At 33.5% G+C, this 115343-nt stretch carries 106 protein-coding genes and 1 pseudogene (2 of these 107 running past the window's edge); 37 read left to right on the forward strand and 70 right to left on the reverse strand.

What is annotated here, in order from left to right:
* Both DMB68_RS02210 and DMB68_RS02215 read right to left on the reverse strand, forming a co-directional pair.
* A protein-coding gene (locus DMB68_RS02210; protein ID WP_110345038.1) for a hypothetical protein crosses the window boundary here: on the reverse strand, positions 1 to 2116 show its 5' portion. It extends 2681 nt beyond the left edge of the window; only the first 2116 of its 4797 coding nucleotides appear in the window; its start codon is at positions 2114 to 2116; its stop codon lies beyond the left edge, outside the window.
* A 251-nt stretch (positions 2117 to 2367) separates the two neighbouring features.
* Positions 2368 to 2979, reverse strand: coding sequence for an alpha-ketoglutarate-dependent dioxygenase AlkB family protein (locus DMB68_RS02215; RefSeq protein WP_110345039.1), 612 nt, complete (start codon positions 2977 to 2979; stop codon positions 2368 to 2370).
* 84 nt (positions 2980 to 3063) lie between these two features.
* Between DMB68_RS02215 and DMB68_RS02220 the strand changes: the two genes are divergently transcribed.
* A complete protein-coding gene (locus DMB68_RS02220; protein WP_110345040.1) occupies positions 3064 to 3831 on the forward strand; it encodes an XRE family transcriptional regulator in 768 nt (255 codons plus the stop codon).
* A gap of 38 nt (positions 3832 to 3869) precedes the next feature.
* Here the strand turns inward: DMB68_RS02220 and DMB68_RS02225 are convergent, their stop codons facing one another.
* Positions 3870 to 4049, reverse strand: coding sequence for a hypothetical protein (locus DMB68_RS02225; protein WP_110345041.1), 180 nt, complete (start codon positions 4047 to 4049; stop codon positions 3870 to 3872).
* A 362-nt stretch (positions 4050 to 4411) separates the two neighbouring features.
* On the opposite strand from DMB68_RS02225, the gene DMB68_RS02230 reads away from it, so the two are divergent.
* From DMB68_RS02230 to DMB68_RS02255, 6 genes are all read left to right on the forward strand, one after another.
* The gene (locus DMB68_RS02230) at positions 4412 to 6013 is read left to right on the forward strand and encodes a Na+/H+ antiporter (protein WP_110345042.1); all 1602 of its coding nucleotides are present in this window, start codon (positions 4412 to 4414) and stop codon (positions 6011 to 6013) included.
* Between the two features lie 416 nt (positions 6014 to 6429).
* Positions 6430 to 7305, forward strand: a complete 876-nt coding sequence (locus tag DMB68_RS02235) for a tail fiber protein (RefSeq protein ID WP_110345043.1) — start codon at positions 6430 to 6432, stop codon at positions 7303 to 7305.
* 11 nt (positions 7306 to 7316) lie between these two features.
* Complete coding sequence (locus tag DMB68_RS02240; protein WP_231131560.1) at positions 7317 to 15872, forward strand: LamG-like jellyroll fold domain-containing protein; 8556 nt, start codon at positions 7317 to 7319, stop codon at positions 15870 to 15872.
* Positions 15873 to 15946: 74 nt separating this feature from the next.
* Positions 15947 to 16861, forward strand: a complete 915-nt coding sequence (locus tag DMB68_RS02245) for a hypothetical protein (protein ID WP_124019381.1) — start codon at positions 15947 to 15949, stop codon at positions 16859 to 16861.
* Positions 16862 to 16863: 2 nt separating this feature from the next.
* A complete protein-coding gene (locus DMB68_RS02250) occupies positions 16864 to 17256 on the forward strand; it encodes a hypothetical protein (RefSeq protein ID WP_110345045.1) in 393 nt (130 codons plus the stop codon).
* A 488-nt stretch (positions 17257 to 17744) separates the two neighbouring features.
* On the forward strand, positions 17745 to 18938 hold the full coding sequence (locus DMB68_RS02255) for a helix-turn-helix domain-containing protein (protein ID WP_110345046.1): 1194 nt from the start codon (positions 17745 to 17747) through the stop codon (positions 18936 to 18938).
* Positions 18939 to 19233: 295 nt separating this feature from the next.
* Here DMB68_RS02255 and DMB68_RS02260 read toward each other — a convergent pair whose 3' ends face one another.
* Positions 19234 to 21696, reverse strand: a complete 2463-nt coding sequence (locus DMB68_RS02260) for an AAA family ATPase (RefSeq protein ID WP_110345047.1) — start codon at positions 21694 to 21696, stop codon at positions 19234 to 19236.
* A gap of 5 nt (positions 21697 to 21701) precedes the next feature.
* Positions 21702 to 22754 carry a PKD domain-containing protein gene (locus tag DMB68_RS02265; protein WP_110345048.1) on the reverse strand — a complete coding sequence of 351 codons (1053 nt, stop codon included), beginning with the start codon at positions 22752 to 22754 and terminating at the stop codon, positions 21702 to 21704.
* A gap of 301 nt (positions 22755 to 23055) precedes the next feature.
* On the opposite strand from DMB68_RS02265, the gene DMB68_RS02270 reads away from it, so the two are divergent.
* The 27 genes and pseudogenes from DMB68_RS02270 to DMB68_RS02385 all read left to right on the forward strand — a co-directional run bounded on the left by DMB68_RS02270 (position 23056) and on the right by DMB68_RS02385 (position 48162).
* Complete coding sequence (locus tag DMB68_RS02270) at positions 23056 to 23697, forward strand: C40 family peptidase (RefSeq protein ID WP_110345049.1); 642 nt, start codon at positions 23056 to 23058, stop codon at positions 23695 to 23697.
* Position 23698: 1 nt separating this feature from the next.
* Positions 23699 to 24625 (forward strand): type VI secretion system baseplate subunit TssG, encoded by a 927-nt coding sequence (locus tag DMB68_RS02275; protein WP_231131561.1) that lies wholly within the window; start codon positions 23699 to 23701, stop codon positions 24623 to 24625.
* Positions 24626 to 24627: 2 nt separating this feature from the next.
* Complete coding sequence (locus tag DMB68_RS02280) at positions 24628 to 25578, forward strand: TssN family type VI secretion system protein (protein ID WP_110345051.1); 951 nt, start codon at positions 24628 to 24630, stop codon at positions 25576 to 25578.
* A 24-nt stretch (positions 25579 to 25602) separates the two neighbouring features.
* On the forward strand, positions 25603 to 26691 hold the full coding sequence (locus DMB68_RS02285; protein WP_110345052.1) for a peptidoglycan-binding protein LysM: 1089 nt from the start codon (positions 25603 to 25605) through the stop codon (positions 26689 to 26691).
* 39 nt (positions 26692 to 26730) lie between these two features.
* Positions 26731 to 27228 (forward strand): DUF4280 domain-containing protein, encoded by a 498-nt coding sequence (locus tag DMB68_RS02290; RefSeq protein WP_110345053.1) that lies wholly within the window; start codon positions 26731 to 26733, stop codon positions 27226 to 27228.
* Between the two features lie 31 nt (positions 27229 to 27259).
* A complete protein-coding gene (locus DMB68_RS02295; protein ID WP_110345054.1) occupies positions 27260 to 30139 on the forward strand; it encodes a peptidoglycan DD-metalloendopeptidase family protein in 2880 nt (959 codons plus the stop codon).
* Entirely contained in the window at positions 30139 to 31146 is a 1008-nt protein-coding gene (locus DMB68_RS02300) for a hypothetical protein (RefSeq protein ID WP_110345055.1), read from the forward strand. The genes DMB68_RS02295 and DMB68_RS02300 overlap by 1 nt, the downstream gene beginning before the upstream one ends.
* A 261-nt stretch (positions 31147 to 31407) precedes the next feature.
* A complete protein-coding gene (locus tag DMB68_RS02305; RefSeq protein WP_124019382.1) occupies positions 31408 to 32517 on the forward strand; it encodes a hypothetical protein in 1110 nt (369 codons plus the stop codon).
* Positions 32518 to 32703: 186 nt separating this feature from the next.
* The gene (locus DMB68_RS02310) at positions 32704 to 33864 is read left to right on the forward strand and encodes a tetratricopeptide repeat protein (RefSeq protein ID WP_110345057.1); all 1161 of its coding nucleotides are present in this window, start codon (positions 32704 to 32706) and stop codon (positions 33862 to 33864) included.
* Between the two features lie 30 nt (positions 33865 to 33894).
* Complete coding sequence (locus DMB68_RS02315; protein WP_110345058.1) at positions 33895 to 35064, forward strand: hypothetical protein; 1170 nt, start codon at positions 33895 to 33897, stop codon at positions 35062 to 35064.
* A gap of 22 nt (positions 35065 to 35086) precedes the next feature.
* The gene (tssO, locus tag DMB68_RS02320) at positions 35087 to 35599 is read left to right on the forward strand and encodes a type VI secretion system TssO (protein WP_031457441.1); all 513 of its coding nucleotides are present in this window, start codon (positions 35087 to 35089) and stop codon (positions 35597 to 35599) included.
* Positions 35600 to 35654: 55 nt separating this feature from the next.
* Positions 35655 to 36104 (forward strand): hypothetical protein, encoded by a 450-nt coding sequence (locus DMB68_RS02325; RefSeq protein ID WP_031457442.1) that lies wholly within the window; start codon positions 35655 to 35657, stop codon positions 36102 to 36104.
* A 20-nt stretch (positions 36105 to 36124) separates the two neighbouring features.
* A complete protein-coding gene (locus DMB68_RS02330; RefSeq protein WP_110345059.1) occupies positions 36125 to 37501 on the forward strand; it encodes a DUF5458 family protein in 1377 nt (458 codons plus the stop codon).
* Positions 37502 to 37596: 95 nt separating this feature from the next.
* The gene (locus DMB68_RS02335) at positions 37597 to 38127 is read left to right on the forward strand and encodes a hypothetical protein (protein ID WP_110345060.1); all 531 of its coding nucleotides are present in this window, start codon (positions 37597 to 37599) and stop codon (positions 38125 to 38127) included.
* 75 nt (positions 38128 to 38202) lie between these two features.
* Entirely contained in the window at positions 38203 to 38916 is a 714-nt protein-coding gene (locus tag DMB68_RS02340) for a hypothetical protein (RefSeq protein WP_110345061.1), read from the forward strand.
* Positions 38917 to 38928: 12 nt separating this feature from the next.
* Positions 38929 to 39360: a GPW/gp25 family protein gene (locus DMB68_RS02345; RefSeq protein WP_110345062.1), complete on the forward strand. Its 432-nt coding sequence runs from the start codon at positions 38929 to 38931 to the stop codon at positions 39358 to 39360.
* Between the two features lie 102 nt (positions 39361 to 39462).
* Positions 39463 to 39849, forward strand: a complete 387-nt coding sequence (gene tssD / locus DMB68_RS02350) for a type VI secretion system tube protein TssD (protein ID WP_110345063.1) — start codon at positions 39463 to 39465, stop codon at positions 39847 to 39849.
* A 127-nt stretch (positions 39850 to 39976) separates the two neighbouring features.
* Entirely contained in the window at positions 39977 to 40372 is a 396-nt protein-coding gene (gene tssD / locus DMB68_RS02355; RefSeq protein ID WP_031457448.1) for a type VI secretion system tube protein TssD, read from the forward strand.
* 28 nt (positions 40373 to 40400) lie between these two features.
* Positions 40401 to 42209 (forward strand): type VI secretion system Vgr family protein, encoded by a 1809-nt coding sequence (locus DMB68_RS02360; RefSeq protein ID WP_110345064.1) that lies wholly within the window; start codon positions 40401 to 40403, stop codon positions 42207 to 42209.
* 17 nt (positions 42210 to 42226) lie between these two features.
* Positions 42227 to 42394: a hypothetical protein gene (locus tag DMB68_RS23265; RefSeq protein WP_165830078.1), complete on the forward strand. Its 168-nt coding sequence runs from the start codon at positions 42227 to 42229 to the stop codon at positions 42392 to 42394.
* 6 nt (positions 42395 to 42400) lie between these two features.
* A complete protein-coding gene (locus DMB68_RS02365; RefSeq protein WP_110345065.1) occupies positions 42401 to 43969 on the forward strand; it encodes a glycoside hydrolase family 19 protein in 1569 nt (522 codons plus the stop codon).
* A gap of 13 nt (positions 43970 to 43982) precedes the next feature.
* Positions 43983 to 44522 carry a hypothetical protein gene (locus DMB68_RS02370; protein WP_110345066.1) on the forward strand — a complete coding sequence of 180 codons (540 nt, stop codon included), beginning with the start codon at positions 43983 to 43985 and terminating at the stop codon, positions 44520 to 44522.
* A gap of 68 nt (positions 44523 to 44590) precedes the next feature.
* A complete protein-coding gene (locus tag DMB68_RS23270) occupies positions 44591 to 44734 on the forward strand; it encodes a hypothetical protein (protein WP_165830079.1) in 144 nt (47 codons plus the stop codon).
* Positions 44719 to 45276 carry a hypothetical protein gene (locus tag DMB68_RS02375; RefSeq protein WP_124019383.1) on the forward strand — a complete coding sequence of 186 codons (558 nt, stop codon included), beginning with the start codon at positions 44719 to 44721 and terminating at the stop codon, positions 45274 to 45276. The genes DMB68_RS23270 and DMB68_RS02375 overlap by 16 nt, the downstream gene beginning before the upstream one ends.
* 302 nt (positions 45277 to 45578) lie before the next feature.
* Positions 45579 to 45712 (forward strand): annotated as a pseudogene (locus DMB68_RS23825) (IS982 family transposase); the annotation flags it as partial.
* Between the two features lie 76 nt (positions 45713 to 45788).
* Positions 45789 to 46199, forward strand: a complete 411-nt coding sequence (locus tag DMB68_RS02380; RefSeq protein ID WP_110345068.1) for a hypothetical protein — start codon at positions 45789 to 45791, stop codon at positions 46197 to 46199.
* Between the two features lie 124 nt (positions 46200 to 46323).
* A complete protein-coding gene (locus tag DMB68_RS02385) occupies positions 46324 to 48162 on the forward strand; it encodes a type VI secretion system baseplate subunit TssF (RefSeq protein ID WP_110345069.1) in 1839 nt (612 codons plus the stop codon).
* A gap of 127 nt (positions 48163 to 48289) precedes the next feature.
* On the opposite strand, the gene ypfJ is transcribed toward DMB68_RS02385, so the two are convergent.
* The 8 genes from ypfJ to DMB68_RS02425 form a co-directional block, all read right to left on the reverse strand.
* On the reverse strand, positions 48290 to 49138 hold the full coding sequence (ypfJ, locus tag DMB68_RS02390) for a KPN_02809 family neutral zinc metallopeptidase (RefSeq protein ID WP_110345070.1): 849 nt from the start codon (positions 49136 to 49138) through the stop codon (positions 48290 to 48292).
* A gap of 85 nt (positions 49139 to 49223) precedes the next feature.
* Positions 49224 to 53273: a PAS domain S-box protein gene (locus DMB68_RS02395; RefSeq protein ID WP_110345071.1), complete on the reverse strand. Its 4050-nt coding sequence runs from the start codon at positions 53271 to 53273 to the stop codon at positions 49224 to 49226.
* A 38-nt stretch (positions 53274 to 53311) separates the two neighbouring features.
* The gene (locus DMB68_RS02400) at positions 53312 to 54103 is read right to left on the reverse strand and encodes a hypothetical protein (RefSeq protein WP_110345072.1); all 792 of its coding nucleotides are present in this window, start codon (positions 54101 to 54103) and stop codon (positions 53312 to 53314) included.
* 119 nt (positions 54104 to 54222) lie between these two features.
* The gene (locus DMB68_RS02405) at positions 54223 to 55551 is read right to left on the reverse strand and encodes an aldehyde dehydrogenase (RefSeq protein ID WP_110345073.1); all 1329 of its coding nucleotides are present in this window, start codon (positions 55549 to 55551) and stop codon (positions 54223 to 54225) included.
* A gap of 75 nt (positions 55552 to 55626) precedes the next feature.
* Complete coding sequence (locus DMB68_RS02410; protein WP_110345074.1) at positions 55627 to 56316, reverse strand: RluA family pseudouridine synthase; 690 nt, start codon at positions 56314 to 56316, stop codon at positions 55627 to 55629.
* Positions 56317 to 56374: 58 nt separating this feature from the next.
* Positions 56375 to 56725, reverse strand: a complete 351-nt coding sequence (locus DMB68_RS02415; protein ID WP_110345075.1) for a four helix bundle protein — start codon at positions 56723 to 56725, stop codon at positions 56375 to 56377.
* A gap of 103 nt (positions 56726 to 56828) precedes the next feature.
* Positions 56829 to 57647, reverse strand: coding sequence for a 3-methyl-2-oxobutanoate hydroxymethyltransferase (panB, locus tag DMB68_RS02420; protein WP_110345076.1), 819 nt, complete (start codon positions 57645 to 57647; stop codon positions 56829 to 56831).
* An 86-nt stretch (positions 57648 to 57733) separates the two neighbouring features.
* Positions 57734 to 59161 carry an L-serine ammonia-lyase gene (locus DMB68_RS02425; RefSeq protein WP_110345077.1) on the reverse strand — a complete coding sequence of 476 codons (1428 nt, stop codon included), beginning with the start codon at positions 59159 to 59161 and terminating at the stop codon, positions 57734 to 57736.
* 317 nt (positions 59162 to 59478) lie between these two features.
* On the opposite strand from DMB68_RS02425, the gene DMB68_RS02430 reads away from it, so the two are divergent.
* Positions 59479 to 61626, forward strand: a complete 2148-nt coding sequence (locus tag DMB68_RS02430; RefSeq protein ID WP_110345078.1) for a cation:proton antiporter — start codon at positions 59479 to 59481, stop codon at positions 61624 to 61626.
* Positions 61627 to 61640: 14 nt separating this feature from the next.
* Here DMB68_RS02430 and DMB68_RS02435 read toward each other — a convergent pair whose 3' ends face one another.
* From DMB68_RS02435 to truA, 54 genes are all read right to left on the reverse strand, one after another.
* Positions 61641 to 62330 carry a mutarotase gene (locus tag DMB68_RS02435; RefSeq protein WP_110345079.1) on the reverse strand — a complete coding sequence of 230 codons (690 nt, stop codon included), beginning with the start codon at positions 62328 to 62330 and terminating at the stop codon, positions 61641 to 61643.
* Between the two features lie 2 nt (positions 62331 to 62332).
* Positions 62333 to 62707, reverse strand: coding sequence for an iron chaperone (locus tag DMB68_RS02440; protein WP_110345080.1), 375 nt, complete (start codon positions 62705 to 62707; stop codon positions 62333 to 62335).
* A 20-nt stretch (positions 62708 to 62727) separates the two neighbouring features.
* Positions 62728 to 63195 carry an SRPBCC family protein gene (locus DMB68_RS02445; protein ID WP_110345081.1) on the reverse strand — a complete coding sequence of 156 codons (468 nt, stop codon included), beginning with the start codon at positions 63193 to 63195 and terminating at the stop codon, positions 62728 to 62730.
* 18 nt (positions 63196 to 63213) lie between these two features.
* Entirely contained in the window at positions 63214 to 63900 is a 687-nt protein-coding gene (locus DMB68_RS02450; protein ID WP_110345082.1) for a DUF2490 domain-containing protein, read from the reverse strand.
* Between the two features lie 96 nt (positions 63901 to 63996).
* Entirely contained in the window at positions 63997 to 64578 is a 582-nt protein-coding gene (locus DMB68_RS02455; protein ID WP_110345083.1) for an LOG family protein, read from the reverse strand.
* Between the two features lie 157 nt (positions 64579 to 64735).
* Positions 64736 to 65149, reverse strand: a complete 414-nt coding sequence (locus DMB68_RS02460) for a lysozyme inhibitor LprI family protein (RefSeq protein ID WP_110345084.1) — start codon at positions 65147 to 65149, stop codon at positions 64736 to 64738.
* An 85-nt stretch (positions 65150 to 65234) separates the two neighbouring features.
* Complete coding sequence (locus DMB68_RS02465; protein WP_110345085.1) at positions 65235 to 65762, reverse strand: GNAT family N-acetyltransferase; 528 nt, start codon at positions 65760 to 65762, stop codon at positions 65235 to 65237.
* A 1-nt stretch (position 65763) separates the two neighbouring features.
* Entirely contained in the window at positions 65764 to 66903 is a 1140-nt protein-coding gene (locus DMB68_RS02470) for a lactonase family protein (RefSeq protein WP_110345086.1), read from the reverse strand.
* An 85-nt stretch (positions 66904 to 66988) separates the two neighbouring features.
* The gene (locus DMB68_RS02475; RefSeq protein WP_110345087.1) at positions 66989 to 68086 is read right to left on the reverse strand and encodes an MBL fold metallo-hydrolase; all 1098 of its coding nucleotides are present in this window, start codon (positions 68084 to 68086) and stop codon (positions 66989 to 66991) included.
* Positions 68087 to 68091: 5 nt separating this feature from the next.
* Positions 68092 to 68514, reverse strand: a complete 423-nt coding sequence (locus tag DMB68_RS02480; protein ID WP_110345088.1) for a DUF1801 domain-containing protein — start codon at positions 68512 to 68514, stop codon at positions 68092 to 68094.
* Positions 68515 to 68550: 36 nt separating this feature from the next.
* Entirely contained in the window at positions 68551 to 68919 is a 369-nt protein-coding gene (locus DMB68_RS02485; RefSeq protein WP_110345089.1) for a nuclear transport factor 2 family protein, read from the reverse strand.
* Between the two features lie 158 nt (positions 68920 to 69077).
* Positions 69078 to 69497: a DoxX family protein gene (locus DMB68_RS02490; RefSeq protein ID WP_110345090.1), complete on the reverse strand. Its 420-nt coding sequence runs from the start codon at positions 69495 to 69497 to the stop codon at positions 69078 to 69080.
* The gene (locus DMB68_RS02495; RefSeq protein ID WP_231131562.1) at positions 69494 to 69964 is read right to left on the reverse strand and encodes a GNAT family N-acetyltransferase; all 471 of its coding nucleotides are present in this window, start codon (positions 69962 to 69964) and stop codon (positions 69494 to 69496) included. The genes DMB68_RS02490 and DMB68_RS02495 overlap by 4 nt, the downstream gene beginning before the upstream one ends.
* Positions 69933 to 70361 carry a carboxymuconolactone decarboxylase family protein gene (locus DMB68_RS02500; protein WP_196783670.1) on the reverse strand — a complete coding sequence of 143 codons (429 nt, stop codon included), beginning with the start codon at positions 70359 to 70361 and terminating at the stop codon, positions 69933 to 69935. Before DMB68_RS02500 ends, DMB68_RS02495 begins: the two co-directional genes overlap by 32 nt.
* 89 nt (positions 70362 to 70450) lie before the next feature.
* Complete coding sequence (locus DMB68_RS02505; protein WP_110345091.1) at positions 70451 to 71260, reverse strand: helix-turn-helix domain-containing protein; 810 nt, start codon at positions 71258 to 71260, stop codon at positions 70451 to 70453.
* A 69-nt stretch (positions 71261 to 71329) separates the two neighbouring features.
* Complete coding sequence (locus tag DMB68_RS02510) at positions 71330 to 72280, reverse strand: ankyrin repeat domain-containing protein (protein WP_110345092.1); 951 nt, start codon at positions 72278 to 72280, stop codon at positions 71330 to 71332.
* 187 nt (positions 72281 to 72467) lie between these two features.
* Positions 72468 to 72863 carry a VOC family protein gene (locus tag DMB68_RS02515; protein WP_110345093.1) on the reverse strand — a complete coding sequence of 132 codons (396 nt, stop codon included), beginning with the start codon at positions 72861 to 72863 and terminating at the stop codon, positions 72468 to 72470.
* A 94-nt stretch (positions 72864 to 72957) separates the two neighbouring features.
* The gene (locus tag DMB68_RS02520) at positions 72958 to 73341 is read right to left on the reverse strand and encodes a DUF1801 domain-containing protein (RefSeq protein WP_231131563.1); all 384 of its coding nucleotides are present in this window, start codon (positions 73339 to 73341) and stop codon (positions 72958 to 72960) included.
* Positions 73319 to 73921 (reverse strand): hypothetical protein, encoded by a 603-nt coding sequence (locus tag DMB68_RS02525; RefSeq protein ID WP_110345094.1) that lies wholly within the window; start codon positions 73919 to 73921, stop codon positions 73319 to 73321. Before DMB68_RS02525 ends, DMB68_RS02520 begins: the two co-directional genes overlap by 23 nt.
* A 27-nt stretch (positions 73922 to 73948) precedes the next feature.
* A complete protein-coding gene (locus DMB68_RS02530) occupies positions 73949 to 75112 on the reverse strand; it encodes a TlpA family protein disulfide reductase (protein WP_110345095.1) in 1164 nt (387 codons plus the stop codon).
* A 47-nt stretch (positions 75113 to 75159) separates the two neighbouring features.
* Positions 75160 to 75924 (reverse strand): type I methionyl aminopeptidase, encoded by a 765-nt coding sequence (gene map / locus DMB68_RS02535; RefSeq protein ID WP_110345096.1) that lies wholly within the window; start codon positions 75922 to 75924, stop codon positions 75160 to 75162.
* A 460-nt stretch (positions 75925 to 76384) separates the two neighbouring features.
* The gene (locus DMB68_RS02540; RefSeq protein WP_110345097.1) at positions 76385 to 76885 is read right to left on the reverse strand and encodes a hypothetical protein; all 501 of its coding nucleotides are present in this window, start codon (positions 76883 to 76885) and stop codon (positions 76385 to 76387) included.
* A gap of 350 nt (positions 76886 to 77235) precedes the next feature.
* Positions 77236 to 77688 carry a carboxymuconolactone decarboxylase family protein gene (locus DMB68_RS02545; RefSeq protein ID WP_110345098.1) on the reverse strand — a complete coding sequence of 151 codons (453 nt, stop codon included), beginning with the start codon at positions 77686 to 77688 and terminating at the stop codon, positions 77236 to 77238.
* 68 nt (positions 77689 to 77756) lie between these two features.
* Positions 77757 to 78332 (reverse strand): Crp/Fnr family transcriptional regulator, encoded by a 576-nt coding sequence (locus DMB68_RS02550; RefSeq protein ID WP_110345099.1) that lies wholly within the window; start codon positions 78330 to 78332, stop codon positions 77757 to 77759.
* A 172-nt stretch (positions 78333 to 78504) separates the two neighbouring features.
* Complete coding sequence (locus tag DMB68_RS02555; RefSeq protein ID WP_110345100.1) at positions 78505 to 79269, reverse strand: hypothetical protein; 765 nt, start codon at positions 79267 to 79269, stop codon at positions 78505 to 78507.
* A 172-nt stretch (positions 79270 to 79441) separates the two neighbouring features.
* The gene (locus tag DMB68_RS02560) at positions 79442 to 80032 is read right to left on the reverse strand and encodes a transglycosylase domain-containing protein (protein WP_110345101.1); all 591 of its coding nucleotides are present in this window, start codon (positions 80030 to 80032) and stop codon (positions 79442 to 79444) included.
* Between the two features lie 173 nt (positions 80033 to 80205).
* Positions 80206 to 80937 (reverse strand): hypothetical protein, encoded by a 732-nt coding sequence (locus DMB68_RS02565; RefSeq protein ID WP_110345102.1) that lies wholly within the window; start codon positions 80935 to 80937, stop codon positions 80206 to 80208.
* Between the two features lie 176 nt (positions 80938 to 81113).
* A complete protein-coding gene (locus tag DMB68_RS02570) occupies positions 81114 to 81584 on the reverse strand; it encodes a hypothetical protein (RefSeq protein ID WP_026728948.1) in 471 nt (156 codons plus the stop codon).
* A gap of 174 nt (positions 81585 to 81758) precedes the next feature.
* Positions 81759 to 82028, reverse strand: coding sequence for a hypothetical protein (locus tag DMB68_RS02575; protein WP_110345103.1), 270 nt, complete (start codon positions 82026 to 82028; stop codon positions 81759 to 81761).
* A 562-nt stretch (positions 82029 to 82590) separates the two neighbouring features.
* Positions 82591 to 83439, reverse strand: a complete 849-nt coding sequence (locus DMB68_RS02585) for a leucine-rich repeat domain-containing protein (protein ID WP_110345105.1) — start codon at positions 83437 to 83439, stop codon at positions 82591 to 82593.
* A gap of 180 nt (positions 83440 to 83619) precedes the next feature.
* Entirely contained in the window at positions 83620 to 84054 is a 435-nt protein-coding gene (locus DMB68_RS02590) for a hypothetical protein (RefSeq protein WP_110345106.1), read from the reverse strand.
* Positions 84055 to 84156: 102 nt separating this feature from the next.
* Complete coding sequence (locus DMB68_RS23275) at positions 84157 to 84303, reverse strand: hypothetical protein (protein WP_165830080.1); 147 nt, start codon at positions 84301 to 84303, stop codon at positions 84157 to 84159.
* Positions 84304 to 84361: 58 nt separating this feature from the next.
* Positions 84362 to 84751 carry a DUF5367 family protein gene (locus tag DMB68_RS02595; RefSeq protein ID WP_110345107.1) on the reverse strand — a complete coding sequence of 130 codons (390 nt, stop codon included), beginning with the start codon at positions 84749 to 84751 and terminating at the stop codon, positions 84362 to 84364.
* A complete protein-coding gene (locus DMB68_RS02600) occupies positions 84748 to 85596 on the reverse strand; it encodes a Rossmann-fold NAD(P)-binding domain-containing protein (RefSeq protein ID WP_110345108.1) in 849 nt (282 codons plus the stop codon). Before DMB68_RS02600 ends, DMB68_RS02595 begins: the two co-directional genes overlap by 4 nt.
* Positions 85597 to 85667: 71 nt before the next feature.
* Positions 85668 to 86546, reverse strand: a complete 879-nt coding sequence (locus tag DMB68_RS02605) for a helix-turn-helix domain-containing protein (protein ID WP_110345109.1) — start codon at positions 86544 to 86546, stop codon at positions 85668 to 85670.
* A 20-nt stretch (positions 86547 to 86566) separates the two neighbouring features.
* Positions 86567 to 87166, reverse strand: coding sequence for a nitroreductase family protein (locus DMB68_RS02610; protein WP_110345110.1), 600 nt, complete (start codon positions 87164 to 87166; stop codon positions 86567 to 86569).
* 126 nt (positions 87167 to 87292) lie between these two features.
* On the reverse strand, positions 87293 to 87781 hold the full coding sequence (locus tag DMB68_RS02615; protein WP_110345111.1) for an SRPBCC family protein: 489 nt from the start codon (positions 87779 to 87781) through the stop codon (positions 87293 to 87295).
* 238 nt (positions 87782 to 88019) lie between these two features.
* Positions 88020 to 88439 (reverse strand): hypothetical protein, encoded by a 420-nt coding sequence (locus DMB68_RS02620; protein WP_110345112.1) that lies wholly within the window; start codon positions 88437 to 88439, stop codon positions 88020 to 88022.
* 707 nt (positions 88440 to 89146) lie between these two features.
* On the reverse strand, positions 89147 to 89743 hold the full coding sequence (locus DMB68_RS02630; RefSeq protein WP_110345114.1) for an NAD(P)H-dependent oxidoreductase: 597 nt from the start codon (positions 89741 to 89743) through the stop codon (positions 89147 to 89149).
* 83 nt (positions 89744 to 89826) lie between these two features.
* The gene (locus DMB68_RS02635) at positions 89827 to 90102 is read right to left on the reverse strand and encodes a hypothetical protein (RefSeq protein ID WP_231131564.1); all 276 of its coding nucleotides are present in this window, start codon (positions 90100 to 90102) and stop codon (positions 89827 to 89829) included.
* A 219-nt stretch (positions 90103 to 90321) separates the two neighbouring features.
* Complete coding sequence (locus tag DMB68_RS02640; RefSeq protein WP_110345115.1) at positions 90322 to 90873, reverse strand: hypothetical protein; 552 nt, start codon at positions 90871 to 90873, stop codon at positions 90322 to 90324.
* 60 nt (positions 90874 to 90933) lie between these two features.
* A complete protein-coding gene (locus DMB68_RS02645; protein ID WP_110345116.1) occupies positions 90934 to 91500 on the reverse strand; it encodes a Crp/Fnr family transcriptional regulator in 567 nt (188 codons plus the stop codon).
* 81 nt (positions 91501 to 91581) lie between these two features.
* Positions 91582 to 92328 carry a DUF2314 domain-containing protein gene (locus DMB68_RS02650; protein WP_110345117.1) on the reverse strand — a complete coding sequence of 249 codons (747 nt, stop codon included), beginning with the start codon at positions 92326 to 92328 and terminating at the stop codon, positions 91582 to 91584.
* A 171-nt stretch (positions 92329 to 92499) separates the two neighbouring features.
* Positions 92500 to 93627, reverse strand: a complete 1128-nt coding sequence (locus DMB68_RS02655; protein WP_110345118.1) for a hypothetical protein — start codon at positions 93625 to 93627, stop codon at positions 92500 to 92502.
* A gap of 198 nt (positions 93628 to 93825) precedes the next feature.
* Positions 93826 to 94410: a hypothetical protein gene (locus tag DMB68_RS02660; protein ID WP_110345119.1), complete on the reverse strand. Its 585-nt coding sequence runs from the start codon at positions 94408 to 94410 to the stop codon at positions 93826 to 93828.
* Between the two features lie 601 nt (positions 94411 to 95011).
* Positions 95012 to 96400, reverse strand: a complete 1389-nt coding sequence (gene lpdA, locus DMB68_RS02670; RefSeq protein WP_110345121.1) for a dihydrolipoyl dehydrogenase — start codon at positions 96398 to 96400, stop codon at positions 95012 to 95014.
* A gap of 385 nt (positions 96401 to 96785) precedes the next feature.
* A complete protein-coding gene (locus DMB68_RS02675) occupies positions 96786 to 97370 on the reverse strand; it encodes an NUMOD4 domain-containing protein (protein WP_110346323.1) in 585 nt (194 codons plus the stop codon).
* 224 nt (positions 97371 to 97594) lie between these two features.
* Entirely contained in the window at positions 97595 to 98359 is a 765-nt protein-coding gene (locus tag DMB68_RS02680) for a LytR/AlgR family response regulator transcription factor (protein WP_110345122.1), read from the reverse strand.
* A 142-nt stretch (positions 98360 to 98501) separates the two neighbouring features.
* Entirely contained in the window at positions 98502 to 99821 is a 1320-nt protein-coding gene (locus tag DMB68_RS02685; protein WP_110345123.1) for a RagB/SusD family nutrient uptake outer membrane protein, read from the reverse strand.
* Between the two features lie 11 nt (positions 99822 to 99832).
* The gene (locus tag DMB68_RS02690; protein WP_110345124.1) at positions 99833 to 103171 is read right to left on the reverse strand and encodes a SusC/RagA family TonB-linked outer membrane protein; all 3339 of its coding nucleotides are present in this window, start codon (positions 103169 to 103171) and stop codon (positions 99833 to 99835) included.
* A 21-nt stretch (positions 103172 to 103192) separates the two neighbouring features.
* Positions 103193 to 105787 (reverse strand): zinc-dependent metalloprotease, encoded by a 2595-nt coding sequence (locus DMB68_RS02695; RefSeq protein WP_110345125.1) that lies wholly within the window; start codon positions 105785 to 105787, stop codon positions 103193 to 103195.
* Positions 105788 to 105866: 79 nt separating this feature from the next.
* Positions 105867 to 107447: a sensor histidine kinase gene (locus tag DMB68_RS02700; protein ID WP_110345126.1), complete on the reverse strand. Its 1581-nt coding sequence runs from the start codon at positions 107445 to 107447 to the stop codon at positions 105867 to 105869.
* 25 nt (positions 107448 to 107472) lie between these two features.
* A complete protein-coding gene (locus tag DMB68_RS02705) occupies positions 107473 to 109227 on the reverse strand; it encodes an ABC transporter ATP-binding protein (RefSeq protein ID WP_110345127.1) in 1755 nt (584 codons plus the stop codon).
* A gap of 86 nt (positions 109228 to 109313) precedes the next feature.
* Positions 109314 to 110051, reverse strand: a complete 738-nt coding sequence (gene truA, locus DMB68_RS02710) for a tRNA pseudouridine(38-40) synthase TruA (protein ID WP_110345128.1) — start codon at positions 110049 to 110051, stop codon at positions 109314 to 109316.
* Between the two features lie 177 nt (positions 110052 to 110228).
* Between truA and DMB68_RS02715 the strand changes: the two genes are divergently transcribed.
* Entirely contained in the window at positions 110229 to 110726 is a 498-nt protein-coding gene (locus DMB68_RS02715) for a metallophosphoesterase family protein (RefSeq protein WP_110345129.1), read from the forward strand.
* A gap of 53 nt (positions 110727 to 110779) precedes the next feature.
* On the opposite strand, the gene DMB68_RS02720 is transcribed toward DMB68_RS02715, so the two are convergent.
* Complete coding sequence (locus DMB68_RS02720; RefSeq protein WP_110345130.1) at positions 110780 to 112468, reverse strand: tetratricopeptide repeat-containing sensor histidine kinase; 1689 nt, start codon at positions 112466 to 112468, stop codon at positions 110780 to 110782.
* Between the two features lie 297 nt (positions 112469 to 112765).
* Between DMB68_RS02720 and DMB68_RS23280 the strand changes: the two genes are divergently transcribed.
* Positions 112766 to 112906, forward strand: coding sequence for a hypothetical protein (locus DMB68_RS23280; RefSeq protein ID WP_165830081.1), 141 nt, complete (start codon positions 112766 to 112768; stop codon positions 112904 to 112906).
* Between the two features lie 182 nt (positions 112907 to 113088).
* Here the strand turns inward: DMB68_RS23280 and DMB68_RS02725 are convergent, their stop codons facing one another.
* Positions 113089 to 114744 (reverse strand): tetratricopeptide repeat-containing sensor histidine kinase, encoded by a 1656-nt coding sequence (locus DMB68_RS02725; protein ID WP_231131565.1) that lies wholly within the window; start codon positions 114742 to 114744, stop codon positions 113089 to 113091.
* A gap of 190 nt (positions 114745 to 114934) precedes the next feature.
* Positions 114935 to 115343, reverse strand: the 3' portion of a protein-coding gene (locus DMB68_RS02730; protein ID WP_110345132.1) for a response regulator. The gene runs 257 nt beyond the window's last position; the window shows 409 of its 666 coding nt (coding positions 258–666); its start codon lies off the right edge, out of view; it ends in the stop codon at positions 114935 to 114937.

Here is a 115343-nt window from a genome sequence, read left to right on the forward strand (position 1 = left end):
AAGTGGTAGAACCAAAAATAGCATTGGCCTCAACAGATATTCCTCCTGAAAAATCAGCTTTCAGTGATCCCTTAAAACCTTTGCCGTAAACAGGGTCATTGTCCATTATCTCAATGCTTCCCTTGAATTTCATGCCGCCTAAGTCCGCAGCAATATCTACCCGTTCAAATTTTAAATGAGAAAATTTCCACTTTTGGATGCCATCGTCTTTTCCAAATTTACCTACGACATTAAACCTTGTCCGCCCGCTAAATTGATCTTTCATCAAATTAACAGATAGATCTATTTTTAAAGAAGCTGATACATCATCTGCTATAAGGGCAATTTCATGGATGGTGATTGGGAAATTGGCAACTTTAGAAGAATTCGGATCAGTTTCGGCTTCATTTTTATAACCAAAGTACTTCGCTTTGAAAATTGGGGTTACAGTCTGTAATTCCAAATCTTGAAACAGGATACCCTGAAATGCAACAGCTCCTTTTTCATCTTCATCTTCATCTTCTTCTTTGGCAGGGACAGGAGTGGTGGCAGCAGGAGTAGTAGTTTTTACTTGTGTCCCCTGAGCCATAGGGATTCCCATACCGGATAATTCAGGACTTTTGGTTTCCGGTTCCTGATCGGCATTGGGTTTGTTGCTTCCTTTTATGGTAATGCTTCCATTCAAAAAAGCTTTCGGTAAAAACTTGCCTTCCTTTACTTTTAATTCGATATAAGATCCTTTGTCAAATCTGGCAGTGGCTTTAAAAGCCTGAAAACAGACGTTTTCACTTACTTCTGCTTTTAATAAATATTCATTGTCAACCGGGTTGATAAGGGCATTATAAGCAATTTCACCACGTGTTTTGGAGGCACATTTTTTAGATTTATCCGATAATGGCAAAACAATAGCGCCATTAAATTTGGCATGCATTAACGAATTTGCCCGGAATTCCATTTCGATATGATCAACAGAAAACTGCCAGCCTGCGGCACTGCCTTTTCCTAAATCGAGGACATTGTCGGCAGAGAAATTTCCCGAAACGCCCATTCGGTCAATTAACAGATTGGTTGCTTTAAAAGTAAGTCGGTTATCGGTTCCTTTCTCTTTGAATTGGGATGGAAGAACTACCTTTAAAGAACTTACAAACAATCCTCTCCATAAATTCTCATTCCCGGGTACCAGGTAATCTTTTTGATAATCTTTGGGCCAGACTATAGAACTGGAATTGTGAAGGTCGCTAAAATCAATTACGGCTTTGTTCAGTTCAAAACAGGTTCCTTTATAATTGGTCAGTTGAAAAGTAGGCAGGGATATTTCTATCAGGATATCATTCCAGTTGGATACAATAGTTTTAAAGGAAGCCTGAACTCGTTTTTCAGATGGAAGCGGATTGTAACTGGCATCTACCGGTTCTAATAAATTTCTCGAAAAAACGATATCGGCCTCAAGCCCCAGTTCCTTAAAACCATTACAGTCTATAGTAACATACGTTTTATTCTTGATTTCTCCGGTATCCATATTCATACCGCCTTTTAAAATCAGCAATAAATTCTCACCGTTGATTTTTATAGGAACATCACCCAGTAAAACCAGATTAGTGTCTCCGACTAAGCCGCCTTTATGTGAAAGTTTAATATTGTTGGCTCCAAAAAATAATTGCTTCTGTTTTCCACCTTCATCTGTTTGAGGAAGAGTAATCCTTACAAAAGCGGTTAGTTCGGTATATTCCGGAGTAAATTTGGCATTGCTGATGCCTAACAGGTATTGTATGCCGCCAATGGTTTTTTTGATTCCTAACGGCAGTGTCGAAAGTTTTTTGGGTTCCAGAAAATCGGTAAGAAGACTCATGTTCTTGTCGATTTCTTCGCAGGTTGACATAGCCTTGCCTAAATCGTCGCTCGTCTGGGCCGAAATCGGAAAATGGCTTTGAATAAAAGAACTGGTAAATTCACTTTCTGCAGGAGCCGATATCGAAAATGGGCTAAGGACAGGATGCTGCTTTTGTGAGATGCTGTTTAATGACGCAGTTTGTTTCTTTTGGGTAGCGATTGTATCGTTAGAAAAACAAGGGCTGCTGCTAATAAATAAAGCAATATAGAATATACAATAAAAGAACTTCAGAGTAATTTTTTTCAATGTCAGACAGGTTAAGGTGGCAGATAAGGTTTATAGACAATAATATTTATGTAAATAAACACTTATGTAATCGATTAACGGCGGTCAAATATAGAATAAAATTAACAGGAAAAAATAGAATTTTTAAACTTTTTTTTAACATGTTTTTTAAGATGAATTTAAAAGCATGTATGTAATTATGTACAGGAATTCGAAATTCTTTTAGGGAAAAAATGGAGCTTTTTTAGCACAATACGGCTTAAATTTATTTGTTAAACCCTTCTGAAGGTTAGGTTGATTCTGGGTAATACATCTCGTGCGGTTTTAGGTACCTGATGTTGCCAGAAGCTGTTGGTAGAGCCTGCCATCAGCAAAAAAGTGCCATGATGTAAAGGGATTTCAAGCTGGGGAACCTCTTTACTGAATTTATGACGAAGCCGGAACATTCTCGTTTCTCCAAAAGTAACAGATGCGATATCCATGTTTTTATTACTGCTCATCGTCTTGTCGCTATGCCACCCGACACCGTCATTTCCGTTTCTGTAAAGATTAAGGAGTACAGCGTTAAAGTGTATACAAGTTTCCATTTCCACACGTTTGTGGATGTTTTGCAGTTCGGCTGGCCAATCTGAATTATTTTCTTCCTCATTTAAATTAGCGTTGCTATACCACGAAACCATTCTGGGTGCGGTAACTATTTTGTCATACATAGGCATATCATATTCCTGCCATTGCGTTTGGTTGAGTAAAGTTGTATAATAGTAGTCGGATTCTTCTTTCGAAAAAAAATTGTCAATCAGGAGCAGGTCAGCATCAGGAACTTCAAATATTTTTTTCCCTCCAGTACCGCTCGAAAATAGTTCGGTATCGTCAAAGAGTGTCATTTTTATTGTTTTAGAAAAACAAAATTAATACAGTTGGTAACAATTTTTTGTATATTTGCGGTTACAAATTGTAACAAATCTATTATGTCCTTATTTTCAGATAACATTAGGGTTTTAAGGGTTAGGCAAAAAATCTCACAGGAGAAACTCGCAGAAAATCTTCAGATTACCAGAGGGAGATATGTCAAATACGAAGATGGCACTTCTGAAGCTCCGTATGAAATTTTAAAAAAAATAGCATGGTACTATCACATGAGTATCGATTTGATTCTTTCGGTAGATATCCGAAAAATAGACATGCATCATTTACTGAAGCTTGAAAACAACAGGCTGGTTTTGCCGATTATGGTAGATCATCAGGGAGAAAATTTTATTGAAATAGTAACCCAAAAAGTAAAAGCAGGTTATCTTAATGGGTATGCAGATCCCGAATATATCGAAAGTCTCCAGCAAATTTCTCTTCCTTTTCTGGGACCGGGTAAACATAGGGGATTCCCTGTCGAAGGAGATTCAATGCCGCCACATGAAGACGGAAGCATCATTGTAGGTCGTTATATAGAAAGATTGGGTGATGTACAGGATGGCAAAACCTATATCCTCATTACTAAAAATGAAGGAATGGTATACAAGCGCCTTAATAAAAATAAAAAAAATGCTTTGGTGTTGGAATCAGATAATAATTTTTATCCAAATTATGAGGTCAGGCTCTCAGACATTATAGAAATCTGGGAATACCGTTGCAATATAGGGCGGACAGATAAAAAGCAGGAATTAAATGAAATTGAAGACCTGAAAGAATTGATTTTAGAAGTAAAAAGGGAAGTAAGGGAAATACGGAATAATAAACCGTAAATATGTTTTTTTAGTTTAAAACGGAATTTTGCATCCCGTTATGAATCTGCCGGTACAAGCACAGACTCCATGAATTTTCCGGTAATGATGGTTCCTTCCTCATCTTCCCATTGGGTAATGACATTTTCAATCAATTCAGGTTCAAATCCGATTACTTTCATGACAGGGCCGCCAAATTCTTGTCGGACATTCTGATTTTTTTTAAAAATAGCATTCATATATTTTAATTTTTAATTTGACCGTATAGGGTCTGAAATCCTCCTACGCAGATTTCAGACAATTAAATCATTAACTCTGATAATTCAAAAATAAGAGGAGCAGGGGCAAAATCATTTATAAGATAACGCTGTTTTATTATCAAATTTAAAGGTAGGTAAGAAGCAGTGTATTATATAAAGAATAGACCTAATCTAATAGAAATTAGCCGGCCACAGTATATGTTGGATTGATTCCGGATTTATTAATATACATATGCAGCTTCAGTTAATTATTCCTGGTTAAATAAAATTTTGAACGAATAGTACCCGAAGCTTTAAAATATTATATTCGTGCCGTTAAATAATACACCAACAACAGTAAAATGGAAAATATTACCGTAATTATTATGTTACTATTTGGGGTTGCATTCTTGAGCCTCATAAGCAAAAGATACAATTTTCCCATTCCTATTGTACTGGTGATTTGCGGGGTTATTATTAGTGTTATCCCAGGACTTCCGGTAATTGCTTTAAGTCCTGAAGTAGTTTTTATTATTTTTCTTCCGCCACTTTTATATCATGCGGCATGGTATACCAGCTGGTCTGATTTTAAACAAACTATTCGGCCGATAACTTTGGCTGCTGTAGGTTTAGTGCTATTTACAACCGTTGCGGTTGCAATTGTCGCCCATATGCTCATTGATGATATTTCCTGGCCGTTAGCTTTTCTTTTAGGAGCAATTGTTTCCCCTCCGGATGCGGTCTCAGCAACTTCAATCACAAAAGGTCTGGGTTTACATCCCAGATTGATTGCGATACTGGAAGGTGAAAGTCTTTTGAATGATGCTAGTGGCCTGGTGGCCTATAAGTATGCGCTGACGGCTATTACAGCGGGAAATTTTGTGTTGTGGCAGGCAGGATTGAATTTTGTTATGATGTCAGTTCTTGGAATCGCCATTGGTTTGGCTGTGGGGTACATAATGAGTTTTATCCATAAACGGTTTGTATGCGATGAGGTTATCGAAGCTACTTTAACATTGCTGACACCCTTTGCTTCTTATTTAATTGCAGAACATTTTAAAGCTTCTGGAGTTCTGGCAGTAGTGGCAACCGGACTTTTCCTTTCCGCAAGATCGGGTACCATTTTCTCGCATGAAAGCCGAATAATGACAGGGACAATCTGGAGTGTTTTAACCAATATTTTAAACGGATTGATTTTTATTTTAATCGGTTTACAGTTGCGGCAAATTATTTCAGGAATTGAAGACTATTCCGGCTGGTCGTTGTTTGTCTGGGGATTTCTGGTTAGTGTGACGGTGATTTTGGTTCGTTTTTTATGGGTAATTCCCGCAACATTGCTTCCCAGGGTAATTAGTAAAAAGATTCGTCTTCAGGAAGAATTCGATTTCCGGAACATGATTATTTTTGGATGGTCGGGAATGCGTGGCGTGGTATCAATGGCAGCTGCTTTGGCACTTCCGCTAATGATGAACGAGACAGAAGAATTTCCTTTGCGAAACCTCATTATTTATCTGGTATTTTGTGTCATACTTTCTACGTTGGTTATTCAGGGATTTAGTTTACCATGGCTGATCAAGAAATTAAAAATTGAAAAATACTCAATTCTTGCAGAAGAATATGAGATTCGAAATATCATTGTTTCCCAAACCATTAGCCATATCGAAGATAATTTCTCGCTGGTCAATGATGATTTACTCCATAATATCAAAAGTAAATATGAAGTAAAATTCAATCGCCTGCAAAAAACGGAACTTCCGGCCAACTTTTTCGGAAAAGGAAATCTGATAGGGGGTGAGATATTCAACGATTTTACGAAGCTTCAAATCGATTTGCTTAATGTAGAAAGGAATAAACTGGAATCGATGCATAAATCAGGTGCTGTCAACGAGGAAATTTTCAGGAAAATTGAAAAAGAACTGGATTTGGAAGAAACAAGATTGTGGATGGAGATGTATGAAGAGTAAGCACCTCTCTCTACGAAATGTTCTTATGAAAAGCTGCTCAAATGTCTGAGAATTTGCGCCATTATAAAATTTCTTAAAAAATAAACACCTGTCAAAGTCTTCGACTTTACAACCAAAACACAAAAGAAATTACATTTGTAAATGATTCGAATGTAGAAAATCAGCCACGAAAGTTTTTGGGTGTTGTATAGCTTTTTAGCATCCCATTCCCCAAAATAAATAATTTCTGACAGCTACTAAAAGAACCCGAAAAGTCTGTTCCCTTTGTTTTCAGGTGCTCGCCTGATTATTTTTCTTTTAGCTAATTTATTATATAGAAATGATTGTTTCAATTGAAAAATAAATATTTTATTTGCAAAAAAATTGAGAATTAGATTAATAATTTAACATAAACAAACCTTAATAAATCCTTAACTATGAAGTCAAAACTACTTTTTCTATTATCTTTTATGTTATGTGCTGTAGCATCAAATTATGCCCAGGTTTCAGCAACCCAGGCTGGCATTGCAGTACAGGGTATTGCCCGCGATGCTAATAATACAGCTATAGCAAGTAAAAATATCAACCTTACTTTTACTTTATATTACCTGGATGCGTCAAGTATTGAGCAGAAAATTTATGAAAAGGATGAAAATTTAATGACGGATACTTTTGGTATTTTTTCTTATGTAATTGATCCAACCGCTGCGAATAACAGCAAATTTGCCAACAATGTAGCGTATTTGAGAATAAAAAACGGTCAGGTACTGATCTCAGACGAAAAATTGCGTCATGTTCCTTACGCAATTTCTGCCAGCAATGGGGTTCCTACAGGATCGATAATGCCTTTTATTGGCACGACAGCGCCTCAGGGATGGGTAATCTGTAACGGACAAAGTTTAGTGTCTGTTCCGGGTGCCGCAGATTTGATTGCCTTGTTAGGGGCAAATACGGCTCCAAACCTACAGGGTATGTTTTTAAGGGGAACAGGAACCAGTCCTGTGAATTCTCAGGCGGGTCCTGCTTTAAAAGGTACTCAGAATGACGATTTGGAATCACACGGTCACGGAGTAGGGTCACTTGCTAACAGCACAAATGGTAGCCACACACATAGCTGGAAGTACGGGACAGAAGGGGATGACTCGGGTAGCGGCGGTAGCCATTCTGAATTTACAACGATTGGTGGTCCATCAAATGATGTAATGAATGCAGCAGGTGACCATAGCCATACGATATCCGGCTCAACAGCTGTAACGGGTGGTACTGAAACCCGACCTGTCAATTACGGTGTAAACTATATTATTAAACTGTAACCATCCCCATAATGATGAAAAAATTAATTATAACGTTAGTCCTCGGGCTGATGGTTACGGGCTTGTGGGCGCAGGTCGGTCAGGGCGCCAGGGTGGTAAACTCATCACAGGCGATTCAGAAAAACGGTTTTACCATACAGGTAGGACTTCCTTTTTTGGGACAGAACAAAAACACTTCAACACGAACAATACAGCCTGTAGATGTGAGGTTTCCATGGTCAACATTATACTTGTACAATACTTTTGCAGAAGAATCTTTTGATGTTTCTAAAGGGTATTTCGGGGATAAAATTTTGATCACCTGGGATTTGAGAAGCAATTTTGAGCTAATCAGCAGTATCAAAATTTACAAAAAAGAATACAGCGAACCGGATAGCAAATATGTTTTTGTAGGTAGTGTGGCACCAAGTGTGACACAGTACGAAGATAAATATGCAGAAGGGGGAGTGCTTTTTCAATACAAAGTAGTGGCTGAAGGCGTAAGCAAAATGGAAAGTCTGTATACGACTCATATTACAGGGTATGGATACAGAAATCCAACAGCAATTGTAACGGGGAATATAAGCTATGAAGGGGGTAATCCGGTTAAGGATGTTATAGTAATGGCAAGTACTGCCGGTAACAGCGTAAACCCGGGCAGCTCACTGGATATATCAGCTGCTGGTAGCGTAAAGATTGAAAATACCAAAACGCCAATTACAAATGCGGTAACGTATCAGGCATGGGTAAAACCTAAAAAACAATTCACAAATGATAGCGGGACACCGGTCAGATTGCTTCGACTTGTAAATCTGGAGGGTACGAACCTGGATGTATCAGCTAATTTACTGGCTGCATCAAAAAAATTGGCTGTAACAGTAGGAAACAGTGTATTCGAATTACAAAATTACTTTCCGTCAGGAAAATTAAATTCAAGAGGCGATGATCTTTTAGTGCCTGTCAGCGAATTTAATAACAGTTTCGTGCATTTTTCTGTAGTAATTAATGATGGAAAAGCGCCGTTGTTATTTATTAACGGAAGGCCGGTAACAGTAGCATATAAAGAGAGTGTAAACAGTAAATTAGTTGGTGTAGATGCAAATTATGCCGCACCTTATTTTAATGTTACGGTTCCTGTACAGGCAAATTCACTGAAGTCTTCTGGCGGAAATGCAACAGAATGGACAAAAGTGAATGTAGGGGGAGGAAACGATGCTTATATCGATGAAATACGAATTTGGAAAGCAGAACTGGAGACTACTGCCATCAGGACAGATTACGCACGCTATATCAGCGGTAACGACTCGCGTTTGATAGCATATCTGAGAGCAAATGAAAAAGTGGGACTTTATGCGTACGATTTGTCCAGAAATGGATTTAATTACAACAAAAATCACGGAAGTTTCGAAAATGTTGCCTGGGCTACAGGAGCAGTAAATTTCCCTACTGCGGATCAGTTGGGTATTTTGGGGGTTACAGATAAAAATGGTAATTATGAGATTACAGCCATACCGTATTCAGGTACAGGAGAGTCTTTTACTATCACACCTATGTACGGAAACCACAAGTTCGAATCAGCACAGCAATTAGTGTTTTTGGGACAAGGATCTGAGGTGGTGAATAAGGTAAACTTCATAGACAAATCTTCTTTCAGTTTCAAAGGGGTAGTGCAGTATGATACCAGAGGAGTTTTCCCTTCATTCGTTGATATAGATACGAAGACGGCTTCTAATAAGGGTACCTCATGGATCAGTGGTCCTGGTATTCTGGATGAAGGGTACAATTACTACCAGCTTTCTACTGGCGAAAAATATGCAAAAGGACAATATTGGATGAATACAGCAGGTACTCCTGCAGATAAATCAGACGATTATTTAGACAGATATGCGGCCATTTTTACACAGGGCGCTAATGTGTATATAGACGGAAATATTGTATTGGACAAAAACAACGTACCTGTTGTCACGGATGATAAAGGTTTCTTTGATATCAGTGTGCCTATAGGAAACCACTATGTTACAGTAAAAAAAGAAGGTCATGTATTTACCTATAACGGACGTTTCCCTGCAAATGACTTTAAGGAGTTTTTTGAAGACTCAAATGAGCCTGTGGTGTTTGTTGACAATACCAGGGTAACGGTAGCGGGTAAAGTTGTGGGTGGTCCTGTAGAAGCAGCCAAAGTAACAGGTTTTGGAGATAAAGGTTTAGTGACCAAAACAATCAAAGATACCAATGGAAACACACTAACTGCTGAAGTAAGTGCAAAAAACAATATCGGTACTGCCAGTTTTACTTTAGGATATGCACCGGTTGGGGCGAATGTTACGCCTTATACGAAGTATAACTTTTTAACAAACGCCGCATCAGGAGAGTATAGAGTTGACGTAATGCCGTTGAGATACGACCTGAAAGCCGAAGATTTAAAAATTCCAAGCTCAACACCGCCTCTTTCATTATTAAAATCGGGTACTACAGAAGTATTTGATTTTTCTAAAGTAACGGTTCCTGTAACACCTGAATTCAGTTATACAGACGGAACAGTCGAAAAAAAGGAAATAGGAAAACCATACCATTATGAGAAGAGTTTTACGTATCGTTCTACGCCAACATTAGAGGTAACACAGCAGACTTCTGATACATCGATTGATGTAGATGGGACCTATATGTCGACTGCCGGATTTGCAAATCCTGTATATACACAGTTTCATTCGTATAAAATTGTGCTGAACCGTTTTGAACGTTATACAAACAATGACATAGCGCCTGCTGTTTCGGTAACAGTACCGGTAACAGATGGGGAGTTGATTAAAAACAACAACCTGGCGTTGGCAAATTCTGAAAACGTTACGGTAAACGGCAGTAATTTAACGTATACTTTTAAGGCTGGATTGCCTTCGATTACACCTCCATTCCAAATTAAAAGTACATTGAAATACAGGATAAATGAGGTAGATTATGATGTTGAAAATTATAAGGATACCGGGGTTATTTTAGGAGGAAAAGCAGATGGAAGCCAGACGTTTGTAACGGCGGCTCCGGATGTTCCGGCTATTATTTTAAGAGATCCGCCGGGTTCTAACAGTTTTGCTACTATCGAAAAAGGAGAGAGTGTTTCGTTTACATCTGAGGCCTCTTTTGCACATCAGGAAGGTGCTGCTGAAGAAGTGAAGATTGGGGCAGGTGTATTTTTTGAACTTCAGGGTGGACTGGTTCCAACACCAAAGGTGACAATTGAAACAACAAACTCTGCTATCGTGGGGATTGGTCTTAATAATACCTCTGAGGATGGAAATACGGTAACGAGCACCTATACATTTAACAAAGCAATCTCAACCAGTGATGCCACGGATTATGTGGGTGCAGATGGAGATTTATATATAGGGAACTCAAAAAATATATTTTATGGTTCCTATGATAATGTGGAGGTGTCTAAAACAATACCTAAAAAATATGTAAATGGGGTTACTGTACAATTGCCGCAAGGTGACTATGTAAACCTGGGTACTGCAGCTGCTCCTGTATACATCAGTAAACAGAAAGCGCTTAGTTTTGTAGACAAGCCAACCGAAACATTTTTCATGTATTCTCAGAAACACATTTTAACCAATCTGATCCCGGAATACGAATTGTTTATTTCAACAAGCTTAAACGGACCAAATCCAAATGCTGCTGAAAACGTCCAAAAAAGGGAAGAGTATGCAGAAAAAATAAGATTATGGCGAAAAGTAATTCTGGACAACGAAAAAAGCAAATATGCAGCTAAAAATGACCGTTCAGGATACAAAGGGAATTTGGCAAATGTGATAACCGGCTTTAATGATAAAGTTAGTGGGGTATATAACGGTACAAGTGATCCGGCAGCAAAATCAAGATTAACGAATCAGCTGAAGGAATCAAAAGACATCAAGAATTTACTGGATGCGAATTTTGAAAAAAATATTTCATTTGATTCTGGTGTCGGGGAGTACAACCAAAGTGTAGAGACAAGTGTGGTTTCAGCATCCACTACATCCTATAACTTAGTGATCGACGAGTCGGTTGCAGCTGTAATTGGTACTTCGGTAAATAAGGTAGGGGTTGAATTCAATACAAAAGCATTCTTCCAGCAGGATATCAATTCTTCATTAGCGAAGGAAACGACAAATACGACAAATATAAGTTATACCTTAAAGGATAATGACCCGGCAAACTTCTTAAGTGTGGATGTCGTGAATGCTTTTGATGGAAATGGCCCTGTTTTCATTACGCAGGGTGGAAGGACTTCTTGTCCTCAGGAAGGAGCTGAGCTTTCTTATTTCTATAACCATACAGATTATAATGAAGCGGCGGCTAAAATTAAAATTGATGAATTGGCTCAGAACAAGCGTCAGCCATTAACATTCGCTACTCAAAAAGTAGAAGTGCCGGTATTGACGGTAACGGATAACGATATGAGCAATATCGTAGAAGGAAAAAATGCGGAGTTCGAATTGAAGCTGGAAAACAACAGCATGTCGGGATCTGATGCGAATTATTTGCTGAAGGTTGACAATACAACCAATCCAAACAATGCGTTGATTAACATTGAGCAAAACGGAACAATTGTATTTGTACCTTACGGAAAAACGACTACGTATAAGCTGACTTTGGCGAAATCCATTTCAGATATTTACGAATACAAAGACATCCGTATCGTATTGCAGTCATTATGTGACGGCGAGGATGTGAGTTCATCTGTTTTGGTTTCGGCACATTTCGTTCCGTCCTGTTCTCCTGTAACGGTTAGTGCTCCGTTGAATAACTGGGTGCACAACATGGAAACGGCATATAATACAGACGGTACGACAAACCCGCTGTTGATTAACGTATCAGGATACAATACGAAGTTCAGCAGTTTCAAAAAAATAGATTTGGAATACCGTTTGGCGACAAGCCCGAACTGGATTCGTTTACAGACGTATTACGGTTCGCAGGCATTCTATGATGCAGCGGTGTTAAATAATGAAACGCAGATAACCTTTATTGGTTCAAGTGCAACTCTGCCATATAATTTCGATATCGCGGCACTGAAGCTGCTCGACGGAAATTATGAAATCAGGGCGAGAAGTACCTGTACGAATAATACAGAATATATATCTGATGTAATTACCGGAAGGGTAGATTTGCATGCACCGCAGCGTTTTGGTACGCCGTTGCCTATTGATGGTATTTTGGGTGCGGGTGAAGACCTGAAAGTAAGTTTTAACGAACCGGTTTTTTACAATTCGGCTGTAAGTACAATTGAAATCAAAGGACAGACCAACCAGTTGCCAGTAGACCACAATGTCTCACTGCGCTTTGACGGAACTGCAAGCACATCGGTTATAAACAGTCCTAAAATTACATCGGGTGATCTTACATTTGAGTTCTGGATGAACAACAGCACGACGGCTGCTTCAGCGGCTATACTGGCACAGCAGGAAGGTTTGAGTATCCAGCTTAAAAACGGAGAAATCTATTTTAATATCGGGGCAGTAACGGCAAATGGTCCGGTGACAAAAGACAATTTGTACCATCATTATACTTTTACGCACAAAAACAGTACTGGCGAAGTACGTATTTACGAAGATGATAAAGAAATTGGAGTAAATACAGGAACCGCAAACATGCAGTTTTCGAATAACAATGGCTTGGTAATAGGGGGGAATTCATTTGTGGGGAACATGCACGATCTGCGCCTGTGGAACAAAACTATTGGTTTAGATGAAGCTTACGCTAAAATGTACACAAAACTGATAGGAAACGAAGCAAATCTGATTGGCTACTGGCCAATGGATGAAGGTCGTGGAACCCTGGCAAACGATAAGGCAAGGTACAAGCATGCAGTTGTAAAAGCCACATGGGATATCAAACCAAAAGGAACTTCTTATGAGTTCGCTAATGGGCAGAATGTAGCATTAACGAATGTTAACTTCGTGCAGCTGACCAAAGAAATGGATGCTACGGTATCATTCTGGGTAAAAACAGCAGTGTCTCAGGAAGCGACCCTGTTTTCAAACGGAAAAGGGGACGGTACAGACTTGGTACAGTCAAATGGACTGGCAAATAAATGGGCCATTAATATGAAGACGGACGGTAACCTGACCTTAGAAAGTGAAGGACGTTCGTACAAACTGACAAATCAGAATCTGGCAGATGGCAACTGGCACAATGTAACATTGTTGTTCAATAGGCTAGGGTCTTTAAAAACGTATGTAGATGCAGCTAATGTTTCATCAAATCAAATGGCGTCTATCGGTGGTTTCTCAGGAAGCAAAATATGGTTGGGAGCCCGCGGATCTGTAGATTTGGCGAATAACGAAACGATCGACAGGCCTTTTACGGGTAAAATAGACGAATTCCAGTTATGGAATACCCTGCGAAACGAAGAGCAGATCAGCAGGGACAGATACAATGAAGTAGATGTTGCCAGTATCGGGTTATTGTTATATTCAAGATTAAACGCACCGGATCCGGCAAATGCAAACGGACCGAGATATTATCATGCCGATGTTAATCAGACGGTAATTGCTGATAATGCGGTTTTAAGTAATGGAACGGTAAACTATTCTAATGATACTCCTGCTATTAAGCCGGAAAGGGCATTGATCAAATTCTTGGTCAACCATATCATCAACAAAGATGAAATGATACTGGAACCAATAATTACAGATTGGGCTTCACTCGAAGGACAGGTTGTAGATGTTACAGTGCATAAAATGTACGATAGTGCAAACAATATGCAGCAGTCTCCGGTGACCTGGACCGCTTATGTAAAACGAAACGAGGTAAGCTGGTTTGCAGAAGGGTATAATGAAGTGGTGGATATTGTAAAAAATACCGGTGCTTCAAAATCATTTGAAATTACCTTGTTGAACAAAGGAGGAAAAGGACAGCCTTTTACTATTACAAACATACCAAAATGGTTAACGCTAAGCAGTAAATCAGGTACAATAGCACCAAACAGTAAAATCATAATTACGGCGGCGATTGACAAAGAACTGACGGCAGGGGAATACCTGGAAAACATGTACTTGCAGACCGACTTTGGGTACGACGAAAAAATGCAGATTAAAATGAGGGTCTTAGCACCTGATCCGGGATGGACAGTAAATCCGGGTGATTTTAAATACAGTATGAATATCGTGGGAAGAATAAAGGTTGATGGACGTTTTTCGGAAGATTCGTATGATAAAATTGCGGCATTTTATAACGGTCAGGTTAGAGGTGCTGTAAACTTGGTGTACAACGCAGCATATAAGGAATATTATGCCTTCTTAACAGTGTACAGCAATACGGCTTTCGGCGAAGAAATCGAATTTAAGATCTGGGATTCGTCTAAAGGCGAAATTTTACAGGGAACGCTGAATGGTAAACTGTCAGTGACATTTGAAGAAAACGAAACAGTTGGAAAACTAAGTTTGCCGGCTATTTTCGAAAATTCGAATTTGGTCGAACAGCACATAAACTTTAACAAAGGCTGGACCTGGGTTTCTTTCAACGTAAACGATGCCAATTTTTCAGATCTGAACAAATTGACGGCAAATTTAAAATTAGAAACCTCAGATCGTATCCTAAGCTATGCTCCGGCACTTTTAGAGACCTATTTCAAGGACGGATCAAGACCGGCAAACAGTGGCTGGTCAGGGACAATCAGTGCTAATGGTGGTGTTGGTAACACCAAAATGTATAAAGTATATACGGCACAGGAAAATCCATTAATTATTACGGGTGCTTCTGTGAACGTGTCAGATTGGAGTTTCCCAATCCAGAACAACTGGAACTGGCTTCCATATCCGTTAGCAGGCAATCAGTCAGTAAATGAAGCACTGGCATATTTTGATGCGGCTGATGGTGACGTGATTAAGTCGCAAAACTTATTTGCGATCTATGATCCTCTTGTAGGCTGGAACGGAACCCTGAATTATCTGGAAGCGGGCAAAGGCTACATGATCAAATCAAGCAAGGCTCAAACCTTCAAATACCCGGGCTATTTGGCAAATACGGCCAAAAACAAAACAGCTAAAATTACAGCTCAGGAAGCAATTCCGCAACAGTTTAAGCAGTATCCGGACAACATGAACGCAATTGTTTTATTGCCGGAAGGATATAAAGAGCTGTACGCCTATGATGCGAATGGAATTTTGAAAGGCGAGGCAAAAACACAGTGGATAAACGGCAAAGAACTGAGTTTTATAACAGTCTATGGCGATAAGCCGGAAACATTATCTTTTTACATCGGCGACGGTATAACGAAGAAAAAAACAAGTAAAACATTCAGTTTTGCGGGTGAGAATGTACTGGGAACTTTTGCACAACCGGTCATTATTGACGAAGCGGCAGCAGGTATAAAAGTATATCCGAATCCGTTTGATAATGAAATTACAGTAGAGCTTTATGCGGCCGAAAAGCAGCAGGTAGTACTGCAGTTGGTTACGTTAACCGGCCAGTTGCTGTCGGCTGAAAAACGCACATTGACCGCCGGGACAAATCTGCTTAAGATAAATCCAATTGTAGCTTCAGGAGTATATTTGCTGAAAGTAGAGATCAATGGTCATACAGAAATTTATAAAGTAATTAAAAACCAGTAATCACATAATCCGACTCCCGTAGAACAATTTAAAGTTTTATGGGAGTACCGGATTAGGGATAGAAAATGAAAAAGATGAAAAAGTATATATACAGTATGTTGGTGCTGCTGTTAGTAGCCGCCAATGTACACGGACAGTCACCCAACTGGTCGGTTAATGAAAATAATTTTCAGTACACAATGACGTTTGTTGGCTTTTTGAATGTAGACGGTACTACTTTAACAAGTGTAAATGATAAAGTAGCGGCCTTTGCAGGAAATGAGTGCAGGGGGGTAGCAAATTTGACTTATGTGGCAAGTCAGAACAAGTACTTCGCCTATCTGACCGTTTTTTCGAATCAGAATAATGAGCCTATTAGTTTTAAAATTTACAATTCGGCAAAAAACGAAATTAAAAACATAGACAAAACTAAAAATTTCACAACAAACGAAAACTACGGTAATCTGTTTCAGGCGTATAGTTTTGCAAGTCCGGCTTTAAGTACAGAGGCAGGTTTATTCAATGTGGGTTTTAAAAACGTACAGAGCATAGACATGGCTATAGACGGTAACGCAGTTACCGTGTACCTGTGGCCCGGACAGGATCTGACAGCCTTAAACACGGTATTTCAGGTAAGCCCGGGGGCAGAAATCTATATCGGAACAGTAAAACAGGAGTCTGGGACAAATGCTATAAACTACACAAATCCGGTACAGTTTCAGGTGTTATCGGCAGATCAGTCGGTGCTGAAGCAATGGACAGTAACAGTTAAAAAAGGTTCCGGAAATGTCGTTTATTATAAAAAAGATGCAGTATGTTATGAAGGAGGGGCAATTAAACTGTTGTACTCCCAGGAGGGCGAAGCGGTTCGTCTGATAACAGGGACACTTACCTTGTCAACACAAACAATTACAAACGGACAGGTAGTTTTTAATAATTTAAACGAAGGAACATATAAGGTGATAGTCGGAGGCGATGTAAAAGAAATTGTTATTAATCTAAAAAAATAATCATGAACAATAAAGTAGCTGTTTTTTTAACAATTGTTTTAGCGATGTTGGTAAGTTGCTCTCCTGAGGACGAGCCTCAAAACATCATTACGGCAGAAATAGCCTATGTACATAAAAATGGTTTTGCTGTTTCAACGGGAGAATGCATCAATCCGGATGAGGAGTATGCGATAGCAATAACGGCCAAATTCAGTAAAAAAAGAGGATCAGATAAACCGGTAGCGGTCAGATATACGCTGAACGGAGTAGAGCACGTGATGACTTTTGAGCAAGATGGTACACAATTGCTGGGTGTAGAATTGATAAACGGTGTAAATCAGGCACAAATCGTGGGTACGGATTACAAAGCACAGGTTTCATTTTTCTCACACGACGATTTTGAGTTGGTACGATAATGCTTTTTGATATATAAATTCAGGATATTGAATATGCTGTTAAATCATTTAATAGTAAAAAAAATGGGCTTTTAAGCCCATTTTTTTTATCTGATTTTTTTTAGGTAAGATTACAATTTCTTGTACATATTATAATTTCCAACAATTTTGAAATACTAAATGCTAGTAACAGCTAGCCAGAAAGAAAATAGAAACAAATAAGTAAGAAATTATTTCTTTTTTAAGGGTGGGGTTAAAATAAATGAACTATCTTTGTTTCTTTAAAGTGTTGTTTTACAATTATTTGTGAGTGATTAGGTAGTATTGTAGCTGTTGAGTCAGGATTTTCAGGATTAATAATTCCCGTTAAGCCAATTATCATTAATTTAAATACTGGAAGATAAATAGAAAACTTTCTCGTAGCATAGCAGTTGTAAAAACAGCTTCAGGGTCTTTTGTAGTTATTCAAAAGCACATGATTACGTATTTTAATAGTAAAAATAAAAATGATGAAGGAGATACTACTTTCATTTTACTTTTTTATAGCGGCAATCGTTGGATTTGCAACTTCCTTTAGGATAATTTTTTCAAAGAAAGATTATGAAAAGAGCTTTTTCCTGGGACTGTTTTTGTTTAGTCTCGCAGTGGTAAGTATTTACAATTTTTATTTGTCCGCATATAATATTAAGAATTTCCCTGATCTTATTGGGATCACAAAATCATTTATATTTCTGGTAGCTCCATGTGCTTTTTTATATGTACGAAAGGTATTGTTTCCATATTCCGTTTTTAAAAATTACGATTGGCTTCATTTTTTGCCTTTCTTGATTTATTTTTCGATCACGATTATGGTATGGATTGGAAATTTCAGCAGCTTTTATTTTGTCGATTACCTTTCTGTAAAAACAAACAATCCGTTTTCCGTATTAAGTCTGAGCGTTTGGCTGTTATATGCATTTTGTCAGACCATGATGATCTTAAATTATGATATCAAAAACTTGAAAGAAAAGCAGCTTCACAATAAAAGAATAATAAACTGGATCAAACACTATAATTTGATGGTTCTGTTTCTGTTTTCAGCACTTTTTCTTCATTTCTTTTTAGTGCAGACAACGAACAGCATAGATTACTCCTGTTACGTATTAATTTCTTCGGTTCTCGTATTTACGGTATACTGGCTTTATTTCAAACCACAGCTGTTCTATGATTATAAGGAGGATGACTCTGATTATAATGGGAAAGAAAATATAGGTTTTCTTGCCTCAAAAGAAGCAAAAAATGCCATCAATATAGTCAAAGAATTTCCGCCTGAAAAAAAACAGCTGTATCTTGCAAAACTGGATAGTCTTTTTACCTCCGAAAAACTCTTTTTACAAAAAGATCTGATGATTCGCAATATTGCCGAAAAAACCGGAATTACGATACACAATCTTTCTAATTTAATTAATTCAGAATTTAATATGCACTTTCAGGACTATATAAACCTGAAGCGTATCGAATATTTCATGGAAAAAATAAACGATCCTGACTGGAAAGATTTATCACTCGAAGGAATGGCATGGGCTTCTGGTTTTAAATCCAGGACCACCTGCTTTAGGGCATTTATAAAACATACAGGAAAATCCCCTTCAGAATACTTCAAAATAATCAGGCTAGGTGTTGAAAAAGACCATTCTTATTTCTTAAAACAATCTGTAAGTTGAAGTAGTGGGCCAGCATCTGATTATTAAAGAAAAGCAACAATGAATTCTAAAATATAGGGTTAATGTAGTGCTGCAAAAAAATAGCAGGCGATAAGATCTGTCCAAAACTATTTTCAGTAAAAAAGCAAAACCAAAAGAAGGTGTTTTTATAAAGGAATACAATAATTTAAAAATTCAGGATTTCATCTGGGTTTTTACCTGGATCTGAAATCAAAAAGAAGATCGGCATCTTCATAATGAAAATGCACTTCTAAAAATTAATTTTCATCAAAGAGGTCATTTTTAGTCGACCAGCTTAGTTCTGCACCTTCAAACCGATATCCTGCATTACCCATTTTATTTCTTTATTTTCTATAATAACAATCATCTTGTCACCATCTGTCACTTCACCTGAAATTATTTTCTTGGCTAATGGTCTTCTTAAATGGCTTTTAATGATACTTTTTATGGGTCTGGCTCCATATTTTGCATTGTATCCGTTTTGAGCAAGATAAAGTTTGGTTGCTATCGGAATTTCGACTTCGATATTAATATTCTTAAGTAAGTCCATAAATTCTTTTTTAAGATGGATTTCAAATATTTTTAATGCGTTTTCTTTACTGATAGGCGCAAAAGGTACAATTTCAGTTAATCGTCCTAAAAACTCAGGTCTAAAATAATTTGCCATTATCTCCATCAAAGAGGTTGAACTTGGAACTTGACCATTATTAAATGTTTCAACAATATGATCTGACCCAATATTGGAGGTGAAAAGAATAATTGCATTAGAAAAGTCACCTTCTTTTCCCAATCTGTCATGCAATTTTCCTTCATCCATAATTTGGAGAAATACATCATATACAGAAGAATGTGCTTTTTCAATTTCATCAAATAATACGATCGAATACGGTTTTTGTCTTATTTTATTCACCAGTAATCCACCTTCCTCATATCCTACATATCCTGGAGGGGCACCATAAAGTAGTGCTGCGGAATGTTCCTCTTTGAATTCTGACATATCAAATCGGATAATGGCATTTTCATCCTGAAAAAGGAATTCTGCTAAACTTTTGGCTAACTCTGTTTTTCCTGTTCCAGTCGGTCCTAAAAAAAAGAATGAGGCAATAGGCTGTCCTGGTTTGCTCAATCCGGATCTTGATTCTAAAATTGATCCTGCGACTGTTGCAATACAATGATCCTGACCAATTACCCTGCGGTTTAAAACATCTTCAATATTGTTCAGCTTTTGTTTTTCTTCTTCTTTTAATTTACCTGCAGGTATTCCTGTTTTTTGAGCAATTATAAGCGATAAATCAAAAGCCTCAATATGGATACGCTTGTCGAGTGCTCTCTCTTCAAGAGTATTGATAAGGTTTTCAATATGTCTAATGATAGCTTCAGTGGTTTCAAGAACTTTTGGCTCATTTTCATCAGCTTCAATCATTAAAAATGTTGTTTTACTGATTAAATCAGAGAGAAACCAATGACATTCTTTTAGTAATTGATCTTCAGGTAAATCATTATCGTTCTGTTTTAGAAGCGATAATTTATCCAAAAGGGATTGCTTTTCTTTTAAATAAGTTTCACCCGATGTTTTTAAAACTGACATCGTATGATCAATAAGATTAATGGCAGATTCCGGCAGGCTTTTCTCTTTTAAATATCTTCTTGATAATCGGATTGATTCTGTAATGGTTTCATTATCAATTTGTATTTTATGATGCTCCTGATACGGTTTTATCGATTCGCGAATCATGCGGAATAAAGTTTCATCATTTGATTCTTCTAATTTTACAATTTCAAACATTCCTGAAAGTCCCTGCTCTTTTTCAATTCTTTTAGAATATTCATCAATTGTAGAAGTGGCAATGATATTTAATCCTTTTGCCAATTCGCCTTTCAATACGTTGGATACACCCGAATCGCCTCCGTTTTTATCCAATAGAGTATGAATTTCTTCAATAATTAATATTGATTTTGGAAATTGCTTTAATTCCTGAATGCAATTTTTTAATCGGTCTTCAATTTCGCCTTTGTAGGATGCACCAGCAATAAGAGTAGATAAATCCAGTTCAAAAAGCTGCACTTTATTTAAAACTTCAGGAACCTGATTTGTAATTACATTTTGGATAAGTGTATCGATCAATATTGATTTACCGATCCCTCTGTCGCCAATTAATAAAACATTGGGTTTAGAAAATCGGCAAAGGATTTCCTTCATTGTATTTAATTCTGTTTCACGGCCAATCGCCAGAATCCGTTTGTTCTTTTTTTCAGAATTTTTATGGATGCAATATTTGCTTAAAAAACCTTTTTTTACATCTGGTTTAGGAATGGTAACATCAGGTTCAGCAATTGCAAGATTTTCTAATAATTCGTTTCGGGAAATAGGATAGGTTTTCATTTGGTCGAAATTAAAACCAACTCCTGGAGAACTCATAGCGACCAATATTGCGTAAAGACTAATTTCATCTTCATTTAAAATTACACGAACAGATTCTGCTTCTTTTATAATTTCATCAATCAGATCACTTGGTTCAGCATCGGAAATATTTGTTGTTTTTGGTTCATCCTCCATACGGACTTCGGACCATTCATCAAGATAGTAAACATCCTTGCCCATAGCTTCAAGACGTTTTAATAATGATAAATCTCTATTCAGGATGGCTTTTAGCAAATGTGATGCAGAGTAAAATTTATTAAAATTGTTTTTAGCAATTTTTTTAGCAATTTCAAATGCACTGAGTAGTTCTGTACTGAAAATATTTTTTTCTTCCATCCTTTTTAATCTTTAGACCAGATGAGGTATTTTTTTACTTTATAACTAATGTTTAATCCTTTGATGCAATTATTTTGTTTGTCCTTGTTAAGACGAATTGATTCTATCCTTATTTTTTTTCCCTTAATAGAGGCACACAGTTGAGAAAAAGTCAATAAATCGCTATCGTTTTTTACAATTGGAATATCCAAATCATCGCATAAATATTCTGAAAAATCATCTTTTACTTTGCTTCCTTCAGCCACTTTGTTAAGCAAAATTTCAAATTGGTCTTCAGATATTTTAGGTGCTTTTTTTATTGCTATAATACTGTCTTTTTGTACTTTAGCCTTAGGAGCTACGGGCACATATTGCAGCATATCTTCAAGAGGGTCTTTTTTTGCAGCACCTCTTGGCAGTGAAAAAGCTTCTGCCTTTTTTTCGTATTCGTAAGAAGTTATATCAAGAGGATTTGTTTTTTTTATTACTTTGGGATGTACGTAAATAATCTTCTTTGCAACTGTTCCAAAATTTCCGTTTACAACAAGTGTAACTGTTTTTTCACCTGGTGTCGAAAAGGTATAAACAGGATTAGCAGAGGTGTCATCAATCCCTTTGTTTTCTCCAAACGCCCATTCCCAGGTTTTAGCATCTTCAGATTCTGAATTGAAATAGGTAGGCTGACCGGCAGTAATAATTTTTGAGACAATAATTTTAGGAGTCCCTGTTTTATCAGTTAAATATTTATCCTTAATTGTAATTTCTTTATTATGAATGCATTCTCCGTTTATAGTCAAGGTAATTAGATATTTTCCAGGTTTTTTATAAATGTGAAAGGTATGTTTTCTTACATCGGATTCAGATCCATCCCCAAAATCCCATTTCCATGATTTTGCATTTGATGTCTTATCAAAAAACTCAATCGATTCCTCTGTTCTTGAGTTTTCTGCTAAAACATAAAATCGAACATCTTCACAATCAACATGGTTGAAAAGTTGAATTAAAAAAGCAATAATTCCAATTAATAGTAGGATCACAAAGAAAAATATAACCCTGATATCTATATTTTTTTTATTCATATTTTTTCTAATGGCTAATAATTAAGTAAGATATTTTTTATAAAGTTGCTGGCAAAAATAGTTTTTATTATTTTAAAATTGTAAAAAAAATACCCTAAATATTTATAAATTTTATAACAATTCTTACAAAATAATTTCTTAGGTTTGCGACCTCAATATTTGTGAAAGTAATTATTTTCCGAATAAAAACATATCAACTGACAAATACCACTTCAGTCAGTTCCTGATCCAAAACAGTAATAAGTTAAAGATGATTTTATCATTGCCATCAATTACATGGCATAACAATAAGTATTTTTTTATGTATAAAACAATTGTATTAGTGCTCATAATACTTTTTGGTATAGGATGTAGCAGTAAGAAATATATTTCTCAGGTTCCTTTTAAATATGATTATTCTTTGGAAGCATTGAAAAAGCAAGCTAAAATGGAGGAATCAGGTTTGAGCAATAAAACAGTTGTAAATGATAATTCAGAGAATTTAAGTGATGCAATCCTAGCTTTAAAAGAAAAATATTCTATAGTGCTGGGCGTAATACCAAATAAGATTACGAATTACAAATTATATTCATATATAGATCCTTGGGTCAATACGCCTTATAAAGAAAAAAGTTTTTCTAACACAGGTATTGACTGTTCTTATTTTGTTCAGTCTTTGTATAGCGAAGTTTATAAAGTTACACTTCCTAAAGACCCAGCCGGTATGTGGAAATCAAAATCAATACAGATTTTTACAGGACGGAGTTTTTTGGCAGAAGGCGATTTGATTTTTTTCAGATACGATAAGGATCATCCAATTTCAGATGTTGGGATATATCTGCATAATGACAGGATTTTAGCCTGTACAAGCAAGGGATTAGCCATTTATAATTTTAACGACGAATATTTTCAGTTACGATACATAGGAGCAGGAAGAATCAATGAAGACACAAAGAAAAAATAACATGAGTCTTGAAGACCTGGTTTTGGAAATAGAGAATATTTCAGACGACATAAGAGCTGAGGTTATCGCTAATGAGCTTCTGGAAAATACTGCTGTTGCTCAGGACGAAATTATGATTTCTAATCAGGGGCAGTTTTCAAGGGCTTTCAGAAGTGATATTTTAGGAGCAGGTATTAAGGATGATAATTACGATAAACGTGAATATCTTACTATACTCTTGTCGAGAGACAGTATCTATGATACGCTGCCGGAAGGATATATTCACAGTTTAAAAGAGAACAACGCTGATAAATCTGTTCAGCAGATGATCAGAGAGCATAAACATCAGAAAAAGCAGGAAGCCGAAGCACGTAATTTTTTTAGCCCTTTTGAGAATGAGATTTTTCATTACAAAACCAAAATAGAAAGTGTAGAAAGAGATTTTTTATACAAACTTAATTCAGGTAAGTCGTTAGAGTTTTTCTATGATTTTTGGGGTCTGCCACATATTTATCCGACTGTATTAGTGTCAAAATTCATTCGGCTTTTACCGTATGCATACAAAATTGTTGGAGATATTGATTTGTCGTGTAAGTGTTTATCAACAATTATAGATGAAAAAGTGACTTTTGAAACGACAACTTCTAAAGAGCTTAGTGAAGAAAGAGAGCAGATTGTATTAGGCGAAAACAGATTAGGGGTTGATTTTATCAGTGGAAAAAACTATACGGACTATTCTATGAATGTAACCATAGAAATAGGGCCGATAGTTAATAAGCCTTTTCATAATTATATTAACGAAGGAGATATAAAAAAGTTTATAGATTGTTTTTGCGAGCATTTTTTTCCTATGGAAGTAGAGGTTAAAATAGTCTTGCTGATAAACAACGAAATAGAAAAGTTTAATTTTAATAATGAGCCTGTGTTGGGCTATACAACACGACTTTAGAAATGGTAAAAAAGCATTTAGGAGCACTTATTGACGTTAGGCTCATTGTATTTTTGGTTGTAATTATAGCTGTAAGTGTTTTACTTACAATGGTTTTTAGTGATAAAGTAAAAGAATTTGCAGTAAAATATAAAAAGAAATTTTATATCTATATTTTTTCAGCTATACTTATTTATGCTTTGGTTGGGTTTTTAGGCTACAACAAATTATTTACTGAAATATCAGATGAGTTTCTTTTTTATCAGATAGCTTCTTTACTATTCGGAACGCTTCATGTTTACTTATACCGCATTTATTTTAATGAATTTAATCAAAAGCTGGTTGCTAATGAATTGCTGTTTGCATGTTTGATAATGCTTTATTCTAGTGTATTATTCATCATTATTTATACGGCACTAAGTGGTATTGGACTTACTTTTTTAATGTGCTCACACTTTCTTGTATTTATAGTACCTACAGGAGTTTATGCAGTGTTTAATTATATGCTTCAGATACCTCCAAAAGAATACGTTACCTGGAAAATTCCAGAAAGAGAAAACCCATTTCCGGTTATAGAAAATGTAGAAATGAAAGACCTTTTACTGATTACCCTATTGATTCAAAAGGATTCTGATAGTGAAACGTATACTTCTCTTAGATCAAAAGGTCCCGTAAGAATTGATTTTGGCGCTCTGTTTTACCATACAGTTACCGGATACAATAAACACAATGCCGAGAGTAAGATACAATTGAAGCACAAAGGAGAAAATTGCAACTGGGTATTTTTCCTTCAGCCAAAATGGTATCAACAAGCAAGATATGTAGATGCAAAATATACATTAGGAATGAATGGTATAACAGAGAACTCTGTTATTATCTGTAAAAGACAAAAAGAAAAAAAGGTTGAAATAATCAAAAAGGATAAAACAGAAGATCCGGAATTTGTATATGGTGCAAATGCAGAAATGAATTGATAAAATTTAGATGTATCTGAACAAATGTGTTATATAGAAGAATCAGAAGTTTCATTTCAAGGTAGGCACCGTACTTATAAAGTTAAAATAGGAGATACTTTGGAAAGTGTTTCCCTTGAACTAGGTATTGCTGGCAGTGAACTGAGACGATATCATAATATGTATTGTGATATTTCTGATCTAATCGAAGCTGATTTTAAAAGACATTTGGAGTTTTTGATTTTGGCTCCGGAAAAAAGTGAGGTTTCGAAAAAGGATATAATTGATGAAAAACCTAGGGAAGTCAGTTTAGGTAAAAATTACAGATTACCCTTTACACCGGAACAACTCGACCAAAGTTATAAAGTAAAATATACTTATGAAGATGAAGCTGAGATTGATGTTACAGAAATGCAAATCAATGTAAAATGGATTGCTGCTTATAAAAATATATTTCATCTGTTTGAAATTAACAGAGCATCTGATATTTATATAAATGGTAAAATCCCGGATACCATGATGGACGGATTGGCAGCTAAAACAGCAAAAGTTTTATATCCGTTAAAAATTGTTGTGGATGAATTTGGTAAATGGATTGATATTTATAATCATGCTGAAATTGAAAGCCGCTGGGGAAAAATTAAAAGTGAAATTTTAGATTATTATGAAGGTGAAGTAGTTGAAAAGTATATAGAGCATACAGAAGATACACTGGTGAGTTCAGAGAGAATATTGGTATCACTTCGTTCTGATTATTTTTTGAGGGCTTTTTTTAATGGTATTCATGTAGGTTATACAGCTGATTATGAATTTGAGAAAGATTTGTCATTTCCGTTACAAAAGGAAACAGAATCTGTATTTAGAGTACAACATAAAATGTCTCCAAATTTAGATGACACCGGTTATATTAGAATAGAGCAAAAAGGAAATTATACAGATTCGGGGTTTGGTTTTTTATATGGGCATGCTCATTTGAAAGTGAATTATAATGCCGTTTACTTTCTAAATTCGGATGCTTATACTATAGAAAAAATGAATCTGGAGTGCACTATTGATAAAGTTGAAGCTATAAGAACAACGATTGAAATTGAGCTTTTTAAAATGGAAAAAAAGGGCAAACTAATTGAAAATTAAGGAGAGTAATTTTTTGACATCCAAAAATAAGGTAAGGTTATGAGTGCAAAACATGTAGTGGTACAGGGAGCGACCGTAAAATGTAAGTTTAGTGTAGAGCCTAAGTTAGATAAGCTTAAGGTAAAATCACATAGTAAGCATTATGCGAATGACAAAGATGCAGCAAATAAACTCATAGCAACCGATAAAGAAATTGGGCGGACATTAGAGAAAAATACCTTCGGTAAATGTAAAATGCAGCCCAACGGAAGTGGCGATTACCTGCCGTGTCAGGCAGTAATTACCAAATGGAGTGGTTTTTATGAAAAAGTTACCTTGTCTAATAAAGGAAAAATATTACTGGAAGACAGTAAAGCCACCTGTCCTATTGGAAGTGCTGATTGTATCACTGTTGACAAACATGGACAAAAAGCGGAAGCGAGTAAACAGAATGTAAAGAATGCCAAACCCGAAGTCCAAAAGCAAATAAACCCGATGGTAGATATAGAAGAACTATTTGTAACGGAGCATACAGACGAAGGAATACTATATAGTTAAAAAATGATTTCACTATTTCTAAAAGCATAAAATGGCAAAGGGAGTAAAAAAAATAAAATGGGTTGGTTCTGGTGGCGTACTGGGAAATCATAGTTTGGAAGATACAATACTTTGTGTCAGACCAAACGAAGAAGCTCCGTTTGTTGTTGGCGAATGGTATAATGAAACCCCTGAAGAAGACAAAAGAAGAGACATTACATGGCTATGGATGGATCAAAAAAGAAGAACGATTTTTAAAAGAACAATAAAACCTGCGGGAATTCCTTATGGCGTTAACCTGCCAAAAAAACTCTGTGGGAATTATGCCTTTTATTTAGAAGCTAGTTTATATGGTGGACATGATCATAGAAAAACGGGACTGCATGTATATGGAAAATGTGATGAAAAAATAATCTCATCTTCCTGGAGTAAAAAAGAAAATGCAGCAGATCATAGTGCAATAAGTTATGGTGATGACTTATTCATTACATTAGAAGCAGAGGGTATAAATGGTAATTCACTAACATTACAGTTGTACAGTGCGAGAAAAACGGATAAAGCTTTAGAAACTGTAAGAACAAAATGTGTAGATGGAAGAATTAAAGCGACATTTAAAACAATGTCTTGTTATTGGGGATTTCCAGGATTGCCTGACGATGTAGAAATTTTTTATATAAAAGTAATTGATATTAAAGAAGATTACATTAAAAATGCAAGTGGAAATGACAAAATACTTTCGTTTAATATAATAAAAACGAACAGTATAATTACAATACCAGTATTTGAAGTACCAACTAATACAGCTCCTTTAACAATTGATACAACTCCAGTTGAGGAAATAGAAAGAACAGAAGGCATTGTTACGGTATATTTTGCTAAAGAAGAATTTACAAAAGAAACCACAGAGGTTGATGGCCAGCACGAGTATAAGTTTGCCAATCCTAACATCAAATATGATAAGAATAAAATTGCAGCTATTATTAAAAGCAAAGTTGATTCACTAGTCAAAGCAGATAAAAAATATGCAAAACTGGATGATGTTAAAAATGCTCTTGTAGAAGAATCGTATGAAAAAGATTCTACCATAACATTTAATTTATGCAAATTAGGAGTTGAATACAAAAAAATCAATAGTGCCCCACTGGAAGAGGAGGTATATGTGGTTGCAAAAACATTTTTATTAGATGGAAAAGAAGTTTCTATTACAATAAAAGAAAAAGAAGCTATTGTAGTAGATGCAGATGCAGCTGTACCTGTTTTGGAAGCCAAAGAAGATGGAGCAGAACTTACAACACTAAAAGCAACTGTTGAAAACGACATAGCAAAGGTAAAGGTAAAACTACGCCCAAAAGCCGATGAAGATTTAAAAGTATGGAAAGAAAAACTGCTTAAAGGAAAAAAAGAAGAAGCTTATACCTATACGTTTAAAAGTGAAGAAACAACTATTACAGATGAAAACAAAAAGCAATTTGCAGCAATAATACTAAAAAATGCAAAAGAAGGAAAACAAGGCAATACCAAGATAGCAGCCGGAAAAACAGCTTTTGTCGACGATGTAGAAAAAGCTTTAGAAAACAAAACTTACAAGGGTGGTGATCCTATTACTTTCGATACCTATAAAACACAAGCCGAAAATCTTTGGTTAAAAGCAGAATGCCAAGGTGATACTGTAAAACATGAAGGTGAGTTTTTGAAAAGAGATGGGGAGTATTTTGTGATTGGGAAAAAATGTGAGTGTGAAGAGAGGGTAAGAGCTTTCTTAAGAACATTAAGAGTTGGTGAAGGAACTGGAGAACTAATTAAGTCAAGAGATAAAAAGACTAATGAGATAATTTATATACCACACGATTTTGATAAAGGATATACTACTGCTTTTAATAATAATTTTATCACAGATTTAAGTGATCATCCTCGAATAAATTATGGAGGGTCTAGTGCGGCTGGAGCTTATCAAGTAATGCCAGATACATGGGATGATTTGCAATTCATTAAAAAGAAAGCACAATATAATATAGATTCATTTAGTAAAGAAAATCAAGATAAATTTTCTGTTTTATTAATGAAACATCACCCTGGTTGTTCTGATTTATTAACACTATTACTAAATGGTCAAACAGAGAATTCAATAAGAGGGCGAGCCAGTAGAATTTGGGCAAGTTTGCCAGAAAAAGGAGATAATAGTAGATATCTATTTAAAGGAGAGCCACAACCAGTGACACCTATGAAAACGGTATTAGAACACTATGCAAAGTTTTTAAAAGAAGAGTTAGAAGGAGAAAGCCCGTTATATTTAAAAAAAGGTTTTTTAAATGACTTTAATATTAAATGTAATTGCGGTAATGAATCTGGAGGTAATTCCGATTGGCATGACCCTATTGATAATCCTGAAATAACTCTCTATAACTATTATGGTACTTATAATCCTGCTGGTTCATCATTTGGAAAAGTAAGGAATGGAGGAACAAAAAATCATCAAGGATTAGATATTTTTGCACCATCTGGAACACCTGTAAAAGCATGTCTTGATGGAACAATAGTAATAGCTGAATATGACGGAAATTGGGGGAATTTGATTGTAATAGAAGTGAATAAAGAAGATTTAGACAATGCTAAAAGGAATTACACACTAGAGTATGAAGGGGAAATAGAAAAAGGAACTAATTATAGTTCTTCTAATCAAAGATTCTTACGTTATGCTCATTTAAGTGAAATGTCTGTAACGGTCAATCAAAAAGTAACAGCTGGACAAGTAATTGGAAAAAGTGGCAAAACAGGAAATGCTGAAGATCAAAATGTAAGAGCAAGGCATTTACATTTTGATATTGCAAATATAAAAGATGCTGGAAAAGGGACAGGAGAGAGAGAAAATCCTGCGTTCTATGTTAGATTACTGCCTGCAAATGATGAGAAACAAAAAAACAATAAAGATTGATGAGAAAAATAACGAGAATATTAATACTAAGTTTATTTTGTGTTTGTAATTATGCTTGCAAAAAGCAACAAAACAATATAAAAAAAGATACTGATGAAAAAGTAAATAAAGAAAATAGAGACCATCATTCTTTAAGTAGAAATGATTCTGATAGCTCATTCTTTACATATAAAAAATGGGATTTAGTCAATAAAAAAGAAGGCGAATATAAAAGTTCAAACGAATTAATTCAGTTAAAAAAAGAATTAGATGAAAAAAACAATATTGGAGGAATAAAGTTTTACTTGAATAATAAAGAAGTAGATTTTATTATTTCTGACGCATATGTCTTTACACCATATCTCTTTGTTGATAAGGATAAGTGTATTATTCTGATAAAAGAAGAGGATGAGGGAGGGATTTATGGTTATTTTTTATACTATTTTGATGGAAATAAACCAGTTACTAAAGAGTACTTAGATATAGCTCCGATAAATGATGTTGAAATTAATAAATTTATTCAGTTTAAAAATTCGAATAATTCAATAAAAATATCTCTTTTAACGGAGAAATACTATAATACTGATTTGGAAAAAAATGAAAATTCTAATAGTTATAATTTTATTGTAGATTTTAACAAAAAAGGAGCTTTTTCAAATGGTGTAATAGCAAAAAATAGTTTCAATAAAATTCAACTTTCTGAAAATCAATCCACTCAATGGAGAGGGAAATATTCCTGTAATTTTCTTAGAATGAAAGAAGAATCCGCAGATCCTCGAGCGTACGCTATGATTTATATTAATATTGAAGAGAATGCTGCAACATTCCAATTAGAAAGTTACTTGGAAGACTTAAATAAGGGATTATTTATTCTAAGTTGTAGTTCAACAGAAATCATTTTAGTAGAAAAAAACAATAAAAATTCCAAATTCATCATCACAAAAAATAATAAAAATTTCAAACTAAAAAGTGATTTACTAGACAAAACAATTGGAGAAATTTCAACTTACGAGTTAGTGAAAAAATAGATTCTATAGCTGATTTAGAAACAAAGTAAAATTGAAAATTAAAAGAACTATAAAAATAGGATGGCCTTGATAATGGAATAGACAAGGATTGCAAATCCGTGCTATCGGAGTTTTATGTGGCTTTTAAGTCTTTTGATGAACAAAGTGAGCAAGAGAAATTAGATCAACAAACTGAAGCTAAGCAAGGAAAGATAATAGAATTTGAAGGACAAAATAAGTTGAATTATGATAATATGGAAAATTTTAAAAAGTAAAATCTTTATGAGGGTAATAACAAAAGTATTTTTTCTATTTGCATTTTTTGCATTATTTAATTGTAAAAATAAAGAGTTAGATAGAAAGCAATCTTCAGTTCTTGTAGAAAAAAAAGTAAAAGAAAATTCATCAATTCCTTTAAAAATTTTATTGTCCGAAAATGAGTTTATAACAGAAATATTTTTTGAAACCGATTTAATCAATTTCCGCATATATTATTTAAAGGATAAGGAGACAAGTTATTTAAAAGTTGAACAATTTAACAACTATAGTTCTGTAGATTTTTGTATCAATACATCTTCAATGGAAGAAGCCAAGAATCAATTCAGGCTTTTCAAAGAGGATTCTTTTTATTATTTAATGATTCCTACATGTGCAGAAGAATTACCAACTTTTCACGTAGTTAAATTTGATGCTTCAAATAGTTTCAATGATTTAGGTATTTATACTTTTAAATATAATGAGAAAATCATTAGTCTTGGAAAGTTTAATGATATTAATTATTCATTATTAAATCAAAATAATGAAGTTGTTATTAAAGGTAAGTTATCAGAAGAGGATTTTTATTTATCTAAAATAACAGATTTTAAAAACAAAACAGAAATCACTTCTGATGATCTTACTCTTATAAATGAATTATCAAGTAAGAATAGAAGTAGTCATACACAAATAAGTAAATTTATTGGTGATAAATTTATTATTGATAAAAATAATAAAGGCGATGGTTTATTTAGATCAAATAATTTAGATCAACTGTTCAAATTTAAAAATGAAATTTATAAGCAAGGAAAATCTTTTGTAAATATTGACAAGGGTTATCATTTAGCAACTATAAACATTATGAATCTAGAATTAAATGAAATTAAAGAAACATACATTTTGTCTTTTAATAAAGATAAGCTAAGTGACACTTTAAAAATCGGGACAAATTTAGTAATTGATTGTAATATTATTATTGAAAAAAATAATAATGAAAGAGCATTTTGCCTAAGATTAGTGAACGATAATAAAATATATACTGTATACTCGCTCGATAGCGAAAATAAAATAATCAAGATGCCTCCAAATACTGCTGTAAGACAATCGGATGTTATCAATTTAGATGATAGAGAATAATAATTTACTAAAAGCCAATTTTTAGATAAAAAATATTTGGAGATACACAAACTTTATTTTTAAAATCTTCCTAGTCAGTTTTGTGCTTTTTTTAAGATAAAACTTATTTAATTAAAAAAATTAACCTAATAAATCTTAAAATAAAACTTCTAACATATATTAATACAAATAATTAAAAAAGTATAAATGAAATTTAAATTATTAATCCCTTTTTTAGCACTTGTTTTTAGTAAAAATGTAAGCGCACAAAACATATCTGTACAAGTATTGTCGGCAGTAGAAAAAGATAAAGTGATTAGTAATGCTGAAGTAATGATTCAGAGAAATGGCGAATCATCGGCAAAGAGCTTAACAAACAATCAAGGGAGAACTACAATCAATAGTGGATTTCCGGATGATTCAAACACATTATTGATTATCAAAAAAGACAACTATTCGAGTTTGGTGGTAAAATGTCCATGCAACGATATGACGTATGCGTTGAGTCCGTATATGAAAAATTTAGACGGAATGAGAATCGTATTGAACTGGGGTAAAAATCCGTACGATTTAGATTCGCATTTAACTTTTCCGGGGACTCACATCTTTTTTCAGCATCAAATAGGATCTTCCTCTAATCTGGATGTAGATGATACTGATAGTTACGGACCGGAAACGATAACAATTGAAAACAAAAGATTTGGAGAAACCTATCATTATTTTGTTCACGATTTCAGCAATAAGGATAATCTCAACTCAAATAAATTATCAGCGAGTGATGCAAAAGTGTTTGTATACGTAGGACAGTCGTTAGTAAAGACGTATTACATTCCTAAAAATAAGACGGGTAACGTTTGGAATTTATTCAAAATAAATGAAAATGGAGAAATCATAGATGTCAATACGGTTATTTCGAAGACTACACAAGATATTGGGATCAATGACGGTGATAATGATGTTGAAGAACAAGTTTACGTTTCAAATGAAGACAAGAAGAGAGCACTCCAGTTAAACAGAAAAGGCGATCTGGCCTATCAAAATAAAGATGTAGATGCAGCTTTGGAATTTTATAAGCAAGCCATAGAATACTATCCAACATTTGGTCAGGCATACGGAAATTTAGGTCTTATGTATATCAAAAAAGGGTATAAGGCAGAAGCGATTTACGCAAACAGAAAAGCAATAACGTATGCTTCGGGAAATTCAATAAGCACTACAAAAGCCAGTGCTTATTACAATATTGCTAAAATTTTTGAAAACGAAAGTGATTTTGAAGAAGCGTTAAACTACTACAAACTCGCCAAAGAATTAAAAGAAAATACGGTTTATGATAACGCTATCATAAGAGTTAAAGGTAAAATGCAATAAAGCTTTGTTTAAAAGAAATACATAAAAGATATGATAGAAAAATTAAATCATTTTCCCGTAAACTGGATTGACGGGATGAAAATAAACAAAAGCCATTTCTTATCCATGCAGAACAATGTTTCTGAATTGGTAAATGATGCAATAGGAATTCATACCACACCCATGAGTTATGGATTACTGGATTCAGGAAATCAAAATAAGGAGGCTACAAAAATTACGCTCGGAATCGACAATCACAAATTACTGCGAGTTCGGGTAGAAGAATGCCATGCCATTACTCCAAACGGATCCAGAATTGAAATCAGCAGAAGCAGTACAGATACATTAGACCTTCAGGTTCCATATCCTGAAGATACTTATGAAATTAAAGATGGAGAACAATTGGTGTTGCTGGCTTGCATCTCGGTTAATTCTAAAAAAAGAATTCCATTTGGAGAACCCGATCCAGAGGAAGTTCCGCCAAGATATCCATACACGCAACCCGAATATAAACTTCACTTAATCAAAGCAGAGGAGTTTCGTTCCGGAATAGGTTACGGAGGTTTTTATCTGGCTATCGGTAAAGTTTTAATAGGTGATATCACAATCCTTGATGAGAATTATATTCCGCCATCAGTAACTGTTTCCTGTCATCCAAAACTGGTTGATATGCACGCACAGATCGCACGTACATTTGGTCAGATAGAAATTTATTCGGTTCAGATTTCTCAAAAAATTAACCGTATTCAACAATCTGGAGTTTTGCCTCAGACTGTAATTCAGTTAACAGATACTACTAGTTATTATTTAGGAAGTTGTCTTACTCAGTTTCGTTGGTTCGCTTTGCATCAGCATCCTGCAGCGATGCTGACTACTGTAGTGTCATTTGCAAGAGTCATCAAGAACTTTATTGATTCAAAATCGGGAGCGGGTAAAGAAGAACTGCTTAACTATTTCGCTGAATGGTGCGATATTTCACAAGGAGAATTAGAAATACTCTTTACATCACTTATTAACTCAGGATACGATCATGTGCATATTGATAAAACTACAACATTGGTCATGAATTTCCTGCTTAAGATTGAAAAGTTATACGAGACCTTAAACAAACTGGATTACATAGGTAAGAAGAAAGAAAATATTGAATTGTTTGTTGCCGAAACAGATCAGAAAGATATTGTTCACACTTCTAAACGACACAGTTTTTTCATTAAAGATTAAAAAATAATTACGAATAATAAATATGGAAGTATTAAACAAACAAGAACGCCAAAAAGCATTTATAGCTTTTTTAATAGCCTTTATCCTGACTTTTTCAGTGATGTTAATTGCAGTATCGTTTAATTTTTATATGCCAAAAGCAGAAAATAAATTGCTTAAGGCAGAAAACGAAATGATGAAAAGGGAATACGATTATCAAACCAATTTTTCGGTAAAAATTGACAGCATCAGAATGACTATTGATTCTATCAATTCACCAAAAGTAGATAACGATTTTCAGCAGCGTCTGGCGAATGTAATGATTGCCAATATGTATCAGAAAATTCCAAAAGATACTACAGACAATAAAAAGCTGTACAACAATATCATTCTTGCATACAAGAATATTATCGACTACAAAAAGCAGATTAGAAGCCTTACACATAATTCACATCTAATAGACAGTTTGAACCAATCCGCAAAAACGTATAAAGAAGAGCTGGAAAAAGTAAGCAGGGATTTGGACGTCTGTCGTCAGATTTATCAAAATCAATAAAATAGAGTTTAGAGTAAAAAAGAATTAATAGAATAATCACTAAAAATTAAAAATTATGTTATCAAATTATGGAATTGGAGGTAATGAAGTAAAATTAGATGCTGATGAAGCAATCATTGCGATCCCTCAAAACAGAACACTTGTTGCTCAGAAATTAACAGTTGATGCACCTATTAAACCAGAATTGGTTGAAGGAATTACAAGTATCGAAAAAGCATTTGAACACTTTAAACCAGAAGTAAAAGTAAACTTTGAAACAGCTGAAGGTGCAACAAAAGTAGAAGCTTTAAACTTTAAAAACCTGGGAGATTTTGGAATAAAAGGAATTACATCACAAAGCAATTTCCTGTCTGAACTGGAAACAGAAAAAGATCAGTATCAAAAAATCATCCGTCAGTTAAAGTCTAACAAAATCCTGAAAGCGGCTTTAGAAGACGGAGAAGCAAAAAAAGCTTTGTTAGAAAGTCTTGGAACACTTATCAATGAACTAAAACAAAATAAATAAAATTTTAAAAATACGAAGAGATGTCAAATAGAGAAGCATATAAAAACAACGACAGCGATACTGCAGTATTAGAGCCTAGAGTAATTGCCGGAGCAGGTTCAATTGAAAAAAATGTTGAAAAACTGGCTAAGTACGGCGGTTTTGATTTATTGGAAATGTCAATTGAAGGAATTCAGAATCTTAATCCTGAGAGAAAAGCAAGAAGAAAAATCTTCCTTGGAGAAGTAAACAAAGCAAAAGAAAGAGAAACACTTTTAAAGACTTTAGAATTATGGTCTTCAGTTTTAAGCAGCAATGAAGCTTTGACTGATATGGTGGCACAAAGTGAAGACAAAAGCAAAGAGTCTGAAGCATTGTTGAAAAAGAATCTTGCAAAAGCGGTTGAAGATACAAGAGAAATCGAAGCAGCTTACAGAACAGTTGCCTTGTTCTTCAAGAACACTGAAACAGATAAAGTAAAAAATGTGACGATTGTAAATGCCGATTTAGAGCAATTAAAAGATCTTGATAACACACGTTTTATCGATGCAATTCATTCAGAACTGGTTGACAATTACGATCGTTTAGACCTTAAAAACAACTACGGTATTTTGGTAATTCCAGGCTATTTAGGTTCAAATAAAGTAATCGAAAAATGGGCAAAAATTGCACATGAAAATAAAGTAATGCTGGTTACCGATTTCGAACACCTTGATGAACCGGATGATGTAATGGAAATGTTTGATGCAGCTTCTTTGACGGGTGGAGATGTGTACCGTTCTAACGTAATCATGACTTGTAACTGGTTAGTAGGACGTGGCAGATTTGACCAGATTGGTGAAAATGAAGACTTACACATAGCTCCTTCTGCAGCACTTGCCGGGAAAATTTATAAAACATTGATGTCTCAGGTTACAGCCGGTAAAAAATTCGGTGGAATCAATGAAGTTGACGGTGTAAAATTTGACCTTAAGAAAAGTGAAATCGCAAACCTTGAAAACTTAGGACTGGTTCCTATGGTAAATGAGTACGGAAAAGTAATGGCTTTCTCTGCCAAAACATTATTCAGCGGTGACAATTTAGGATTGCAAACCTACTCAGTTGTTCGTGTTTTTGATTACGTTACCAAAGTATTAATGGATTTCCTTAATCGTCGTGCTTTCGAAAACTTTACAGCAAAAACTCGTAAAGAAATCATGAATCAGATTGTGGCTTTCCTTGACGGAATCACAGGTCCTGATAAATTGATTGAAAATTTTGAAATCCGCAGATTCGAGCAGGATCCAATTCAGAAAGATAGAATTTATATGGATATCCATATGAAACCTTATTTTCCTGCAAAAAACTTCCTTATCAAAATGGATGGACACAAAGGAGATGACGGAACTGAATGGGATACAGATTACGAACAAAAATAATAGTAATAGCTCTATAAAAAGGAAACATATTTTTATGTTTCCTTTTTAAACAAAATATTGATCTTTTGAATGGTCAAACCAAATAATTCAAATTTATGAACCTACTTAAAATTTTCCTTGCAATCATTGTATTGTTAACAGTTTCAAATCCGGTTAAAGCTCAAAAAATGCCTGTATTAAGTGAAATAAACTGCCCTGTTTGGCAAAATGACTTATTGCTTTCGGGGAAACTTTTTGCAAGTGCACCTCCAATTTTGTTGAGAGTTTTTAATGAAGATTCTGAATACGCGGTATTGCAGCTTGGGAAAAGAAAAGGTAGTTTGTATCTATACTTTAAAATATTTACAGATAATGTTTGTGTAAAGCAGGAACAACCATTAGAACTTTATTTCAAAAATGGAGATATGTATATTTTAAAGAATTCATTTGCAGTGAATTGTGATGGTACAGCGGTTATGGAACTCACAGCCGCAGATATAAAAAAACTTAATGCAAACACGATTAATTCAATAAGATTTTACACGCTAAAAAAAGATTATGAATTTAGTCCGACTGCTGTCGATAATGAGAATTTCAAACATTACCTGAATTGTCTGAAAGTATATAAGATTAGAAAAAAGAGTTAGCTTAAAATTTTAGATAGTTTATGGATAAGCTGTCTTTTTTATAAAATTAAAATTCATTACATAAATAGCTAAAATATGCCATTTCCAGAATTAAATCTTTCATTAGGACTTACAGACAATAAAGGTTCTGTTTTTTATGCCGGCAGCGGAGAAGGGGATGTGATTGTCAGAACAGATTCAGCTTTAAGGAAGCATACGATAAGTATTGTAATTTCAGAGCGGGAAGTAGGAACTGTAAATCTCAAAACATTTTTTGAAAGTTCTGAAATTCCTGTAGAAATTGAGGTTCCAACATATCAAATGATTGTAAGCGATGATAAAACCAATGAAAAGGAAATATATAAAGTGACTCGGGACACTTTTTTCTTTAAAGAAAAAACCACAAAAAAAGGAATTTGGAGCTTTTTTGGACTGAATTTTTTAGCACCAAAGAATTTTCTTTTTGAAAATATTCCTTTTGAACCTTTAAAAGAAGAAATAGAAGTGTTTGATATTTCGAAATACAGAAAATTAAATGACGAAGAACTGTGTTATACTTTTCAAAAAGAAAATCAAAACATTCAGCTTTTTGCCGGAGACATCAATACACTGAAAGTTGAAAAAGGAACGAGTTATTTTATTATTGTTGACGAAAATAAAGGCAAACGTTTTATTGGTGATATTTTGTATAGGGAGAAATTTTTAAAACTAACTCCAAGAGTAACACTCAGTATTATTAAGAGAAAGAAAGTTTCTAAAGCTATAGAAACAGGATATAACGGAAAAACGGACAAGGTAATTTATATTTAAATTGACGAAAATATGAAAGGAGCTTTTTATAAACTGCCGATAGATTTTAATGCCATCATTCAGAAAAAAGAATTAGAAAAAACCTCTATTGAACATTCTATTGCCCAACAAATAATTTTGCTGGCTACAACTACATTTGGCGAATGTAAATTTGATGAAACTTTTGGTTCTAAAATATGGGAGATCGATTTTGATTTGCTGATGAATGAAAATACATTGAAAGAAATAATTTCTAAAACCATGAAACAATCGCTCCTGTATCATGAGGTTAGGATCAAACTTAATGATCTCAGGGTGGAATTGTCTGAAGAAACATTTTTTGTAGATGATATGAGCAGAGCAAAGAAAAAGGTTGACATTATTATTGATGCAACAATAAAAAGTACCAATCGGAATTTCGATTTTAGAGGATACTTTTTTGTAGGGCCATTATCGTATAAATAAGATAAAAAGTAAATAAAATAGTATTAATATATTTTAATTGTAAGAATTATTTTTATATTTGCCGTATGAATAAATAAATTAATAATTAAAAAAAATTTTATTATGTCGTTTTTAACATCGTTGTCAGTAGCCGGAAAGGATTACAAAGTATTAAATGTGAGTTATGATTTAGCTCAGGAAACAGATGCTTCTGGGCGTCCATCTACGGTAACTCGTGGAGGAAGAATTATGCTTGAAGTAGAATCTACAGGAAGTACTGAATTGTTTGAATGGATGACCAATAATTTCGAAAGAAAAGATGGTTCTGTAAAATTCATCAAACGTGATTCTAATGCTACTTTGAAAGAGCTAAAGTTTACAGAGGCTTACATGGTTAAGTACAAAGAAAACTTTGATCATAACAGTGATACTCCTTTGACGGAGACTTTTATGATTTCAGCACGCAAAATTTCGATGGGCGGAGGAGAATTTGATAATGCTTGGGTTTAATCCTTTGGACTTTATCAAACTTTTTCAAGCTTGAAACTATTAAAGGGAGTCCTGCTATGGGACTTCCTTTTTTGTTTAATCAGCACTAAATCTATTTCATATCTTTTAATAATCTAACAATCTACAAATGAGTTTTTTATCTAAATTAAATATAGACGGAGAAGAATATAATGTACTTGAATTCAATGTAAGCTTTAAACAGGAAATTGATAATACAAGTAAACCTACCGGAAATGCCAAAGGCGGAATTATAAAAATGATAATTGAGGCTACTCAAAACAGCAATTTTCTGTCCTGGATGTTAAACGGAGATTTAACAAAAGATGGTAAAATCATTTTTTACAGAAGAGATGCTATGAGTAAAATGAAAGAGCTTACGTTTACTAAAGCATTTTGTATTGGTTATGACGAACAATTTACGAGTACTACCGAAGTGCCTATGAAAATTACGATAGAATTAGTGGCTAAAGAATTGACTTTTGGGGATGCGAAATTTTCTAACAATTGGATTGCCTTAAGCTAATTGTAAAGAACCAATAAATAGTAGTATTATGGGACATTTTTCAGAACAGGTACATATCAATATAGGGAGTTTTACCCAAAACGTTGTTTATCATAATTTAGAACTGTCACAAAAGATGGCAGATCACCATCATTTTTCTTTTGTATGGCAATACACAGGCAAGGCGATCATAAATCCGGCAGATCAGGCAAAGGCATTGCGAACGTATCTTGGAGATGAAGTTATCTTTACCTTTAAAAGCCTTACCGGAATCAGGTTGATGAGTAAAGGAATCATTACAGAATTATCTTCTATAGATCTTCATGGCAGCGCCGAAGGATTGCATGTAAAAGGTATCAGCCATACTATCGTTCTGGATGATATGAAAAAATCAAGAACCTATCAGCAAAGGGGTATGAATGATATTGTACTGGATATTTTAGCAGAAGGTCCTGGAGAGTTTTATGAAAGAGATGCTATAAAATCCACTTATCTTCAGGAGTTCAAATACATGGCCCAGTATAATGAAACCAATTTTGATTTCTTAAAACGATTGGCCAGACGTTACGGACAATGGTTTTATTTTGACGGAATGCGAATGCAGTTCGGACAGACCAAAACCAGTAAAATAAAACTCATCAACGGGTCTTCGCTGCATGGTTTTAAAATCCAGACCAATATGGCTTCCCATAAAATTTCTTTGGGAGGGTATGATTACAATGGAGCATCCAATATTCGTAATTCGGCAGCAAGAACATCCTCGGGAAGTAAAGACAGTTTCTCTGCTGTTGTGGGACACAATCAGGGAACCGTTACCCAAAACGATTTGAATAATGGAGCTTATACCACCAATGCCCAAAGCAGCGAAGAAATCCAGGAAATGGTCAGACTGCAAACAGCAGGCAGCGACGCCAATAGTGTATACTACAGCGGAACCTCTTATTTTCCGTTAGGACTTGGACAGGTTTTTAGCATTATAAACCAGACTGTAGAACACGAACTGATTGTGACAGAAGTAACACATATTTCTCAGGTCCATGGAAATTACTCTTGTAATTTCAAAGCCATTCCGGCAGATGTTGCCGCACCACATTTTACAGACGTACATGTATTTGCGAAAGCCGAAACACAGCCAGCCAAAGTAAAAGATAACAACGATCCGGAAGGATTAGGACGTGTAAAAGTACAGTTCAACTGGGCAGGCGGAAACAATTCAAGCGAGTGGTTACGAATGATACAGCCACATTCAGGATCAGGAAAAGGATTTTACTTTATACCTGAAATTGATGAAGAGGTTTTGGTAGGATTTGAAGGAAGCAATGCGCAGAATCCGTATGTTTTGGGAGCACAATACAATGGAAGTGCTACCAGCGGTTATACTGATGGTCAGAATAATGTAAAGGCTATTCACACCCGCTCAGGAACCAAAATTATTTTGAATGACGGGGATGGGAGTATTTTAATTGAAGATCCAAGCGGCAATACTTGGAAGATGGATGGGAAAGGAAATATTGATGTAAATGCTCCAAAAAATTTTACAGTGAATGCAGGGGATAATGTAAATATAACGGCAGGAAAAAATGTAACCGTAAATGCTGGTGAAAACATAAGTAATTCAGCAAATAGAGATATTTCTCAAACTGCGGGTCATGATATTTCTCAAACTGCTGCCGGAGATTTTACTGAAAGTGCTAATAATAAAACGGAGATTATTGAACAAAAACATATTCGAAGTTCATTAGAATCAACTCAACATGCAGAGAAAGTAAGTGTATTTAGTACCAAAGAAAATATGCTTTTGGAAAGTAGTCAAAAAACTGTTGAAGTCAATAGTGCAGAAAAATCAAATATGTTTTAATATTTAAAAATGATTTTATGGCAATCAATAAAACAGCAAAGAATTTATATGTTAGAATTAAAGATAACTACATTAGCGAAAGTCAGGTTTTTTTAGAAACTGCCGAAAAAGTAGAAATTGTAGCTACAAAAGAAAATTTGAAATTGATTTCAAATAAAAAAGTTGAAATGAAAGGTAATAAATAAATACATATGGCAAACGTAGAATTTGGAAAACCTAGATTTAAACCACCTGTAATGAATGATGAAAACATTTCAGAAGTAACTGCTATATATTTTGCAAAAAGGATATTAACTCCTATTTATGAAAATACAGAAGAAATTATTATAGCAAAAAAAGGGGAAAATAAAAAAAAGATAAAAACACGATTTATCACAGAACAGAAAATAAAAAAGGAGGACTTAGTCAATTATGAGGCCGAAACAACTTTTGAAAAAGCTAAAGGAGGAGAAAAAGTGACAATAACTTATAAAAAGAAAGTAAGAGATTCAATTTCCTTTAAAAAAATCACAAAAGCCAAGATAAAAGAAAAAGTATGGGTAGTTACAACATGCAATGGGACAACAGGAAAACTATCTGTTGAAATCAATGAAAACAAACTTACGAATACCGAATCAGTTTATGATAATCCTGTAAAATTCTTGATTGAAGAAGAAGAAAAAACAAAAATTGAATTTGAAATTTACAAAGATATAATCGTTACACCCAATACTTATGCAAAAGAAATTACGCTTCAACCAAAAAGCAAGGAAGATGTAAAGACTCTGATAGATAAATTCGATAAAAGAACAGATAAAAATGCTTTCCTTTATTTTAAATCTGAAAATGCTGATCCAGCGTATGAAATAAAAATTTTTGAAGAAAATAAAGAATTCATAAATAAAGAAGGGGAGAGGTTGGAGATTTTGGGAACTCCTTGTTATTGTAATAGAGATATAACTCTTGATGAGATAAAATCTATTGTATTAAAAATGAGAAAAGAAGAAGGAATTAAAACTAAATCTTTATTTTCTGCTGAAAATTGCCCTTTAGATTCTATAGATAAAACTTACGAAAGATTGACTGAAGAATTAAACAAAGCAATGAAAAAATATCATATTAATACTTGTATTAGAAAAATTCATTTCTTAGCTCAATCTTATCATGAATCTGGAAGATATGATACTACACTAGAAGGAGCTTCTGGAAAAGGATATAATCCAGGCAAACATAGTAATGCTAAAGATATGGAAAATACTGAGGATGGAGATGGGCCGAGGTATAAAGGAAGAGGAATTATACAATTAACATGGAGAAAAAATCAGAAAGCATATTTTTCATATGTATTACAAAAAGAACCAGATTTATTAAATAATCAAAAAATAGATGATTTATTTGATCGTGGGTCTCTTAACAAGGAAAAATACATTTACATGGTTGATAAATTAGACGAAAAGGGAAATAAAATTATTAATCCAAAAACTAAAAAAACAATTAAAGAAAAAAAAATAGATCTTATTGATGTAGATTCAGCCAGTTTAATTGCGAAAAACCTTCATTTTGCATTCGACTCCGCAGGATGGTATTGGGAAAATTTAGGAAACGTTACAGCTACAAATGAAAATATTAATATTGTAGCTGATAAAGATGATGTCTTAAAAGTTTCGCAGTGTATAAATGGGCGAGTTAAAAATCCTTATGGATTAGAGCATAGAAAAACTTTTACAAAATCTTTAAAACTTTTATTTGATTATGAAGATGGATGTATAAACAAAATTTAAAATCAAGATTACTATGAAAAGATTAAAAACCCTCATATTTATTTTAATACTCATAACAAAGGTAAATGCTCAAATAGTTAATAATTCTCAAAAAAATAATATAATATCAGATATTAATAATGATAAAATTAACGATTCAATTTTTCACAATAAAGATTTAAATATATTCATTTTTAAATACAAAAATTATGGGAAATCTGTAACTAAAAAAATAAGTTTTTTTAAAAACTACGGTAACGGAATTACTGAAATGGATTTTTCAGTCAAAAATAATACACTTATTTTTAAAATGAGTTATGCTCCCAAATTCCTAGATAATGATATATTAAAATTTGAATATGATAAAACGAAAAATGATTGGATTTTAAAATCTATATTAATACACAGATTTAGTCCTATAGATCCGGATTTATTAACGAGCGATTGCTTATTAACAATGAAAAATAAAATTACGATTACAAATTCAGTATATGATGACATTGAAGAGAATATAACAAAAAGTTCAAAAGAATATATTTTAACTAAAAAATGTAAGTATAAAAAAGGTGAGTAATGTAAATAATTCATATCTCTTCAGCGGGATGGTTTTCCACAATTAGACAGAAAAAGACAATAAAAGCTATGAATAAAGGATTCTCTGATCAAATAATAAAAGAAGTTACAAAAGCAATAAATGGTGGAGATAATGGTTTGTCAGAAAGAATTAATTTTACAAATTGGACTAAAGAATTTATTAAATATGATGAAGAATGTATAAACAAATAATGTTGTGGATTTTAGCTTTTATTTTTATAAACAAAAGCTATGGGCAAAAAACACCCGTTTTTGAAAACAAGAGACATATAGGTTATATAAATGAAAAAACAGATTATGATTGTAATAATTGTTATTTTTTGGATTCTATTATCATTTTAAAAAAACGTATAATAATTAAAGAACCTGTATATGTTCAGGGTAGAATTGAAAGTGATAGCGTTAAAGGTTATTTTGCAAATCAATATAGTTTTGTAATTTCTAATTTTAAGAAAAACATTTCGATAATTAAATTTAATAGCACTTCAAATGGCAACAGTTATTGGTTATATGTTACAATAAAAAATAACTATTTATTCATTATTAAGCAATTATCTTATTCAAATGCAGTATATAAAGAAGAACCAGTAACAAAGATTTGTACTAAAAAAATAAATAAAAAAATATTAAAACCGATTGATTTTTATGATTTTTTTGAAAACAGTTTAGATCAAAATTGTCATTTTTGTTCTATAACACTTTCAGTAGAGGAATGTGTGAAAATGTTTCAATAAAGAAATTTTAAATACAGTCATCTGAACCTAATATTTAAAATTATTATTGTCTTATAAAAAAGAAGCCTAATTAAAGACTTCTTAAAAACATTATAATTTAGAGTTGCAGAATTCAAATAACGATGAGGCAACAATAAAGTTTTGTTTTTAAATCATATAACTAAGAAAATCTCAGAAAGATTAGATTTTAAAAACTTATGATATATAATTAAACACTCACTGGTATGTTGCTTACAAAAGACAAAATTATTTCATTTTTTCGTTTAATGGATGATATTTTACAAAGAATACAGTATAAAGAAGGTGTTAGAAGACAAATGCGGAATTGTTTTTACGGAATCAGTGGCAGCTACTTACCACAAAAGAAGGAATACCAATAGCGTTTCATAATACACCAGGAAGAACAGCTGATGCAATAGCATTGAAAAAAAATGTAACAGCGATGATTTCAGTGGATTTATTGTTCAAATTACAGGGTTACATTTAATAACTCAAGTATATTGAGTATCACTATGGATTTTCAATCACTTGCAGGAAATATAAATGTTGATTCTTACTACTATAATTTTAATGTTTTAAATCGTAAGAAAATATTATACACTGATATTATTAAAGAAAATAAAATACAAGTATTGCTAAAAAAATGTAACACTATATTAAAGGATAGATTAGATGAATTACTTAGCGAAAATAAAACTGAATTGGAAGATTCTGACATATATCAATCATTAATTCATTCAAAAAGAATATTTGAAAAAGAGAATTTGAATGTGTTTTCAATTCAAGAAAAAGGAATTGAATATGTTTTTAATTATGGCTTTCCAAATGTAATGTTTGCGATTGAAAATAACATATTTATTTCATACAATGATTTAGAAACAATTTTAAAAGATGATTTTAAGGAGAAAATAAATATGCGCTGATTGCATAAAAAATAATTCTGATAATATAATATTCCTTCCTGTCTATAAGATTACTCAGAATTTAAAAATTTTCAAAAGATTCAGTTTTAGTAATAAGAAAAACTCTTCAAGAGAATAAAAAACAATGAGACAAGAACGAATAAAAGACAGAGTTTTAAAAAGAGCGGCCAGATCGTGGGGATTTTCAGATGTAGAGATGGAAACTTCATTCGATCCTGTTGTGTCTATGATGCTAAATGCATTATCTTATGAATTAGAAAAAGTAGCGCACGAACTTGAAGACTCCAAAACTCGCGTAGTCGAAAGAGTTCTGGAAATTATGTTTCCTGAAGTTGCTGCCGGTGCTAAACCGGCCAGAGCAATCATGTATGCTTTGCCAATAGATAATAATATGAAAATTTCTCTGCAGAACCAAATGATGATGAGCAGAAGACTGCACAATATTTATAATCCTTTGGCGCCTATTACTAAAGAAATTGTTCTTTCGCCAACCCTCGACGTAAAATTATCTTCTTGTGAGGTTAGATATGTAGCGTACGAAAGAAATCTGTATGAGGTTTCTAATCTGTTTTATAAAGATGCGGTTAGAGATTACAAACATTCCCTGCCTTCCGGAGAAGTATTTTTGGGTATCGAATTAAAAGATGCTAATGTATTTGAGTTGGAGGATTTAATGCTATACATTGATATTAAAAATATCCACCAGAAAGAGATGTTTCATTATTATCTAAAGCAAATGAAATGCTATCATGATGATATAGAAATTAAAGTAAAAGAGGGCTATAATGTTCCGGTAAACAGTCTTGATATCGAAAACATAATAAACCGCAATTATACGCACCTAAGTGAATTGATGCAGGAAGTAAACGAGTTTTATTTTGATAATTTTTATACACTAAAAGGAATATTAAAACATAAAAAAATAAACGAATATAATCCTGAATATAAGTTTTTTGAGAATATAACGAAGCATAACGGAAATCCTGTTATTTGGATAAAAATGGTTTTTCCGGAATCTTTAATTCCTCAAATATTAGATAATGTCTCTTTTACGTCAAATTGTTTTCCGGTAATTAATAAAAAACGTCATGTTATAAACAAAACTCTTGGAGGATTTTTGTCGTACGTAGCATTAGACACAGGCAACGACATTTATCTGGATGTAGATGCTGTTGTGGATACATATGCAAATCATTATGAAATTAAGGATTTTAGCGATGGTGTAATCGAAGAAGGAAATGCGGTATTACGTGCAGGAGGAGTTTCAAGATTTGATTCAAGATCAGCTTCAGAACTGCTTCAGAATGTATTGGATTTATTAAAAGATGAAAGTTCTTCTTTTGCAGGTTTAGGGAAAGATTTCATGAATAGTTCTTTGATAGAGATTAATCAATTGTTGGCCTCTGTTGAACAGCAAGCCAAAGAAAGTAATTTTTCTAAAAACAATGATCCGTATTTAATGATTAAACCTAAAGTGAATGAATCTTCAGGAAAAACATTTACAATTAGTTATTGGTCAACTTGCGCTGAGGATGGTAATGATATCAAAGCTGGGACAGTTCTGGAAGCCAAAGATGATTTGTTTTTTATGAGCAAGGAAGCAATATTGGTTACAAATACTGTAGGAGGAACTAATAAGCAAAACAATAAAGACAGAATTTTAGAATACCGAAATGCTCTATTGACAAGAGGAAGAATAGTGACTTTTGCAGATATAAAGGCATTTAGTTTTAACCATTTTAAAAGTTATATTAATGACGTTAAAATTGAAAAAGGAACCCGAAAAGAAATTTCAAGTAAAGCAGGCTTTAGTCGTACGGTGGATATTCATATAAAAACTAATAGAGTAGAAAAGGATTCCTTATCTTTGACAGAATGGGATTATTTATGTGAAAGTTATATGAAAAACCTAATGAATAAATCCTCAAATGTATTTCCGTATCGATTGTTTATAGAAAATTAGTTTATAAGGAATAGATAGCTATCAAAAAAACATTCTGCTATTTTTAAAATGAATTTTTAGTTTCAAATAAAAAGCATGACTTTTTAAGGTCATGCTTTTACTGGTTAATTATGGTTGGTTTAAAATATTATCTTATTTCGTTAAAAGTATTTCCCTGATTGATATCACCGCTGGTAAATCCTTTTTTAAACCAGTACATACGCTGCTCAGACGTGCCGTGTGTAAACGAGTCAGGTACAATCTGGCCCTGCATCTTGCTTTGAATGGCGTCGTCCCCAACAGCATTCGCAGCACTTAGCGCTTCTTCAATATCACCGGTATCAAGGTGTTCTTTATTATAATGGGTCCACACACCGGCATAAAAATCGGCTTGTAGTTCCAAGGCAACGGATAATTTATTGGCTTCGGCTTCACTTTTTCCTTCCTGTGCTTCCCTCATTTTGGCAGAGGTGCCTAGCAGGGTTTGCACATGATGGCCTATTTCGTGGGCAATAACATAAGCAATGGCAAAATCACCGCCTTTTGCGCCAAACTTGGTTTTAAGCTCATCAAAAAAATCCAGGTCCATATAGACTTTCTGGTCGCCCGGACAGTAAAAAGGCCCTGATGCCGAAGAAGCACCGCCGCAGGCCGTTTGCACAGATCCTCTAAACAATACCAATTTAGGGTTTTTATAAGTCATGCCGTTTTCAGCAAAGAGTTTTCCCCAGATATCTTCATTATCGGCAAGGATTACCCGAACAAAATTTCCCATTTCTTCATCTTCCTTACTTAAAGGGGCTGCTGTCTCAGTTGGTTGTGGATTGCCTTGAAGTTGTTCTAATGCATTTCCTACGGTTTGGCCGGTTTCACCGCCAAAAACGTTCAGTAGCAAAATAATAATCCCGATAACACCGCCTCCCAGCACTGCTTTTCCACCAGAGAGACCTCTTCTGTCTTCAACATTGTCACTTTGTCTTCTGCCTAACCATTTCATAAAAGAATGTATTTAAGTTAATTGGGGAATTTAAGGAACACGAATTTATATTTTTTTTAAATAAATGGCTAATAAAAACAAGGAATTATTTCAGCCATTTGTTTAAGGTTTCTTCTACGGAGCCTTTCATGATCGGTTTCGGGATATAATCGTTCATCCCCGAAGCGATACATTTATTGCGTTCTTCTTTTTCAGTACCTGCCGTCACCGCAATAATAGGGATCAGCTGTCCGTTTGGAGAATTTCGTATGGCCACCGCTGTTTCGTAACCATTCATGATAGGCATCTGGATGTCCATAAAAATAAGGTCAGGGGTGATATTTTCGAATACTTTTAAGGCCTCATAACCATTTTCGCACTCGTGGATCGAAGCATTGGAATACAGGTTTTTGATAATGGTTTTTAAGAGCAGCATGTTTACTTTATTGTCTTCAACAATCATAAAAGTAAATTTGTTCGTATTGGCAGTATCGGCTTTCTGGACAGGTTTAGTGTTAAAGCTGTTAAAATCGGTTTTATACTTTTCGCTGGTATTTTGATCGCAGGTTTTAAGGGTCAGATCAAAATAAAAAGTACTTCCCACATCTATTTTGCTCTTAAGCTGAAGGCGGCTTTCCATCAGGGCAAGCAATTGGTTAGAGATGGTAAGGCCAAGACCGGTTCCCCCAAATTTGCGGGTGGTAGAGCTGTCTTCCTGAGAAAAAGCTTTAAAAATTTTCTTTTTGTTCTGCTTTAAAATGCCAATACCTGTATCAACTACAGAAAATCGTATAGTACATATATGATCTTCTTTTTTCTCTAAAACCGAAACATTGACAGCTATAGAGCCTTTATGCGTAAATTTTACGGCATTCGATAATAGATTGATCAGGATTTGTTTCAGTCTTACAATATCCGTCCAGATATATTGAGGTACGTCAGGAGCTATATTAAGTTCGAGCTGCAGGTTTTTTAAATTGGATTCATAGACAATTAGGTCAAATACCTGGCCTGTTATTTTATTGATATCGTATAAGTCAATGAATAAGTCTAATTTCCCGGCTTCAATTTTCGAAAAATCAAGGATATCATTGATGATTTCCAGTAAAGAATGTGCTGATTGATTAATTGTAGTCATGTATTTCTCCTGAATCTCTTCAAGCTCCGTTTTCATCAGCAGGTCAGTAAAGCCAATAATTCCGTTAAGCGGTGTTCTGATTTCATGTGACATATTGGCCAGAAAATCAGACTTTGATTTGTTCGCAGCTTCCGCAAGTTGTTTGGCTTTTATGGCATCCTCAGTTTGTTTTTTATTGGTAATATCAAAATAGATCCCGCCGACAAATTCAATTTCATCGCCTTTTTTAATCACATCCCCAAATTCTTCGATCCAGATATATTCACCAGTTTTTCGCTTGATTCGGTAAGTATTGTGCAGTGCCTTTCCGTTTTTTAAATTTTGGAACTGGCTGTCAATAACTTCGTCTTTGTCATCGGGGTGGATGAGCGATAAAAACGACAGGTTAGTCTCAAGAAATTCCGCTTTTGAATAGCCGGTAAGATTTAAAATCTGGTCGTTCAGGAATATTTTGGTAGAAAAAGCATCAAATTTGGATAAGTAAACAGTGCCGGGAATATTATTGGTAATTAACTTAAACTTCTCTTCGCTTTCGATAATTTTACTCTGGTTTCGGTTTCTTTCCAGGGCAGATGAAATATTATTAGCAAGGGTTTGAAAAATATAAATTTCTTCTTCAGACCATTTGTGTTCAGTATGGCAGTCGTCAAAACCAATAAATCCGCTAAAAACATCGTGCACATACAAAGGCAGGATTAAGATCGATTTAATATGGTGAGTAACAAGTAAGTTTTTAAAAAAAGTATCTTCCAGCTGTCGCGTAAGCGTGTTTAGGATTTTCTTGTTTTGCGCCTTTTCAATGATCTCTTTTAAATCGGTTTCCTTAAAATTTTGAAGAATAATGTTTTCATCAGGGTTTTCCTCTCGTGACCATTTATACTTTTGGCTGATGGTATTGGTGTCAAAATCCTTTTCATAATAATAGATATGGTCTGCATGTGCTGTTTTTCCAATAATATTATAGGTTTCCTGAAACATTTCCTCAGTAGTTTTACTCAGCAAAAATTTCTCGGTACAAAGTGCCAACGCAGATAATAACTGACTTTTAAATTCCAGTTTTCGTTCCGCTTTTAAACGCATTTGCGATGAAATAGCCAGCGAGATGACGTCAGCAATAGTACGGGCATAATTAATATCTTCATTATCCCATTCTCTTTTTTTCTCTGTGCTCTCAAAACAGACCACCCCGGCTAGTTGGCCATTGTAAAAAATAGGGACATCAAGCATCGATAAAATGCTGTTTTTGAGAAAATAGCTTTTTTGAAACTCTGAGGTTTCCAGTTTATTAAAAACATCTCCGGCGTTTATGACTGCTTTATTTTTTAAGGTTTCAAAATAAATAGGATAGGAGGTTTTGTCCAGGATATTTTTATAATAAATATCAGATTTGTCTTTGCTGTAAAGATTTTTGCAGATGATAGTGTCATTATAATATTTCCAGAAGCTGATTCTGTTGGCTTTTGAAACAGCGGCCTCTTCGATAATAAAATCAATTACACTGTTTAAGCTGTCATAATGGCTAAAGTCGGTCGTAGATAATTTTTTGGTGGAATTGGTATAAGATTCGATTTTTTCAAGCCTGATTCTTTTTTCGTTTTCATTGTTTTTCAGTTCGGTAATGTCCCTGGCGATACCTGCAAAACCAATGGTTTCACCGGAATCATTTTTGCGGATAATGACTTTTTGCGAAATCCATATGGGATCACCGTTTTTCTTTAAAATTGGAAACTCAATAGTATCATGATTAAAATCCTTTTCTTCAAGGTTTTTATAAAATTCGGCAACCTTTTTTCGATAGTCAGGGTGAATAAAAGTAGCATGATGTTTAGAGATGACTTCTTTTTCGGTGTAATGCAAAACAGAAAAAGCAAATTCATTTATAAACGTAAAATTGCCTTCGGTATCAATTTCAAAAATGATATCAGCCGCTGTCTGAATCAGATTTTTATATTGGTCCTGAAGTTTAATCTGTTCCGTAATATCCTGTCCGATTCCAATAAACAAATCTTCAGAAAAACGTTTGTCTTTCCATTGGATGTATTTATATTCACCGTTTTTGCACTTTAATTTCCGGGTGTATAAAACATTATCCTGATAGCTGTCCAAAAAACGTTCTCCAACAAAATCCGGGTCTTCCGTAAGGTTCCAAAACCCCATTCCCATTACTTCATCGGTGGTATAACCTAGTATTTCTGTAATGGATTCACTACAAAAAATAAGCTCACCTTTTTTATTGGAAGCAACCGTAAGGGAACTCCCTTTATGCACAATTTCGTTTGTAAACCTGAAATTATCGCGAGTGTTTAAAAAGATGGCATATTTTACCTGATTAATTACAAAAATGACCAGGCAATAGGTGAGAAGCAAAACAGAAGATTTCATCGGAACGAAATCAAAAACCAGAGTGATAATGTGATAAATAAATACTGCTGCTACAAAGTACCAATATACTTTTATAGGCCTCAAAACACTGTATGAAAAATAAAAGGTAATTAAAAAAGCAATGATAGGCACAATATCATTAGGGTGGATAATGATGTTGCTGGCTATGTAGGCGGTAAATAATAAAAATATGGAAATAAAAACGATTGAAATTTTATTTCTTAAATATTCGATTCTACTCGATAAAAAATAAAATAATAATATGGAAAAGCCAATGGATAAATTGACAAGTAAAAGGCTTTGTGGTCGTATTGCAAAAATTTCATTAATGATTTCAATTACAATAATGGTAATACTGAAAAACAACAGATAAAGCTGGTACTCTTTATGCGAAACCTCCTTTTCCTTATTTTTTTCGATGAAAGAACCAATTTTGGTTTTGATCTTAAAAAACTGGTAAACTAACAATCCGATAAAAGCAATCAGGCATAACTCCAGCATGATTAATTTAGGACTATTGTAGAAAATTAGATGGGGTTTAAAAACAAAACAATTTATCCAAAGTGATTTCAGGGCACTGCCAAAAACGGTTAGCCATGAAATAAAAAAGGTTAAAAGACTACAGTTGAATACCATAGAACTTGAATGTTTGTTTTGTTTGAAATGATCTTGTTTTATTCCGGATCTGGCTGGCCAATAGAATCGATTGAATCTGGTTTTTCAATTTCCAGGATGGCACTGTATATAGCATATTTTACAGAATAAGTAATAGGAATGGTAAAAACAACACCAATACAGCAGCCAATAAAGCCAATAAAGGAGCCAATTCCGGCGACTATAAATAACAGGGCTATGACAAGGGGTTGTTTACTGACAATCACAATACTTGATTGTATAGCATCTGTTATGTTTAAGTTTCCAAAAACAATTAGAGGAACTGTCATAGAAGTAAACAATGAAATAAGAAGGGCTAAAATGGTATCAATAACTGTAATTCCAATAAAGTTGAAAGCTACAGAGATGAGTCCGCCGGTTAAGCTGATCAATAAAGCGGCAGTAAACAGGCGTAAAAAATAAGGAGACTTGTAATAAGTAAAAACAGTCGAAAAACTAAATGCTTCATCTTTGTCTGCACTGTCAGCCATTTTTAGGAAACCCGCAGTAAAAGGAGTCATGATTGCGGCCACAAAACTTATAGCAAGGGTATAAATCAGTAAAGTTGTTCCTTCTGGTTGTTTATTCTGCAGACTCTCGAAAAATTGTTTATTAAAATGTTCAGCCCCATATAAGGAAATTAATATTCCTCCGCCAAGGAAAAAACAAAGTATAGAAACGACCAATAAGATAAGACCTGCATAAAGGGCTATTTTTTTATAATTTTCAAAAGCATGATTAAAAACATCTGAAAAATCTAATGTATATCCGTTTTTTTTTATGTCTTCGATTTGATTAAGTATAGATTTCATATTTAGTAGAATTGTTTTATACTCTTAGTCTTTAAGTTAACTATTCAAACGTAAATATAGTATTTTTAATCAATTTCATTCCATAATATGACAAATAGTAAGAGTATAGTTTTATCTTCCTAGATCCAGTCTAATAATCTTTTAATAGCTTTTAACTTATCTTTGTAAGGAGCATAACGCATAGGCAGATCGAGCCAGTTGGCTTTTTTCACAATTGCTTTGTGATGGGAGAAAATATCAAAACTTAGTTTTCCGTGGTAAGCGCCCATTCCGCTATGGCCAACTCCTCCAAAAGGCAATCGTTTATTCGAAAAATGAGCAACCGTATCGTTGATGCAGCCGCCTCCGAAAGAATAACGGGAAATCATTTTTTCAATAAAAGAATCATTTTCGCTAAACACATAAAAGGCCAGGGGCTTTTCATATTTACTGATTATGGCATCAATATCATTTTCCGATTCATAAACTAAAATGGGTAAAAGAGGGCCAAAAATCTCTTCTTTCATTACAGCACTTTCTAATTCAGGTTCATCAATAAGAGTAGGGGAAATGTAAAAATCATTGTCATCGGATTCTCCCCCAAAAATCACTTTTTCCGTAGCCATCATGTCCGTTAAGCGTACCCAGTTTTTACTGTTGATAATACGGGCATAATCGGGAGAATCTTTTATTTTTTTACCATAAGCCTGAATGATTTCTTCGATCAGGTAAGTAATAAAATTAATCTTCATATTTTTTTGAATCAAAATATAATCCGGGGCGATGCAGGTTTGTCCGGCATTGATAAATTTTCCCCAGACAATACGTTTTGCAGTCAGTTTTAAATTGGCAGTCTGATCAATGATACAAGGGTTTTTACCACCCAATTCTAAAGTTATGGGCGTAAGATGTTCAGCAGCGGCTTTGGCTACAATTTTGCCCACCTGTACACTTCCTGTAAAGAAAATATAATCCCATCGTTTTGCCAGCAGCTTCTCAGAAGTTTCGATACCGCCCTGAACAACTTCAACATGATTGATATGAAAAGATTTTTCGACTATTTTGGCAATTATGGAAGAAGTATTCGGCGTAAGTTCTGATGGTTTTAAAACAACTTTATTTCCGGCAGCAACAGCAGAAATTACAGGGCATAAAGCCAATTGAAAGGGATAATTCCAGGGAGCAATAACCAAAACATCTCCATAGGGTTCTTTATAAATATAATCGGTAGAAGGGAAATTCAGCAGCGATGGAAAAACACGTACCCGTTTAGCCCAATTATCAATATTTTTGATCGTTGTTTTTAATTCTGAAATAACATAATTGGTTTCTGTCAGGACAGCTTCAAATTCAGGTTTTTTAAAATCATCAAATAAGGCTTTTACAATTAAATCCTCATTTTTCTGGATATTAAAAAGTAATTTTTTAAGCGTTTCTTTTCGGTACTTTATATCGTTTTTATAGTCCATTTTAGTAAAAACTTAAATTTTGGCTATGCAATTTAATCGATATAAATTGAAAATCTGACAATTAAATCATAAAAATCATACAGCATTCCAGATAGTTTCATCCGGAGTGGGGGCAGTTATGGTTATATTTTCTTTTGAAACAGGGTGAATAAAAACTAATTTTCGGGCATGAAGATGAATGCCTCCGTCAGGATTACTTCGGTCAGCACCATATTTTAAATCCCCTTTTATTGGAGAACCAATAGCAGCCAATTGTGCACGAATTTGATGATGACGGCCTGTATGCAGGTTAATTTCAAGAGCTGTGTAATTTTGAAGTTCTTTTATAATGGTATAATCAAGACTGGCCACTTTGCTGTCCGGAACTTCTTTTAAATGTGCTTTTGAAGTATTGTTTTTCTCGTTCCTTTTTAAATAATGAACCAATTTAGCTGTTGATTCCAAAGGTTTTTTCTTTACAACTGCCCAATATGTTTTTTTAGTTTCACGATTACTGAATAATTCATTCATTCGTGTTAATGCTTTACTCGTTCTGGCAAAAACAACAATTCCGGTTGTAGGCCTGTCCAGACGATGAATCACACCCAGAAAGACATCACCGGGTTTATTGTATTTGTCTTTGATGTATTCTTTTACAACATCAGATAAGGGTTTGTCGCCCGTTTTATCTCCCTGTACAATATCTCCCACACGTTTATTGATCACTATGATATGATTGTCTTCGTGAAGGATTTGGAGGTTATTTTTAGTGGAAACTATTTTCATTTAGACTTGCTTAGATTTTTAGACTGACTTAGACTTTTAGATTTTAATTTCTTTGTAATTATAACAAAGTTGCTCTGAATCTTGAAGTAATTTTAGTTATTTCTTCTAGCAGATTTATCAATTCTATTATGTTTTCTTCATTAATAAATCCTAAATCAGATGAAATTAAAAGTTGTGTTTCTACTTCGTAAGCAGAACCAATTGCAATTTCTAAAAATCGGGCAAAATCTTTATTAGAATTTCTTGAAGATCCTTCAGCAATGTTTGAGGGAATAGAAACAGCAGCTCTTCGTAATTGATTGGTTATTCCGAATTTTTCTTCATTTGGAAAATTAGCAGTTACATTGTAAATTTTAGAACAAAACAATCTGCTTTTTTTCCAAATTAAAAGTTCTTTAAATTGATGCATATTATTTTTAGATTATTTAGACATTAGACAGGCTTAGACTTTTAGATTAATTTAGAATTCAAATCTAAGAAGTCTAATGTCTAAGAAGTCTAAAAATCTAAACTTAATATTGTTCCTTCTCACTAGGGAAATCCTTCGATTTCACATCAGCAGCATACTGACTGATTGCTTTTGTCATTTCTTCGTATAAATTCAGATAACGACGAAGGAAACGCGGACTGAATTCATTGTTCATTCCCAACATATCATGAATAACTAAAACCTGTCCGTCAACACCACCGCCGGCTCCTATCCCTATAACAGGAATCGAAATGCTTTTGGCTACTTTTTCGGCCAGATCAGCTGGTATTTTTTCAAGAACTACTGCAAAACAGCCAATTTTTTCCAGCATTTTGGCATCTTCAATCAGTTTTTCTGCTTCTTCGTCTTCTTTGGCACGAACGCTGTAAGTTCCAAATTTATAAATAGATTGTGGAGTTAAACCCAAATGTCCCATTACAGGAATTCCGGCATTTAGTATTTTTTTGATGGATTCTTTAATTTCTTTTCCGCCTTCCAGTTTCACGGCGTGTCCTCCGCTTTCTTTCATGATTCGGATAGCAGAACGCAAAGCTTCTTTAGGATCTGACTGGTAACTTCCAAAAGGCAAATCTACCACTACCAAACCTCTTTCGACAGCTCTCACAACTGATGAAGCGTGGTAAATCATCTGATCTAAAGTAATGGGTAAAGTCGTTTCGTGACCGGCCATTACATTCGAAGCAGAATCTCCCACTAAAATTACGTCAACACCAGCAGTATCAACAATTTTTGCCATCGTATAATCGTAAGCCGTTAGCATAGAGATTTTTTCTCCATGACTTTTCATTTCGATTAACGACTTTGTAGTGATTCTTTTATAATCTTTTTTTGCTACTGACATTGATACTTTTTTTAGTTTTTTTGAATAGTTTTAAAGTTGATTTTCTTTAAAACGAAATTTTTTCTGCAAAATTAAGCAATATTATACTAACAATCGGCCATATTTACCGCAATTGCCAAACCACCTTCTGACGTTTCCTTGTATTTGGAATTCATATCTTTTGCCGTTTGCCACATGGTATTGATTACTTTGTCTAATGGGACTTTAGCGTTTTTAGAATCAGTTTCAAGAGCCAGTTCGGCTGCGTTTATGGCTTTTATGGCACCCATTGTATTCCTTTCGATACACGGAATCTGAACTAAACCGCCAATCGGGTCACAGGTTAATCCAAGATGATGTTCCATAGCAATTTCGGCGGCCATTAATACCTGTGCAGGAGTTCCGCCCATTAATTCGCAAAGTGCAGCAGCAGCCATCGATGACGAAACGCCAATTTCGGCCTGACAGCCACCCATTGCAGCAGAAATTGTAGATCCTTGTTTAAATAAACTTCCTATTTCGCCTGCGACCATTAAAAATTGTTTGATTTCTTTTTCGCCGGCTTTATGGTTTTCAATTACTAAATAATACATTAAAACTGCGGGAATCACACCAGCGCTTCCGTTTGTAGGAGCAGTTACGACACGGCCCAAAGAAGCATTTACTTCATTTACGGCAAGTGCAAAACAACTAACCCATTTCAGGATTTGACGAAACTTCACTTCGGTTTTTCTGATTTCCTCCAGCCAGGATTGCGGATCATTATAATTTGATAAACCAATTAAATTCTGATGCATGTCAAAAGCTCTTCGGCGCACATTTAATCCGCCCGGTAGAATACCTTCAGAATGGCAGCCAATATACATGCATTCAAGCATCGTATTCCAGATTCTCATTAATTCTGAGTGAATTTCTTCTTCAGAGCGCATCGATTTTTCGTTTTCATACACAATTTCAGAAATGGTTTTATTTTCTTCAATCGTATATTTTAATAAATCATCAGCATTGTCAATCATAAACGGAAAAGCGCATTTTATGGCCATGTTATTTTGAGCATTGGTGCGTTCTTCTTTAACTACAAAGCCGCCTCCGATGGAATAAAAAGTTGATTCGTATTCAGAATCATCATTTTTATAAGCAGTAAATTTTAATCCGTTGGCATGAAAAGGAAGGAAGTCTTTATTGAAAACAATATCCTGAAGGAAATAAAAAGGAATAGTAAACTGATTGCCCAAAACAATCTCATTTCGAGTTTCAATCGTTTTGATAATTCCCGAAATATTTTCCACAGGGATATATTCCGGATCCTGACCGCTCAGACCTAACATCACAGCCAAATCAGTAGCGTGGCCTTTGCCAGTTAGCGAAAGCGAACCATATAAGTCAACTTTAATTCTGATAATTTGCTCTAAAATTGAGTGGTCTCTCAGTTCTTTTAAAAAGCGTTCAGCTGCTCTCCATGGACCAAGTGTATGGGAACTCGATGGGCCAACCCCAATTTTAAGCATATCAAAAACAGAGATACATTCTTCCATTGTTCCAATTTTATTAAAACAAAGATAATCGAATAATGCAATGAAGTTTCTTTTTTATTTGTTAATGTTGCGGTTTTGTTAAAAAATGTATTAATTTTTAATAATTTATCAATGAAATAAAATTTATTGCTTAATATGCAACTTTCGTAAAAAGGAGGGATGTTTTTTAGGTATTTTTGTAAAAGAAGCATTTACTATACAATCCTGATTTTTTTAGCCTTTGAAATAAATCAGTAAACCATAACTTCTGAATCAAATTTTAAATTTTAAGCCTTTTTGCGGAAATTAAAATCGATAAAAGAAGATAAAATTACATTATGATAGAATTTTTTACACACTTATTTAACGAATTCGAATTACCTCTAAGCAATCCTGTATTAATCTTTTCGTTAATACTTTTCATTATTTTATTGTCACCTATTTTACTGAAAAAAATTAATATTCCCGGAATCATTGGTTTAATCATTTCAGGAGTTGTTATTGGTCCTCACGGGTTGAATATTTTGGCTAAAAATTCCGCAGTCGATTTGTTTTCGACTATCGGATTGCTTTATATAATGTTTATTGCAGGATTAGAACTCGATATGAATGAGTTTAAGGCGAACCGAAATAAAAGTTTATTATTTGGTTTTTTTACATTTATCCTTCCTTTAACAATAGGGTTTCCGGTTTGTTTTTATCTTTTAAAATATGATTTTAATGCCAGTTTTTTAACGGCAAGCATGTTTGCAACCCACACTTTGGTTGCTTATCCGATTGTGAGTAAATTAGGAATTGCAAAAAATCAGGCAGTTGCCATAACAGTAGGCGGTACAATCCTGACTGACACTGCTGTTTTAATTATTCTGGCCGTAATTATGGGAAGCAGTCAGGGAAATTTAACTCAGGCTTTCTGGATAAAATTAACCGTTTCTTTGGCCATTTTTTCTGCTATTATGTTCTTGTTGATTCCAAGAATTGCAAAATGGTTTTTCAAAAAGCTGGAAAGTGAAAAACATGCCCATTACATCTTTGTACTCTCAGTCGTTTTCTTTGCCGCATTTTTGGCAGAAGTTGCAGGAGTAGAGCCAATTATTGGTGCATTCGTGGCAGGTTTGGCTTTAAACCCTTTGATTCCGCATTCATCAGCCTTGATGAACAGGATCGAGTTTATTGGCAATTCATTATTTATTCCGTTTTTCCTGATTTCGGTAGGAATGCTGGTTGATATCAGCGTGATTTTGAGTGGACCAACAGCCCTGATTGTTGCCGGAACTTTGAGTGTTGTAGCTATTTTTGGAAAATGGATTGCAGCATTTTTTACCCAGATTGTTTTTAAATATACGAGAACCGAAAGGCAATTAATTTTTGGATTGAGCAGCGCCCATGCCGCAGCAACCCTGGCCGTAATTCTGGTTGGATTTAAAGCGAATATTCTGGATGAGAATATATTAAACGGAACCATTATTTTAATATTGATTACCTGTATTGTAGCTTCTTTTGCTACTGAAAAAGCGGCTAAAAAGATTGCTATTTGTGAAGAAGAAGTTTCTCCTCAGGATGCCAATAAAGATCAGATTTTAGATGAACATATTTTAATTCCGTTAGCAAAAACATCGGCTACAGAACCTTTATTGGATTTTGCACTTTTAATAAAAGATAAAAAGTCAGCCAATCCTGTAACATTATTGACTATTGTGCCAAATAATGATCAGGCTGAAATTAATATTTTAAAGTATAAAAAAGCAGTTGATAAGTTTGTTATTCAGGGATCAGCTTCTGAAATAAAAATCAATACAATTGCCAGAATCGACCATAACCCGGCTAGTGGAATTGCACGAACTTCTAAAGAAATTATGTCGGACATTGTGATTATCGGCTGGCCGCGAAAAACGGGCTTTCTGGATAAAATTTTTGGAGAAAACGTAGATTCTATCATTAATAATGTTGACAAAAACCTGTTTATTTGCCGATTTCAAAAACCATTCGTAGAAGAAAGGAGATTGGTTTTTATTTGCCCGCCTTTTTCTGAAAGAGGAATTGGTTTTCCTCCATTAATCCAGAAGATTTGCAGATTATCGCAGGAATTGAGTACTCAGATTGTTATTTATGGTGAATATAAAACCCATCAGGCAATTCAGCAAATAGTGAATAATCTAAAGTTAAATACAAAGCTAGGTTTCAAAAGCATTTTAGATTGGGAAGATTTCGAAGCTATTTCAGATGAAATTAAGCCAACTGATTTGATTGTGTTTAATTTATCCAGAAAAGGATCTGTTTCATACCAGTCTATCTTTGATAAATTGCCTCAGAAATTTGAGAAATCTTTTAGTGAAAACAACCTGATTCTGGTTTACCCTCAGGATGACCGAAAAGAAAGTGCCATGGATGCTTATGAAGATTTTACTGCAACACCATTAACAAAAGGTATTGAAGCTATTGAACAAATTAGTAAAGGTTTGGGGAATATTTTGAAGAAGGGTTAAGCAGGTGAATACAATTAAAAATGTTTCAGATAAAAATCACACAACTTAATTGTATTTTTTTCACGCTGATACCAGTCATTAAAAACTAATTCCATTTTATCGACCTTAAATTTCCCAAAATTATAGTTTCTGTATTTTTTAATAATCTCAATTAGTTTTTCAGGATTTTCTAATTTTTGTTGAAATCGCATTACCGTTGAATGTGCTGTAGCTATAGTATAACGGCTGTCTATACTTTGTGTAAGAGAAGAATTTTTAAAATTTTCACGTAGTTTGTTACGCAGAACATCTAAAGAATTATCAGTTGGAAATCCCTGAAGCATTATTGCTGATGGAGATAAAGTAACACCTCGAAAATCAATTTCTATTTCATTTACATCGACCAGACTTTTTTCGATAATTTCAACATATTCCGACATTGAAAAATTATCTAATGTAAAGCCATCGTGACACGAAATAATTGATAAAACTGTTATATGAATATCGGAATTTGGATAATAATACTGTTCCGGTTCCGTTTCTTTTAATTCTTTCAGAAATGCCTGTATATTAGCTTTTATTTCTTCACTGTGACGAACAAGTAAAGTAATTCCAAATCGTTTATCAGAACCTGCATTGATCTTAGTATCGATAGCATAATTTTGAGATAGAATAAGTTCTGATGATGTTTTGAAAAGCTCGTTATAATGTTCAGATAAATTCATATTTACTTTTTTACTTTTTCAAGATTTTCCTCTACTCTGAATTTTACAATTTTGCTAATTAAATCAAAAGGTATGGGCTGATTTAACGGAAATTGTACTGAACCTTTACCTGATTTGTATTTTGAAAGAGCTTCTTTAAATTGTTCATGACCACTCGGCAATGCATAAAGACCAATATGGTTTTTAAATGCGGCAAAATAAACAACGATTCCGTTTTGTTCAAAAGCCGGCATCGAATAACTGATTTTTTCTTTGGCATTTGGTGCTGCTTCCTGAATCGTCATTCTCACTTTGTCCAATATTTCCTGAACATCGTTTGGAAAACCACCAATGTATTCATCAATATTTGCAGGTTTTGGAGTAGGAATAGCTGCCATGAATCTTTATTTGAGAATGGTTAACTGAGCCCTTTTGGGAATCTGTCTAATACTAAATTCAATTGAATCTGATGCTCTAAAAAAGCTTTTGCTCCGGCTAAAACCAGTGTAAAACCTTCAGTAGAATTCCGAACTTCAGAAAGTATTTTATCAGCATCGCCTTTAAAATTAGAATTGGTAATGCTTACAAAAGTTTCTTTTTCATCCAGGGGGCTGAAAACCCATTCTACAAGGGTTTCTTCTCCGCTGTTTCCCCATTCAATTACTATTCTTTTGTCCGTTTCTATAACTTTGGTAAAAACAGTAAGCGAAAAACCATACATTTCCCAGGACCATACAATTGATTCGCCTTCTTTTAATTTTTCAGATCCTTTAGTAAACCAGAATTTACTAGTAATTTCAGGATCTATAAATGCCTGAAAAACTTCTGAAACGGGTTTTCTGATTAGCATTTCGGCTTTTGCAAAATTATTATTTACTGCTGCCATATTACAGATTTTGAAAGGTTATTTACTACTGCTAAAAGGGATATTGTTGTAAACTACAATTTGAAATTGATTACGTCCTGTTTTTTCCTGAATTTGTCTCATAAAACCGGCTTCAACCCTGAAATTCTTGTTGATAACATAACCTAATGCACCATATACGCGGTCACGGTCAAAAGCAGGTGATTCGGCATTGATAAAAAGTTCATTATAAGCAGAAAAATAAAGGGCATTATCCTCCATTCTAGGCTTGGTTAACGGAACATTTAAAGCTAAAAAATAACGAAAACGCATTTGGAAATCATCCTTTAAAAAGCGTTCTTCTACACGATAACGATGCTGCAGATAAACTCTTCCAAAGTTTTGACGTGTTATAAACTGCTGATAAATACGATGCTCATTAGTGTCTGCTTTATCATCTGTTCCGGGAATATAATTTTGTGAATTAATAAAACCGTAACCTAATAAAATATTGTTGTTGTTTTCAGTAAGGTTATATCCAATTCCTGTTCTTAATAATAATTGTTGTGTGTCTCCTGCAAAATTATAATTACGATATTGTACTTCGTTATGCCAGTTCCATTTTTTATTGATAGCCTGATTTCCAAAATAAATAAACCAGTTTCCGGTATCAGTATCCTGCGCGTTTGTAAAATTTATAGATAAAACAAGGGCGAATAAAAAATAAAAGGCTTTTAGATGTTTCATTGTAGATAACGGATTTTTAGTTTTTTTGGAGCCACAAGATAAGAAAGTTATTCGGGAAATTATGTTAAAAACAGAAAATCAGGCTCTCAAAAAAGATTAAATTTCTCCTTTCTCAATCCATTTTCCAACGGTTGGAGCTTTGTAATTATTCATTTTATCTAATAGATCATCAATGTTGTCGCTCACTAAAAGCATTTGCTGATTAACCTCTTTCAATAAACCTTTGCTAACCATAACTTCAGTTAATTGTATCAGGGAATCATAAAAGCCATTGATATTCAAAATAGCGATTGGTTTTTTATGCAGTCCTAACTGAGCCCAGGTAACCATTTCGAAAAGTTCTTCAAGGGTTCCAAAACCACCCGGAAGCGCAATAACACCATCACATAAATCGTTCATTCTGGTTTTTCTTTCGTGCATACTTTCTACCAGAATAAGTTCTGTTAACCCCAAATGTGCAATTTCTTTTGATCTTAAAAAATTAGGCAATACGCCAATTACTTTTCCGCCATTATTTAAAACACCATCTGCAACAGCACCCATCAGTCCAACATTGGCTCCGCCGTAGACCAATTCAATATTTTGTTTTGCCAGTGTTTCACCAAGTAAGGCAGCCTGTTCTTTGTAAATTTCTTCAGTACCAAAACTAGAGCCACAGAAGACTGTTATTCTTTTCATTATTTTTTATTATAAGTTATGATTGTAAACATCTTGTTACTACAATAAGTTTGAATTTAAATTAAGTCTTATATTCGGATACTCTAAAACATATCAAATAAAAAACCGACTTTTCATTAAGCCAATTGTCTAAATAATTTGTAGTATATGTTAATTTTTAGAATTCCAACATTTCATAGTATTCTTCCAACTCAATTGCTCTTGACTTTACAATTTCTTTTTTATTATTTTCAGCAATTGCATACCACATTGTTCCTTCTTTTATTTCATAGTAGAATTTTGAAATAAAAGAATATTCTTTGTCTCTATAAGTTAACCATTGTTTTTGGGATTCTTTCAGACTATCAAAAGATTCTTTAGGCAGTTTATTTTTTAAAAGACTATAATATTTATTCAATTCCTTATCCCAAGATTCCCGCGCTTTTATTGTACAGTTACACATTTCTGCATTAGAAATATTCTCTTTATTGAGACATTTCGATTCTAATACGTCTATTGAGTTTTCATTTTTACTTTGTGATAAGGCAACTATAGATAATAAAGTAAAAAAGAGTAAAAGTTTTTTTTTCATCTAAATGTGTTTTTGGCTTGTATATAATTTGTTGATAAAGGATAAAACTTTTTTGTTTCTTTATAAATATTTGATTTTTAACTTTTTAATCTTTTTTTAATTCATATTCAAAGTGAGGTAAATCGACACCATTATGTGAAAAAACCATCTCGTTTATTTTTACAGCACCTAATTTTAAAACAGCTTTTTGTGAACGAAAATTTTCTGCACCCACATGAAAAAGTATGGAGTTTACTGTTTGGAAGGCATACTCAATAAGCAATTTTTTTGTTGCGGCATTGTAAGGACCACCCCAAAATTTTCGACCTATAAAGGTAAAACCAATCCCTACATTTGATTTTTCTGAATTGTAATCATAGAATCGGGTAGTACCGATAACTTCGTTTGTTTTTTTGTCTAAAATTAAAAAAGCACCTTTTGAGCCAATGGCACCCTCAAAAAAAGGTTTAAACACATCTTTTTTATAGCGGTCTTTTATAGGATGCTGTTCCCAGACTAATGGGTCGGAAGCTAATTCATACAGTGCTTCAAAGTGATTTTCCTGAAGCGGAATTAATTTTATGGTTTCGTTTTCTAAAAATTCGGGTTGTAAATTAAAATTTGATATCGTCATTTTAAGCGTTTTTAAGTTTTATTCTTTTAATCTGAACACAGGAAACATTTTCCATTAGGATTTCATTGCCAACTTTTTTAAGCAATCCGGTTTTTGGGTTTCTTTTAAAAACGACTATGTTTCCGGAATTTACATTTGTTGCAATCAGGAATTTTCCAGTTTCATCAAGAGCAAAAATTCTGGGATGGTCTCCAAAAGTCGATTGATAGCCAATGTTTTTTAAAAAGCCATTTTCGGCTATAGAGAAAATAGCAATATTATTTTCTTTTCCCCGGTTTGTAGCGTATAAAAATTTTCCGTCCGGAGAAATGTGAATATCAGAGCTTGCAAAACCTTCCTTAATTTTATCCGAATGTGTATTTACTCTTTGAATTTTCTGCAAAGTCCCATTTTTATATTCATAAACACTTATTGATCCTGCCATCTCTTCAATACAATAGCCGTATTTTTTATTTGGATGAAAAGAAAAATGTCTTGGTCCCGCTTCTAAATCTGTTTTTGTAAAAGGAACTGGTGTTTCTGTTAAAGGCTGTTTTTGGTTTTCGTTAAAAGCATAACACCGAATTTTATCAGCACCTAAATCAGGCAAAAAAAGATAATCAAATTCAGGAGAAAATACCGCTGAGTGAACATGTGACCGGGTCTGCCTTTCTTTATGAATACTTCCGTCTGTATAATGGATATTCTGTGTAATTGAATCGATTCTTCCGTTTTCTGATAATGGATGAACCGATACGCTGCCTTCTGTATAATTAGCATTTACAAGCCATTTACCATTTTTATGGACGGAAACATAAACCGGATTTTCGCCTCCGCTGGTTTGTTTGTTCAAAAAAGTAAGAGATTTATCTTCTGGATTAAATTCAAAACTGCTTACACTTCCTGCATTTGGTGTTTTTGTATCCGTACAGGCATATAGGTATTTTCCGTTTGGAGAAACCGTTAAATAGGATGGATTAGTTATATTTTTCACTCCGGCTATTTTGCTCAGATTTCCATTTACGGTATCTAACTGATAAACCTGAATTGATTCTGCTGTTTTATCTGTGTTGTAGGAACCCAAAAAGACATAAGTGTGTTGAGAAAATACAGAAGTACAAATTAGTAAACTAAGGGCAAATATGTGTTTTTTTAGGTTCAATGTCTTTTCTTTTTAAAGGTAAAAATTTCGAAGTTTAATACTCCATGGTTTAAATTAATAATTAACAATTCACCATTAACAATTATTATTTCACTCCTTTCCACCATTGTTTAAATTCCTGTTTTTCATTTTTAAGTTCAACAATCTCTCCAATCATCGGTGTAATCAACGGAACGGGATTTTCTGAAGCAGCATTTAATTCGCTTACCTTGATCAAAGGCTCATCCCAGGCATGCAGTGATAAAGGGAATTTTGAATTATGTACCGGAAAGACTCTTTTTGCTTTTAAGTCTTTCATCGCTTTTATTACATCTTCCGGCAAATTGTGAATGTATTTCCATGCCGGATTATATTGTCCATTATCAATAAGCACAATGTCAAAAGGACCAAATTTATCGCCAATTGCTGCAAAGTGATTGTCGTAACCGCTGTCCCCGCCCAAATACATTTTAAAATCTTTGGTTTCTAAAATAAAAGAAGTCCAAAGTGTATTGCAGCGCTTGATGCTTCTGCCGGAAAAATGTCTCGATGGAGCAGTATAAAGTGTTAGATTTTGATCTAATACTACTTTCTCGTGCCAGTCTTTTTCTATAATATTTTCTATTGGAAAGCCCCAAAATTCAAAATGCGAACCAACGCCAAGTGCCGTGATTACTTTTTTTATTTTTGGTTTCAGTTCCATTATAGTTTTATAATCTAAATGATCATAATGGTCATGCGTTATCAGCAAATAATCAATTTCAGGAATATCAGCATAGGTATAAATATCAGTTCCTTTAAAGGCTTTTGTAGTCCCGTAAATAGGAGAGGCGTTGCCGCTGAAAACAGGATCAATTAAAAAACGTTTCCCTTCAAGCTGGATATAATAAGACGAATGCCCAAACCAAACTAAAATATCCTGATGTAAAGAAAGTTCTTTTAAATTCGTTTTTACGGAAGGAATAATATCAGTTGGGGTTTTTCGGTCAACCTTCTTAAATAAAAATTCGGTTAGAACATCATAATAGCCATAACCTTCCGCAAGCTCCGGAGTGAAATTTTCATTTTCGAATTTTTCGTTTTTGTATTGGGGTGATTTTTGTATTAAAGCCAGTCTTTCGCCAGACGGTCTTTTTCCGAATCGGGGATGTAGTAAGAAATAAATAGCAACAGCCAGTAAAAGAATTATTATCGTAGTAATCATGTTTTTTAGGTTGAAGGATATAAAATTTTTAATTCATTTACCGATGTTGAAATCATTAATCTGAGTATTTTCACATCAATGTCTGTTATTTTTTTGATATAAATACAGCCTTTTCCGGCTTTATGTTTTCCAAATTTAGAAAGTAATTCGTCTTTATTTTCAAAAGAAGAATAAAGATAAAGTGAAATCGCATCTTTTCTGGGAGAAAACCCAACTAATGGTGCATCACCTTCGTGTCCGCTCGCATATTTATAGTGATAACTGCCAAAACCAATAATACTCGTTCCCCACATTTTGGGTTCAAAACCGGTAACTTCCTGCATTATTTTTAAAAGTTCAAAAGCATCATTTCTTTTCACTTCATCTTCAACAGTATTGATAAAATGAATAACATTGTATGTGGTTTCTGTCGTTTTATTTTTTGCCATTTCTGATTATTTTTGCTGAGTGTCATAAATGAATTTTTAAAATATTCCGTTTTCATTAATAGTTTTCTTCGGAATTGGCTGCCCTAAATCCCAAAGTTCAACTATTTTGTCCAATTCAAATCGAAAAATATGAACAACGGCGGTACCTGAATCAGCTGAGTTTTGTCTGACATGCGAGTGAACGGCGACCATATCGCCGTCTCTTAGAATATGATGAATTTCAAAAATCTTATTAGGATTGGTTCTCGCAGATTCTTCCATGGCCAGCATTAGCGTATCAGCGTCTCCTTTAAAATAAGCATTATGATGCTTGAAATTTTTTCCCGTATATAATCGAAAAGCTTCGTGGGAATGTCCCTTGGCAGCAAGCTTCAGGAAGTTTAGGGCTATAGATTTCTTAGTCATGGATATAGCTTTAAAAAGAAATCTAAGTTATGAAATTAAAGTGTTTGTTCCTTAATTTATCTGCTAAAAGCAGGGAAGGTAAATTTTGGGTTTGGTTAAAACATAAATATAAAGTGTAAATAAATCAGTTTATCGCCAAACCCATATTGCAGGTTTTATTAATTTATCTGCTTTTGTTTTATACCTACAATTTCACTCAAAGCAAATGCAGCAGCCGAAGCACAAAAAACAGAATAATCAAGAGGTGTTTTTATGTTTATTGAAAATGTCATTGACAAGGCAAAAAGCAATATTAAAAAACCACTTGTTTTGGCAATTAAGGAAGTTTTAAAATTTGTTAGCAATAAGACAGCCAGTACAACTTCTAACAGTGTTGCTGTAAAACCAATGGCAGGAATCACTTCAGAAGGAAGCAACGGATTTAGTGTTTTGGTGTAAGCAAGAAAACTTTCCCAGTTGCTCCAGGCAGAAACTTCTTTTGGCCAAAATCCCAAACGATCTGCTACAGCTGATAAAAATCCGACGCTTATTGATACTCTTAAAAACCATTCAATGATTGTAATTTTTGATATTTTCATAACTGCTTATTAAAATGAAATGCATTAATTATAAAATCTTCCCTGTAATAAAGTTTGTGTGCGTTGGTTCTGGTATGCCCGCTGTCTAATTGTACAGAATTACAATTTTTCTGCTTAGCAATTTCGTAAAGATAGTTAAGAAGAACTGATGCATACCCTTTTTTTCTGTAATTTTCTAATGTAGAAAGATCATCAATATAAAGCATTTTACCACAATACAGCATGGTAAAAAAGCGATAGCCTGCAATAGCTACAGTTGTATCATTTTCTAGAATATAAACAAGTATGTAGCCTTCTTTTTGCATCTCTTTTATCTTTTCTACAAATTCCTGTTTCTTAAGCATGGGACGCAAAAGATACATAGCTTCCCAACAGGAAGCTATGTCTTGGTTTGTAACTGCAATTTTTATTTGAGGCATAATCATTATTCCGGAATTAATAATGTTGCTCTGCCAATTCTGTTCCATGCATTGATACAGGCGATAGCCATAATAGCATGTGAAACTTTTTCTTCGCCCAGGATTTTGATGGCATTGTCGAAAATTTCATCTGAAACACCACTTTTGAAATTAAGGTTGTTTCATCTGTTAAAGCCAGTATTGCTTTTTCTTCTTCTGTAAAATAGGGTGAATCTTCCCAGGCATTTAAAGCGAGAAGTCTTTTTGTAGTCTCTCCATCACTCAAAGCATCTTTAGTGTGGGACTGAATGCATAAGGCACATCCGTTGATTATTGATGATCTTACTTTAATTAAATGATAAAGTGATTTTGATAAATTGGTTTCAGAAACATACTTGTCCAGTTCTATAAGCGACTGATAAGCTCCCGGAGTTACCTTTGCGATGTCAATTCGTTGCGTTTGCATATTAATTATTTTTTAAATGTTAGATGCAAAAGTAAAGTGACAGTCAGGGGCAGTAAATGGACAAATCCCTGAAAATGGTGGACACTATTTTAATCAGTTAACAAAGTCCGTAAATGATCCTTTGCACGTGTTGCGGTTTGCTTTTTGAAAAATCTGGAAAAATAATGATTGTCATCAAAACCTAATTGATAGGCAACTTGTTTTACGTTTAGATTTTCGTAATTGAAAAGGCGTTTTGCTTCTAAAATAATTAAATCATTTATGAGCTGTTGTGTGGTTTCGCCAGTATTTTTCTTAGTCAGTTCGTTTAATTTCTGTTCTGTGATATTCAATTGAACAGCATATTCTTTTATCGTGAGACGTTTTTCAAAATTTTCCCTTACCAGATTTAGGAATTGCAAAAAGTGAGCATCTGGTTTATATAGCGGTAGCTGCTGCTGAATAATTTTGTATCTGCTGGCTTCAATAATCAGTAGTTTTAAAACAGCATGAAGGCTTGTTTCATATTCAAAATTTTTAGAATCCAATTCGTTTTGGATAGCATTAAAATAACCTTCAACTTTATTGAAGCTAACTGTATCCGGAATATTTATAATTTCATTGAGTCCAAAATGACAATACAGGCCATTATGGTAAATTAATTCAACGGCTTTATCATCTCTACAAAAAAAGTCATAAGTAAATTCCAGTACATATCCTTCGCAATTTTCAATTTCCAGAAACTGATAAAATTGTTTTGGTGTAATGGTTAAAAACTGACGTTCCTTAATTTCATAATGCTGGTTATCAATGTCAATTTTTATCAGTCCCGTTTTGCAATAAAGCAATACAAATTTATACTGCCTTTGCGGTTCAGACATTATGGTTTTATCATTAATTTGGTATAAATCTATTGCCATGATATTTAAACAAATACTCTTTATTTATTTTAAGATTTGTTTACTAATATAGTAGTTTTTGGACATGAATTAATAAACATGTCCTTTTTTTATAATCTTAAAATCATCAGTTGTATTCATTTCGGATGTAAAAAGTGCCTTGTTTTTTAATAAGCCTTCAAACAGTAAATCTTTTTTTATCCGGTTTTCATTTTCTCTTTTTTCCAGAAATGAAAGATCTAAATCTAAGTTAGTATTTAAATTATCTGTCTGTATTTGAATTTCATGAAAAGAAAAGTCTCCTGTATTAAATTTTAAGGATTTGATTTCTTCCTCCAGGCGATATTTCCGGGGGAATTTTCTCTGATACTTTTTAAGTGTAATTTTAAATTCTTCTTCAGAATTGGCTATCAGTCGCATGCCGTCGATAGCTATAACATAAAAGGTTTGATTTTTATTGTTTTTAGCAAGATTTAATAGAGCATAAATCCAGTTTTTTAATTGACTGATTACTTCGTCTTTATTAACAAAATCATAAGGAGAAGATGTCTTGCCGTTTATAAAAGTCGTCATCATTTCCTGATAGGCCGGTTCGTAATGTATTGTTTTGGCCTTCTCAAAAGCGCTTCCATATTCTCCGCTTTTATTTGGATCTGCACCATGTTCCAATAAAAGATGCACCATTTTCAGGTTTCTGTTTCCTGTAGCTCTTTGAAGGGCGGTTTGATTATTGTATGCTAAATCCACAGGGATTCCGCTTTCTAATAAAACCTTCATTTTTTCAAGATAACTGTCTTCGGATGCAAAATTAAGTAATACTTCAGCCTGACTTTCTGCATTTGAATTTTCCAGTATTAGTTTGGTGATTTCTGCAGAACCTTTATAATTAATTTGGGCTAAAACGGCAAGTTCAAGAGGCTTTTTCCCATAACGATCAGGTGCAACAAGAGTTATGTGATTAAAATCATTTCCTTCATTTATATACGTTTTCAGAAATTCAAGATCTCCGGAAATTATGGCGTTACTTAATTGTTCTTCCATTTTTTTAGAATTTATAAAACTTTATAATGCAAATCTAATCTTGAGATTTTCACTTGTCTTCACTATAAATAATGATTTTGCATTTTGAAAAAAATCTAAAAAGAGGTCATAAAAATAGATTTACAATAATTTTTAAAGCCTGTAAAGGAACAATTATTGCGATAAAAACGTGCTGAAGAAGCAATTTTTACATTCCCGGCCAATACAAAACATTGAATTTATGACCATCTGGATCAGCAAAACCCAAAGTGTAGCCTTCTTCATAATTTTGCGGTTCTGCAAATATCGTTCCGCCTGCAGATTTAACTTTTTCAGCCCACTCATTTACTTCTTGTTTACTGCTGGCAGACAGAGAAAATATTACTTCGTTATCTGTAGGAGTGGTAATATTGCCGTTTACATCTTTTGCTAATCTTTGTTTAGTAAAGAAATTGATAACGAATTTATTTTGTCCAAAGAAAAAGCTGGTTCCCTCATTCTCTTTATACTTTCCATTTGCTTTAAAACCTAAATCCGTATAAAATCGGGTCGTTTTTTCTAAATCATTTGAGGCTAAGTTTGCCCATATAAATTTTGCTTCCATGACTTTTTTTTAAAATCAGTTAAAGTTATAAAACTTGAAATTAATATGTTTTGTGCAAACAATCAAAAAGTTACAGGATTTACAGTTTTATTTGTTATGCTTTAATTTTTATAGTTCCTGTTCTATATAAGTCCAAAGCATTCTGTAGGATGCTTACAATGATTTCTATAGGTAAATCTTCATTAGGATTAACTCTGAAAATCTTCATTCGGGTACGGTCGCCTTCTTCTAATTGAGGATGGTCAAGGTATTTTCCTTCAACCATTAAAAGATAGGGTTTATCTGTTTTTTTATCTGTCCATAAATAGCAAAACATTTTTTTCTTATAACAGAAGCAAGGCATTCCCCATTTTTTCGTTTCAGTAATATTCGGGTCCTGATTAAGGATAATATTTCGTAATGCAAGCAAACAGCCCTTATTTGGCTCTGCTTTGTCTAAATAATAGGTGCCAGGTTCATCCATATTTTTCTTTTCCATGCTTTTTAAGCAATTCTTCAAACAGATTGTTTTTTTTAGTCCCGCCAAATTGTCCTGAAACATATTTTATATTGGGGGCTTTTATCAAAAATTCCAAATCTTCGGGAGCTTGTGGTGTATCTGTAATTTCAACTTTTTCAAGATTTGGAATTAATGTCAGAGCCTGAATATTCGTAAGCTTTTTGCATTGCCAAATTCTTAATCGTTTTAATTTTTTGCAGTTACTTAAATCCGGAAATTTTTCAAGTTTGGGCAGATACAGTAAATCAAGTTCTTCAATTTGTGATAACTGATTGATAAACGACAAATCTTCATGATTTTTAATAGCGTTCACAAAAAGATTTTCCAGTGTATCTATTCTTGCCAGTGCTTCAAAATTGGTGGTATGAACACCGTACAATTCCACAACTTTTAATTTTTGAAGAAATTCCAAAAACTCCAGATTTTTATTTTTGATGTACCACAACCCAATTTCGGGGCAGTTTTTATGCTTTTTGATTTGTTCGATTTCAACTTCACCCAAACGTTTATGAATGAGAATTTTATTTCGCCCTTTTGCTTTTTGAAATCCTTCTTCCATGGTTAATAATCTGTTTAAGCGTAAATTTCATAAATGTTTCCTGATTAAGGAATTTAAATCCGCGTCTAATGATTTTTGATAACCATTGAAACCTTTTATAATATTTCCGTTTTTGTCAATCAGGTAAAACGTTGGGTAGTTGTCAACATTGTAGTTTTCGGTATTATGCGTACCAATATTTGTGAAAACAGGATATTTTATATTTCCCTTTTTGTTGTATTTTTCGACAGCTTCTTTATTGTCAAAAGGATTGATCGTTATAATGGTAAATTTTCTTTTTTGATATGTCGAGTATAGGTCATTCAACATACTTACAGATTCGACACTATGAGGGCAGCTATTAGATGTAAAATTTAGCAATACAACTTTTCCTTTTTGGTTTTTTAGTTGAAATATTTCTCCGTACATGTCTTCCAAATCAAGTTTCGGTGCTTTAATACCCTCTGCAAGAAGTGGTTTTTGTTCTTTAGGCTTTTCTATTGTAAAATTAGATGGCACGACAAATGATGACAATTCGCTAAAATCTTCTTTATTTGTTTCATAATCATAAAAGTACATTTCAGAATATGTGTCTACAAACATATCCGTACCGTCTATGAAACCTTGTTGGTCACTTTTATAATAAATGGGCAGGTAACTTTCTTTGTCAATTAACATTTTGACAAACCTATATATTCTTTTGTTGTTTTTTATAGTGTCGATCTCTGTAATTTTTATATGAAAATATTTCTTACCATTTAGAATACTGTCATTATGAATTAGTATCGGAACATTTTTATATAAGTCTTTTTTGAGGCTACTAATTATATAAGGGAGTGATTTATATTGAAGTGTAGAGGCCTCAATTCTGCTCTGTATCTGATAGGTATGATTATGCAAATCCATCTTAATCAATTTGCTGCCATCATACACTTCTGAAATTTTAGTTCCTTCTATTCTAAAGAGTTCCTTATTATTTGAAATATCAATGTAGGTTTTTAATGTGTCTGTATAGATATTATCGCTAAAGAGGTCTTTTTCTCTAAGCGTCATTTTGTAGCCAAGATTGCTTAAAGAATCAAATTTTGATATTGTTGTTGTTACTATTTGAGCAGATGATGCTGAATTTAATATTAAGGTAAATGCGATGGCTAATAATAATCTATATTTCATTTCATTTGAATTAGTAGGTTTTTGTAGTTTTAACAACATGACTACATCGGGTTGAGACTAAATTTTTAAGATTATTAGAGCATCTATTAATTCCAAACCCCGTTCATTTCTGTAAGTATAATGGGTTTTCCATCAGTAATAATAATTGTATGTTCATGCTGTGCCATAAATCCCCCTTTGTTGCCCACCATTGTCCAGCCGTCATTAAGTTCGACCGAATATGATGAAGTTGTTGAAATGAAAGTTTCAATGGCAACGACAGAATTCTTTTTAAATCGTCGTTGGTCGTATCGGTTTTTATAGTTTAATAATTCATCAGGCTGCTCGTGTAAACTTCTTCCAATTCCGTGCCCGCCAAGATTTTTAATTACTTTGTAACCTCTCTTTTTAGCTTCATTTTCAATAAGAAATCCTATGTCTGAAATTTTTACACCGCCTTTAATATTATGAATTGCTTTATGCAGTATTTCTTTTGAAGCTTCAACTAATTTTTGATGTTGATGAATATCTTTACCCAGTACAAATGAATTTCCATTGTCAGACCAAAAGCCATCAAGTTCTGCTGATACATCAATGTTTATTAAATCACCTTCTTTGAGTATTTTTTTATCAGAAGGAATTCCGTGGCAAAATTCGTTATTTACGCTTATGCAGGTGCATCCCGGAAATTTATAAGTCATAAAAGGTGCTGAATTTGCTCCTAAATTTTTTAAAATATTTCCTCCAAAGTCATCAAGCTCTTTGGTTGTCATGCCAGGTTTAGCATAATTTTTCATTTCTTTTAAAGTATAAGCAACAACATCGCTTACTTTTTTCATTCCAATGAATTCTAATTCAGTTGTTATAGACATGGTATTTTATTTTTTTGTTCTTCTTAAAGTTTAATTTAAAATGTTATTTCCAAAATCTCACAACTTCTTTGGAGCTGGTTTAAACACTAAATCTATAAAATTTTTTGTAGACATTCTGTTATCCATAACAGGAAGTTGAATGTCGTTGTTAAATTTTCTTCTCCTACAACTTCAAACCTGCCTTCGAATTTACTCTCTGAATAAATTATACAGGTCGATTTTGGAAGTATTTCAATATCTAAAGTCCATGGTTCTATCCAGACAAATTTTGTTTTTACCAGAATTGTTTAGTATTTCATATTGGTAATGGTATGTTTTTTTACTGTTTGTTATTGGTTATTTTTGTATGAATAATAATCAAACGCATTGTTTGAATTGCTAAAGCATCCCAAATACAAACCAACTTTCCATTAAGTTAATTGCCCAAATCCGTTGTAGTGGCTGTTATGTGCTGGTTTTTTTACTTCCACAACTTTTCCGCATCTTTTTTTGTCAATGCTTCTATTAAATTTTTTGAGAATTCAATTCTTACGAGTGGAAATTGAATTTGATTTTCACCCGTCAAAATCAATTGTTTATTTAAAACTTGGCTAATTTCATTCATAAAGCTCAAAACCTTTTCGTAATCTTCGACAGAGCTTATTTCTTCAGGTTCAATATCGAATTCAATTTCATTAATTGTAAAAAAATGAGTATTTATAATTATGTCATCAATAATTATTGCAACAGTTTTTAATTCCAATTTTCCGGTAACGTCGGTCAATAATTGAATTAAATAATTTTTATCAATTTTATTTATAATTTGATTATCATCTGATGGTCCATATTTTACAATATGATTTGCATTTAAATGATCTATTAGAATTTTCCAATCTTCAATATCTACATTTTCTACATAAATATCTCTTAAGGTTCCGTCAGGTTCAAAAATCCATTTTATTTCTTCCCAATTATTTGTCATCTTGATTTGGATTTTCGGAGTTCTTTTAACCGCAAATTTTCTGATAAACTAGCACATAACGTTCCGGGGGCTTTGCGATGGTGGGGCAATCGAAGCACAAATTTTCAATTTTGTACAAAATTTGAACCGAAGAACTGCCGTTGAATTTTGCAGTTTCGCCCCACTATTGCAAAACCCGTGTAACCTGCAGTCTTTTATCGTTCACGTCTAACATCACTCACTTTTTCTGTGTATCCAACAATTACTCATCGAATATTTTCGCATACTATTGTTAGACAAAGCTAAATTACAAAAATATCCTTTGTGTAAAAAAAAAGCAGGTTTTTTGAACCTGCTTTTTTATAATAGTCCTATGCAAGACTTTGTCCTATAGGTAAGTGGGTGCTTAATACGACCCTGTTCCAGAGGTTGATGGTAATTATGGCAGTTATAATGTCTGCAAGTTGAGTCTCGCTAAAAAACTGTAACGCGGTTGAATAGGTCTCATCTGACAATCCATTTTGATGGATTAATGTTATCTCTTCCGTTATCGCCAACACTACTTTTTCTTCTTCCGTAAAAATATCTTCAGCCTCTCTCCAAGCATTCAGTAAAAAAATGCGCTGATTTGTTTCTCCACTTTTAATTGCGTCTTGAGTGTGAATGTTAATACAATAGGCACAACCATTAATTTGTGAAGCACGGATTTTTATAAGTTCCTTGGATGTTTTAGATATAGAAGCCTTTGAAAGATACATTTCTAAACCAACCATCGCTTTTAGTGCACTTGGTGCAACTTCCTTAAAGTTAAATCGTTTTTGCATTATATAATTCTTTTAAAATTGTTTAATGCAAAATTGTAGAATAAGGAAATAAAAAAACTTAAACTGGTTTAAGAAAGAAGCCTCTTTCGGATTTCACTTAAATACTCGGGAGTGAAACCTAGATAAGAAGCGATTAAATATTGGGGAACACGTTGCACAAATTCGGGATGATTTCTAACGGCTTGGAAATAAAATTCTTCTTTTGAAAACGAAAAAAGAAATTTAATGCGCTTTTGAGCCGCTGCATAAGCCCGCTGGTAAACAAAACGGAAATAGCGTTCCATCACAGGAAATTCTTTTAATAATTTTTCCTGTTTATCTGGAGTAATATACAATATCGTAGATTTTTCTACAGCCTGAATATAAAATTCCGTAGGAACTTCGTTTTCGTAGGCAAAGTTATCTGTAAGCCACCAAGTTTCAATGGCAAATTCAGTGGTTTGTTCAGTGCCTTTTTCGTTGATGTAAAACTTTCGTAACAAACCGCTCAAAACAAAATAATGATGCCTGCAAATTTGCCCCTCCTCTAATAGGTTTTCTTTTTTGGCGACCTCTTTCGTGTCAAAGAATTTTTTGATTTCTTCAAATTCATCGTCAGAAACTTTTGCGAATTTAGTTATATGTTTTTTGAAAATTTCGGACATCTTTAATTTACACGATTTGGGTTTAAGATTGCTGGTAACGTTCTGGCACTACAGCGGGTTTGGGACTAAATTAAGCCCATTCTTCGGATTTGCCAAATCATCCAAATACAAAACCATTTTTCCATTAAGCCTATTGCCCAAATCCGTTGTAGTGGCTGTTATATGCTGTGCTTTAGAAGTCCTTTTCACATGGACAATCTTCAACATAGTTTGCTTCATAAAAATTCATAAATTTAGCAACAGCAGAAAAGGTCTCGTCGTATTTGAAATTTAATATTTGTTTAAATAATTCAATTTGTAATTCTCCTGAATTATCAGATTTTGTATGTACAATTTTGTCTCTTAATTCTTTTAGTTTTGATATATGCTCATTTGTAGGAGTTGATTTTTGGAAGAAATTTTTGCCATGTAATTGAGGTAATACTTTTTTTAATTTGTCCCAAAATTGAATATGTTCTTGAATTTGAGTTTTATTGTATATCTCGGTTCTATTGTTTTTTACTTCAACATAATTTTTGTTTTCAGGTAATAAATGATTTATAAAACATTCAATTGAAGTAAATAGATTAATAATACAAGAACTTGAATATCCATAAAATCTATAAAGAATTTCACCATTTAATTCACTAAAGTTATTTATGTCTCTCAAATTTGAAAGCATTTCTTTTTTGCTTTCTTTTCTGTCAATATTTAATTTATACGAAAAATCAAAATAAACCAATGTGAAATCAGGTAATGGAATTGTAACATGTTTTCCATTATCATTGTAAATAAAAGCAAATAGAAGATCATTGTCTGTAGTCTCAATGATTACATTATGTGTTTTGCTTAATTTTTTTAATTCCTGGCTATCAAAATCTTTCTTTAAACCAAATTTCTGTTTGTCATAAGTTTTAAGTTTTTCCTCAAACAAATATTTTTTTTTAATATGTTTCATTTCAAGGTTTTAAGATGAAGATTGGTTGCATAGCCTATAACGTCTTGGCACTACAGCGGGTTTGGGATTAAATTATGCCCTATTTTCGGATTTGCCAAATCATCCCAAATACAAGACCATTTTTCCATTAAGCCAAATGCCCAAATCCGTTGTAGTGGCTGTTAGTAGCGGTTTATTTATTTATCATTTGTTTATATTCCTCAATTTTTTTCGGCAAAGATTTTTTATTTCTTAAAGGATTGTATAGTGCTGAATTATCAAGCATTAAAACTAAATTTATTTTTTCAGATTGATTTAATTCTGCGATATTTTTATTGAAGAAATATTTTGAAGCTTCTTCAACTCCTGTACTTTCAGCTGAAAAATCATATGAAGAAAACAAAAAAGTCAAACAATCTTCTTGAGTAAATATTTTCTCTATTTTGTTTGTGTAGATTATTTCGTTTATTCCATTTCTTATTTGTGAACTGTTTTTTACGTACAGCGTTGGATAGCCAAAATTTCGGATTACTGACAAACAAGGACAATCTTTTTTGCTTTTTATAAATCGATTATTAACATTTTCAATATTATGCGTTTTTTTATATATTGAAATCAAATCAGCATATTTTTTCGATTTAGATTTTTCTATCGATTTTTTGATTTCTATAAAACGTTCATTATTAAACATATTATTGTAATCGCTTATCAAAAAAAAGTAAATTCCAAAAAGAACAATTAACGAACTAATAAAAATCTTAAGAATTAATTTAATTGATTTCATAGTTGTTATTTTCTGATATTTTTAGGTTAAATCGCTACTAACGTTCTGGCACTACAGCGGGTTTGGGACTAAATTAAGCCCTATTTTCGGATTTGCCAAATCATTCCAAATACAAGACCATTTTTCCATTAAGCCCAATGCCCAAATCCGTTGTAGTGGCTGTTATGGGCAGTTCAAAATTTGCTAACTGCAATTGGGAAATTCGTTTTTCCACTTGATTCGGGCCATTGAAGCAAACCAAATTTTTGTTGTACCGCTACAACCGTACTCTGTAATGTGAGTCGCATTAATTCGTCTATCGGTAATATTGCACAATGTCGCGATGAATCAAGATGCCAATTTATTGCGTGTTGCAAAAACATTTTTGAAAACATAAAACTATATGCTTCTTCACCAATTCTGCAAGCATAGCAAATCATTATTCCTTCCGCACATCTTTTTATATGGCTATCATAAATCTCACGGGACTGTTCCAATTCTAAAGCATTTCTTAGAATTCCACCTTTTTCAAATGCTGGAATTTTATCCGACAAATCTACGAATGGTATAAATTGTGCAAGAACTCTACAGCTTTCAAGAATTATGATTTGTTTTTCGGTATTAAGTGTAAATTGCCCAGGTTTAATTATTTCTTCAGCATTTAATTGAAAAAGTTGATTGTTTTGTTGATTCGCTCCGTGACCGATATAAACGATAATTCCGTAGTCAAGCTTTTCATTATATATGTTTTCTTTAAGATAACTATAACTAGGTTCTGAGAGATAAACAACCTCGTCTAAAGTGTAAGCTCCTCCTGCACATAATTTAAAAAAATCAATGTATGAATTTGCAAAATTTTCGTCAAGAATTCTTTCCTCTGTGGATTTAGAAAAACCTTTTATAATGAATACTTTTCTCTTAATCATTTTAGTGAATTTAGCAGTAAGGTTCTTCTGAATTGCCCATAACGTTCTGGCACTACAGCGGGTTTGGGATTAAATTAAGACCATTTTTCGGATTTGCCAAATCATCCCAAATACAAGACCATCTTTCCATTAAGCCAAATGCCCAAATCCGTTGTAGTGGCTGTTATGAGCAGTTTCTATTCTTTCAACGTATTCTCTAATTCCACAAACTTTAAGTTTTCTCCAAACACTAAGTCAAACTTCGGAATTATGTTTTCAAACTTTTTTAGTTCTGTTTGGTTTTCTATTGTCAAAGGCTCTTTTGGTTGGTAAATAATGTCGTATCGTTCTAATTTATTTGTTCTGTGCACATCTTGATTGTCATAAGCATAAAAACCTAATTCCGCATAGTTTCTCCAGTCATCATAGTTACCATCATTGTCTACTTTTTGTATTGGCGTTCCTATTTTCGGCAACGTTTCTATAAACTTATCCAATTTTAAGAAATCTTCGAAAGATTTGGTTACAATCTTTGGTTTAAATCCTCTATTGAATGTGCTAAAAATTGCAAGTTGTCCAATTCTATCAATTGCGACATAATCAAACTCAATATCATAACTTCCATTAACGATGTGTTCCCATTCCGTGATTTCTCGGTTAAATAACATTCGTTCTATTTTAGATTAAAGTTCTGTGAAATTGCTCATAACGTCCCCGCGCTATAAGCAGTTTGGGACTAAATTAAGCCCATTATTCGGATTTGCCAAATCATCCAAATACAAACTAATTTTTCCATTAAGCCAAATCCTCAAATTGCTTGTAGCGTGTGTTGGCGGTAGTGCTTAGTCTTCTATTATTTGATATTCTAATATATTTTTTTCTTCGTAAACTGTTAAATATATTTGAGTTGCTATATTGTCAATTTCTTTATATAGTTCTCGTGAATAATATTTTGGGTATTTAATATTTAATATTTGTCCTTCAAAAGTAACGTGTAATGAAATATTATTTTCATATTCTTTGAAATTTTCGGAATGCTTTATCTCGTTAATTATTCTTTCAATTTCAGATTTTGATATTTCAATTACTGTTTTTTGATTTCTTTCGGGCATTCCTGAAACAGTATTTTTCTTAATTTCAAAATTAGTATTAAGTTCAATGTCAATCTGTTTTAAGTCTTTTTTTACATCTTCTTTTGAGATAGTTAATTCGTCAATATTGTTTGTAAAAAAAAATGATAAAATACAGACTAATGCAATTGAAGAAATTACAATTCCAACTTTTGATTTTTTTTTTTTTGGAATATATAAATAACCACAGAAATAAAAAAAGGAAAACGATTAGTAGAAATAATCCAGTTAATAATCCAACACCCATTTTATCTTATTTTTTTGTTTTTCGTTCTTTTGAGTCCGCATTACCGCCAACGTCAGTCTGTGAAAAAACCTCTTCAAATTTAGAAAGTATTCGGAGAGCTACCGGAGAAAAATATCAAATATGAGATTCTCAAGACGTTGATTTTAGTTTTTTCACAGCCTGACGTTCTCGCGCTACAAGCAGTTTGGGACTAAATTAAGCCCATTATTCGGATTTGCCAAATCTTCCAAATACAAAACCATATTTAAATTAAGCCAAATACCCAAATTGCTTGTAGCGTGTGTTGTGCGTCGTTTTTTATACGTTTTCAAAATCTTTTCTTTTCAAAATATGATGTTTTCTATCTTGAAAATTAAATTTTTTCAAGTTCTTATACTCTTTCCAATAACGATTATCGCTTTCTGAAATTTTCAAATTGTAAACATTTAATTTTTCTAACTTTTTTAAATTGTCTAATATAATTCTCAAACTTACTATTTCATTATTACTAAAAAAGTTTAAGTCTTTTACGTTAGGAAAAAGCGCAATTACTTTTTCAATTCTTATTTCCTTGCAACTTTCAATGTATAGAGTTTCAACATTTGGGAAAACTGAATTTATATTGTCAAAAGAAAGATTACTATTTCCAATAAAATACATTTCGGTAATTTTTCGAAGATTTTCTATTCCATTTATGTTATTAATATTACTTTGAATTATTCGTAATTCATTCAACGAATTTAATTCAGCAAATTCAGTTAAGTTTTGAGTTTTTGGTTTGTAATGCCATAAACTTAATTCTTTCAGTCTTTTGCACTCTGATATATTTGAACAGCCTTTATTCCAACCAAGTATTAGAACTTCAAGATTTGGAAAATTTTTAAAATCATATTTAAGATCAATACTTCTATTATCTAACTCTTTTAAATTTTCTAATTTTAGAAACACTCCAAGTTCATTTGTTTTATGATAAAAACTTGAGAGCATAAGTTTATTAATTTTAATTTCGGAAATTTTATTAAAGTCAATTGTTTTTTTTGGAAGAATGAATTCATCAAAACTTACTACTAAAGTTGCATCTTCATTATCATCAAAGTATTTGATAATTTCATTCTGATGCTCTGGTAAATAACAAACTCTTTTCTTTTCTTGGTTAAAAAATTTCATTGTATGTTTTCTGATTTCGTTTCTTTCGGGTAAAATGACGCACAACGTTCTGGCACTACAGCGGGTTTAGGATTAAATCAAGCCCTATTTTCGGATTTGCCAAATGTTCCAAATACAAAACCATCTTTCCATTAAGCCAATTGCCCAAATCCGTTATAGTAGATGTTAGCAGTAGTTTTTTTATTCTTTGTAACAATTTAATTTTAGATTGTCTTGATTGATTTCTAAGGAAAAATTTCCAACACTATTTATTAATTTTTCAATTTCTTTCAAATCTTGTAAAGTATTTTTGTTTGGATTAACAATTTTGGGAAAAATAATAAACTCAATTTCTTTAAATGTTAACCAACCACCAAGTGAATTGCAACCTTCAAAACCGTTATTCCAATAATCAAACCCAAATGTAGTGTCTTCGTTTAAGTATAATTCACCAATTTGATTGTTTTGAACTTTTTTAAATTCGATTTTTAAAATCATAGTCGTATTTTGAACAAATTTGTTAATCAGTTTTACCCATTTTGAGTTTGACATGAGATGTTCAGAGAATTTTGAAATGGATTTTTCAACTTCTCGTTCTATTTGATCACTATGACTTTTAGCTTTTTTGGTTCTCATAAAATTGCTGCTAACTTTTTTGTAAATCTAACAATCATCAAACTTTATTTCAAGCGAATATATAAATAATTGTTTACAAATTTTTAAAAGAACTTTCTCCTCTTAAGCCTCAAAACCAATCAGGAAACCAACTGCCGCATGAGGGATAGCAGCGGTATCTCCCGATTTAGAAAAACAAGGCTTCTTAGCCGTAGTTTTTGTTAAACGGGAATTTAGCGAATAGCCCGGTCCGCTTTTTCTGCGGTGCATGCCATAAAAAAATCCGACCTGCTTATCGCAAATCGGATTGGTGTAAAAATGAGGCTTGTTAGTTTTGATTCACGGTGGTGTTTCGCTTTAAATATACATACACTGTGAGTACATTGATGACTGCCAGAATCCACAATAACGGATTGCTGAAAAAAGCCTGATAACCGTTTCCCTTTGGGATTTCGATAAGCGGGACTGTTACCAAAACGTCCAGAAGCAGTGCGGTACCCGTGATGACGATTCCTGTTTGAAGTCCCGATTTTCTGGCTGCTTTTTTATAATAAAACCAGGCAGCAAACCAGGCGTAGAAAATAATCGTAAAAGCAGCAATGAAAGCCTGCACAGTTTCAGATTTCTTAAAAAACGGAATGTGTTCCAAAACGTAAAAAGTGATCACAACACAAAGCCATGCAATAATGCCTGCTACTATGGCTCTTGGATAATTCATGATGTTGCTACCAGTTTAGGAGCATCCCAGATGCCTGTTTGCGCAGTTTCTTTTACGTAGTCGGTAAAATCTTTGGCTTTTCGGCCTAAGACTTTTTCAATGTCATTGGTGATACTCGAGTTTCGGCCATCCAAAACTTCAGAGAAAAGATAGTTTACCAGCCAAAGTTCGTCTTCCGGAACCTGATACTCACGGAGCATGCCAATATATTCGTCTACAGAAAGCGGCTGAAAGTGAATCTCTCTGTTCGTAATTTGGGCTATTTCGGCAACGGCCTGTTGAAAGCTAAGTAACCTTGGGCCGGTAAGTTCATATGTTTTTCCATTGTGTTTTTCGTTTAAAAGTGCTTCGGTTACCACGGCTGCAATATCATCAGCATCGGTAAAAGGTTCCAGTGTTTCGGCTCGTGCAATGGCTACGTAACCTGCCAGAATAGGTTCTAAAAAGATACTTTCGCTAAAATTCTGATTAAACCAGCTGGCCCTTACAATCGTCCAGTTTTTTGCGGTCGATTTTACAATTTCTTCGCAAACCTGCGCTTCTTTTTCGCCTCTTCCGGAAAGCAGTACGATTTTCTGAACGCCGTTTTGAGTAGCAAGAGTCGTAAATTTCTGAATCGTTTCCGGTGCTGACGGAATGGCCAGATCGGGTTGAAAAGTGATGTAAACGGTGTCGATACCGTCTATTACTTCAGACCAGGTTTCAGGATTTTCCCAGTAGAAGGGAGGGATTCCGCTTCTGGAACCGATGTAAACTTCGGCATTGCTGGTTTCTTTTAATAATTGCGCGACCCTGCGTCCGGTTTTTCCGTTTCCGCCAAGGATTAAAATTTTTTTCGTTTCCATCTTAAATGTTTTTTGATTAATGATAGTACAAAGATGCAGCTGTCATCATCATATCATTTGTCTGAAAAGAATTAAGATTTGTTTGAAAGGAATTGTTTTTTTACTTCATTCGGTCTTGACCCGAATTTCTTCTGAAAAGCATTCGAAAACGAGCTCAGACTTTCGTAACCAACTTCCCAGGCAGCTTCCTGTACCGTTTTGTCACTTTGAGAAAGTAATTCGTAAGCTTTGTTTAGCCGTTCTTCATGGATGTATTTGAAAATTGGAATACCAAATAACTCCTTGAAATTCTTTTTTAATTTGGTGCTGTTGAGACCAATTAGTTTTGACAATTCTGAGATAGTGGGAGGTTTTGAATACTGATCACTCACAATATCTTTTGCCTGAAAAAGTTTTTCTTTATCCTTTTCGCTCAGTTCTACTTTTCGTTTATCAGACAAAAGCGCAAAATAATGCGCCAGTAATTCATTAACCTGGCTTTTTAAAAATAGCAGTCTGGTATTGCCGGAGTAGGTAGTGTTAAAGATTTTTTGAACAGCAAGCTGCATGTCGAGCGTCATAAAATGAGTGGGACCTTTTACAAAATGTTCCTTTGGATGTAATAACTCAGGCAACTGCTTTTCGAAAATTTCTTTTTCGACCTGCGATAGTGTATGCAGGTTTTTAAGTTTTGTAAAAATACTGATGGACTGCAAAGGTTTATCAGGAGCAATTTTATGGGCAAATTCTACTTTTTGATTGCCGAAAAAAGAAATTGCCAGCCCGGTAGTATTCGTTAAATATTTTGTCTGATTGTTGTGTTTGATTTCTAACTCTACATTACCTGAACCATAAAAAGCAAAACCAACCGCATCTCCGTCTATTTCACATTTCTGAACAAAAGTTTTCTCGGCATTCGATTGCTCAATGAGTACGATAAAATTGTTTAATTCTATGATGTCGGTGGTCATGTTTTATGTGTACAGTTGGTTTAAATACTCTCAATCACACTTTCCAGTAATCTTCTCGATTTTGGTGTAGCCTCAATTCGGTTAAAATCATCCTCAGCACCATAACCAACTGCCATTGCAAATAATGGCTTGAAGGCTGACATATTAAGGATTTCTTTGTATTTATCAGATTCGATACCTTCCATAGCTGTCGAATCCAGGCCTAACGCAATACTTGCCGTCAAACCAACTCCCAGGGCGATATATACTTGCTGAGACAACCATGTTTTTAATTCGGCTTCAGGCTTACTGGCTTTAATCTGGTTGTACCAGTTTCTGCGGGCTTCGGGCATTTGTGTATCTACTATTTGCTGAAAAGCATCCAGATCATCTGCAACACTAAATACAACTATCAACTTTGCCTGATTTACTTTTTCCAGATTGTGCATTGAAACCGCTGCTAATTGTGCCTTAATTCCCGTATTTTGAACAAATGTAAATTTCCACGGCTGAATATTTATAGAAGAAGGACTCAGGTATAAAACCTCTTTTAAAGCTTCAATTTTTTCCTGCGGAATAGCCTTATCAGCATTGTACTTTTTCGCAGAGTATCTTTTTTTCATTAATTCCAAAATATTCATGGTACTGTATTTTAACGTTTTTAGTTTTATAGACTGTAAAGTTAAGCTGATAACCTGAATATTTCGATAATTGTAAGCTTAGTTTTGTAAACGAAATATATTTTATTGTTGTTTTTCAAAACAATATTACTCACCGGCACTCATTTTTCTTTCGTTTTCTGTCCGAGGTTTTCCACTCGCATTCGGTTCTCCTTTGCCTGTTGTAATGAGTTTTTTTAAACTATTTTGAATATAATTGGTCCAGGCATCCCTGCAGATTTCAAAACATTCGTAATCCGGAACCAAACCAACGTGCGTAAACTTAAGCTCTGTTTTTCCGTCTTTCTCCGTAATTTCAAAAGTAGGTTTAGTACCTGTCCATTCGGTTTCGTCTTCTGTAAACTTAAAATAGTTTTCCTCGACCAGCCAGACAATTTTCTGATTCGGAATCACTTCAGTCAATTTAACTTTACAGCGATGAATATCTTCATAATGATAATTAAATTCATCATTCAATTTTGCCGAATCGCCTTCAATTTCTTCCGACCACCAGCCACGAACATTAGTAATGGCATTAAAAACGGCTGATGGAGACCGGTCAACTTGTATAACTGTAGTAAAATCTGATGTGCTCATTTTGTCTGTTTTAAATAGTTATTGCACAAATTTAAAGTTTAAAATTCAATAGGTTAGGGGGGTAAAAGGACAACTTCAGTATCAATTCGGACAATTAGTATGATGAAGTTAAGGAGCAGAACATTCCTTTTCATCAGAACCTTTTGTCCTGCTGTCCGCTATATCTTTTATGGCAAACCCTGCCACAAAAGGATACCGCTTCCATCAGGGCTATTTCAGACTTTTATCATTTATAAGACTATTTGATACGCTCGTATTCAGATCTGTAGCAATCAGCGCATTCGTCTGTTAAATAAAGTTTCTTACCAATGATTTCAAAATACCGGTCTATAATATAGACTTGATTTGTGTATGCGTCACCCGGATTTATTACAATTACTTTTCGGGAACCTCCATCAGGTGATTGTCTGGTCTTAATAGAAAATTTTTGAGTCTCTGATAAAGTACCGTTAATATAAGTTTTTAAGGTATTGCCTGAGAACTCGATAACTTTGGTTTGTTTAGTCGTTTCCGGTGTCTGAGAACCGCCCGTAATTCCACCGGTCGTGATAATCCAATTCCACTTGCCTTTTAGATTATTTTTAGAAGACAAATCGTTGTCATCATTACTGCAGGAAATAAGGGCTGCGAAAATCAATAGTAAAGTAAACTTTTTCATGGTTTAAAATTTTAGGATAGTTTACTTAAGAGATATAAATTTTATAAAAAGGTTGCGTTATATTCATCTTTCATCTAATTGATTTAAAGTTAATAACGAAATATAAACCAAATGCTAATCATACCGAAAGCCGCTGTAAACAGTCCTTCAAAGACCAATAAAAATTAATTTCACATTTATTGCTTTCAAAAATAAAATTCCTGATACTCTTGTTTTAATATCTTAAGTTTACTTGGTTTTAAAAATGCCTATTAACAAATTGATTATATAGATGGGGAGTCCAACAAAGGCAATAAGTAGAAATTCATAAGCCAAAGTTATATTGATTATCAAGCTTCCATCGAACAGTGGAAAAGAAGGATTGCTGAGAAATAATTTACTGTAAAGAATAACCAGCCAATAAATAACAAAACTCCCGATTAAAATAGTAGTATGTATTAGAGTTAAATACTTTTGAAGTTGTTTTTTTAGGACCTTCTCAACCGACCAATATCCAAATCCATTGAAAAAGTAAAATATAAATAAAGCAATCGCTACATGAAGATTCGCAATTACGAAATAAGTATCATGAACATTAATATCTAAAGTTGAATCTGGATCAAATAATCCAATCAGTAAAATAATAACGGCAATAAGCCAAAACAAATGGTAAACTTTTATGTTTTTTTTAATCATACGTATGTTCAATACTTTAAATTCGATGCAATCTAATTACAATATTTTATAATTCTGTGTATTGATTCTTCAATCTTCAAAAAATGTTGTTGCATCACATTTTCTAATTCCAAAGTTCCGCCAAGAATCAGCATTTCTTTATGTTCAAAACGTTTCCCAAGACGATCGTCCAGCATAACGTTTTCGATACTTTGTGCGATTCCGATTTCAGTTAAAAAATTATTCGGATGTCCTGCGGTGCAGATCACAAGTCCCAGTTTCAGTATTTTCATTTTGTGAAAAGTATCGTTTTGGCCGTAAGCATATCCCACAGAATATACCCTGTCAAACCAGCCTTTTAGCTTTGCCGGACAATCACTCCACCAGACCGGATACAGAAAAATGATGCAGTCGGCTTTTTCGATCTTGGCGTGTTCTTCTAAAACATCCTGCGGAATTGGAAGTTCTATTTTTGCAAAACCTTCCCTTTCATATTCTGTTTCAGACATGTCTCCCTGAAAATTCATTTCGTACAAATCTGAAACCTCAAAACTCAGATTGTGTTTTTCCAGCAGAGATTTCAGGTGTTCAAAAAGCTGAAACGTATAGGACTTTTTACTCGGATGGCAGTAAACAATTAGTATATTCATTTTGAATCGAATTTGGTATTGATAAATGAAAATGTAATATTCAATTTGACATTGCAATTGCCATTGAATTTTGATATCGGTATCTATTTCAAACGTAACAAAACCCCTTTACGCTTCACAATGTTTTTACAGTCCCACTGAATTTCTCTAGCTTTCTGCAGCCAGTGGTTTATATTCTCTGGATTAATTTGTCCCACAGCAGTATAACGAAATTCGGCAGCTTTAAAAGAGTCTTCATTTGAAAGCAATTCTTCATCAAACGATGACCAATCCAAAACAATAGTCGGACACTGCCTTTTAATTTGCTGTACGCAACAATTGGATTGCCACCCAGGAACCAGACCAGGTGTGCATGCCATATTTTGTTTTCAGCTTCAGGCAGATTTGTATTTATGATTTTGACAAGTTGATTACAGATTTCTTTGTCTGGATCGTTTTGTGAATCATTGTATTCCTGAATGACTTTATTCATATAATTATATTTATTATTTAAGGAATAGAAAATGAAACGTTAAAAGTAAAGATAAAGAATTTTGTTATTTTAAAAAGTTTAGATTACAATCAGATCTGTTTATTAATTAAGATTTCTCTTGTATTTGTCTTTTTATTTTCATCCGATTGAATATATTCTTACCTGTAAAGAATAAGATTAGTAGAAGACTAATGACACCTCCCGTCATTTTAACGGAGCTAAATAGACTTGATACGAATACTCCGAAAGGAGATATTTGAGGGAAATTATTCATTAGAATTATTTGGGCTACATTTTCAAAAATGTCTGACAATGTTAATAAAAAGGGCAGAACGACATACCATTTTTCCTTTTTAATCAGGGCGGCAAGTAATAGGCTGTATCCCATACCTGAAATTGTAGTATAAAAAAAGTCAACAACAAGCATCTTAGAGTAGAATTTTCTTCCCACTTCTCCTAATTTTTGATATAAGTTTGTTATATATTCAAAATTATAGGTAAACAATTGGTCAGGGTTTTTCAAATTATCTGAATAGTGAAGGAATTCAGGGAGATAATGTACTATTAATAAAGCTTGTAACGCAAATCCAATTGCTAAAACAGGAAAGGTGATTTTAAATTTTCCATTTCTTAAAAAGAAATTTATTAGTTTTTTCATCTGTGAAATTTAAGGATTAATATTTCACAAAATTATTTTAGTAAATTCCTAATTGTGTTATCAATTGTTATCAGTTTGTATGAGCATTGATTTTTTTAAGCGGCTGAGAGAAACAGGGGTAATGCCTAAGTACGAGGCTATATGATGTTGTGAAACCTGCTTTTCTAAATTGGGATAAAACTTAATAAACTTCTGATATTTGTCTATAGCTTTTATTTGCATTAAGCAATCGTCTCTGTTTATAAGTCTGGTCAATTCTCTTTCCTTTATGGCTTTGCCTATTTCAGATAATTTTTTGGTTTTAGATAATAAGTCCTTCAATTGTTTTGAATCGAACACCAATAACTTTGTACGACATAAAGCCTGATAATTATAAGCAGAAAGAGAACTTTGGGTTCTAAGGGACAACGTACTCATAAAACTTCCTTCCTCAAAAAAGGAAGTACTTTTTTCATTACCTGCTTCATCTACAATAAAACCTCTGATTACTCCACTTTCTATAAAAATTTCTGTATCAGTTTTGTCACCCTCCCTGAAAATTATTTCATCTTTTTTCAAATGAATTGTAGTTCCAGTATTTTTTATGGAAGACCATTCGTTTTCATTCATAGGTGTTGGAATTTTCATAGTTTGTTGATTATTTTGTTTGGTAATGAATCCGATTCTGCTTTCAAAATCGGATTTATTTCTTGTGGATTATTCCACTATTTATAATAAAGGAATTAAATGTTCCCAGTTCAGTTGTTTGGCAAAATCGAGTGCTGTTTTCCCGTTGTTGGTTTTTGCATTAATATCAGCTCCGGAGTCTTTCAAAACTTGTATAGAAGTACTATTTCCTGCTATTGTTTCCCGATGTAAAAATGTATATCCTAAATCATCTTTTTTGTTGATTTCCTCTGGATTTTTTTTTAAGAATTCAATCAGGCTTTCTTTCATGTTTATACTCATCGGATGCTCAATCAAATTTTCAGGTTTTTCTTTTTGGTCAGAAACGATCTGGATATCATTAAAATCTCCAAAGGCCATGCCCCATGTGTCATCATGCTCGGTTCTTTCAGTTTCAGTCATTTCAGATCGCATAGCATGTATAGTAAATCCGCCGTATGTTTTTCCCTGACTCGCAAATAACCAGTCACTGATTTGATTCAAGGGGATTTCTACTTCATCGCCGTTGCTTATATTTGTTAGTTCATCAGGATCATTTACTAAAATGCCATAGATTTTTTCACCATCAAAGTTGATGTCATTGATCCACATATGCTCTACGATAGTTTCATTATCAACTTCCTGAGTAAAAGCTAATTTTACACAGGCAACATCGAGTCCGGGAATGATACGACGGTATTCCCAGGATAATTCTCTCCAGAAATACTTAAAAGTTTCCTGTGCTCTTTTAAAGGCGTCAATCATTTTCGGGCTTTCGCCGTCTGCAAAAAATATAGGGGTGTTTTCCATTTTATCATTTTTAATATTATATAAATTTATTTTTATTACATCAAAAAAACAATTTTGAAGTAACTTAATTAGAGTAGAAGTTTATACTTTATGGTAAAAAAAATCCGACCTGCAATTGCAAATCGGATTTTGTTATGGATTGTGTATATTTAATTCCTTTTATTATTCTACTTAGAGATCTTTACTTTTAGTTACTTTAGGAATATAAATAAGATAATCATAACCCTTTATAATTCTCGATAAGTATACATCATCTACTTTTAGCTTGTTTTGTAAAATAGATTTCTTTAATGGCCTTAAATCAAAACAGTACCATTGGTCATCTTTTAAAAGATTAAGAAAAGATTTAAAACTACTGTTATCATTGTCATCTTCTCCTTTTCCAACAAGCATTATATGTAACGATTTCCTATAATTTGCCTCTTCAATATTAGAAATTAAGTTACCGATATCATATATATCCGTTTTTGTTAATATAGTTTCGCCTTTTGGCACATGCACCGCACCAAATTTGAAAAGATTCTTTTTGTTTTTCCAATCGGGCATTTGGTTTAGCAAGATGCTTTTCATCAGTTGAATCCTTAAGGAATGATTTCTCTTAGTATAAATCTCTCTGCTTAACTTTAATGCTTCAATCTGTTTTCGCTCTTTATCGGAAAGTTTTAACTGCAACAACAAATCTATTTTTTGAAGGCAATCTTCAGAAAGCATGTAGTATTTTTCTAAACCCTCTTTTGACGAACTTTGTTTGGAATTATGAAGCATTTGATCATATATTTCAATCACTTTTTTATTTTTCGAAGTTTCCTTTAAATTTGAAATTATCATTTGATCTGCAAAAATGCTAATTTGTTCGACACCATATGTTTTGGTATTACGTTTTACTAAATTCTTAAACAAAGTAAATTCGGGTTCATACTCCAAAAAAGAAAAGTTTGTACTATATTCTTTAACAAAAAGATTAAGCTTTTCAGTAGACAGTGATTTAATTTTAGTTTCGATTATATCTACTGAATAAGGATCAACTTCAAGAAGATAATTATCAAACTGAACCTCATTGATAACAGCATTTGTGAAATAAGGAATTTCGTTTGTAGAGTGAGTTTCTCCCAATAAAACAGAATTAGATTGTTTTATTTCGTTTAGTAAAACATCCCATCCTTTTCCCTGAAATGAAATGTTTTTATCAATTTGGAAAGGAAAACCATTTTTTTGAACTAAACTGTCAAGTACTATGTTTTGAGCATAATTAAAATTGGTAATGAATAATGTAAGGAGTAGGAGTGTTATTTTTTTCATTTGGTATTATCTTTTTTCATTTTGTTTATTGAAGTTGTTTTTACTAGCGTATAACGTTAGACCGCTAGCCGTAGGTGTGTAAAAGCGGGCTGATTTCTCTATGCCACCATACAGTTTTTTCGTGAAGAAAAAACGCCAACCGCACAAGCACCAGCACATACCGCTAAAGGCGGTTGTGTGCAGTGACATTTGCACGAATTAGTTTTTTTTCAGTAATTTTGCCCTTAATTCCCAGACTACTTTTTTAGTTTCATCTAAAATTTCAATCGCTTTTTCTGTATCAGTTTTTAGTTTTTTGAAGTCAGATGATTTTATATCTTTTGCCATCAATACGTGCATTCTTGCTTTTTCAGTAAAAAGCCCTTCGTCAACGCTGTTTAAATCTAATTTTCCAAGTTTTTCACTATTATCATTTATAAGTGATTTGAGCATTCTTATGTTATTTTCGAGATCATTTGCTGACGAGGTAACGTCAGACACTTTACTTGAGAGAGTAGTAGTTTCACCTTTCTCAACTAAAATTATTATTTTTCTTTTCGCTATGCATATATATTCCAAATCTGAGCCCAAATACCCAAGTCGAAGGATGCATTCGTCTATTTTTTCTTCTTCAATTAAGTTTTTATACTCTTGGTTCAATTTTTTCACCCAATTATTGATGCTTAGTATCCCGCTAAAAATCGATGAATTACTCATTTGATCTTTATTAGTGTTGGGTTGTGCACTACTTTTTGACATGACGAAAAAGAAAGATATCATTACTATTAAAAGTTTTGTTTTCATATTTTGGCTGGCTTTTTTTGATTATATAATATAAATAGTAGTCCAATACATATAAGCAGGATGGGTATAAAAAGATATTCTATCCCTGAGTTATCGAAGCCTTTTTCCCAAATTCTTTTTAAAATATACCATTTAAGAGAGAGTCGGATAATTCCGTTAACAAGTAAAATATATCCGATAATTTGTTTAGTAAGCCTCATTTTGTTTCTTTTAAGGTTTATAGAAGACAATGCACACAAATTGTATGTTTACCTGACAACATTAAACTTATCTACCTAAAATTAGGTGGCTGTGTCTGAAAAATGTCAGATTTTATTGTCATCAAATATATAATAATTTCTTATAAATCCTCAAAAAGTATTATTGATTAATCAGGCGTTTTTAGTGCTTAAAAAAGAGTAATTCAATCATGAAACCGGATGCCGCATGAGGGATAGCAGCGATATCTCCCGATTTAGAAAAACAAGGCTTTTTAGCCGTAGTTTTTGTTAGCGAATAGCCCGACCCGCTTTTTCTGCGGGGCATGCCCATAAAAAAATCCGACTTGCTTCCACAAATCGGATTTTTTGAATTGAATTATATATAACCTAAAAGGTATGTATTACAAGTGAATTACTTCGCCGTAAGCATCTGCAACTGCTTCCATTACTGCCTCGCTCATAGTTGGGTGAGGGTGGATGGATTTTAAGATTTCATGACCTGTAGTTTCCAGTTTACGGGCTACAACTGCTTCAGCAATCATATCTGTAACTCCGGCACCAATCATGTGGCATCCTAACCATTCTCCGTATTTAGCATCGAAGATTACTTTTACGAATCCGTCAGCATTTCCGGCAGCTTTTGCTTTTCCTGAAGCAGAGAATGGGAATTTACCAATTTTTAATTCGTATCCTTTTTCTTTAGCCTGTTTTTCAGTTAAACCTACAGAAGCAATTTCAGGAGTTGCATACGTACAACCCGGAACGTTTCCGTAATCGATTGGGTCTACGTGTAAACCTTTGATTTTTTCCACACAGTTGATTCCTTCAGCAGAAGCTACGTGAGCCAAAGCCTGCCCAGGAGTAACGTCACCAATGGCGTAGTAACCAGGAATATTTGTTGCGTTGTAAGCGTTTACTAAGATTTTATCACGGTCTACAGCAATACCCACTTCTTCTAAACCGATATTTTCGATGTTTGTTTTGATTCCAACTGCAGAAAGTACGATGTCAGCTTCAAGGATTTCTTCTCCTTTAGCTGTTTTTACAGTTGCTTTAACACCAGCTCCTGAAGTATCTAATTTCTCAACAGATGAATTGGTCATTACTTTGATACCTGCTTTTTTCAAAGATTTTTCAAATTGTTTTGAGATATCTTCGTCTTCTACCGGTACTACGTTTGGCATAAATTCTACAATAGTAACATCTGTTCCCATTGAGTTGTAAAAGTGAGCAAACTCAACTCCAATAGCTCCGGAACCTACAATAATCATAGATTTTGGCTGTGTTGGCAACGTCATTGCCTGACGGTAACCAATTACTTTTACACCATCCTGAGGTAAGTTTGGTAACTCACGAGAGCGAGCTCCTGTAGCGATGATAATGTGGTCTGCACTATATTCTGTAACTTTATTGTCTTTGTCTGTAACGTCAAGTTTTTTTCCCGGTTTAAGTTTTCCGAAACCTTCAATAACGTCGATTTTGTTTTTTTTCATCAGGAAAGTAACTCCTTTGCTCATTCCTTCAGCAACTCCACGGCTGCGTTGTACTACTGCAGAGAAATCTTTGTCAAACTCAGAAACTGTCAATCCGTAATCAGAAGCATGTTTTAGGTAATCAAAAACCTGAGCCGATTTTAGTAATGCTTTTGTTGGGATACATCCCCAGTTTAAACATACACCACCTAAGTTTTCTTTTTCAACTACAGCTACTTTAAAGCCCAATTGTGATGCTCTAATCGCAGTAACATATCCGCCAGGACCACTTCCTAAAACAATAACGTCGTATTTCATTTTTTGCTTATTTATTTGTTATTTGTAAAAATGCAGTCGCCAACGCTCGTGTCATTTTTTTGGTTTTTAGTTTTAAATGCCGAAAATGAGTTTATAATTCCGAAACTCACTTTCCGATTTTTCTTTGTTATTTGTGCTTGCGAATTTAAGGATTTATTTTAAAAAATAGTTCAAAAATTTATTTTTACCGCTTATTGCTTTGGCTTTTTCACAGAAATCCAATGAATTGTTAATTGCAAATTGTGAATTATGAACTGTAAGTGGAAATTTTGAAGATAAATCTGAAAAATGAACTGTTTCCAAAAAAACAAAGTCCAAGGAACTTTTACAGCTCTTAGACTTTGCTCAGCGTGATATCATTAATAATACTATTAACAATTCACAATTAAATTTTTACATGTCCCCAGTTTTCACCGCTGGCAATGCGTCTGATCTGCATTTCGCTGACACCAAATTGTTTTGCAATCATTTTAAGACGTGTTTTTTGTTCAGGTCGTGCTAATATTTTTTTGATCAGCATTACTTTTGTCGTGGTTAATTTTCTTCCGTCTGATTTTATGTTGTGCTCAATCAGATTCTTTTTTGCCTGAATAACATGCGGGCTTTTACGGCTGTGTGCAATCATTTCGGCTCTTGTGGCCCAGCGCAGGTTGTTGACATCGTCGTTATTTCGGATATAGTCTAAATGAAGCACATAAGTCTGTTCTTCTGATTGTTTCGGAATAAAATACTGGGCAACTAATTTGTAAAGAAAAAGGTATTTGTTGACAATTTTATCATCTTGTCTGACTTTGAATCTAAAGGTGGGATATCCGTCACTCAAACCTCCTTTTAAAAGGCGTCCGTTTTGTATATCGTCTGTAAAGCTAATCAGTCTTCCTTTGTTTGAAATGGCATATCTAAATTGTAAGGACTCATTAATTTCTATTTCTTTGAATTCTTCATTTGGATAAAATCTAATCTGTGGCATGTTCTTTTGCATTTGAAATTCTAGTTATCTCAAAGATACAATTTCAAAGAAAAAAAAGCTATCTGCTTGATTATGAAGTGTGAATTTTATGATTCTTATAACGCTTTTTTAACTTTTAAAAACATTATGATGCTGTTTTCGTCAGTTAAAAGTTATAAATTAACAATATATAAGAGTTTTTAAGATATTTCCGAATGCATTTTTGAACTGAAAAGTGCCTGAATTTATTGGTCGAGCCAATTTTTAAAATTGTTTATTTCTTTTTTGCTAATTATAATTGGGTCATTTTCTACAGCCGGAACGGTAAGAGTGAGCTCAATTTTCTGATTGGAATGTTTTACGACTTCCTTGATTATATTTCTGCTTACGATGTATTTACGATTTACTTTAAAGAATAAGAATGGATCAAGGGAGTTGATTATATCTGTAAGGGTATTGTCGTATAAATAACTGTTTCCGGACTTGGTATAAATAAACAAATGCTTTCCGGATGCAGCAAAATAAGTGATTTCCGTTTCATTTATCGAAATCAGCTTATATCCGTGATTCACCAGAAAATGTCGCTGTATTTTAGATGTTTCAGGGTTCTCCAGTGCCACAAGCGATTGCAGGGTTGCATCGGTATTAAAACTGTCTTTGATCTTTTGAAATTTGAGTAAGGCTTCTAAAAGTTCCTGCTCTTCAAAAGGTTTTAAAAGATAATCAATGGTAAAATGCTTAAAAACTGAAATGGCATAAGAATCGTAAGCGGTAATAAAAATGACCGGGCAGGAAACCGTGGCCATCTCAAAAATTTCAAGACTTTTTCCGTCACCGAGATGAATGTCCATAAAAGCTAAATCGACATTGTTTTCGTTAAAAAATGCAACAGCTTCTTTTACAGATTTTAAAACGGTAGTCTGAGCTATTTGTAAAACATTCTGATGCTCTAAAATGGATTGTAAATAACTTGAAGCAAGATATTCATCTTCAACGATTGCAATTTTCATCTTCTATTTTGAGATAAATTTAAAGCTCATCTTAAACCTTAAAATATTTTGCAAATATAGTTGACTCTGCTTTTTTTACAACATTTTTAAAATAAAAAAGGCCCAGTTTCGCAACTGGACCTTTTTTGGGATTTAATAGGTATTATAGATTGGGATTGTTTAATCTCGCGTTTGCCGGGTAAATAATGGTATATCGAGGATCGTTTTGGATCAATGTATAAGTGTCACCGTCAAATGTGTGAACGATTTGTTTTTGAGAAGTTCTTCTCAAATCAAACCAGCGTTGTCCTTCAACAGCAAACTCACGGCGTCTTTCTTCTAAAATAAAGCTTGTTAAATCTACCCCATTCATACTATTAACATCGCTTTCAAGCTGCGTGTAAGCAGCTGCTGTATATCTGTTTTTGATGAAACTTAAAACAGTTGTCTTAGCATCAGAAATATTATTCAGTTTTAATGAAGTTTCAGCTTTTGTCAGATATAATTCAGAAGTTCTGAAAGAACATTTTTGCTCGTCATTAGCTCCTTTTTGAATTCTGAAACGGCTTCCGCTGGCTACAAAGTAGAGAGGAAAACGTAAATCAGTTGTTTTGTTGTAAGCTGCAATTAATTCTGGCGAAGCATATGAAGCTCCTTTTAGTCCATTTATATAAGTAAGTTCAAGAGCTAAAATAGATTCTTTGGAATCATATTTAGTTGCAAAAACAGGAGTTGTTTTTAAATCAACTAAATTGCTGTTGATTGCTAAAGCATTGTTTGCAGCATCTAAAGATTTTTGCCATTTTTGCTGGTATAAGTAAATACGGCTTTCTAAACTGTATAATGCCACTTTAGAGAAACGGTAATTTTTACCTGTTACTTGAGAATCTACGTTAATAAAATCTTTAGCTTTTTCAGTATCAGAAATAATTTGGTTGTAAATTACTTCAACACTTTGAGGAACGTATGCTTGCTCTAAATCTATTTCTAAAGCCAATGGAATTCCTTTATCTGAACTAGCTGTTGCAGCATTATAAGGTTTCCCGAAAAGGTTAACCAAATCAAAATAAGCCATAGCTCTTAAAGCGTAAGCTTCTCCAACTAATTGATTTTTTTCTGGAGATTCAGCTAATTTTTTAGACGCTTCGTTAATGATAACGTTTGTGTAAAAAATCACAGTATACAAATCCTGATATGGGAACGTAATTGTTATACGATCCGGATTAGTATCTTTCCAGGTATAAATATCTTTATAAACGTTGATTTCATCACTAAACTCATTCATTGTTAATTCGTCTGTACGAACTGCTGTCAATGATTTATGCTCTGGATAAACAGTATATCCTTGTGTTAAAACTGCACGAAATTGATCTAATGTTTCCGGAATAACTCGCCCAACCGGAGTAATGTCCAGATAATCATCACAGCTGCTTACTGCAATGGCTGCAACGAAAAGTACTATATATTTTGAGAATTTTTTCATCTTTAATTGTATTAGAAAGTTACATTACATCCTAAAGTAAATGACTTAGGAACTGGTTGTGCATAAATGTTTCCGAAAGTTTCCGGGTCAAAGTAACCTTTGTAATCAGAACTAATTACGAATAAGTTTCTTGCCTCAACATTGAATCTGATGCTCGCAATATTGATTTGATCTGTAAATGCTTTAGGGAATGTATAACCTAAACGCATACTGCTTAATCTCATATAACTCATTTCACTGGCCCATGTATCTAAATAATTTAAGGTAGGCATTTGATTTCCGCCAGAATACCATAAATATGGCATGTAAGAGTCTCCTGTTCCTGAATCTTTACCATTAATTGCTGGTAAGTTAGAAGATGTATTAGTTGAAGACCATGCATTTAAAATATCTCTACTGTAATTTTGTCCTCTGTCTACTAATGTTCCGTTATAAGGAGGAGTTCTTGTTACAGTTTGTTTGATATTAAATGAAGCCGCAATTGTTAAATCAAAATTATGAACTTTGAAAGTATTTGTAAGACCTCCTGTAAATTTAGGATCTCTATCACCTAAGTAAGTAAACAAATCTCTGAACTCACTTGCTGTTAGATTTGATTGTGTAAGTTCTCCTGGGAAAAAGTCAGCAAAAGGATCATATAAACCAAAGAATGTTTGAGAATTTACTGTTTCTCCTTTTTTATTTACAAATAAAGGATATCCGTTTTCATCAATTCCTTTCGTTTTAAATCCAAAAACAGCATTTACAGGGCGGCCTTCTCTGTTTGGTAAATAATCTGTATCACGAACCTCTATACGATCAATATTACTTTTGTTGTGAGAAAAGTTGATACTAGTATTCCACTTAAAATTTGGAAGATCAATATTTTTTGTAGATAAAGTGATTTCATAACCTTTATTACTTACTTGTGCCCAGTTCATGTTTGTAAACTCAAAACCGTTTTCTAAAGGAAGAGATCTTAAACCAATTAAGTCTTTACTTTTTCTTCCGTACAAATCAGTCACAATGCTGATACGATTGTTAAATAACCCAATATCGGCTCCAATGTTGGTATTGGTAGTTTTTTCCCAACGTAATTTATCGTTTGGAGGACTTTCAACAACAATTGTTGGTTCTGTCTGACCAGGAAGGATAATCGTTGTACTGTTTTTACCTACTACAAAAGGCGAAGTGCCTTTGTCAATATTTCCTTGTAAACCGTAAGAAGCACGAAGTCTTAAGTTAGATAATGTTAAGTTGTCTTTTAAGAAATCTTCTTCAGAAACTGCCCATGAAGCAGATGTTGACCAAAGTGGCAAATATTTATATTTAGGATCTACACCAAATAAGTCAGAACCATCATATCTGACACTTCCAAATACACTATATTTTCTGTTGTAGGTATACGAAGCAGTTGCGAAGAAAGAAGCAAATGCATTTTCATTTTTAGCTTTGGCGTATGCTATCCAATCTGATTCTTTTGCGAAACCTGTATTTGGAAAAACAATTTGTTGTGTTGTTAAATTCTTTTCGTCAAAACCAAATCCTTTAGTTGCAATAGATGTTGAATAATTTCTTCTTAACTCATTACCAATCATTGCTTCGATTTCGTGTTTTTCGCCTATTTTTTTAGAGAAATTTGCCATTGTTTTCAGGTTGTACTGAAAAAAATCTGTATTTAAATTTTGAATAACACCACCAACCGGAAGGAAATACAGCTGATTTCCACCACTAAAATAGCTCGATTTTTCTCTTAGGTTTCGGGTATAATAAGTGTCTTTACCAGCAAATTTTTCGCTAGCTGAATTATCTAATTGTAAACCTAATTGAGAAGTTAATTTTAAATCCGGAGTAATTTTGTATTCAGCATCCAATAAGGCTTTTATAGCCCTAGTTTTTAATTCGTGAGAAGTATTTGCTCTTTCTTCTAAGAAATTAAAAGGTACTTTACGCTCTGAATAGCCTACAATATCATCGTCGTATTTATAGCTTCCGTCAGCATTGAATGGAACTAAATATGGATTTACATTTCTGGAATAGTTAGAAGGGCTTGTAAATGCGTAAGAATCTGTTAGATAAGATGTGGATTTGTTTTCAGAACCAAAAATACCAACACCAACTTTAAATTTGTCGGTTATCTCAAAGTTGTTTTTTAAGGTTAAGTTGTAACGTTTAAATCCTGTTCCAACGGTTGTTCCTTTTTCATCATAGTATCCTAAAGAGAAATAGTAATCTGATTTTTCTCCGCCACCTGATAAACTTAAACCGTGCTGTGTATTTACAGCAGTTTGGTATAATAAGTTGCCCCAGTTTGTATTGTTATTTCTTAAATCATTGATAGATTGTTGTGTCGCCGGACTCAAAGAAGAGAATCCGCCTGTTCTGAAGGCTGCTAATTCATTTGCTCCATTAAGGATACGCGCGATCTCTCCGCCTGAGTCTCTGTAAGTCAAATCAGAACGACTTGCCATGTTAAGTTCTAAATCAACCTTTTCGCTTGCGTTCATCAAGTTTAATTTAGAAAAGTCAGGTCTTTGTGTAATAAATACGTTGGTGTTAAAATTAACAACCATTTTACCGGCTTTACCTTTTTTAGTAGTTACCACAATCACCCCATTTGCAGCACGTGCGCCGTAAATAGCAGTTGCAGCCGCATCTTTTAAAATGGTAATATCTTTAATATCATCCGGGTTTAAACCAGAAATAGAATAGTTGCTTAATACATCGATATTATCTTTATCAAAGTTTTTAGGAACTTCATTTCCTTCTAATGGTAAACCATCAAGTACCCATAACGGATCTTGTGTGCCACTTAGAGAAGCAGTACCCCTGATTCTGATTTTTGCAGGTGCCCCAGGTGCTCCGGATGGTGTACTTACAGCAACCCCCGCAATCTGTCCTACCAATAACTGGTCGATACTGGAAACCCCTGTCTGCTGAATGGCAGCCATGTCGATTTTAGTAACTGCTGCAGTAAGCTTTCTTTTTTCAATTTTTTGGTAACCTGTTACAACAACCTCCTGAAGTTTTGCTGTTTCAGACTTTAAATTGATAGTATAATCTCTCTGTGCTGAAAGATCTAAAGTATAAGAAACATATCCCATAAAAGTTACTCTCAGGGAAGTTACATTTTTTGCTATTTTTAATTGAAATTTTCCATCAAAATCGGTAGTAGTTCCGATAGTTGAACTCTGGATAATTCCAGCCATTGAAGTTTTATTGGAAATGGAATTGTTTTCGACAAAAATAGACGCTCCAGGAATAGGGGATTTGTCACTTTCATCCAGTATTATTCCCGTAATCGTTCGGGTTTCCTGCGAATATCCTGCGATGGCCAGGAACAGCAGTAAGGCATGTAGAATTTTTTTCATGTTTTTGGATTGGGTTATGTATTAAAAGGTTGTATTATTCAGGGCTTTTTCGATTCGTTGTATCAAATCGCGGTAATGGTTTTGGGTCGATTGATCTCCTGTACTTCTTTTTGTTCTTAACAATTGAAGTACTTTGCCCAATTCTCCTTTTTTATCAGAAGTCACCTCTGTAACTCTTTTTAAAAAAGACTGATTGATGTTTCTTGCCATATGTTCATCATCCAGAGAACATAAATGAGGCATTTGTAATGTTTCTCGTAAGTCGATTATGTTTTTAGGGTCTGTTTTTTCAAATAATTTATTTGTCGAAATAATTAAAACATCCACATAATTCTTTTGTGTCATACGTTCCAGAATAGTAAGTGATTTGTTTTGGATAGTTCCTGAAAATACATTCTGATGCATTTTTTTAAACAGATCATTTACGGCAAAAACCTTCTCATTGGTTTTATTTCGTTGGTATAATTCGTTTTCTGTCATTCGAAGCAAACGATCATCGCTTAATAATTTATATATAATATCATATTGTAATTCTCTTGATAATGTATACGGAGTGTACTCATAGGGTCCAAGAGGAGTATCTTTCAGCGGATTTGTTTTGTCTAAAATGTCATTAAAGAATAACCATTGCGGAATCGTAAGTGCATTTTTAAGTAAATAATCGGCTGCTCTTTTCTGCATGGCTGCAGGAACCGGAACATAACTTTGTTTGTTATCGCCGTGAACAGTTCTGTTCAGGTAAATACCTCCAATATTGTTCATCACATGACGATTGTACATTTGCCATTGTCCGATAGCTCCAATATAAAGCTTACCTGTTTCGTAATAAGACTGATCTTTATCGTATGTCCAGTTTAATATATTATCGACAACACGTTTTAAGTTTTTTAAACCGTATTCACTTGCTTTTACAGCATCGTTTCCTAAATCTTCAGACTGTGAACGTGGATCAATTACTTCTCCCTGCTGTTCACCATAAAAATAAACAGGATCGTTTTGGTGTTTGGCAATCAGAGTGTTTAGCTTAACTGTTTCGTTTTCATTAGGCGAGTACCATCTGTATCCCCATTCGATGGCATACTTATCGTATTCCCCAATTTTAGGGGTAATAACCGTAACGCTATCTTCCGGCTGTGCTACATAATTGTATCGGGCATAATCCATGATAGAGGGAGCAGTGCCGCCCATTTTTGCCGTGAATTCTTTAGAACGTAAAGACTCAACATCATAAGCAAACGAAGATCCCATATTGTGTTTTAAACCAAATGTGTGTCCTACTTCGTGAGACGATGCAAAACGTATTGCTTCTCCCATATGTTCATTACTAAAAGTGTTTCCTCTGGCTTTCGGATCAATCGGACCGGTCTGTATACGCATCCAGCTTTGAAGGGAAGTCATCACATTGTGCCACCAGATAATGTCTGCTTCAATAATTTCACCGCTTCTCGGGTCAACAACAGATGGCCCCATAGCATTGGATTTTGGAGATGCCGCATAGGTAATTACAGAATAACGTACATCATCAATGTCAAAATCTAAATCATTTTCAGTAGGTTCTTTTGCAATAATAGCATTTTTAAAACCAGCTTTTTCAAAGGCCGTTTGCCAATCGTGAACACCGTCAATAATATATTTTCTCCATTGTTTTGGGGTTGATGGATCAATATAATACACGATTGGCTTTTTAGGCGCTACTAATTCTCCTTTTAAATATCGTTCTTCATCTTCTTTTTTGGGTTCTAAACGCCAGCGTGTAATCAATTCTTTTTCAAGCATTGCCTGCTGTGCATCGGCAAAATACCAATGCTTTTCAGTGAAATACCCAATACGGTTATCAGAAAAACGAGGTTTCATTGGGGTTTTGTCCAATAGAATAATATTACTTGTAACGCCAAGGGTTACTGATGTTAGAATTCCGTCTTCAGGAATAGAAGTCGTTAACTGCGACTTTACAATAATGTTTTTAGGAAACGATTTTGTGGTTTCAATATAGGATAAATCAGATTTTACAGAATTGATTAATCCAGTATTGCTTATTAAGTCGTTGAAACTCTTTTGTTTGCCGTCAAAAACTTTGTTTACTTTAATAACAACCGAAGTCGAGTCGTTATTTTTACTTTCAATATCAAAAACCTCAATAATAGATTCTGAAAAATTATCTTTTACAGAAGCTGTTATAGCATCATCTTTAGGAGAAGAAACTTTTGGGAGATAAGACTTAACCCAAACTTTATTTGCAATTGTATCTTTATGAAAACTAATGACTTTGTTCTCATAATTCATTCCTTTGTTTAGGCCATATTCGTTTATCTGAAAAGGAACCTGTGATACTTTGTTTACAACTAAAAACTCTCTTTTAAATAAGCTGTCCTGAATTTCGAAATAAACATCAGTTTTAACTTGTATAATATTGAAGAGCCCTTTTTTTACAGTTCCTTTTTTTACAAGGTCATTATATTTTTTTCCTTTTTTGGCTTCAGTAGAATCTTTTTTTACTAATTCAGTTTCTGCGTCTTTTTTCTTTTTCTTTTGTGAAAGAACCGTAACAGGAATGAATAATAATAAAATGAATAAACAGAATAATTTTACATGATGCAGGAATGCCTTTTCCCTCATTTGTTGTTAATTTTAGGTTAATTTTAGCGCGAAAATATTTCTTTCGTACTCAAATAAAAAAGGAAAGGGAGTGAATGGCTTATTTTTGGGAGTGAATGGATATTAATGGCAAAATGCATACGAAATTGCCTTCTTTTTCTGAGGTTTCAAAATTGGTTCTGGAATAAAAAGTATAAATACTGGAAAGGTATTTTAAGCCAAAACTGGCACCAGGTTCGCTGTACGTTTTCTTTTGGAGATTATTGCTGATAATAACCTGATCTTTCTGAATTAAAATTTGTGTAGTCAATGGATTTTCCTGTGTTGCCATGTTATGCTTAATAGCATTTTCGACCACAACCTGAAAAGCCAGGTACGGAATAAGTTTTTCTAAAGCAGTCTCGTCTTCGATTTTTATTAAAAAAAACAATTCTTCCTTAAATCGGGTTTGCTGTAAAAAGATATATTTTTCGATAAATAGTAATTCATCCTTAAGAGGAACTATATTCTTTTTTGGAGGATCAATAAGGTAACGGTAAATACGTGATAAATTCAAAGTGAATTTCTGTGCCGTTTTAACATCGCTTACCATTAACATATAAAGCGAGTTGAGCGAATTAAACAAAAAATGTGGATTAAGCTGCTCCTTTAATTGCTGCAGCTGAATCAGGGCTTTTTCTTTTACAATTTTTTCATTCTCTACACGAAGCCTGTTTTTTTCTTTAATAGCGATTCCTTTTTCTCTATAAGCGCGTCGGTTTGCATACGAGAATAAATAGAAAATCAACAGGAGCATTACAGTTGTAATCGAATAAATCCACGTTGAATACTTTCTGATTCGATCAGCATTTTCATTAATAAATATTTTTGGAAAATTGACACATATAAACCAGTGAGAACCTTTGACATCAATCCTCTTTGTAAACCGGATTACATCCAGTTTCAAATACTCAGACATGGTGACTCTTTTTACAAAATGCTTTTTTTTGCTGTAAATAGTATCAAGAGAGCGGATAGAAGAAACTTCGTAAATATTTTTGCCTATAAAAGTTGAATCAGGGTGATATATACATCTTCCTTTTTTATCAAAAATAAAAGCGTAGTTATTCGATGTTTTATCAGCAATAGACAAATAATCGCGGAATTTTTTTAGACTGATATCGTAACCGAAACGGACAGTTGTATGATTTTTTGAAATTAGTTTAAAGTAAACCCGCCAGATCCATTCCTTTCCAAATCGAACAATTGTACTTATATGGTCTGCATTTTTATGTTGAAGAACAAATTTTTCAGTATCATTAATTTCTGCCTGGGTAGCAGTAGAATCAGTTCCAAACTGAATTTTTTCATCGTTAATCTGAAACCAGTTATTTACGATCAAAGGATTGGTCATCTGTACCGAGGATAAAACCTTTAAATTAGAAGACAAATTCTTCTGATTACTAATTTTTAGAACGTGTTTCATTCGGTTTTCCTGTTCCAGCAGTTTTGAAAACTCCTGCGACAAGAATTCCTGTCTCTTGATAAAGTCATTCTGTGCCAGAATCTCTTTTTCTTTTTCAGTAAGGTCAGTAATTAAATTACTAAAAATGTAAACAGAAGAAACGGTAACTAAAATTATGAATGAGACGTATATAAAAAATGCACGCCTGGATGTTATTTTTTTTAATTTAAATTTCAAAAGAAGTATATAAAATAGGAGTCGTCTAATTAGCAACCGAAAATTGCGAGTCGTAGAGATTTTTATAATAGCCATTAGCTTTAGTCAATAATTCCTGATGTGTTCCCTGCTCAACTATCAGACCTTTGTCCATTACCACAATTTTATCTGCATTAACTATAGTTGCAAGGCGATGTGCAATAACAATCGATGTTCTTCCTTTGGTAATAGTTTCTGTAGCACGCTGAATTAATTCTTCAGAATAAGTATCGATAGACGAAGTTGCTTCATCCAAAATTAAAATACTCGGATTACTCACATAAGAACGTAAAAAGGCAATTAATTGTCGCTGACCGGAAGAAAGCATAACACCTCGTTCTTTTACATCAAAATCATAATTTTCCGGCAGGCTCATGATAAAATCGTGTACGCCAATTTTTTTAGCAGCATCTATAACCTGCTCACGTGTAATTTCGGGATTGTGCAAAGTGATGTTGTTGTAAATGGTATTCGCAAACAAAAAAACATCCTGTAACACCACGGCAATTTGTTTTCGTAAAGAAGCCAAAGTATAATTTTCGATATTGTTCCCGTCAATAAAAATTGTTCCGCTGTTAATTTCGTAAAAACGGTTCAGTAAATTAATAATGGTCGATTTTCCAGCACCAGTCGAGCCCACAATTGCAATTGTCTGACCGGAGGTAACAGATAAATTAATTCCCCTTATAACTTCTTCTTCCGGAATATAACTAAAACGAACGTCCTTAAATTCTATACTTCCTTCAAAAACAGGTGCATCCAGAGTTCCGGTATCCTGAATATGATCCTGAGTATCAATAATATCAAAAACACGATTAGCCGCAATCATTCCTAATTGCATTTCGTTAAACTTATCCGCAATCTGACGCAGTGGATTAAACAACATTCCAATAAACATTGTGTAGGAAAACAAATCTCCAAAAGTCGTAAAGTTATCTCCGTTAAGAATTTTAAATCCGCCAAAAACAACTACCAATCCTAAAGTGATAGACGAAATAATATCAGCAATCGGGAAGAAGATGGAGTTGTATAAAATAGTTTTAATCCATGCGACTCTATGTTTGTCGTTGATAGTTTTAAAATTTTCAGCTTCGATTTTTTCACGGTTAAAAAGCTGAACGATTTTCATTCCCGTTACTCTTTCCTGAACGAATGAATTCATATTGGCAATCTGCGTTCGCACTTCTTCAAAAGCAACCTGCATTTTACGCTGAAAAATCCGGGTAATATACACCAGAATTGGCATGGCAACAACCACAATCCAGGTGAGTTTCCAGTTCATGTAAAACATAAAAATCAGTACCACAAGCATCTTCATCAAATCACTTATAATCATAAATAATCCCTGACTGAAAATACGTGCAATCGATTCAATATCTGAAACAGAGCGGGTTACCAGTTGTCCAACCGGAACTAAATCAAAATACTTCATTCTGAAGCTTAAGATGTGTTTAAAAAGTTTGTTCCGAATATCTTTTACAATATCCTGTCCAAGCCAGTTGGCCCAATAGACAAAATAGAACTGAGAGAAAACTTCCATTAGAAGAACAACACCCATCAAAATAATGTACATCAGCAAACCATGTTTGTCATGTGTCTTGATATAACCATCAACGGTTTGTTTCAATAAATAGGGGCGAAGTGCAGCAAAAACCGATAAGGATACTGCAAAAAGAATAACGCCGTAATAGCGCCATTTATAAGGTTTTGTATATTTTAAAATCCGTTTGAATAATCCGGTATCAAATGCTTTTGCTTTCATTTATTTTAGGAGCTGTTCCTGCTTTACACTTCAATCTTTTTTGTTTTTAAAGAAAAAACAAAAAAGGATTTCCGTTGCAATCAGGGCTATTTTATGTAATCGTAATCAATTTTAGTTAAATATAAACCATGCGCAGGAACTGAAAATCCCGCTTTTTCTCTGCTTTTGCTGGCAATAATGTTTTCAAAATCTTCCAGCGAAATTTTATGCAGGCCTATATTAATTAAAGTTCCTACAATCGCCCTAACCATATTTCGTAAAAAACGATTTGCCGAAATTGTAAAAACCAGTTTATTATTTTCCTGTTTCCAATACGCCTCAAAAACCGTGCAATCAAATGTATTGACATCGGTATGTACTTTTGAGAAACATTGAAAATCGGTATTCCTCAATAAAATCCTTGCTGCTTCATTCATTACATCCACATCCAGTTTTTGATTCACATACCAGCTCAGTCCTTCCAAAAACGGACTCTTAACCGTATTGATATGGTATTCATACGTTCGTTTTGTAGCATCAAATCGACAATGCGCATCATCATGCACCTGAATCAAATCAAAAACAGCAATGTCTTTTGGCAGATACGAATTCAGTTTATGTACTAAAATCGGAACTTCAATAGTGGTTTCAAAATCAAAATGCCCATACATTTCTTCTGCATGAACACCGGTATCAGTTCTTCCGGCACCCATGACATTTATAGTAGAGTTCAGCAAAACCGAAAGTGCTTTATTTAACGTTTCCTGAACTGATGCAGCATTCGGCTGAAACTGCCAGCCATGATAATGTGTTCCGTTATAAGCAAAGTGAATAAAATATCTCAAAGTAAAGGTTCAAAGTGACAAAGTTGCAAAGGTACAAAGTTTTTTCCGTAGAGATGCACAGCAGTGCGTCTATCTCCTCAACGAGAAAATAAAATTAAAACAAATAAATTCAAGAATAACTTTGCATGCTCACGAAAGAATCTTTGTATTTTAGCATTCCGAAATCTTAGCCTCAGAATGAAAAAAATCCTCCTGCTTTCCGATACCCACAGCCATATTGATGATACTATTTTAAAATATGTGGCACAGGCCGATGAAGTATGGCACGCGGGTGATATTGGAGATTTGAATGTTACCGACACCATAAAAAAACTAAAGCCACTGCGTTGTGTTTATGGTAATATCGATGATGCTCAGGCTCGATTAGAATTCCCGCTCAATAATCGTTTCTTTTGTGAGGATATTTCAGTCTGGATTACGCACATAGGAGGATATCCCGGAAAATATAATCCTGCGATTAAGGAAGAAATGAATAACAATCCGCCAAAATTATTTATTTGCGGGCATTCGCATATTTTAAAAGTAATGTTTGATAAAAAAAATAATCTGCTCCACATGAATCCGGGTGCAGCGGGCAAAAGCGGTTTCCATCAGGTAAGAACGATGTTGCGCTTTGTAATTGAAGGAGACAATATAAAAGATTTAGAAATCATCGAAATCGATAAAAGAGTTTAGATTTTGGAGTAATCAAAAACACCCCTATTTACTAAGGACTAACCACTAAGAACTCAATCCCCAAGAGGAACCGTTATTTTAATAGAAGTACCCTCATTTATTTTTGATTTAACTCTAAAATGTCCATTCAGATTGTTTATTCGGGCTTTTATCTGATTAAGGCCAAATCCTTCAACAAAATTAAAATCATTAATATCAAATCCTTTTCCGTTATCAGTTATTTTAATAATTAATTCATTGTTACTTTCTGATAATGAAACTTCAGCCCTGTTGGCCTCACTGTGTTTTATGATATTATTGAGAAGTTCTGAAATGATAAAATAAAGTCTCGTTTCGAATTTTTCCGGATATCTTTTTTTGTTTGAAATGGTATTTAGATATTCAAAGTGTAAATTTGAATTTGAGTATTTTTCGCATAAATCATCCAGTGCATATAACAATCCGAAACGAACCAATAAAGTAGGCAGAAGATCATGCGAAAGATCCCTTACTTTATCATGTGTTTCATCGAGAATAAATTTTGTTTTTATGATTTCATCAGGAACACTACTGTGTTGTGATAAAAACACATTTAAATGCATGCCTGCAGATGACAAAGAAGCACTAATAGTGTCGTGTAAAAACAAAGCGACTTTTTTTCGTTCACTTTCCTGCCCGTCGATGCTGGCATTAATTATATTTTGGTGAATTTTATTTTGAATGTTTTTTATCCTGTTTTTTTGTTTCAGCTTGGTGTATTGATAAAAAAAGTAAAAAAAGATAGTTATGATAAGAAATAAAATAACAATGATGCTGAAAGCTTTTTTGTGTTGTGACTGTTCTTCAAGCAATATTTTTTGCTTGTTTTTATATTCTGTTTCTATTTTGTCAACTTCTCTTTTGTATTCATCCAATTCAAGATTAACTCCGGCAAGTTTTGTTTTTTTTTGTTTTGCCAAAGAGGTTATTTCCTCGGTAAGCCGATTGAATTCTATTATATTTTCATAAGCTTTTTCATAATTCTTATTTTTAAATAAAAAAGAAGCATATTTTTGATGTGTTATGGATAAATCAAATTTTTCAGAACTTTTATTACCTAATTTTATAGCTTTTAAAAAATAAAAATTTGCTTTTACAGTATCGTTTACATGATCATAATAAACTCCGTTTAACATATTTAGGGCAACGACTGTTGATTCATCCCCATGCTGTTTAAATTGATTTATATACTTGAAATACTCTAAACTTTTGTCGAAATTTCCAATCTCAAAATAAGCCCATGTGATGTTAAGTTTTCTAAGATATATTTTAAGTTTATCGGATGATTTATTACTATATTCAAGAGCTTTTTTATAGTGAATTATGCCTTGATTGTATTCCTTTTTTTCAAAGAAATAGATATTTGCTAAATTGTTATTGATTCTTCCTTTAAAGGTGTTATTGTCTGTTTTATCAATGTAGTATAAGGCTTTCAGGTAAAAGGTAAATGCTTTGTCAAGCATAAGTAAATTATCAAAATTTACTCCTATTAAATTATAAGAGCGTGCAATTAAATTATTATCATTAATAGCGATGGCATTTTTTAAAGCGGTTCTCGATTGTGCTAAAGATTTTGCATAGTCTTGATTTTTCCAATTTTTAGTTGCATCAGTTACTAATTTCTCAATTTCATTTTTAGAAAGGGCTTTGTTTTGAGAATAAAAAGAGTTGCTAAAACAAATTAGTAATATAATCAATAATGAAATAATCCTTGCTCTACGCATTTATATAAATAATTTACATGTTAGTTTTTAACATTTTGTTTCAAATTTAATAATTAAATTTATTCTTATTAAAAAAATATATATTATTATTGTAATGCAATTAGTCTTACAGTTGTTACTATGTGTCTGTATGAAATATAAAGCATGTTCTTTTAAATGTTTAAAAGGATGAAACATTTAATTTTTCTGAAGATTATTGTAATTATATATAAATTGAAATTTTGAAGTATTCCCACCTAAGAAATAATTCAAAAGTTTTTAAATGATTAAGAAAATTTAACTTAAATAAAAACAATTATGATCAAGAGATTTTTAGAAGTAGAGGAAATTTATGATTTAGCGAGCGACGAACAAACAAAGTTCTATTTTGCAGATGAACAAGAAGAAGAGGAAGAAGAAGAAGAGAAAGATAGAAAAGGAGGAAAGGTAGAAGCTTAATGACTAAAATATAACTATTATATAATTTGCGATTTTTTCTCTTCAATATGATTGAAAAAAAACAGTTAAGATTATAAAGACTAATCCGTTGTAATAATAAACAAACGCTTCTATTTTAGAAGCGTTTTTTGTTGAAAGTATAAACTTCTAAATTTAAAAATTACAAATCGGGAGAAACTAATTTATCCATTTAAAGGCACACTAATCATAATTAAAGTTCCTTCATTTATTTTTGATTTTACATCAAATTGTCCATTGAGGTTATTTATCCTGGCTTTGATTTGATTAAGGCCAAATCCTTCCACAAAATTAAATTTATTGGTATCGAAACCCTTTCCGTTATCTGTAATTTCAATAATCATTTCGTTATTGTTTTCAATCAGTGAAATTTCGGCTTTACTCGCCTGACTGTGTTTGATGATGTTATTTAAAAGCTCAGAAATGATAAAATAGAGCCTCGTTTCAAATTTTTCAGTATATCTTTTTTTGATCGGAATGGTATTCTGGTATTCAAAATGCAAAGTAGAATTAGAGTATTTTTCACATAAATCATCCAGAGCATATAACAATCCAAAACGTGCCAATAAGGTAGGGATAAGATCATGCGAAAGATCCCGGACCTTATCATGGGTTTCATCTAATATTAATTTTGTTTTTGTAATTTCAGCAGGAAGGCTGTCATGTTGTGATAAAAAAACATTGAGGTGCATTCCTGCAGATGATAAGGAAGCACTGATTGTATCATGCAAAAATAAAGCAACTTTTTTACGTTCGCTTTCCTGTCCGTCAATGCTGGCATTAATTATGTTTTGATTTATCTTATTCTGAATATCTTTTATTCTGTTTTTTTGTTTCAGCTTTGTGTTTTGATAAAAAAAGTAAAACAAAATAAGGCTAATGAGGAATAATGACAAGATAATAGTTGTCATCTTGTTTTTACGGGCACTTTCAGAATGAAATAATTTTTCCCTCTTTTTGCTTTCAATCCCCATCTTGTCTATCTCTCTTTTGTATTCATCAATTTCGAGATTAATTCCGGCGATTTTTGCTTTTTTGGCCTTGTCTTGGAGGTTTATTTCGTCGTTTAACTCCTGAAAGGCTTTTAGGTTTTTATAAGCCGCTTCAAAGTTTTTATTTTTAGATAAAAATTTTGAATACTCCTGATAAATGTAGGATAAATCGGATTTTTCGTCGTATTTTATGGCGTTTTGTATCCCTTTTTTAAAACTGTAATCTGCTTTTGGATTGTCATTTTTGTAGGTATAATACATGCCATTGAGCATGTCAGTAACAGCAGCAGTGGTTTCAATACCATATCTATGATTGTATTTATTGATGTATTTTAAATAAGGATACCCTTCAGGAAAACGTCCAATATCAAAATAGGCCCATGCAATATTGAGTTTGGTCAGAAAAACTTGCGAAGAATCTTTAACTGCCCTGCTATAGTATAACGATTTGATATAGTAAGAAATTCCTTTTTCGTATTTCTTCTTGTCAAAGCAATAGATATTACCAATGTTATTGTAAAGCCAGTTTTGAAGCTCTAAATTATTAGATTTTTCAGCATATATTAAACTTTTTTGGTAATAAAACAGTGCCTTGTCAGGTTCCGATATTCCATCAAAATTGGCTGCAATTGTATTGTATGATCGGGCAATTAAATTGTTGTTTCGTGATAAAAGAGAATGATTTAAGAGCTGCCTGGACTGTATTAGCGATTTCTCGTAGTCTTCTTTGTGTAGATTAGTAGTTGCTTCGTTATAAAGTTTTAGTAATTCTTTTTCTGTAAAGCTTTTTTTTTGGCCTATAGCAGGAATGCAAAAAAGTAATATCAAAAAAAGACTTATAAAATTGCGAAAAGCCAACATAGTAAAAAATTAGTGGATAAAAATATAGTTTATAAATTTAAAATCAAATGTGTTATAATTGAATGTTGTGTTTTTCTAAAAAAAAAACATGATTTTAAATACTCTATGATTGGCGATATGGTGAGAAAGACTAATTTGTAAATTATGAAGCCTGCTTTTAAGATTTTATCAAATTGTTTTTAATGGCATATTTTACAAGTCCAATAGTATTTTTTGTCTGTAGTTTTTTCATAATATTTTTACGATGCGTTTCTACCGTATTGGTACTGATAAACAACTGTTCACTAATTTCTTTACCACTGTATTCAAGTGAAATCAGAGTTACAATTTCCAATTCACGACAAGTTAAAATTGAATTTTCAGGAATGATGTTCTTTTTGTTTAATTTAGGATTGTTTTCTGTAAAAGTATTGAAGATTTTTTCTCTTACTGAGTTGCAAAAATATTCTTCTCCCTGATTTACTACTTCAATAGCTTCAATTATATTTTCGCCCGCACATTTTTTTGTCAGATAACCACTGGCACCTAAATTCATTACTTCCCTGATGATTTTTAAATCATCATAG

This window comes from Flavobacterium hydrophilum, from assembly GCF_003202405.1.
GTDB lineage: Bacteria > Bacteroidota > Bacteroidia > Flavobacteriales > Flavobacteriaceae > Flavobacterium > Flavobacterium hydrophilum.

What these genes read in the sequence shown, in the direction of transcription:
- DMB68_RS02305 (WP_124019382.1), top strand. Translation starts at nt 31,408, where the DNA reads ATGAGGGTAATAACAAAAGTATTTTTTCTATTTGCATTTTTTGCATTA.
- DMB68_RS02455 (WP_110345083.1), bottom strand. Translation starts at nt 64,578, where the DNA reads ATGAAAAGAATAACAGTCTTCTGTGGCTCTAGTTTTGGTACTGAAGAA.
- DMB68_RS02230 (WP_110345042.1), top strand. Translation starts at nt 4,412, where the DNA reads ATGGAAAATATTACCGTAATTATTATGTTACTATTTGGGGTTGCATTC.
- DMB68_RS02590 (WP_110345106.1), bottom strand. Translation starts at nt 84,054, where the DNA reads ATGAGAACCAAAAAAGCTAAAAGTCATAGTGATCAAATAGAACGAGAA.
- DMB68_RS02330 (WP_110345059.1), top strand. Translation starts at nt 36,125, where the DNA reads ATGTCAAATAGAGAAGCATATAAAAACAACGACAGCGATACTGCAGTA.
- DMB68_RS02400 (WP_110345072.1), bottom strand. Translation starts at nt 54,103, where the DNA reads ATGAAATCTATACTTAATCAAATCGAAGACATAAAAAAAAACGGATAT.
- tssD (WP_110345063.1), top strand. Translation starts at nt 39,463, where the DNA reads ATGTCGTTTTTAACATCGTTGTCAGTAGCCGGAAAGGATTACAAAGTA.
- DMB68_RS02615 (WP_110345111.1), bottom strand. Translation starts at nt 87,781, where the DNA reads ATGAGCACATCAGATTTTACTACAGTTATACAAGTTGACCGGTCTCCA.
- DMB68_RS02415 (WP_110345075.1), bottom strand. Translation starts at nt 56,725, where the DNA reads ATGCATCAATTTAAAGAACTTTTAATTTGGAAAAAAAGCAGATTGTTT.
- DMB68_RS02550 (WP_110345099.1), bottom strand. Translation starts at nt 78,332, where the DNA reads ATGTCCGAAATTTTCAAAAAACATATAACTAAATTCGCAAAAGTTTCT.
- DMB68_RS02425 (WP_110345077.1), bottom strand. Translation starts at nt 59,161, where the DNA reads ATGGAAGAATGTATCTCTGTTTTTGATATGCTTAAAATTGGGGTTGGC.
- DMB68_RS02270 (WP_110345049.1), top strand. Translation starts at nt 23,056, where the DNA reads ATGTATAAAACAATTGTATTAGTGCTCATAATACTTTTTGGTATAGGA.
- DMB68_RS02680 (WP_110345122.1), bottom strand. Translation starts at nt 98,359, where the DNA reads ATGAAAATTGCAATCGTTGAAGATGAATATCTTGCTTCAAGTTATTTA.
- DMB68_RS02345 (WP_110345062.1), top strand. Translation starts at nt 38,929, where the DNA reads ATGAAAGGAGCTTTTTATAAACTGCCGATAGATTTTAATGCCATCATT.
- DMB68_RS02485 (WP_110345089.1), bottom strand. Translation starts at nt 68,919, where the DNA reads ATGACTAAGAAATCTATAGCCCTAAACTTCCTGAAGCTTGCTGCCAAG.
- DMB68_RS02335 (WP_110345060.1), top strand. Translation starts at nt 37,597, where the DNA reads ATGAACCTACTTAAAATTTTCCTTGCAATCATTGTATTGTTAACAGTT.
- DMB68_RS02600 (WP_110345108.1), bottom strand. Translation starts at nt 85,596, where the DNA reads ATGGAAACGAAAAAAATTTTAATCCTTGGCGGAAACGGAAAAACCGGA.
- DMB68_RS02690 (WP_110345124.1), bottom strand. Translation starts at nt 103,171, where the DNA reads ATGAAAAAAATTCTACATGCCTTACTGCTGTTCCTGGCCATCGCAGGA.
- DMB68_RS02715 (WP_110345129.1), top strand. Translation starts at nt 110,229, where the DNA reads ATGAAAAAAATCCTCCTGCTTTCCGATACCCACAGCCATATTGATGAT.
- DMB68_RS02630 (WP_110345114.1), bottom strand. Translation starts at nt 89,743, where the DNA reads ATGAATATACTAATTGTTTACTGCCATCCGAGTAAAAAGTCCTATACG.
- DMB68_RS02660 (WP_110345119.1), bottom strand. Translation starts at nt 94,410, where the DNA reads ATGAAAACAAAACTTTTAATAGTAATGATATCTTTCTTTTTCGTCATG.
- DMB68_RS02495 (WP_231131562.1), bottom strand. Translation starts at nt 69,964, where the DNA reads ATGGAACAGAATTGGCAGAGCAACATTATTAATTCCGGAATAATGATT.
- DMB68_RS02525 (WP_110345094.1), bottom strand. Translation starts at nt 73,921, where the DNA reads ATGGAAGAAGGATTTCAAAAAGCAAAAGGGCGAAATAAAATTCTCATT.
- DMB68_RS02620 (WP_110345112.1), bottom strand. Translation starts at nt 88,439, where the DNA reads ATGAAAAAGTTTACTTTACTATTGATTTTCGCAGCCCTTATTTCCTGC.
- DMB68_RS02555 (WP_110345100.1), bottom strand. Translation starts at nt 79,269, where the DNA reads ATGAAACATATTAAAAAAAAATATTTGTTTGAGGAAAAACTTAAAACT.
- DMB68_RS02540 (WP_110345097.1), bottom strand. Translation starts at nt 76,885, where the DNA reads ATGACAAATAATTGGGAAGAAATAAAATGGATTTTTGAACCTGACGGA.
- DMB68_RS02275 (WP_231131561.1), top strand. Translation starts at nt 23,699, where the DNA reads ATGAGTCTTGAAGACCTGGTTTTGGAAATAGAGAATATTTCAGACGAC.
- DMB68_RS02340 (WP_110345061.1), top strand. Translation starts at nt 38,203, where the DNA reads ATGCCATTTCCAGAATTAAATCTTTCATTAGGACTTACAGACAATAAA.
- DMB68_RS02570 (WP_026728948.1), bottom strand. Translation starts at nt 81,584, where the DNA reads ATGTTATTTAACCGAGAAATCACGGAATGGGAACACATCGTTAATGGA.
- DMB68_RS02430 (WP_110345078.1), top strand. Translation starts at nt 59,479, where the DNA reads ATGATAGAATTTTTTACACACTTATTTAACGAATTCGAATTACCTCTA.
- DMB68_RS02675 (WP_110346323.1), bottom strand. Translation starts at nt 97,370, where the DNA reads ATGCCACAGATTAGATTTTATCCAAATGAAGAATTCAAAGAAATAGAA.
- DMB68_RS02450 (WP_110345082.1), bottom strand. Translation starts at nt 63,900, where the DNA reads ATGAAACATCTAAAAGCCTTTTATTTTTTATTCGCCCTTGTTTTATCT.
- DMB68_RS23280 (WP_165830081.1), top strand. Translation starts at nt 112,766, where the DNA reads ATGATCAAGAGATTTTTAGAAGTAGAGGAAATTTATGATTTAGCGAGC.
- DMB68_RS02655 (WP_110345118.1), bottom strand. Translation starts at nt 93,627, where the DNA reads ATGAAAAAAATAACACTCCTACTCCTTACATTATTCATTACCAATTTT.
- lpdA (WP_110345121.1), bottom strand. Translation starts at nt 96,400, where the DNA reads ATGAAATACGACGTTATTGTTTTAGGAAGTGGTCCTGGCGGATATGTT.
- DMB68_RS02490 (WP_110345090.1), bottom strand. Translation starts at nt 69,497, where the DNA reads ATGAAAATATCAAAAATTACAATCATTGAATGGTTTTTAAGAGTATCA.
- DMB68_RS02315 (WP_110345058.1), top strand. Translation starts at nt 33,895, where the DNA reads ATGATAGAAAAATTAAATCATTTTCCCGTAAACTGGATTGACGGGATG.
- DMB68_RS02310 (WP_110345057.1), top strand. Translation starts at nt 32,704, where the DNA reads ATGAAATTTAAATTATTAATCCCTTTTTTAGCACTTGTTTTTAGTAAA.
- DMB68_RS02285 (WP_110345052.1), top strand. Translation starts at nt 25,603, where the DNA reads ATGTGTTATATAGAAGAATCAGAAGTTTCATTTCAAGGTAGGCACCGT.
- DMB68_RS02480 (WP_110345088.1), bottom strand. Translation starts at nt 68,514, where the DNA reads ATGGCAAAAAATAAAACGACAGAAACCACATACAATGTTATTCATTTT.
- DMB68_RS02585 (WP_110345105.1), bottom strand. Translation starts at nt 83,439, where the DNA reads ATGAAATTTTTTAACCAAGAAAAGAAAAGAGTTTGTTATTTACCAGAG.
- DMB68_RS02395 (WP_110345071.1), bottom strand. Translation starts at nt 53,273, where the DNA reads ATGGTATTCAACTGTAGTCTTTTAACCTTTTTTATTTCATGGCTAACC.
- DMB68_RS23265 (WP_165830078.1), top strand. Translation starts at nt 42,227, where the DNA reads ATGGCAATCAATAAAACAGCAAAGAATTTATATGTTAGAATTAAAGAT.
- DMB68_RS02645 (WP_110345116.1), bottom strand. Translation starts at nt 91,500, where the DNA reads ATGAAAATTCCAACACCTATGAATGAAAACGAATGGTCTTCCATAAAA.
- DMB68_RS02720 (WP_110345130.1), bottom strand. Translation starts at nt 112,468, where the DNA reads ATGCGTAGAGCAAGGATTATTTCATTATTGATTATATTACTAATTTGT.
- DMB68_RS02245 (WP_124019381.1), top strand. Translation starts at nt 15,947, where the DNA reads ATGAAAAAGTATATATACAGTATGTTGGTGCTGCTGTTAGTAGCCGCC.
- DMB68_RS02405 (WP_110345073.1), bottom strand. Translation starts at nt 55,551, where the DNA reads ATGGACTATAAAAACGATATAAAGTACCGAAAAGAAACGCTTAAAAAA.
- DMB68_RS02500 (WP_196783670.1), bottom strand. Translation starts at nt 70,361, where the DNA reads ATGCAAACGCAACGAATTGACATCGCAAAGGTAACTCCGGGAGCTTAT.
- DMB68_RS02385 (WP_110345069.1), top strand. Translation starts at nt 46,324, where the DNA reads ATGAGACAAGAACGAATAAAAGACAGAGTTTTAAAAAGAGCGGCCAGA.
- DMB68_RS02295 (WP_110345054.1), top strand. Translation starts at nt 27,260, where the DNA reads ATGGCAAAGGGAGTAAAAAAAATAAAATGGGTTGGTTCTGGTGGCGTA.
- DMB68_RS02360 (WP_110345064.1), top strand. Translation starts at nt 40,401, where the DNA reads ATGGGACATTTTTCAGAACAGGTACATATCAATATAGGGAGTTTTACC.
- ypfJ (WP_110345070.1), bottom strand. Translation starts at nt 49,138, where the DNA reads ATGAAATGGTTAGGCAGAAGACAAAGTGACAATGTTGAAGACAGAAGA.
- DMB68_RS02250 (WP_110345045.1), top strand. Translation starts at nt 16,864, where the DNA reads ATGAACAATAAAGTAGCTGTTTTTTTAACAATTGTTTTAGCGATGTTG.
- DMB68_RS02640 (WP_110345115.1), bottom strand. Translation starts at nt 90,873, where the DNA reads ATGAAAAAACTAATAAATTTCTTTTTAAGAAATGGAAAATTTAAAATC.
- DMB68_RS02610 (WP_110345110.1), bottom strand. Translation starts at nt 87,166, where the DNA reads ATGAATATTTTGGAATTAATGAAAAAAAGATACTCTGCGAAAAAGTAC.
- DMB68_RS02265 (WP_110345048.1), bottom strand. Translation starts at nt 22,754, where the DNA reads ATGAATAAAAAAAATATAGATATCAGGGTTATATTTTTCTTTGTGATC.
- DMB68_RS02380 (WP_110345068.1), top strand. Translation starts at nt 45,789, where the DNA reads ATGGATTTTCAATCACTTGCAGGAAATATAAATGTTGATTCTTACTAC.
- DMB68_RS02505 (WP_110345091.1), bottom strand. Translation starts at nt 71,260, where the DNA reads ATGGCAATAGATTTATACCAAATTAATGATAAAACCATAATGTCTGAA.
- DMB68_RS23270 (WP_165830079.1), top strand. Translation starts at nt 44,591, where the DNA reads ATGAATAAAGGATTCTCTGATCAAATAATAAAAGAAGTTACAAAAGCA.
- DMB68_RS02605 (WP_110345109.1), bottom strand. Translation starts at nt 86,546, where the DNA reads ATGACCACCGACATCATAGAATTAAACAATTTTATCGTACTCATTGAG.
- DMB68_RS02575 (WP_110345103.1), bottom strand. Translation starts at nt 82,028, where the DNA reads ATGCCCGAAAGAAATCAAAAAACAGTAATTGAAATATCAAAATCTGAA.
- DMB68_RS02685 (WP_110345123.1), bottom strand. Translation starts at nt 99,821, where the DNA reads ATGAAAAAATTCTCAAAATATATAGTACTTTTCGTTGCAGCCATTGCA.
- DMB68_RS02325 (WP_031457442.1), top strand. Translation starts at nt 35,655, where the DNA reads ATGTTATCAAATTATGGAATTGGAGGTAATGAAGTAAAATTAGATGCT.
- DMB68_RS02515 (WP_110345093.1), bottom strand. Translation starts at nt 72,863, where the DNA reads ATGGAAGCAAAATTTATATGGGCAAACTTAGCCTCAAATGATTTAGAA.
- DMB68_RS02260 (WP_110345047.1), bottom strand. Translation starts at nt 21,696, where the DNA reads ATGGAAGAAAAAAATATTTTCAGTACAGAACTACTCAGTGCATTTGAA.
- DMB68_RS02465 (WP_110345085.1), bottom strand. Translation starts at nt 65,762, where the DNA reads ATGACGATATCAAATTTTAATTTACAACCCGAATTTTTAGAAAACGAA.
- DMB68_RS02635 (WP_231131564.1), bottom strand. Translation starts at nt 90,102, where the DNA reads ATGGCATGCACACCTGGTCTGGTTCCTGGGTGGCAATCCAATTGTTGC.
- DMB68_RS02220 (WP_110345040.1), top strand. Translation starts at nt 3,064, where the DNA reads ATGTCCTTATTTTCAGATAACATTAGGGTTTTAAGGGTTAGGCAAAAA.
- tssD (WP_031457448.1), top strand. Translation starts at nt 39,977, where the DNA reads ATGAGTTTTTTATCTAAATTAAATATAGACGGAGAAGAATATAATGTA.
- panB (WP_110345076.1), bottom strand. Translation starts at nt 57,647, where the DNA reads ATGTCAGTAGCAAAAAAAGATTATAAAAGAATCACTACAAAGTCGTTA.
- DMB68_RS23275 (WP_165830080.1), bottom strand. Translation starts at nt 84,303, where the DNA reads ATGCACCGCAGAAAAAGCGGACCGGGCTATTCGCTAAATTCCCGTTTA.
- DMB68_RS02375 (WP_124019383.1), top strand. Translation starts at nt 44,719, where the DNA reads ATGTATAAACAAATAATGTTGTGGATTTTAGCTTTTATTTTTATAAAC.
- DMB68_RS02300 (WP_110345055.1), top strand. Translation starts at nt 30,139, where the DNA reads ATGAGAAAAATAACGAGAATATTAATACTAAGTTTATTTTGTGTTTGT.
- DMB68_RS02520 (WP_231131563.1), bottom strand. Translation starts at nt 73,341, where the DNA reads ATGGAAAAGAAAAATATGGATGAACCTGGCACCTATTATTTAGACAAA.
- DMB68_RS02475 (WP_110345087.1), bottom strand. Translation starts at nt 68,086, where the DNA reads ATGATTACTACGATAATAATTCTTTTACTGGCTGTTGCTATTTATTTC.
- tssO (WP_031457441.1), top strand. Translation starts at nt 35,087, where the DNA reads ATGGAAGTATTAAACAAACAAGAACGCCAAAAAGCATTTATAGCTTTT.
- DMB68_RS02460 (WP_110345084.1), bottom strand. Translation starts at nt 65,149, where the DNA reads ATGAAAAAAAAACTTTTACTCTTTTTTACTTTATTATCTATAGTTGCC.
- DMB68_RS02410 (WP_110345074.1), bottom strand. Translation starts at nt 56,316, where the DNA reads ATGAAAATAGTTTCCACTAAAAATAACCTCCAAATCCTTCACGAAGAC.
- DMB68_RS02240 (WP_231131560.1), top strand. Translation starts at nt 7,317, where the DNA reads ATGATGAAAAAATTAATTATAACGTTAGTCCTCGGGCTGATGGTTACG.
- DMB68_RS02595 (WP_110345107.1), bottom strand. Translation starts at nt 84,751, where the DNA reads ATGAATTATCCAAGAGCCATAGTAGCAGGCATTATTGCATGGCTTTGT.
- DMB68_RS02695 (WP_110345125.1), bottom strand. Translation starts at nt 105,787, where the DNA reads ATGAGGGAAAAGGCATTCCTGCATCATGTAAAATTATTCTGTTTATTC.
- DMB68_RS02225 (WP_110345041.1), bottom strand. Translation starts at nt 4,049, where the DNA reads ATGAATGCTATTTTTAAAAAAAATCAGAATGTCCGACAAGAATTTGGC.
- DMB68_RS02650 (WP_110345117.1), bottom strand. Translation starts at nt 92,328, where the DNA reads ATGGAAAACACCCCTATATTTTTTGCAGACGGCGAAAGCCCGAAAATG.
- DMB68_RS02510 (WP_110345092.1), bottom strand. Translation starts at nt 72,280, where the DNA reads ATGGAAGAACAATTAAGTAACGCCATAATTTCCGGAGATCTTGAATTT.
- DMB68_RS02235 (WP_110345043.1), top strand. Translation starts at nt 6,430, where the DNA reads ATGAAGTCAAAACTACTTTTTCTATTATCTTTTATGTTATGTGCTGTA.
- DMB68_RS02545 (WP_110345098.1), bottom strand. Translation starts at nt 77,688, where the DNA reads ATGCAAAAACGATTTAACTTTAAGGAAGTTGCACCAAGTGCACTAAAA.
- DMB68_RS02290 (WP_110345053.1), top strand. Translation starts at nt 26,731, where the DNA reads ATGAGTGCAAAACATGTAGTGGTACAGGGAGCGACCGTAAAATGTAAG.
- DMB68_RS02565 (WP_110345102.1), bottom strand. Translation starts at nt 80,937, where the DNA reads ATGATTAAGAGAAAAGTATTCATTATAAAAGGTTTTTCTAAATCCACA.
- DMB68_RS02530 (WP_110345095.1), bottom strand. Translation starts at nt 75,112, where the DNA reads ATGTTGTTAAAACTACAAAAACCTACTAATTCAAATGAAATGAAATAT.
- DMB68_RS02445 (WP_110345081.1), bottom strand. Translation starts at nt 63,195, where the DNA reads ATGGCAGCAGTAAATAATAATTTTGCAAAAGCCGAAATGCTAATCAGA.
- DMB68_RS02215 (WP_110345039.1), bottom strand. Translation starts at nt 2,979, where the DNA reads ATGACACTCTTTGACGATACCGAACTATTTTCGAGCGGTACTGGAGGG.
- DMB68_RS02705 (WP_110345127.1), bottom strand. Translation starts at nt 109,227, where the DNA reads ATGAAAGCAAAAGCATTTGATACCGGATTATTCAAACGGATTTTAAAA.
- DMB68_RS02280 (WP_110345051.1), top strand. Translation starts at nt 24,628, where the DNA reads ATGGTAAAAAAGCATTTAGGAGCACTTATTGACGTTAGGCTCATTGTA.
- map (WP_110345096.1), bottom strand. Translation starts at nt 75,924, where the DNA reads ATGTCTATAACAACTGAATTAGAATTCATTGGAATGAAAAAAGTAAGC.
- DMB68_RS02255 (WP_110345046.1), top strand. Translation starts at nt 17,745, where the DNA reads ATGAAGGAGATACTACTTTCATTTTACTTTTTTATAGCGGCAATCGTT.
- DMB68_RS02560 (WP_110345101.1), bottom strand. Translation starts at nt 80,032, where the DNA reads ATGAAATCAATTAAATTAATTCTTAAGATTTTTATTAGTTCGTTAATT.
- DMB68_RS02365 (WP_110345065.1), top strand. Translation starts at nt 42,401, where the DNA reads ATGGCAAACGTAGAATTTGGAAAACCTAGATTTAAACCACCTGTAATG.
- DMB68_RS02440 (WP_110345080.1), bottom strand. Translation starts at nt 62,707, where the DNA reads ATGGCAGCTATTCCTACTCCAAAACCTGCAAATATTGATGAATACATT.
- DMB68_RS02435 (WP_110345079.1), bottom strand. Translation starts at nt 62,330, where the DNA reads ATGAATTTATCTGAACATTATAACGAGCTTTTCAAAACATCATCAGAA.
- DMB68_RS02370 (WP_110345066.1), top strand. Translation starts at nt 43,983, where the DNA reads ATGAAAAGATTAAAAACCCTCATATTTATTTTAATACTCATAACAAAG.